Source organism: Mesobacterium hydrothermale (genome assembly GCF_035818635.1).
In the GTDB taxonomy this organism is placed as follows: domain Bacteria; phylum Pseudomonadota; class Alphaproteobacteria; order Rhodobacterales; family Rhodobacteraceae; genus Mesobacterium_A; species Mesobacterium_A hydrothermale.
Map to the genome: position 1 here is coordinate 1 of NZ_JAYLLH010000018.1, position 88889 is coordinate 88889.

Consider the following 88889-nt stretch of genomic DNA (forward strand, 5'->3'; position numbering starts at 1 on the left):
GTTTGGCGGGCAGACCCCAACGACATCATCGCCGCAAGAAATCGAGGGTTCCAAATGTTGGATTCAATCCACTAGCCTGTGAAAGGTGGTGGGATTTCGAGAGAAACATGACACGACTGCGACAGAGTTCCACAAGCCGAAACAATTCTGACAGGACAGCGGGTTTTCCATGGGGTTTTGTGGCGATCCGCCACAGATGTGGCAGATCAGGCTGCGCGATTGCCCGATTGCATGGGGATTCGTGGACTACTACGGGGCGCTGCCGCCGATGCCATCGGTGACAAGGCGCGCGGCCGCCATCACGGCTTCTGCCCCTGGCTGGGTGTCGGCCTCGGCCATGCGGCTGACCGGGCCTGAGATCGAGATACCCGCCACAACTTCGCCGTGCATATCGAAGATCGGGGCCGCGATACAGCGCATTCCGGCGTTCTTTTCCTCGGCATCTATGGAATAGCCGCGCCCGCGGGTGACCGACAATTCCGCCATCAGCGCGGCAGAGGTCGTGATGGTACTGGCGGTGAACCGCTGCAACCCGTGGCGGTCGATGATCCGTTCGACCCGGGATTCGGGCAGGAAGGCAAGGATCGCCTTGCCGATTCCCGACGAATGCATCGGGGACAGCGCCCCGGGCGGAAAGAAAGCCCGGATGTTTTCGTGGGTTTCCACCTGGCTCATGAACAGCACCTGCCCGTCGCGTTCGATGCCAAGATTTGCGGTTTCCCCGGTCTGTTCCATCAGGTGTCGCAGCACCGGGCGCGCCCGGTCCACCAGCGACGTGCGCCGCAAGAACCGTGCGCCGATGACAAAAGCGCCGGAACCGACGTGCCAAGTCTGCGCCTCGGGATCGAATTCGACGATGCCGCGGGACTCCAGCGTCACGAGGACCCTGTAAACCGTGGCGGTGGATTGATCCAGATCGCCCGCCAGTTCCGATAGCGTTGCGCCGGATTGTTCCGACAGGTGTTCCAGCACCTCCATCGCGCGGTCGAGCGACTTGATGGTGTTCTGCTCGGTCTTGTCGTGCCACGCACGGGGCCGTCCCCGGGCCCGGCGCTCTGCGTTGTCCTTGTCACTCATGTTTCACCTGTGAAGATCCTGTTCGCATTATGAAATAATACAACACATTGTTTCAAAGAGAAAAATTCTATTTTCAGAATTTCTGAAAAATGATTTCAAAAAAATTGCGGCACGTTCGCAGGCTGACTAAGAAAGATGCAACGATAAGGAAGGAGACGACCATGAGCCTGCAGAACCCGGTTTTCATCCCTGGTCCGACCAATATCCCAGACGCGCTGCGCAAGGCCTGCGACATGCCGACGGTGGACCACCGGTCGCCGATTTTCGGTGACATTCTGCACCCGGCCATCGCCGGTGTGAAAAAGGTCATGATGGCCGACGCGGCCGAGCTCTTCATTTTCCCGTCGACCGGGACCGGCGGCTGGGAAACCGCGATTGCAAACACCCTGTCGCCCGGCGACGGCGTTCTGGCGGCGCGAAGCGGCATGTTCAGCCACAAGTGGATCGACATGTGCAACCGCTTCGGCCTGAACGTTCAGCAACTGGACGTGGAATGGGGCGAAGGCCTGCCGGTCGCGGCGTTCGAGGACATCCTCAAGGCCGACACCGAGGGCCGCATCAAGGCGGTCCTGGCGACGCACAATGAAACCGCAACCGGCGTTGTGTCCGATGTCGAGGGCCTGCGCAAGGCGCTGGACCAGGCTGGTCACGATGCGTTGCTGTTTGTCGATGGCGTCAGCTCGATCGCGTCGATGCCGTTCGATTTCGACGGCTGGAAGGTGGACGTGGCCGTCACCGGCTCGCAGAAGGGCTTCATGCTGCCCCCGGGGCTGGCCATCACCGCGTTCAGCGAAAAGGCCGTCGCCGCCAGCAAGACCGCGAAACTGCCGCGCACGTTCTTCAGCATCGACGACATGCGCAAGGGCTATGCCGCCAACGCCTATCCGTATACCCCTGCGGTGGGCCTGTTGCACGGGCTGAAAACCGCGACGGAAATGTTGCTGGCCGAGGGGATGGACAACGTGTTTGCCCGCCACGCGCGCATCGCCGAAGGTGTCCGCGCCGCGGTCAAGGCCTGGGGTCTGGACCCCTGCGCCAAGCGGCCCGAGCTGTATTCCAACACCGTCACCGCGATCAAGACGCCCGAAGGCTTTGACGCGAACCGGGTCGTGGCCCATGCTTCCAGTGCCTATGGCATGGCGTTCGGGGCCGGCTTGGGCGACGTTGCGGGCAAGGTGTTCCGCATCGGCCATCTCGGGATGCTGACCGATGCGATGGCGCTGTCGGGGATTGCGACGGCGGAAATGGTCATGGCCGATCTTGGCCTGCCGGTCACCCTTGGGTCCGGCGTGGCTGCGGCCCAACTGGTTTACCGCCGTGGGGCGGATGCAAAAAGGATGGCAGCGGAATGAAAGATCTGACGATGACCCTTCCCACCTACGAAGACATGCTGGCCGCGCACGAGCGGATCAAGCCCTATATCCACCGAACCCCGGTGCTGACCTCGTCCTACCTGAACGAACTGACCGGCGCACAGCTGTTCTTCAAATGCGAGAATTTTCAGAAGGCGGGCGCCTTCAAGGTGCGCGGCGCGTGCAATGCGGTGTTCGGCCTGTCCGACGAGATGGCGAAGAAAGGCGTGGCGACCCACAGTTCGGGCAACCACGCGCTGTCGCTCAGCTATGCCGCCGGCCGCCGGGGCATCCCGTGCCATGTGGTCATGCCGCGCACCGCGCCGCAGGCCAAGAAGGACGCCGTGCGCGGCTATGGCGGTGTCATCACCGAATGCGACCCCTCGACCACCTCGCGCGAGGAAACCTTTGCCAAGGTCGCGGCCGCGACCGGTGCGGAATTCGTGCACCCCTACAACGACCCGCGGGTGATTGCCGGGCAGGGGACCTGTTCCAAGGAACTGATGGAACAGACCGGCGGTCTGGATGCGGTGATTGCGCCCATCGGCGGCGGCGGCATGGTCTCGGGCACCTGCCTGACGCTGTCGACGCTGGCCCCCGAAGTGGCGATCTATGCCGCAGAGCCGGAACAGGCCGACGATGCCTATCGCAGCTTCAAGGCCGGGCACATCATCGCCGACGATGCGCCGGAAACCGTGGCGGACGGGCTGAAGGTGCCGCTCAAGGAAAACACTTGGCATTTCGTGTCCAACTTCGTGACCGATATCTTCACCGCCTCGGAACAGGAAATCATCGACGCGATGAAGCTGACCTGGAAACGCATGAAGATCGTGATGGAACCCAGCTGTGCGGTGCCGCTGGCCACGATCCTGAAAAACCCCGAGGTCTTCCGCGGCAAGCGCGTGGGCGTGGTGATCACCGGCGGCAACGTCGATCTCGACAACCTGCCCTGGATGGCCGGTTGAACCTATACCGGCGGGGCAATGCCCGGCCGCACACAACAGGAGCAAGAGACATGAAAGACCTGAGCGATCTCAATCAATTCGAAGTCGGCTACGACATCCCGGCGCTGCCCGGCATGGACGAGGCCGACATCCAGACCCCGGCGCTGGTGCTGGATCTCGATGCGCTGGAACGCAACATCAAGAAGATGGGCGACTACGCCAAAGCCCATGGCATGCGTCACCGGGTGCATGGCAAGATGCACAAGTCGGTCGACGTGGCCAAGCTGCAAGAGGAACTGGGCGGCGCGGTCGGCGTCTGCTGTCAGAAAGTGTCCGAGGCCGAGGTCTTTGCCCGTGGCGGCATCAAGGACGTGCTGATCTCGAACCAGGTCCGCGACCCGAAGAAGATCGACCGCCTGGCGCAACTGCCGAAACTGGGCAGCCGGATCATCGTGTGCGTGGACGACATCGACAACGTGGCCGAACTCTCTGCCGCGGCGCAGACGCATGGCACAGAACTTGAAGTCTTCATCGAAATCGACTGCGGCGCAGGCCGCTGCGGTGTGACGACGTCGGAAGCTGTGGTCGGGATCGCCAAGGCGATTGACGCGGCACCGAACCTGAAGTTCACCGGCATCCAGGCCTACCAGGGCGCGATGCAGCACCTCGACAGCTACGAGGCGCGCAAGGAAAAGCTCGAGATCGCCATCGCCATGGTGAAAGACGCCGTCGATGCGCTGACTGCCGTCGGGCTGAAGCCCGAACTGGTCTCGGGCGGAGGCACCGGCTCGTATTACTTCGAGTCGAACTCGGGCGTCTACAACGAGCTTCAATGTGGCTCCTACGCCTTCATGGATGCCGACTATGGCCGCATCCTCGACAAGGACGGCAACCGCATCGACCAGGGCGAATGGGAAAACGCCTTCTTCATCCTGACCCAGGTGATGAGCCACGCCAAGGCCGACAAGGCGATCTGCGACGCCGGCCTCAAGGCCCAGTCTGTCGACAGCGGTCTGCCGGTCATCTTTGGCCGTGACGACGTGGAATACATCAAGTGCTCGGACGAGCACGGCGTGATCTCCGACCCGAAGGGTGTGCTCAAGGTTGGCGACAAACTGCGCCTGGTGCCCGGCCACTGCGACCCGACCGCCAATGTCCACGACTGGTATGTCGGCGTGAGGGGCGGCAAGGTCGAGGCTGTCTGGCCGGTTTCGGCCCGCGGCAAGGCCTATTGATCAAGGGCGGGCGCGCCGGGACACTGGCGCGCCCCTTCCTTTCATCTTTCCAAAAATACTCAAACCTGCGCTCCGCTTGGGAAAGCGCCTGCGTGAGTATTTGTGGAAAGATGAAAGACGACTTACGGAAAGGGAGCAGGGATGAGTGACGCACACAAGGTAACCGTGGTGCCAGAAGCCGTCATCGCGGGGTTGTTGAGCGAGGAGGAGGCTTTCGAGGCGGTGGAAGCCACCTTCGGTGCCATGGCGCGCGGGGCGGCCTATAACTTCCCGGTGATCCGCGAGGCAATCGGTCATGCCGATGCGCTTTACGGCTTCAAGTCGGGCTTTGACCGTGAAAGTCTGGCCATGGGGTTGAAATCCGGCGGCTACTGGCCGGGGAACGAGGCCAGGGGTCTGACCAACCACCAGTCCACCGTGATCCTTTTCGATGCTGATACCGGGCGGGTGAAGGCGCTGGTGGGGGGCAACCTTCTGACCGCGCTGCGCACGGCGGCGGCCAGTGCGGTGTCGATCCGCCACCTGGCACGGCCCGATGCCAGGGTGCTGGGCATGATCGGTGCGGGTCACCAGTCGACCTTCCAGATGCGCGCCGCGCTCAAGCAGCGCGACTTTGAGAAAGTTGTGGGCTGGAACTACCATCCCGAAATGTTGGTGCGACTGGAAACGCTGGCGGGCGAACTGGGCTTGCCGTTCGAAGCGGTTTCGCTGGAGGAAATGGGCGCGCAGGCGGACGTGATCGTGTCGATCACCTCGAGCTTCGCGCCGTCGATGATGGCCGACTGGGTCAGGCCCGGCACGCATCTGGCCTGCATGGGGACCGACACCAAGGGGAAGCAGGAGGTCGAAGCGGCGTTGCTGGCGCGAGCCACGGTGTTCACCGACGAGATCACGCAATCCGTCAGCATTGGCGAGGCGCAGCACGCGGTGGCCGCAGGGCTGATTGCCGAGGGCGATATCGTCGAGATCGGCGCAGTCATCAACGGGGCGCATCCGGGGCGAAGCACAGCGGACGAGATCACGTTGTTCGATGGCACCGGCGTGGGTCTGCAGGACCTGGCGGTTGCGGCCAAGGTGGTCGAGGTTGCGGTGGCCCGGGGGGGGGCGACGGAACTAGCGTTCTGATCGGGTAATACCGTGATTCACGGAGGCAAGGGATCGGATCGGCTTTGCCGATCCGATCCCTTGCGCCTTTGCGGGCACACGCGCCCGCGGGAGCGTCGCTCTTGCGTCCTCTGGGTATCCGGAATGCGAAAGACGCCGGCGTCACCGCCTTGCAATTCCCGGGGCAAGGGCGCAAGGCTGCGCCCGTGAGGTTTTGCCAGAGGGGCGGATATGCGTATTGCGATCAACGGGTTCGGGCGGATCGGGCGGACCGTTCTGCGGCAGGTTCTGGCCGGGCACCCGGATATCGAAGTGGTCGCGATCAACGATATCGCGCCGCTGGACATGCTGGCCTATCTGTTTCGCTATGACAGCACCTTCGGCCCCTTTCCGGGCGAAGTCGCGGCGACGGAGGGCACTCTTGTCGTGGGGGGGCGGCGCATTCCGGTGACGCGGCAAGCGGATGCGGCGCTGCTGGACTGGACGGGTGTCGACGTGCTGCTGGAATGCACCGGGCGGCCCGACAGCCCGGCCGAGGCCGCGCAGGGGATCGTCAACGGCGCCGTCAACGTGCTGATCTCGGGGCCTTGCGCGGGGGCGGAGGCGACGGTGGTGTTGGGGGCCAACGATGCCGATCTGGCCGGCAAGCGGGTGGTGTCGAACGCATCCTGCACGACCAATGCGATCGCGCCGTTGCTGCGTCTGGTGAATGACAGCTTCGGGATCGCCCATGGCCATGTCACCACGGTGCATTGCTATACCAACAGCCAGCCGCTTGTGGACGGGCCGCGCGGTGCGCCGGCGCGGTCGCGGGCGGCGGCGGTGTCGATGATCCCGACCTCGACCAGCGCGACCAGACTTCTGGACCTTGTGCTGCCGGGGCTGAAGGGATGTGTCACCGGGGCGGCGCTGCGGGTGCCGGCGCATTCGGTCAGCGCCATCGACGCGGTCCTGACCCTGGAGGCAGAGCCAGGCACGGGGGTCTCTGACTGGCTGCGCGCGGCCGTGGCGGGCAGCGCGGTTCTGGGGCTGACCGAGGACCCGGTGGTGTCAAGCGACATGCGCGCGCGGCCCGAAAGCCTGGTCATCGCCATGCCGGAACTGCAGGTCTGCGCGCGGCAACTGCGGATATTCGGCTGGTACGACAACGAATGGGGCTTTTCCTCCCGCATGATCGACATGGCCCGGCGCATGGCGCGCCGGGGCTGAGCGCGGCCTCAGGCCGGCACCTCAATCAATTCGCGCCAGCGATGGCACGAAACTTCGTGCTGATCGCCCACGTGTTCCAGTGTCGGTTCCTGTGACTTGCACAGGTCGATGGCGTGCGGGCAGCGGGTGTGGAACTTGCAGCCCGAGGGCTGGTTCGTGGGCGAGGGGATTTCCCCGGTCAGTTTCTGCGCACGGCCCCGGTCGTCGGGGTCAAGCGACGGGATGGCCGAGAACAGCGCCTTGGTATAGGGGTGGCGCGGCGCCTCGAACAGCTTGCGGGTGGGGGCGGTTTCGACCAGCCGGCCCAGGTACATCACCGCGACGTGGTCGCAGGTGTGCGCCACCACCGACAGGTCGTGGCTGATGAACAGGAAGGTCAGCCCCATGTCGCGCTGGATCTGTTTCAGCAGGTTCAGCACGTCGGCCTGGATCGACACGTCAAGCGCGGCGACGGATTCATCGGCCACGACGAATTGCGGGCCGCTGACCAGCGCGCGGGCGATCGAAATCCGCTGGCGCTGGCCACCCGAGAACGCATGGGGGAAGCGACGCAGGTGTTCGAGGTTCAGCCGGCATTTCGCCGCGATCTCGCGCACGCGTTCATCGGTTTCGGCGCGGGTCTTGGTCAGGCCCATCACCTCGAGCGGTTCGGCGATGATGTCGCGCACCGTCATGCGCGGGGACAGCGCGGCGTAGGGATCCTGAAAGATCAGCTGCGCGCGCTTGCGGTAATCCTTGAGTTGGGCGCCTTGCAGGCTGGTCAGGTCATAGCGGACTTCGCCATCGTCATAGAACGCGCCGCCGCCGGTGATCGGCGCCGCCTTGAGCAGCGCGCGGCCCAGCGTGGTCTTGCCCGAGCCTGATTCCCCCACCAGCCCGAAGAACGAGCCTTTCTCGATTTCCAGCGACACGCCGTTCACGGCCTTGAGAACCTGTTTCGACAACAGGCTTTTGCCGATATTGTAGCCGACGGTCAGGTTGTCGGCCTTGATCAGGGGGGTGCTCATCCTTGGGCCTCCTTCGCGCTGTGCAGGTGACAAGCGACGCGGTGGGTTGGGTCCACCTTGGTATCTGTTGGCAGGTCGCGGCGACAGACGTCGCCGATGATCTGCGGGCATCGGGTGTGAAAGACGCAGCCGGACGGCCGTTCCAGCGGCGACGGGATATCGCCCGGCACCGGCGTCAGCGGGGAATCCAGGTCGTCCAGGCGGGGCAGGGCCGCCAGCAGCCCCTGGGTGTAGGGGTGCTTGGGGTTGCGGATGACCTCGCGCACGGGGCCTTCCTCGATCAGCTTGCCCAGGTACATGACGCAGACCTTGTCGGCGGTCTGGGCGATCACGCCAAGATCGTGGGTGATGAAGATGATGCCCATGTGGAATTCATCCACTAGGTCCTTCATCAGGTCGATCACCTGCGCCTGGATCGTCACGTCCAGCGCGGTGGTCGGTTCATCCGCGATCAGCAGCTTGGGTTTGGTCGACAGCGCCATCGCGATCATCGCGCGCTGGCGCATCCCCCCGGACAGTTCGAACGCGTATTGGTCAAACCGTTTCGACGGGTCGGAAATGCCCACCCGGTCCAGCATTTCCACGCTGATTTCCTTGGCCTTGGCCTTGGACATGTCCGAATGCAGCATCAGTTGCTCGACCATCTGGCTGCCGATGGTGATCGCGGGCGCGAAGCTGGCCATCGGTTCCTGGAAGATCATCGAAATCGCGCCGCCGCGCACCACCTGCATTTCCGACGGCTTTTTCAGCGACAGCACGTCCACCGGGCCGGTGTCGGTGTGCAGGGTGATTTTCGACTCGGGTGTATAGACCGCGTTGCGGGCGTTCAGGTGCATCAGCGATTTCGCCGTCACCGATTTGCCCGAGCCGGATTCCCCCACCAGCCCCATCACTTCGCCCTTGTTCAACGAAAAGCTGACGTTGTCGACGGCGGTGATCAGCCCCTCGTCGGTGCGGAATTTCAGGGTCAGGTTTTCTACGTCGATCAGCGAGGTCATTTATTGTTATCCGAATAGGGGTCGGCAGCGTCGCGCAGCCCGTCGCCGACAAAGACGAAGGCCAGCACAAGCGCGATGAAGAAGATCACCGGGATGAAATACCACTGGTAGTTCAGCAGCACATCGGCGCTGGTGACGTTCTGCAGCATGACGCCAAGAGAGTTCACGGGGTCCTTCAGACCCAGCCCGATGAAGGACAGGGCGGTTTCCGAAAGGACCATGTAGGGGAAGGAAATCACCAGGTCGACGATGATATAGCTGGTGAAGCTGGGCAGCAGGTGACGCCGGATTACATGCGACGACGACGCGCCGCACAACTGTGCCGCCAGCACGTATTCCTGGTTTCGTTCGGTCAGCAGGTGCGTCCGCACCCGTCGCGCCAGCGTCGGCCAGTTGATGAACCCCAGAAGAACGGAGATATAGAAGAACCGCGCCTCGGCCGACATTTCCGGCGGCATGAAGGCGGCGACGGCCATGAACAGCGGGATTGGCGGCACGGTTCGCACCGCGTCCGTGACCATCTGGATCACGCTGTCGATCCAGCCACCGTAATACCCCGATATCCCCCCGATCACGAGCGCCATGACAAAGGCGATCAACACCCCGATCGTGCCGACCTGAAGCGAGGTCCAGATCGCGTGCAGGGTGCGGCTGAAGATGTCCTTGCCGGCGGCATCGGTGCCGAACAGATGGATAAACGCGCCGTCCTGCATGCCGAACAGGTGGGTGTTCATCGGGATCACGCCGAACAGCTTGTAGGGCGCGCCTTCCACGAAGAATTCCATGTAGATCCGCTTGTCTTCATTGACAGTGGTCACCCAGCGGAAATTCGTGGCCATCGACCGTTCCCGTTCCAGCGCATGCAGGAACGGCCGAGAAGAACAGCCGTTCTTGTCACAGAACATCGGAATCGTCGGGGCGCCATTCAGGTAGTCCTTGTTGCGGCCCGCGATGGTCGGGTCATAGGGCGACAGGAAGGGCGCGAACAGGCCCGAAAGGACCAGCACGAACAGCAGGGCGGCGGCGATCATCGCGGCGCGCTGTTTCTTGAATCGGGCCCAGATCAGCTGTCCCTGCGAGGCGGTGAAGTAGGCTTCTTTTGCCGTCTGGTCCTGCACGGGTTCGGCGGCGGAGCCTTGGGTCTCTGTCGTCATGTGCTTACCTCAGGATGCTTTTGCGGACGCGCGGGTCGAGAATGGCCAGCAGCACGTCGGTGAAAAAGTTCAGCGCCACGATCGAGGCGGTCAGCAGGAAGATGATGGCCCCCGCAAGCTGCTGGTCGTTCGACCGCGCCAGCGCCTCGATCAGCAAGGCGCCGGCATCGGTCAGCGTCAGGATCAGCGCCACGATGGGCAGTTCGTTGAAAATCCGGTTCAGGTCAAAGCCCAGGCTGTTGACGATCGGCCCCAGCGCGTGCCGCGCCGGATACCGCCACAGCAACCGCGCGCCGGACACGCCGCGTGCGGCAGCGGCGGTCACGTAAAGCTTGCCGATCTCGTCGGAAATCAGCGCGCGCACGGTTTGCAGGGCGAACGCGGTGGCCGACCATCCAAGGATGAAGATCGGCAGCCAGGCGTGTTTCATCAGGTCGATGAACTTGGCCAGGTCCCAGGGCGCGTCGCGGTATTCCTTGCTGAATAGCCCGGTTAAGGTCTCTCCGAAATAGACGGTTGAAAACAGCATGATCATCAGCGCCAGCAGGAAGTTCGGCATGGCCAAGCCGAAATAGCTGACAACGCGCAGGATATTGTTCAGGGTCGCACTGTTGGTCGCGGCGGATATGATCCCGACAGGCAGCGCGATGATATAGGCCAGCGCCAGCGAAGCCAGACAGATGCCCAGCGACACCCAGAATTTCGAGCCCAGAAGCTGTGCGATATTGACCCGCAGAATGCAGCTGTCACCGAATTCGCCCTGGAAGGCCCCGATGATCCAACTGGCCCAGCGTTCGACAAAGGGACGGTCCAACCCCAGACGGGCGCGCTCGTTTTCGATGTCTTCAAGCGAAATGCCCGACCCTTGGGTGTTCTTGAAGGCGAGATAGCGTTCGGCGCAGTCGCCTGGCACCAGCTCCATCAGCGTGAAAACGACCAGCGACACGATGATCAATGTGATCATCGCCATGACCGCCCGTGTCAGCACGAAGCGTCCGAATTGCAGCATGAGCTGTCCCCGTTGGAAAAAAGTTGCGCGGTTGTTTCCGCGTCAGTTTTTTGATGTGACTTCCGGGCAGCGCGGGCCGCCCGGAAGCAGGTGTTTCGTCAGGCCCCGATTATTCGGTCAGCCACCACTGCGTCGCGCGGTAGGGGTAGGTCCGGTAGTATTCGTAGGACCAGGTCTTGAACTCGGTGAAGTTCTGAAGCTTGTTCGAGGCATAGATCGGTTCCGGTGCCTTGACCGTGCCGATCATCGCCAGGTTGCCGACGAAACCGGCGACCAGCTCTTCGCCCAGGGTCTGCGATTCAGCCGAACCCGGGGTTGCGGACTGGAACGCGTCGATGTCGGACGCCAGTTCTTTCACCCATTCCGGCGGCTCGACGCCCTGCGCCCCGTTCGAATCCAGGTATTCAGCCCAGAGCATCCCGGTGCGGTGTTCGAAATAGGTGCCGAACGGTACGCGGAAGAAGGTGTTCAGGCCCAGGTGGATGGCCAGCGGGGCCCCATACTGCCACAGGCCCACGTCCAGCTTGTTCGACGACTGTGCCGAACGGTATTCGTCGGGCGTGACTTCCTTGACGGTGGTCTGGATGCCGACATCGGCCCAGTACTGACCGACCAGTTCGACCACCTTGCCGGCGATCCCCTGGGTCGAGAAGTTCATTGCCAGGACTATCTTGTCGCCATTGGGCAGTTCGCGGAAGCCGTCGCCGTCCACGTCCTTCATGCCGATGCCGTCCAGCAGTTCGTTCGCCTTGGCCGGGTCGAATTCCGACGCGAAGCTTTCCCACTTCGGATCGACAAAATCCGGTGCCGGGTTGAACGGAGCGATCTGGCTGGGGATGCCCTGACCGAAATAGGCCACTTCGTTCAGTTCGTCGCGGTTGATGGCGATCGACATGGCGTGGCGGAAGTCGAAGTTCTGGAAGACTTCGCGCTTGGCCAGGTTTTCAGCGGTGAAGTTGAACGAGAAGGCCGGCATGCCGACCGTCGGCTTCAGCTGGATGGAATAATCGCCCTTTTCCATGTTCTCCAGCAGCAGCGGGGCCGATTCCAGGCGCACAGACTGCGACTTGTAGTCGACTTCGCCGTTGACCAGCTTCAGGATCCGCACTTCGTTGTCGTTGATGTAAACTTCGTCCTGCTCGCTGATGTAGGGCAGCTGCTGGCCGGTCACATCGACCTGGTGGAAGTACGGGTTCGCCACAAGGTGGCGGCCTTCGGTGGTGTCGGTGACGTAGATATGGCTTTCCAGCGTGGGCACGGTTGCCTTGGGCAGGCCGCCCACAATCTCCGGCCGCGACAGCATCGGCGACGGCGTGTCGGTCCAGTCCGAGTTGCCGTAATACGCCTTGATCGCGTCATAGCCGTTCTCGAAACCCAGGCTTTGCGCATAGGCATCGGCATCGGGGTTGATCCCCGGATGGAACTTGCCCAGGAAGTGCATCGGCTGGAAGCCCTGCGCATAGGACGTCGCAAAGTGCACCAGCAGGCCCGGCTTCGGCGCGGGCAGGTTGAAGATGACGGTTTCCGCGTCCGGCGTTTCCACGGTCATCTTCTCACCGCCGACCAGGACATAGTCCTTGGGCGATTCAAAGATGTTGGTGTCCAGCATGATGTTGTCGTGCCAGAACTTCACGTCGGCCGAGGTGAACGGCTCGCCGTCGGACCACTTGTGGCCCTTGCGCAGCTTGAAGGTCAGCTGGGTGTAATCGTCGTTCCAGGTCCAGGATTTGGCAATGTTCGGAACGATCGTTTGCAGGTCGTCGGAATACCGCACGAGGTTGACGTGACGCACCGACAGGAAGTCCGAGGTCCCAGCTTCGGTCGCGTTCGACAGCACGTCCAGCGTGCCGCCATATTGACCGACGCTGGTATAGGGGACCACGACCAGCGGTTCTTCCGGCAGACGCTCGGCCAGCGGCGGCAGGTCGGGGTTGCCCTTGATTCGGGCATTCAGTTCGCCGGCAGCAGGGTTTTCCGAGAACGCCATGTCGCAGCTTGCGGCGGCTTCGAACTCGGACAGTTCGTATTGTTGCGGGAACGCGCCTGCGGCGACCCCCTGCATGTCAGCGACGGTGATCGCCGGGCAATTGGCGAGAGCCGCGCCCGGAAGGGCAAGTGCGGCGACGCCGGTCAATAGAATCCGTTTCATAGTCTCTCCTGTCGTTCCAAATCAGTGCGATTGCGGGTTGTTGTTTGTTTTTCCCGATGGCCAGCCGCACCCACGGTCAAAGTCTAGGTGTCGGCGGACCCCCGCTCTTAGGTCCAGTCTGGCGCAGCTTTATGGCCAGTCCTGTGCGGTTGTGCCCGAAACGGGCCACTTGCCGGTATTTCATCCCCTTCCCGAAACCGATGCCGCGACTGCGTCGCGACACCGATGCTGACTGCCCGGAATATATCACAAAACCATGACAGCCGGGCCTGTCGTTGGTCCGTGCGGTCCCGTGCGGACCGCGCAATCCTAATTTCTGGGCGCGCGGACGACCCCGTCGGGGGTCACCATCGTCCGCGCAAAGCGTCCTTCGGCGTGACGCATGCGATGGTCCAACATGTCGCGCGACATTTCCAACAAAATACTCTGCGCTTCGGGCTTTGATGAAATATTGCGCGCTTCGCCGGATTTTTCGTGTTCGAACAGGATTTGTGGCAACCCAGAGTTGAAATGCACCAATGTGTGCCGCGCGCCGCGCAGAATCGCCAGGTTCGCGCCTTCGGCGGGCAAGCCAAGGGCGCGCTGCCAGGCGGTCGGATTGACCGGGTCGCCGAAATCCAGTTCGGAAAAACTGTGCTGGCGCCAGTTGGCCGGCGGGCGGCCATCCAGGAACGGCCGCAGACTGTGGCCGTCCATCGTGTCGGGCACGTCCACGCCCGCCAGGTCCAGGATCGTGGGGGTCACATCCACCGATTCCGTCGGCAGCCCGACCGTGGTGCCGAAACCGTCGCGGTGCCGGGGATCGCGGATCATCAGCGGGACGTGATAGGCCGCGTCGTAATAGGTCATCTTTCCCCAGGCATGGTGATCGCCCAGCATTTCGCCGTGGTCGGCGGTGACCACGACCAGGGTGTTGTCCCACTGGCCGGTCTCTTTCAGGAAATCGAAGATCCGCCCAACGTGGTGATCGACCTCTGCCGCCAGTCCAAGATAGATCGCGCGCAGCTTGGCGATGTTTTCGGGCGTCTCTTCCAAGTCGGGAAAGCCCTCGACGTTGGACGCGAGCGATTTCGCCGCCAGCAAAGGTGCGTTGAACGGGTGCGCCGCCGCCTCTGCCGTCCTGTCGCGTGTGCCTTCGGGGGCGGGCAGGGTGGCCGGGTCCACCAGCCGGTTATAGGGCGCGGGCGCGACCAGCGGCGGGTGCGGCCGGATGAAGGTGACATGCGCGAACCAGCCGGTGGGCCGGGCGCGCAATTCGTCGATCACGCGGTTGGCCAGGAACGCGGTGTCGCTGTCTTCGGCCTTGTAAAGCGCCGGGTCATCAACCCGGTCGCCATCCGGGCGGAAGATGTCCGGATAGGGTGGCACGTCATACCCCTTGGCCAGCAGGTCGGCGCGCCAGGGCCAGGATTCCTCCAGCCGCATCTCGCAGGCTTCGACAAAACCCGGCATCACCTGTTCATAGGATTTCAGTTGCGGATCGCTGGCGTGATAGTCGCGCGGATCGGGCGTGCTGTCGGTATAGCCGAACAGCAGCGGCAGATAGCCCGCCTTGCGGATTTCCGTCGCAAGGTTCGGCTTGTCCGAAGGCAGCGGCGTACCGTTGCGGGTGGCGCGATGGTTCATCGCGTATTGCCCGGTCAGAATCGACGCGCGCGACGGTCCACAGGGGTTGGTCACAGAAAAATGCCGGTCAAAGCGCACCGCTTCGGATTCCAGACCGCGCAGGTTCGGCAGGTCCACATGGCTTTCCAATGCCCCGCGCAGGCAATCCGCGCGCAATTGGTCGATGATGACGAACAGGATGTTCTGTCGTTCCGCCACGTCTTCCCCCAGGTCTTCGTCGCCGCCAGGTCAGGAAATACAACCCCACGAGTCGGATCAAGAATTTTGTGCGGGGATTTGTGGTTATCTGTGGCTCTTTGTGCAGAGCGTGAGCGTCTCCGGTCCCCTTGCGATCACGCTATGCCACGCAGCACTCGCATGAAAGACCGGATCACGGGCACATCACGACGCATCGCCAGGTGAATCACGGTTTCCGTCATGCCCAGGTCGATCCCGTCGATCGGCACCGCCCGAAGGCGCGGATCGCGCCCCATCTCGGCCTGAGAGATAAAGCCGATCCCTGCGCCCGAGGCCACGACCTCGCGCATCGCTTCACGGCCCTCGACCTCGATCACCGGGGTCAGGCGCACCCCGGCCGCGCGTGCGCCGGATTCGATCCCCGCGCGGGTGCGCGAGCCCTTTTCACGAAAGATCAGCGGGTGGCGGGCAAGCTCTTGCAAGGACAACGAATTGACCCGCTCCGGCAGATACCCCTGTTTCGCGATCGCAAGGATCGGCGTTTCGCCCAGATCGACGCTGTCCATGTCCGCCGCCGGGGCGTGACTGCCCAGTACGCCGATTTCCGCATCATAGCTGCGCAGCGCCGCCAGAACGGCTTCGGAATTGCCGCTGCGCAACTGGATGAAGACATCGGGGTATTGCGCGCGGAACCGGCCCAGCACTTCGGTCACGTGTAGCGCGCTGTCCGCCACGATCCTCAGCGTGCCGGTGACCGAGGCCCGGCTTGCCGAAAGCTGCCGTTCGATCTGGTCCTCTGCCTCGAAGAACCGCTTGGTCAGCAAAAACAGGTCTTCGCCCGCGGGGGTCAGCCGCACCTGCCGCCCGTCGCGCTGGAACAGCAGCACGTCATGGGCCTGTTCCAACTGCCGGACCTGATCGGAAATCGACGGCTGCGACACATGCAGCGCCGCCGCCGCGCGCGAAAACCCGCCGTGCAGGGCGACATGGTGAAAGGCGCGGATTTGGGCGTATCTCATGAATGTATAGGTATGGCTTATGAAAAGATAAGAAAAGAAGATTTCACATATAGGTCGCGTCAGGGCATTCCAGCCCCCAGATGAACACCCAAGGAGTCGCGCCATGACCCAGTTCGAACCGCCCCGGATGGGGGAACCCTATCTTCTGACGCCGGGGCCTTTGACCACCGCATACGAGGTGAAAGAGGCGATGTTGCGCGACTGGGGCAGCTGGGATGGCGATTTCCGCGCCATGACCGCCAGCCTGCGCGCGCAATTGCTGGGCCTTTTGGGCGATGCCGCCACCGAATACGACTGCGTGCCGCTGCAAGGGTCGGGATCCTATTGCGTCGAGGCGATGCTGGGCAGTTTCGTGCCGAAGGATGGCAAAGTCCTGGTGTTGGCCAACGGCGCCTACGGGCTGCGGGCGGCCAAGACGATGGACTACCTGGGGCGCGCCTGTCACCTGCTGGACAAGGGCGATTACCTGCCGCCGCGCGGGGCCGAGGTTGCCGCGATCCTCGCCAATGATCCGGCGATTACCCATGTTCTGGCGATCCATTGCGAAACCTCGTCCGGGATCCTGAACCCGGTCGAGGAAATCGCAGAAGCCACCTTTGCCGCCGGGCGCAAGTTGCTGATCGACAGCATGTCGGCCTTCGGCGCGGTCGAGATCGACGTCGCCAAGGTGCCGTTCCAGGCGCTGGTCAGTTCCGCCAACAAATGTATCGAAGGTGTGCCCGGTTTCGGCTTTGTCCTGGCCCGCAAGGAAGAAATTGCCGCCAGCAAGGGCAACAGCCATTCGCTGTCGCTCGATATCCACGCCCAGTGGGATTACATGGAAAAAAGCGGCCAGTGGCGGTTCACCCCGCCGACCCACGCGGTCGCGGCCTTCCTCAAGGCGCTGGAGATGCACGCCGAAGAAGGCGGTGTGAAGGGCCGTGGCGCGCGCTACACCCGCAACCGCGACGTGATGGTGGCCGGGATGCGGGCACTGGGGTTCGAAACCCTGCTGGAAGACCGCTGGCTGTCTCCGATCATTGTGACCTTCTTCAACCCCGCCGATCCGAAGTTCGATTTCACCCGGTTTTACGACCTGATGAAGGCACAGGGGTTCATCATCTATCCCGGCAAGCTGACCGTTGTGGACAGCTTCCGCGTCGGCTGTATCGGCCGTATGGACGAACACGTCATGACCCGCGTCGTCGCCGCTGCCAAATCCGCGCTGGACACGATGGGCGTGGCCAGTGCCGCCCCGCCCGCCGCCGCGCTTGAAGAGCGCAAGAAACTCGCCGCTTGAGGACCCGAAAGACATGAGCATTTCCACACCCGTCACCGCCAATGGCCGCACCTACCCGGTGCCGAAAACCTGCGCGATCGCCATCTGCCTGGATGGCTGCGAACCCGAATACCTCGAGGTCGCGATTGCCGAAGGCCTGATGCCGACGCTCAAGCGGATCCGCGAAACCGGCACCGACCGGTTGGCCCATTCGGTGATCCCGTCGTTCACCAACCCCAACAACCTGTCCATCGCCACCGGGCGGCCGCCTTCGGTGCACGGCATCTGCGGCAATTACCTGTACGACCCGGAAACCGGCGAAGAGGTGATGATGAACGACGTGCGTTTCCTGCGCGCGCCGACGGTGTTTTCGAAATTCTACGAGGCCGGCGCCCGCGTCGCCATGGTCACCGCCAAGGACAAGCTGCGCGCGCTGCTGGGCTCTGGCCTGAAATTCGACGAAGACCGCGCGATTGCTTTTTCCTCGGAACGCTCGGGGGACACCACCAAGGCCGAACACGGCATCGACAACGCCAGCGACTGGCTGGGCATGCCGGTGCCCGAGGTCTATTCCGCCGACCTGTCGGAATTCGTCTTTGCCGCCGGCGTCAAGCTGCTCAAGGAATGGCATCCGGACGTGATGTACCTGTCGACCACCGACTACATCCAGCACAAGTTCGCCCCCGACGAACAGGGCGCCAAGGATTTCTATGCCATGTTCGACCGCTACCTGACCGAACTCGATGCGTTGGGGGCAGCCATTGTCGTCACCGCCGATCACGGCATGAAGCCCAAGCACAACGCCGACGGCACCCCCGCCGTGGTCTATGTGCAGGACCTGCTGGACAGCTGGCTTGGCAAGGACGCCGCGCGGGTAATCCTGCCGATCACCGATCCTTATGTCGTGCACCACGGGGCGCTTGGCTCTTTTGCCACTGCCTACCTGCCCGACGGCGCCGACGTGGATGCCATCGTGCAGCGGCTGAAGGGTGTTGACGGCATGCTGGAGGTCACCACAAAGGCCGAAGCGGTTGAAAAATACGACCTGCCCGCCGACCGCATCGGCGATGTCGTCATGATCTCGACCGAGAACATGACGCTGGGCACGTCCGAGCACTGCCACGATCTGGCGGCGCTGAAGGAGCCGCTGCGCAGCCACGGCGGGCTGACCGAACAGGAAGTCCCGTTCATCGTGAACCGCGTGATCGACCTGCCGGACGCCCCGGTGCTGCGCAATTTCGATGCGTTCTTCTATGCCACCACCGCGGCAGCGCTGGAACCGGTTTCGGCCTGAGGGAGATGGGAATGACCGTGGAAATCCGACACGAGGCGATGCGCATCGGGGGCCGCAAGGTGACCACCCCAGACGTGATCGAGGTGCTTTATCCCTATACCGACGAGGTCGTCGGCACCGTGCCCGCGGGCAAGGCCGAACACGCGGCAGAGGCCTTTGCCATCGCCGCCGCCTACCAGTGCAAGCTGACACGCTATGAACGCCAGCAGATCCTGTATCGCGCGGCTAACCTGATCCGCGACCGGCGCGAGGAGCTCGCGCATTGGCTGGTGCTGGAACTGGGCATCTGCAAGCAGCACGCGCTCTACGAGGCGGGGCGCGCCTATGACGTGTTCACCTTCGCCGGGCAGCTGGCGATCATGGATGACGGCCAGATCTTCAGCTGTGACCTGACCCCGCAGGGCAAGGCGCGCAAGATCTATACCAAGCGCGAACCGGTCCGGGCGATTTCGGCGATCACGCCGTTCAACCACCCGCTGAACATGGTCGCGCACAAGATCGCCCCCGCCATCGCCGTGGGCAGTCCGATGGTCTGCAAGCCCACGGAACTGACACCGCTGACCGCGCTCACCCTGGCGGATATCCTGTACGAGGCGGGCCTGCCGCCCGAGATGTTCCAGGTGGTGACGGGTCTGCCCGCCGATATCGGCGACGCGATGATCCTCGATGACAACATCGACATCATCACCTTCACCGGCGGCGTGCCGGTGGGCAAGATGATTGCGTCGAAAGCCAGCTACAAGCGGACCGCGCTGGAACTGGGCGGCAATGACCCGCTGATCATCCTGAACGACCTGTCGGCAGAGGACCTGGCCAAGGCGGCGACGATCGCCGTTGCCGGGGCCACGGGCAACTCGGGCCAGCGCTGCACCGCGGTCAAGCGTATCCTGGTGCAGGACAGCGTGGCGGATACCTTTGTCCCGCTGGTTCTGGAGCGCGCGAAGGCGCTGCGCCATGGCGACCCGATGGACCCCGAAACCCAGCTGGGCTGCGTGATCCATTCGAAGGCCGCGGAAACCTTCGAGCGGCGGGTGTTCGATGCCGAGAAAGAGGGCGCGCAGATCCTGTATCACCCCGGCCGCAGGGGCGCACTGCTGCCGCCGATCACGGTTGATCACGTGCCCCATGACAGCGAACTGGTGATGGAGGAAACCTTTGGCCCGATCGTGCCGATCGTGCGCGTGCCCGATGACGATGCCGCGGTGATGGCGATTTCCAACTCGACCCAGTTCGGCCTGTCCTCGGGCGTCTGCACCAACGATTTCCGCCGGATGCAGGCCTATATCGAGGGGCTGAACGTGGGCAACGTGAACATCTGGGAACAGCCCGGCTACCGGATCGAGATGTCGCCCTTCGGGGGGATCAAGGATTCCGGAAACGGGGTGAAGGAAGGCGTGCTGGAGGCGATGAAATTCTCCACCAATGTGAAGACCTATTCGCTGCCCTGGCCATAAGCGCGGGCCTTCGGGTTTCGGACCGGGCTGCGCCCGGTCCGACCCGCGCGGCTGCGCCGCGTCGAAAAAGGGGGGTGCGGCTGCGCCGCGTTGAAAAGGGGGGGCGCGGCTGCGCCGCGCATGGGGGCTCTGCCCCCATACCCCCGAGGTATTTGGAAAACCAAAGACGAAGCAGGTTTGTAGCAGGATGGGCATGCGGCATACGGAAGGCGAGGCGAATACCTCTGCGGCGCGGGCCGCCTGGGCGGCGCGCGAAGATCATAACGCGACGCAGGACCTGCTTTCGCGGGATGCGGATGCCTTCTTGCACCAGTCGCTGTCGTCACCCTGCGTGGCGACGATTGCCCGGGCCGAGGGCATCTGGATCGAGGATACCGCCGGGCGGCGGTTCATGGATTTCCATGGCAATTCCGTGCACCACATCGGCTATGGTCACCCCCGGGTGATCGCGGCGATCAAGGACCAGCTGGACAGTTTGCCGTTTTCGCCGCGGCGGTTCACCAATGACGTGAGCGTGACCCTGGCCGAGCGGCTGGCGGCGCTGGCGCCCGGTGACTTGGGAAAGGTTCTGTTCACCACCGGCGGGTCGGACGCGGTCGAGGTGGCGCTGCGGTTGGCGCGGGCGGCGACCGGGCGGTTCAAGACGCTGAGCTTCTGGGATGCGTTCCATGGCGCGGGCTTTGGCGCGTCGAGCGTGGGGGGCGAGGCGACCTTTCGTTCCGGCATTGCCGGGCCGCTGTTGCCGGGGGCGGAACACGTGGCGCCGTTCAATTGCAGCGCCTGCGCCTACGGGCATCCGGGGCCGGAGACCTGCGGGCTGGCCTGCGCGAAGATGGTGGAGTTCGTGCTGCAACGCGAAGGCGACGTGGCCGCCGTGATCGCAGAGCCGATGCGCGCGGTGCCGGTGGTGCCGCCGCCGGGCTATTGGCAGGCGGTGCAGGCGGCCTGTCACCGTCATGGTGCGTTGTTGATCATGGATGAAATCCCGACCGGGCTGGGCAAGACCGGACGGTTCTTCGCCTTCGACCACGACGGGATCACGCCGGACATCGTGGTGCTGGGCAAGGCGCTGGGGGGCGCGACCCTGCCATTGGCCGCGGTCGTGGCGCGGCGGGACCTGGACGTGGCGGGGGAGTTCGCCATCGGCCACTATACCCACGAAAAGAACCCGGTGACCGCGCGCGCGGCACTGGCGACGCTAGATGTGATCGAGGACGAAGGGCTTGTGGCGCGGGCGGCGCGGCTTGGCGCCCGTGCCATGGACCGGCTGCGCGACCGGCTGTTGGGCTGTCCCATCGTGGCGGATGTGCGCGGGCGCGGCTGCCTGTTCGGGGTGGCGATCTGTGCGCCGGATGGCCGCGCATCGCCCGACCTGGCCGAACGCATCTACTATGCCTGCCTGGCGCAGGGGCTGAGTTTCAAGATCAGCGCGGGCAACGTGCTGACGCTGTCGCCGCCGATGGTGATCGCCGAGGCCGATCTGGACCGCGCGCTGGAGATCGTCGAAACCGCCATCCTGGATGCCGCGGGTTGAGCGGCACGGTCTTTGCCATCGTGCTGCTGGCGGCGGTGATGCACGCCGGGTGGAACGCGCTGGTCAAGGCATCCGGCGACCGGCTGGCACTCATGGGATTGATCTCCGTGGGTCATGTGCTGCCGGCGCTGGCGCTGGTGCCGTTCGTGCCGCTTCCCGGGTGGGAAAGCGTGCCATACATCGCCGCCTCGACCGCGATTCACTGGGGCTATTACTGGCTGTTGACCGTGGCGTACCGTCTGGGCGACCTGTCGCTGGTTTATCCCATCGCGCGCGGGTCTGCGCCGCTGTTGGTGGCGCTTGGCGCGCAGATCTTCACGGGCGAGCATCTGCCGCCGCTGGCCTGGGCCGGGGTGGGGGTGGTGTCGTTGGGCATCTTCCTGCTTGCATTGCGGCCACGGGGCGGGGCGCTGCCGCTGAGCGGCATGGGGGCGGCGGCGCTGGTGGCGCTGCTGATCACCGCCTATTCCATCGTCGATGGCACCGGGGTGCGGCTGCCCCAGATGGCGCTGTCCTATGTTGTCTGGCTGTTCATCGGCGAAATCCTGTTTGCGGCCTGGGCGCTGTGGGTGCGGCGGGCGGCCTTGCCGGCGATTTCGCGCCGTGGCCTGTGGATCGGCATTGCCGGGGGCGTGGTGTCGGCAACGGCCTATGCGCTGGCGCTTTGGGCCAAGACCCAGGCCCCCATCGGCATGGTCAGTGCATTGCGCGAAACATCCGTGCTGATCGCGGCGCTGATCGGGGTCATTGCCTTTGGCGAACGGCCCGTGGGCATTCGGCTGTTGTCGGGGGGGGTGGTCTGCGTGGGCGCGGCGCTGCTGGCTGTGGCCTGAGGACAGCTGCCGCAAGGTAAACCCACATTGCCCCACAAATTGCGCCTTGCGGGCCTGTCTTTTTCTGGCTAGTCGTGGAAAACGACGAGCCGCCGCAGCAGGACAGCCCTTTGCTCAAACAGATTGACACGCATCATACCCATCGAGAGGTGGAGTTGCTTGAAACTTTGCGCAGCCTGGGCGGGTCTGCCCGCACAGCGGCGCTGGCAGAGGCACTGAACGTGTCGGAAGAGACCGTGCGCCGCACCGTCAAGGCGCTTGCCAAGGCGGACCTGGTGCAGCGGGTGCATGGTGGTGTCTATCTGACCAACGTCGACGCCTATGCGCCGGTGCATTCCCGTCTGAACCGCAATGCCGCCGAAAAGATGCGCATCGCCAACAGCGCTGCGGCGATGATTCCGAACGGGGCCAGCGTGTTTCTGGATGTCGGCTCGACCACCACCTACCTTGCCGAACGGTTGAAGGATCATCGCAACCTGACCGTCGTGACCAACGCGATCAATGCCGCGCAGGCGCTGGTCGGGCGCAACCACAACCAGGTGTTTCTTGCGGGTGGAGAGATGCGCGAGGCGGAATTCGGTACCTTCGGTCCGGAAACCGCCGCCTATATCGCGCGGTTCAACATCGATATCGCGGTGCTGAGCGTGGACGGCGTCGATGCCCAGGCGGGGTTCCTTCTGGCCGGATCGGCAGAGGCGGACCTGGCGCGGTCCGTGGCGGCGCAGGCGCGCCGCGTGATCGTGGTCGCGGACCAAAGCAAATTCGGCCAGGGCGCGCCGATGGTGGCCTTCCCGGCCGAACAGGCCGACGTGTTGATCACTGACAGCGCGCTGCGCCCGCCGTTCCAGCACAGCCTGGACGCCTGGCAGGTCGAGGTCGTGCTGGCGGGCGCGTGATCCGCCGGCCTAGATCGGCAGATAGTCCACCAGCGCACCGGCCGCGCGTGCGGGATCGTCAACGGGGCGCACCACCAGCGCGTTTGCCGCGCCCAGAACGCTGAGCAGGCTGCTGTCCTGACGTTCGAAAATCCGCAGACCGTCCGGCCCCAATGCCGCGCGCATGTAATGTTCGCGTGGGCCGTTCGCGCCAATCGGCGCGGCCAGCGGCGCGGTCAGGCGCGGGGCAGGGGCGGTGCCCAGGCCCAGCAAGGCACGGATCACCGGCGCCACGAAGACATGGCCGCAGACCATGGCCGACACCGGGTTTCCGGGCAGGCCGATCATCATCTTGCCGCCCATCCGGCCCGACATCAGCGGCTTGCCCGGGCGCATCTTGACCTTGTAGAAGGCCCGGCTCATCCCCAGGGCCTCGGTCACACCGGCAACCAGATCGTGATCGCCAACCGACGCACCGCCGATGGTGATCACCAGGTCGGCGTCGTCGGTCAGATCGAACGCCAGCTTCAGCGACTCCACGTTGTCGCGCGCGATGGGCAGCAGGCGCGGCTCTGCCCCGATCTGGTGCAGCATCGCGTGCAGGCCAAAGGTGTTCGACGCGATGATCTGGTCCGGCCCCGGCTCTTCCCCCGGCATGACCAGTTCGTTGCCGGTGGAAATCAGCGCGACCCTCGGGCGGCGCGTCACCGGAACGGTGGGGATGTTCATCGCCGCCAGAAGGGCGACATCGTTGGGCGTCAGGACACGCGGCGCGGGGATCTCTGCCCCGGCGGCGAAATCGTTGCCGGCGGGGCGGATGTTGGTCCCGGAGTCGAGCTTGTCGCCGATCGTGATCGTGTCGCCGGTGCGGGTCACGTCCTCTTGAATGACGACGCGGGTTGCGCCGGCGGGCACCGGCGCGCCGGTGAAGATGCGCACCGCCTGACCCGCACCGACCGTGCCGTCATACCGCAGCCCGGCGGCAGATTCCCCGATCACCGTCAGCATGTCGCCGGGCCGCGCGGCCGTCACCGCATAGCCGTCCATGGCTGAGGCGTCGAACGGTGGCTGTGTCCGGCGCGCGCTGACCGGGCGGGCCAGCACCCGGCCGACGGCGAACATCAGCGGAACCTCTTCGACCGGCAGCGGCCGGGCCAGCGCGAACAGCGTGTCGAGCGCTTCGGATACCGTGATCATTGCGCCTCGTACCGCCCTGATTTTCCGCCGTCTTTAAGGATCACGCGGATGCCGCCGATCTCCATCGCCTTGTCCACCGCCTTGGCCATGTCATAGACCGTCAGCGCGGCGGTGCTGACCGCGGTCAGCGCCTCCATCTCGACGCCGGTCTGGCCGGTGGTCTTGACCGTCGCCTCGATCTGCAGCCCCGGCAGGTCCGGATCCAGCGTCAGGTCAACCGCCACCTTGGTCACCGGCAGCGGGTGGCACAGCGGGATCAGCTCTGGCGTTTTCTTCGCGCCCATGATCCCCGCCAGCCGCGCCACGGCGATCACATCACCCTTTTTCGCGCGGCCTTCGGAAATGATATCAAAGGTTTCGCGTGCCATCTTGATGTGTCCGGCGGCGACGGCGATGCGGCTGGTGACGGCCTTGTCGGACACGTCGACCATATGGGCATCGCCCTTGGCGTCGAAATGGGTCAGCCCGCTCATGCCGGCACCGGATCGGCCAGCAGGGCCCTTGTCGCCGCGGTCACGTCGTCTTGCCGCATCAGGCTTTCGCCGATCAGAAAGCTGCGCGCGCCGCAGGCGGCCATATCGGCCAGGTCCGCCGGGGTGAACAGCCCGGATTCCGAAATCAGCAGCCGGTCGGCGGGCACATCCCTGGACAGGTCTCGCGTGGTGTCGAGCGTGGTTTCAAAGGTCTTGAGGTTGCGGTTGTTGACCCCGATCAGCGGCGATTTCAATTGCAGCGCCCGGGTCAGTTCCTCGGCGTCGTGAACCTCGATCAGCGCGTCCATGCCCCAGGCGAATGCCGCGTCTTCCAGTTCCGCCGCCTGCGCGTCGCTGACGCTGGCCATGATGATCAGGATGCAATCGGCCCCCAGCGCGCGGGCCTCTGCCACCTGGTAGGTGTCGTACATGAAATCCTTGCGCAGAGCGGGCAGGCTGGTGGCCGTGCGCGCATCGGTCAGGAACGGTTTCGCCCCCTGGAAGGACGGCGTGTCGGTCAACACCGACAGGCAGGTCGCGCCGCCGTCCTCATAGGCCCTGGCCAGCGTCGCGGGGTCGAAATCGGCGCGGATCAGCCCCTTGGAAGGCGAGGCTTTCTTGACCTCTGCAATCAGGCCATACCCGGTATCCTGCGCCGCGCGCAGCGCCTTGGCAAAGCCGCGCACCGGGCTTGCGGCCCGTGCGGCGGCTTCGACCTCTGCCAGCGGCGTGGCGGCCTTGTCGGCGGCCACTTCTTCCAGCTTGTAGGCCTTGATCTTGTCGAGGATGGTCGTCGTCATGCGTTCGTCCAGTCTATCGGCGTGTCTCCCTTGGCAATAAGCCAGTCGTTCACGCGGGAAAAGGGGCGAGAGCCGAAAAATCCCTTGCGTGCGGACAGCGGCGAGGGATGGGCGGTTTTCAGGATCAGGTGATCGGGCCGGGTTAGGTGCGGCGCAAAGCCCTGGGCGTGGTTGCCCCACAGGATCGCCGCGCGGGGGCGGTCGTTCAGCGCGTCGAGCACCTGCGCGGTCAGGGTCGACCAGCCAAGTTTCGCATGTCCCCCGGCCTGACCGGCCGGAACGGTCAGCGCCGTGTTCAGCAGCAACACGCCCTGCCGCGCCCAGAACCGCAGGTCGCCGGTCCGGGGCGCGGCGCCCAGATCGTCGATCAGTTCCTTGAAGATGTTGTTCAGCGATCGGGGCAGCGGCCGCACCTCGGGTTCCACCGAAAACGCCAGCCCATGGGCATGGCCGGGGGTCGGGTAGGGGTCCTGACCAAGGAGGATGACACGGGTCTGCGCGGGCGTGCAGGCGTTCAGCGCGGCGAAAATCCGGTCGCGCGGCGGCAGGATCGGGCGCGGGTCATTTTCCAGCGCGGCGGCGATGCGCGGCCAGTCGGTGGTGAAAAAGGGCAAACTGGACCAGGCAGGAGGGATCATGCGCGCCGGCCCGACAGGTCTGAACGGCTCTGTCCGGCGCTGGCGCCGGGCAGAACGGGCATCTTGTGCCGTGTCGGGGAAATCGGGATCAACCCCGCGTCGCTGCCGCCAGCGCCTCGATCCGGGCCTTGGCGGCACCGCTGTCGATGCTTTCGCGCCCCAGTGCCACGCCGTCGCGCAGATCGCTGACCTTGCCGGCCACCACCAGCGCGGCCGCCGTGTTCAGCAGCACCGCGTCGCGATAGGCCGACGCCTCGCCGTCCAGCAGCGCGGCAAAGGCGCGGGCGTTGTGGTCGGGCGTGCCGCCGACGATGTCTTCGAACGGGTGCACCGGCAGGCCGGCGTCCTCGGGGTGCAGTTCGGTTTCACGGATCGAACCGTCCTCTTCGAGCGCGGCCAGCCAGGTGACACCGGTGATGGTGATTTCATCGGTGCCGTCAGAGCCATGCACCAGCCATGCCCGTTCCGAGCCAAGCTGTCCCAGCGTTTCGGCCATCGGGCGGATCAGGTCACGGGTGAACGCGCCGGTCAACTGGCGCTTGACGCCCGCCGGGTTGGTCAGCGGGCCAAGGATGTTGAACATCGTACGGGTTCCCAGCTCCATCCGTACGGGTCCGACATGGGCCATCGCCGGGTGGTGCATCGGCGCCATCATGAAGGCGATTCCGACCTCGGCCAGCGCCTTTTCGACATGGGCGGCGTCGATCATCACGTTCACGCCCATCTGGGTCAGCGCATCCGCCGCGCCCGATTTCGACGACAGGTTGCGGTTGCCATGCTTGGCCACCGGCACGCCAGCGCCCGCCACGACAAAGGCCGTTGCGGTGGAAATGTTCAATGTGCCCTTGCCGTCGCCACCGGTGCCGACGATGTCCATCGCCCCCTTTGGCGCGACGACTTTGTTGCACTTGGCGCGCATCACGGCCGCGGCCGCAGCATATTCCTCAACCGTTTCGCCGCGTGTGCGAAGCGCCATCAGCAGGCCGCCGATCTGTGCCGGGGTCGCTTCGCCCTCGAACAGGATGGTAAAGGCGCTTTCGGCCTCTTCCCGGGTCAACGGACGGTCGGCGGCGGCCCCGATCAGGGGCTTGAGGGTATCGCTCATGCGGGGACTTTCAGTTCGTTCAGGAAGTTTTGCAGCAGCGCATGGCCATGCTGCGAGGCGATGGATTCCGGGTGGAACTGCACGCCGTGAATCGGCAACGTCTTGTGTTGCAGACCCATGATTGTGCCATCCTCCAGCCAGGCAGTCACCTCAAGGCTGTCGGGCAGGTCGTCACGGCGCACCACCAGCGAATGATAGCGCGTCGCCTCGAACGGGGACGGCAGGCCCTTGAACAGCCCCCGTCCAGTGTGGTGCATCAGCCCCATTTTGCCGTGCACGATTTCATCATGGCGCACCACGGTGCCGCCAAAGGCCTGGCCGATGGTCTGGTGTCCCAGGCAAACCCCCAGCAAAGGCGTGCCGGTTTCGGCGGCGGCCTGCGTCATGGCAAGGCAGATGCCCGCCTGCGACGGATCGCAGGGGCCGGGCGACAGCACGATGCCGGCGGGATTCATCTCCATCGCCTGCTGCACGTCCAGCGCGTCGTTGCGGAAAACCTCGACTTCGGCACCAAGGTCGCCCAGGTAGTGCACCAGGTTGTAGGTAAAACTGTCGTAGTTATCTATCAGCAGCAGCATCGGGTCGCTTCTTGGGTTCCGGGGGCTGGTCGCCCGTGGCAGGATCGCGGTATACATGCACAGGGGCAAGGCGCAGCGTCAAGGGCGACAGGGCCGCCGGACAGCACAGAAACCGGGAAACGGTGGCGTAAGGGCAGAGAGAAGGACAGACGGGTCATGGCAAAGAGCGTCTTGGCGGGATTGCTGGGTGGCACCGCGGTCGCCGCGCTGATCGCGATGGGCGTATCGCTGGCCGTGGGGGTGCCGGAACGGCTGCGCCCACCTGTGCCGCTGGCCAATCCGCCGGTGACTGAAACCGCCCGCATCGCAACGCCCGATGTGGCTGACGGGGCCGCGCCCGCAACCACCCCCGGCACCGACGCCCCCGTGACCGAGGCACCATTGCCCGGCATGGCTGCGCCGGGCGCGGGCACCGACAGCGCGCTGGCCGGTGACGTCACCCGGCCCGGGGCCGTCCCCCGTGTCGGCACCGATGTCGCCAAGCCCGAAGCCGGGACCAGTGCCGAAGGCGGACCCGCAACCACGGCGACGGGCGAGTCCCCGGTGACGCTTGCCCGCTCGGGGGGAAGCCCGGCCGCTCCAACGGCCGAGGCCGGGCCAAGCCTGTCAACCGATCCGGCCCGGATGCCCGTCACCGCACCGGCGCCCGAGGCGCCACGCAGCGCCGAACAGGTCGCGGCCTTGCCGACCATGCCGGGCAGCAGCGCGGAACCGGCCGTTCCGGGGGCGAGGCCGACGCCGGGCGCGCGGCCGCAATCGCCGGACACCACGCCCGAAACGCTGCCGCAAGCGGCTCCGGCGCCGCTGCCAGATGCGCCAGAGGCCGGCGATGCCCCGGCCGCGCCCGCGGTGGCTGCGGCCCCCGATGCGCCGGCCGTGTCGCAACGCCCGGCGACGCCGGCCAACCCGGCCTCACCCGGGGGGACGGCACCGGATGCGACGCCGGTGCCTGACGCCACCCCGGCAGAGCCGCCGCAAGCGGCGCAACCGGCGCGGCCCTTTATCCGGCGGCCCGCCAGCGATACTGACGATCCCGGTCCGAAGATCGGTGCGCCGGCAGGCAGTCTGCTGGACCGCGACGCGGTGCCGACCAACCGGCTGAGACGCGACGAGGGCGCAGCGCCGCAGGCCGATGACGATCTGCCGCCGCTGCGCCGCTTTGCAATCCCGGTCAATGTTGATCCGGAACAGCCCCGCATGGCGATCGTGCTGATCCATGACGGCATCGGCCCGATGACCCCTGATGCGTTGTCGGCCTTTCCGCTGCCGCTGACCATTGCCGTTGACACCGCCTTGCCCAACGCCACCGCTCTGGCAGAAGAGTATCGGTCATTGGGGTTCGAGGTGATGGCCCTTGTCGACGTGCCCGGCACGACGCAGCCCTTCGACGCGCAGGCCGCTGTACAGGGCGCGCTGGCGCAGGTTCCGGCCGCTATCGCGGTGATGGAAGGGGTGGGCGACGGGCTTCAAGGTTCGCGAGCGTTGTCGGGGCGCGTGGCGCAACTGATGCTGCAAACCGGGCACGGGCTGGTGATGCTGCCCAACGGGCTGAACACGGCGCAATCGCTGGCCAGACGCGAAGGTGTGCCGTCGGTCACCGTGTTTCGCGATTTCGATGGCGACGGCCAGACCCCGCGCGTGATGCGCCGGTTCCTGGATCAGGCGGCGTTCCGCGCGCGGCAGGTGGGGGCGGTGGTGATGCTGGGGCGGATGCGGCCCGACACGGTATCGTCGCTGTTGCTGTGGGGATTGCAGGACCGCGCCACCGCGTTGGAACTGGTTCCGGTGTCGAACGTGCTTTTGATGCCGCCGGACGGCACCTGAGGTCTATTCGAAAAAGATCGCAGCCTGGTTGGTTTCCGACGTCACGGTCACCACCTCTGCCCAGTTGACGCTGCGCACCTTTTCGCTGGTGGCGGTGACGAATTGCTTGGTGTCGTCGTCAAGGACGTTGAACGCGGCGGTATAGTAAGACTGCGGCAGCATGTGCAGCGTCATCGCCAGCGCAAATCCCAGCAGTGCGCTGCCACTGTTATAGTAGCGGCGCGCCCGGAACAGGGCGCGCAGGATATGATAGCCAAGAAACACCACCGAAATCGACAGCGATGCCGACAGCGTCGCCATGACCGGATCGTGCATCGAGCGCGGCAGGGTGCTGCCATCCAGCGCGATTTCCACGCGGGTCCGGTTGAAGGCCACGAAAACGATGATGTAGGTCCAGAAGAAACCGATGTTCCACCACAGGAACGGGCGTTCCCCGCGCCGGTCCCGACGCAGGTGAAAGGGGGTGCGCAACCGGTACCGGCGGTCCACGCTGGCCAGCCGGTGGTAAAAGTCGTCACGCGTCTGTTTACGAACTATGGGTCTCATCACGGTTAACTCATAGGCCCGAAACGTGGCGTAAATGTGGATCGAACGCGGAGGAATGCTGGCTTTACCGGACGGAAACCGCGAAAATTTCCTAATGATTTTAAGGATTGACGCTGGATAGGGCCAATTGTGGCGCGTACGCCCGGGTTTGGCGCGAAACATGCGCCAAACCCGGGCGCGCCGGCCAGACAGTGCGCCGGCTCAGCTGACCGCGGCCAGCACCCGCGCCCAGCTGCGGATGCCCTTGTGGAAGCTTTCGAGATCGTATTTCTCGTTCGGGCTGTGGATCTGGTCGTCGTCCTTGCCAAACCCGATCAGCATCGCGTCCATGTCCAGAAGGTTCTTGAAATAGCCCGCGATCGGGATCGAGCCGCCGCAACCGACATAGGCCGCCGCGTCCGGCCATTCGTCCGACAGCGCTTGCCGGGCGGCCTCGAACGCGGGGTGGTCGGTCGACATGACCGACGCGGGCGAGGCGCCGTGGCCCTTGAACTCGACCTTGCAATCGGCGGGCACCATGGAGCGGACATGATCGCGAAAGCTTTCGCGCAGTGCATGCGGGTCCTGCTGGCCGACAAGACGGAAACTGATCTTGGCGCTGGCCTTGGACGGCAGGACGGTCTTGAACCCGTCCCCCTCATAGCCGCCGGAAATCCCGTTCACTTCGCAGGTCGGGCGCGACCACAGCATTTCCAGCGCGCTGCGGCCCTGTTCGCCCGCCGGATCGGCCAGCCCGACGTCCCCCAGGAAGGCCGAGGCGTCGAAGCCCAGCCCGTCCCATTGCGCCTTCAGCGCGTCAGGGATTTCCGGCACGCCGTCATAAAAGCCCGGCACGGTGATCCGCCCTGTGTCGTCGTGCAGTGCTGCGATGATCCTGGCCAGCACGCGGATCGGGTTCATCGCGGCACCGCCGTACATGCCCGAATGCAGGTCCTTGTCGGGACCGGTGATACAGACCTCTTCGCCCAGCAGCCCACGCAGCATGGTGGTGATCGCGGGTACCCGGCTGTCGAACAGGCCGGTGTCGCAGATCAAGGCGATATCCGCGGTCAGTTCCGCCGCGTTGTCCTTCATGAACGGGATCAGCGAGGGCGAGCCGCTCTCTTCCTCTCCTTCGAAGAAAAAGGTGATCTTGCAGGGCAGTTCCCCGTGCTCGGCCTTCCATGCCCGGCAAGCTTCGACAAAGGTCATAAGCTGGCCCTTGTCGTCGGACGATCCGCGCCCGCGGATGACACGTCCCCGGGGGGTGTCTTCGATTTGCGGGTCGAACGGATCGCGGTCCCAAAGCGTCAGCGGATCGACAGGTTGCACGTCGTAGTGGCCATAAAACAGCAGGTGCGGGCCGGGTCCGTCGATATGGCCCACGACCATCGGATGGCCCGACGTCGGACGCTTGCTGGCCTCGGCACCAAGCGATTGCAGATCGGCCACCAGCCAATCGGCGGCACGGTCGCACTCGGCCTTGAAGGCCGGATCGGTCGATATCGAGGGAATGCGCAGCAGATCCAGCAACCGGTCGGTTGCCGCCTCCAGATCGGAATCGATACGCGCCAGCACGGGATCGAGCGACATGAGATGTCCTTTCATGTTTGAAGTGATGCGGAGCGTATTGATGCGCGGGCAAACTGCAACCGGATTTCGGGCGGGATCGGCAAGGTCTGGCCTGATCGCCGTGCAGTGCCAGGGCCACGGGCAGGGCGGAACGATTCGTCTGCCGCAGTGCAGCGCTAACAGCGCAAAACCGGAAAACTTGTTTCCGATATGCGACATTTGCGCCTGACAACCCCCTGAAATCCCGTGACTCCTTGGTCGGGTTGACCCAAATCAAGGCTGCGACGGTTGGTCATTCCTTAAATATTTGCCACAAGCACGCCCAACCGCTAGTCATTCATAAAACTGAATGCGGAAATGTATACCGTACCACACCGCGCATCGCGCAGTGCAAGGAAGCAAGAAGGAGGAGCCCGGTGGACTACACCGCGAAACTCGACATCGCCCTGAACCGTCTTCACGAAGAAGGCCGTTACCGGACGTTCATCGACATCGAACGCAAGAAGGGCCAGTTTCCGCACGCGACCTGGTGCAAGCCTGACGGCAGCGAACAACCGATCACAGTCTGGTGCGGCAACGACTATCTTGGCATGGGTCAGCACCCCGTTGTCCTGGCCGCCATGCACGAGGCGATCGACGCCACCGGCGCAGGGTCGGGCGGCACCCGCAACATTTCCGGCACCACCGTGTATCACAAGCGGCTGGAAGCTGAACTGGCCGATTTGCACGGCAAGGAAGCGGCGCTGCTGTTCACCAGCGCGTACATCGCCAACGATGCCACGCTGTCGACCCTACCCAAACTGTTCCCCGGCCTGATCATCTATTCGGACGAACTGAACCACGCCTCGATGATCGAAGGTGTGCGCCGCAATGGCGGCAACAAGCGTATCTTCCGCCACAACGACGTGGCGCACCTGAGAGAGTTGCTGGAAGCCGACGATCCGCACGCGCCCAAGCTGATCGCGTTTGAATCGGTCTACTCGATGGATGGTGATTTCGGCCCGATCGAAGAAATCTGCGACCTCGCGGATGAATTCAACGCACTGACCTATATCGATGAAGTCCACGCGGTGGGCATGTACGGCCCGCGCGGCGCAGGTGTCTGCGAACGCGACCGGTTGATGCATCGCATCGACATCATCAATGCAACGCTGGCCAAGGCCTATGGCGTGATGGGCGGCTATATTGCCGCCTCGGCCAAGATGTGCGACGCCGTGCGGTCCTATGCGCCGGGCTTCATCTTTTCGACTTCGCTGGCGCCGGCGCTGGCGGCTGGGGCCCAGGCCTCTGTTGCCTTCCTGAAGACCAGCGAAGGCCAGAAACTGCGTGACCTGCACCAGGAACGCGCCAAGATCCTCAAGACCCGCCTGAAGGGTATGGGGATGCCGATCATCGATCACGGGTCGCACATCGTGCCGGTGATTGTCGGCGACCCGGTCCACACCAAGCAACTGTCCGACATGTTGCTGGAAGGCTATGGCATCTATGTCCAGCCGATCAACTTCCCGACCGTGCCGCGTGGCACCGAACGGCTGCGCTTCACCCCGTCTCCGGTTCATGGTCCGGGCGAAATGGACAAGCTGATCCGTGCAATGGACCAGCTATGGAGCCACTGTGCGCTGAATCGTGCCGAATTGAGCGCCTGACCTCTCTGCAAGTGCAAAATCACTTGCAGTGTGCTAACCTGCCGGAAATAAACGCATGGATCGAATCGTAATGGTCCATGCATGTTGGGCAGGCATGGGGCGATCAGAGATGGTGGAAGTGGGGCTACCGGCATGATCGGGTGGAAATCCCAGCGCAAGGACTCCTTCGAGGTCGTTGAGCCAAAGGGCTTTGACGATTTTGAACTGCGTCTTGGGGATCTGATGCGCGGCGAACGGGCGACGATGGGCAAGTCGCTTCTGGACGTACAGCGCGAATTGCGGATCAAGGCCAGCTATATTGCGGCCATCGAAAACTGTGACCCGTCTGCCTTCGATACCCCGGGCTTCATCGCCGGTTACGTACGGTCCTATGCGCGCTATCTGAATATGGACCCGGATGAAACCTATGCCGCGTTCTGCGCCGAAAGCGGGTTTGCAACCGCGCATGGCATGTCCGAAAAGGCATCCAGCATCCGCAAGTCCGACGTGATCGCACCCTCGGTGAAATCCGCCGATCGCGATATGTTCACCCAGCCCAACCTGCCGTTTGCCCCGGGTGCCGACAGCTTTCTGTCGCGGATTGAACCGGGCGCGCTTGGCTCGACACTGGTGTTGCTGCTGCTGATGGGCGGGATCGGCTATGGCGGCTGGTCCGTTCTGCAAGAGGTGCAGCGTGTCCAATTGTCGCCGGTGGAACAGACCCCGGTGGTGCTGTCCGACCTCGACCCGCTGCAAACTGCGGTCAAGCCTGTGGCCAATTCCGGCGATGCCGACATGGCCCGCGTCGACGCTGGCAACGGGGCCGGTGTGTTCACTCCTCCGGGGTCCGAGGCGATGGATCGCCTGTACCGCCCTCAGGCGCTGGACGTGCCGGTACTGATCGCGCGCGATGCGCCGATTTCCACGCTTGACCCGTCGACCGTCGGCGCCTTCGCCGAGGTGGCACGCCCGAACCTGCCGCAGATCGACACCGACAGCGCAGTTCAGATGGCGCTGACCGATCTGGGGGCGATTGCAGCCGATCCCGATGCTGCTCCGGTGCCGCAGCCCAAGGTGTTCGCCGATGGCGCGCCGGGCGTGACCATCGTTGCCGTGCGCCCGTCCTGGGTGCGCGTGCGCTCGGCCGAAGGCACTTCGATCTACGAGGGCATCATGAACGCCGGGGACACCTGGTCGGTGCCGCAACTGGCCGAGGCGCCGACGATCCGCGTCGGCGAATCCGGGGCGATCTATTTTGCCATGAACGGCAACGCTTACGGCCCTGCCGGTCCCAGCGGCTCTGTCACGTCGAACCTGCCCTTGGCGGTGGATCACCTGATCGCCACCTACCAGGTTGCCAATATCCAGGCGGATACCGATCTGGCCCGCGTGGTGGCCGAACTGGCCGACGCCCCGGTTCAGGACTGATCCTTTCACAACCCTGTCAGTACCACGCCCCGGGCCCGCCCCGGGGCCTTTTCGTTTGCGCCGTTCCGCGCTACACCACGCCGCAACAGGTCTGCCCGACAGGAGCCGTCAGATGAGCCTCAACCCCGTCCGTCCCTGGCGCAACATCTATCGCCGCGAAAGCCGCCAGATCATGGTCGGCACCGTGCCGGTTGGCGGAGATGCGCCGATCACCGTGCAGACCATGACCAACACGGTCACAACCGACATCAAGGGCACGATCGCGCAGGTCCAGGCCGCCGCCGATGCCGGGGCCGATATCGTGCGCGTCTCCGTCCCCGACGAAGACAGCGCCAGGGCGCTCAAGGACATCGTCCGCGAAAGCCCGGTGCCGATCGTTGCCGACATCCATTTCCACTATCGCCGCGGGATCGAGGCCGCCGAGGCCGGCGCCGCCTGCCTGCGCATCAACCCGGGCAACATCGGCAGCCAGGACCGCGTGCGCGAGGTGATCCGGGCCGCGCGCGATCACAACTGTTCGATCCGCATTGGCGTGAACGCGGGCAGCCTGGAAAAGCACCTGCTGGACAAATACGGCGAACCGACGCCCGACGCCATGGTCGAATCCGGCCTCGACCACATCAAGATCCTGCAAGACAACGATTTTCACGAATTCAAGATCAGCTGCAAAGCCTCCGATGTGTTCATGGCCGCCGCCGCCTACCAGAAATTGGCAGAGCTGACCGACGCCCCCATCCACCTGGGCATCACCGAGGCCGGCGGGCTGATGAGTGGCACGATCAAATCTGCCATTGGTCTTGGCAACCTGTTGTGGATGGGCATCGGCGACACGATCCGCGTCAGCCTGTCCGCCGACCCGGTGGAAGAGGTCAAGGTCGGCTACGAGATCCTGAAATCCCTGGGTCTGCGCCATCGCGGCGTCAACATCATCTCCTGCCCCAGTTGCGCGCGGCAGGGGTTCGACGTGATCAAGACCGTCGAGGCACTGGAAAAACGGCTGGAACATATCAAGACCCCGATGAGCCTCAGCATCATCGGCTGCGTCGTCAACGGCCCCGGAGAGGCGCTGATGACCGACGTGGGCTTCACCGGCGGCGGCGCGGGCAGCGGCATGGTCTACCTCGCGGGCAAGGCCAGCCACAAGCTGTCGAACGCGCAGATGGTCGATCACATCGTCGAACAGGTCGAAAAGAAAGCCGCCCAGATCGAGGCAGAGGCCGCGGCCGAGGCGACCGAATAACTCCTGCCTTCTTCTGGCGGAAAATATCCCACGGGGAGCGCGAGGGGTGTGAAACCCCTCGCTCCCGCGCGCGGCATCCGCGCTACCGGTTCAGATACCGCTGCAACACGAACACCGGCACATCACCCCGTACCATCATGTCGGGCAGCACGTAGGACGGCAGCAGGTCCAGCCCCAGCCGGCCCATCAACGCGGCATCTTTGGGGGTTTCATCCACGCGGATCACGGCAACGCGCAGCGCGCCGGCCTCTGCCAGGGCCGACAGGTCGCGTTCCGCCGTGGCGCAGCTGGCGCAGTCGGACGCGGTGAACATCACCAGCGCCGGCCTGCCCGCCGGGCCGAACCCGTCGCGGGCGGGGTCGAACAGGATCGCCGCCTCGCGCCCGATCAACGCAAGGTCATCGGCAATCGCGTCTTGGTAGGGGGAAGGGCCGGACAGCGCCTTTGCGACGATGTCCGGCTCTTCGGTCAGCAGCGCGCGCAGTTCGGCCCCAAGCGCCGCCCGGTCTCGGGATGCGTCGAACAGCCCCTCGGCCGCCCCCGACCCGCCGACCAGCATCGCACCCAGCGCCAGTGTGCGCACGGGCTCAGCCCTTGTCGCGCAGGTCCGCAACGATGCCGCGCATCGCGTCCAGCGGCACGTAGCCGCGCAGCATCTGGTCGCCCAGCACGAACGTGGGCGTGCCGTTGATCTGCAGCCGCCCGGCCAGTTGCCGGGTCTCTGTGATCACGCGGTCGACCTCGGGCGAGCCCATCTTGTCAAGGATCGCATCGGCATCCAGCCCCAGCGAGGTCGCAAGCCGGCGCAGCGCGGGCTCGGACGGCTCACCCTGCAGGGTGATCAGCGCGTCGTGCACTGATTTATAGGCCACGTCCCCGGCCACCATCCGCGTCGCGATGGCGAATTGCGACGACACCACCGAGGCGTCGCCAAGGATCGGGAATTCCTTGACGATGAAGCGGATATTGCCGTCGCTTGCGACCAGTTCGGACACTTCGTCATGCGCCTTGCGGCAATAGCCGCAGCGGTAGTCGGTGAATTCGACCAGCGTGATATCGCCGTCGAGGTTGCCGCCGACCCAGGAAAATCCGTCGTCGAACAGCGCTTGGGCGTTGACCTGAACCAGCATCGCGTCGTTCTGCTGGGCCTGTTCCTGCTGGCGCGCTTCCAGAACGGCAACGGCCTCCATGATGACCTCGGGGTTGTCCAGCAGGTACGCGCGCACCTCGGCACGGAAGGCGGCGCGTTCTTCGGTCGACATGTCGGTGATGTCGAAGGCCAGCGCGGGCGTGGTCATCGCGGCGCAAAGCGCCAGGGCGGACAGGGCGGTTTTCATTCATTTCTCCTTGCAGAAATCTTAACGGCGTTTCGCCTGTTGCGCTGCATGTAACACATCCATCGCGCGGTTCCATGGGCCGGATCCGCGCGGCAGCAGCGCCTCGGCGCGCTTGGCGTGAATCGCGGCGTTTTTCAGATCGCCCTGAAGGGCATAGCGTTCCGCCGTCACCACCGAGGCCATGCCGTTGTTGCCGGTCTTGGCATAGGCGACCGCCAGGTCGCGCAGCAGGCGTGGGTCGCGGAAATCGCGGGCACGGGCGGCCTCCAGCACCTTGAGCGCCTGTCCCGGTTGTCCGGCGGCCAGCAGCGCACGGCCATAGCCGCTGAGGATCAGCGGGTGATTGCCGGCCAGCTTGGCGGCACTGGCATACACACTGGTCGCGGACTTGTACTGCCGGCTTTCCAGCAGGATCTGCCCCTTGAGGTCCAGATACAGCGCATCGTTGCGGCGCAGCGCCAGGGCCGCATCGATTTCCTTGGTCGCGCGATTCAGATCGCTCTGCCGATGATAGGCCACGGCGCGGCGCATGTGGGCGATATCCTTGCTGACGCTGTCATCCGCGCGCCGCAGGGTCCAGCCCGGGGCGCGCAAGAACGCCGACAGCTTGCCCTTGGCCCGGTCGAACCAATAGTCTGCGGTGGGGTTCGGCGCGGTTTTCTTGCTGACGCTGGCCACCAATCCGGCCAGCGCCCGCCGCCGGTCGGAATTCATCGGGTGGGTGCGCATGTAGGGGTCTTGCCGCGCCTCTGACAGCACGTCCTGTCCCCGGAACAGTTCCTGCACGTCCATCGCGCCTTGCGGGTCGATGCCCGCCCGAACAAGATACCGGACAGAGCTGATATCGGCCGAGCTTTCCTCGGCCCGGGTGTGGGCAAAAAACAGCCGCATGGCAGAGCTTTGACTGCCGATGGCCAGCCCCGCCGCGGCCTTGCCCCCACCCGAAGCCGCAGCCGCTGCGGCCAGCGCCATGCCAATCCCCGCCGCGGTGCGCGCGCTGCGGAAATTCGACAACCGGCGCGAAATATGGCCGTTGGTGATATGCGCGGCCTCGTGCGCGATCACCGCTTGCAAGGCGGCAGCGCTGTCCAGTTTCAGGATCAGCCCGGAATGGATGAAAATCGCCTGGGTATCGACGACGAAGGCATTCAACGTGCCGTCGTGCACCACAAGGATCTTGACCTGGCTCGGGCTCAGTCCGGCGGCATGCAGCACCGGCTTGGCCAGTTCTGTCAGGGCATATTCTATGTCGGCATCGCGCAGCAGTGACGCGGCGCGCAACGGGGCCGCCGCCAGCAGTGCGGCGCACAGCATCACCATCGCTCCGATTACCTGCACCCGCCGCATTGACCTGCCCTGCCTTTCGCCCGTAACTCCTGCCATCGGCGGCAGTGTAGGGAGAACGGCATGAGAAACTCAAGACGGGGGGCGGTTGATCCCTTCATTGTGATGGATGTCATGGAAGCCGCCCGCCAGGCCGAGGCCGGGGGCCGTCACATCATCCACATGGAGGTGGGCCAGCCCGGCACGCCCGCGCCCGCCGCCGCCCGCGACGCGCTGGCCCGCGCGATGCAGACCGATCCGCTGGGGTATACCGTGGCGCTGGGGCTTCCGGCACTTCGGGACCGGATCGCAAGGCTTTACGGCGATTGGTATAATGTCGATCTTGACCCGGCCCGGGTGGTGGTCACGCCGGGGTCGTCGGGGGGCTTCATCCTTGCCTTTTCGGCGCTGTTCGATGCCGGTGACCGGGTGGCACTCGGCGCCCCGGGCTATCCGTCCTATCGCCAGATCCTGAAGGCCCTGGACCTTGTCCCGGTCGAGGTGCAGGCTAGGGCGGAAAACCGCCTGCAACCCACGCCCGAGGACCTGGCCGGGGTCGACTACGACGGGCTGATGGTTGCCTCTCCCGCCAACCCCACCGGCACGATGCTGGACCGCGATGCGCTTGGCGCGCTGGTCGATGCCGCGCAGGCGCGCGGGGCGGCGTTCCTGTCGGACGAGATCTATCACGGCATCGAATATGACCGCAAAACCGTGTCCGCGCTGGAAATCAGCGACGACGTCTGTGTCATCAACAGTTTTTCCAAATATTTCAGCATGACCGGCTGGCGCGCGGGCTGGCTGGTGGTGCCCGAAGGCCAGGTGCGCCAGGTCGAGCGGCTGGCGCAGAACCTGTTCATCTGCCCGCCCCACGCAAGCCAGATCGCCGCCCTTGCCGCGATGGACGCGACCGAAGAGCTGGAGGCCAACATGGCGGTCTATCGCAAGAACCGCGCGCTGATGCTGGAAGGGCTGCCCAAGGCCGGGTTCGACCGGATCGCGCCGCCGGACGGGGCGTTCTATGTGTATGCCGATGTCAGCCACCTGACCGACGACAGCCGCGCCTTTGCGCAGGATATCCTTGCCGAAGCGGGAGTTGCGGTGACACCGGGGCTGGATTTCGACCTTGACCGCGGGGCGGGGACCTTGCGGTTTTCCTATGCCCGTGCGACGGCGGATATCGAAGAAGGGCTGGAACGGCTGCGGGCCTTCATGCGGAAACGCGGGCATCTGGCGCAATCGTGACCCGTCCTGCGCGCAGTGTCTTGTCGAATGTCCGCGACCGGAAGGCGCGACTGGTGTAGGCTGGGCAAAAGGCAACCAAGACCGTAATGGCGATGAGCAGATTTGTTTTGATCCTGTCCGTTCTGGCCGGGCTGCTGGGAGGCCCGCTTTGGGCCCAGGGCTTCGGGGCGCTGGCCCGGCTTGATGCCGGGGCCAGCCACCTGCGCGACCGGACCTTTGGCGGAAGCGAACTTGTGCTGACGCTGAGCCAGGGCGTACCCTACCGCGTTTTCACCCTGACCGAACCGAACCGGCTTGTGCTGGATTTCCGCGAGGTCGACTGGCAGGGCACCGATCCGAAGGCGTTGCTGGACAGCAAGCGCGTGAGCGAGCTGCGGTTCGGCGGCTTCCGTCCCGGCTGGTCCCGGCTGGTGGCGGTGCTGAAAGAGCCGCTGGCCGTCACCACCGCCGGTCTTGCGACCGAGGGGCAGGGCGGCGCCGTGCTGACCGTGGCCTTGTCGCCGGTGACGCAGGCCGACTTTGACCAGACCGCCGGTGCGCCGCATGACCCGCGTTGGGACCTGCCGCCTGCCGCCGACGTTCAGTCGCCGCGAGACCGCAACGCCCCGAACCGTCCGCTGGTTGTGATGATCGACCCGGGCCATGGCGGCATCGACCCCGGTGCCATCAACGGCGAGGCGACCGAGGCGCGGCTGATGCTGGCGATGGCACGCGAACTGCGCGAGACCCTGCGCCGCGAAGGCGGGTTCGAGGTGCATCTGACCCGCGATTCCGACACGTTCGTTTCGCTTGAGGCGCGGGTGGAACTGGCCCATGCGGTGCAGGCCGATGTGTTCATCTCTTTGCACGCCGATGCGCTGGCGGCGGGGCAGGCCAGTGGCGCGACGGTTTACACCCTGTCAGACGAAGCGTCCGACGCGGCATCCGCCGCGCTGGCCGAACGTCACGACCGCGATGACCTGCTGGCAGGTCTGGACCTGTCGGGGTCGGACGACCAGGTCGCGGGCGTGTTGCTGGACCTGGCCCGGCTGGACAACACCCCGCGCAGCGAGGCAATGGCGAAATACCTTGTCGCGGGGATCCGCAACGCGGTGGGCCGGGTTCACAAACGCCCGTTGTTGCAGGCTGATTTTTCCGTCCTGAAGGCCGCCGACATTCCGTCGGTGCTGGTCGAGGTCGGGTTCCTGTCCACCAATGACGACCTGCGCAACCTGCAAGACCCGATCTGGCGCGCCAGCATGGCGGCGGGGCTGCGCGACGGTCTCAAGGCGTGGGCGCTGGAGGACGCGGCGCTGGCGCGGCTCAGGCGGCAATAAGTGCGGTCACATCTGCGGGAACCCGCCGGTTGCCGGGCGGTAATGCTTTTGACCGCAAGGCGGTTCCGGTATACTGAGCGCCAAACTGTTAAAGGGCGCTCAGCATTGATCCGCTTCATCCTTTCCTTCCTTGGCTCGATCTTCAGCGTTGTGACGTTGGGGCTGATGATGGTTGCGCTGACCATCGGTGCGATTTTCTGGATGTACGGCCGCGATCTGCCCAGCCATGAAAGCCTGGCCCAATACACGCCGCCCACGATCAGCCGGATCTATTCGGTACAGGGCCGGATCATCGACGAATTCGCCCAGGAACGCCGCCTGTTCACCCCTGCCGATGAAATTCCGGACCTTGTGAAACAGGCCTTCATTTCGGCGGAAGACAAGAATTTCTACCAGCACAAGGGCTATGACCTGATGGGCATCGCCGCCGCAGCCTTTGATGCGGTGAAATCGCGCGGCTCGAACGTGCGGGGTGCGTCGACCATCACCCAGCAGGTGATGAAGAACTTCCTGCTGTCCGGCGACCGCCGGGTCGAACGCAAGATCAAGGAAATCATCCTGGCCAGCCGCGTGGAAGAGGCGCTGTCCAAAGACAAGATCCTGGAACTTTATCTGAACGAGATCTTCCTCGGCCAGAACTCGTACGGGGTGACCGCTGCGGCGCAGACCTACTTCAACAAGTCCCTGTCGGAACTGGCCCCGCACGAAGCCGCGATGCTGGCGTCGCTGCCCAAGGCGCCGGGCGATTATCACCCGGTGCGTCGCAAGCAGCGTCTGACCGATCGCCGCAATTTCGTGCTGAAAGAGATGTACGAGAACGGCTATATCACCAAGGCCGTTTATGAATCCGAGCGGCAGCAGCCGCTGCGCTCGGTCCAGAATGGCGATTTCGAGCCGTTCCAGCAGCAACTTCCGCCGCGCGACTATTTCACCGATGAAATCCGTCGCCAACTCAGCCGCGACTTCGGCGAGGGCGAATTCTTCTCGGGCGGGTTCAGCGTGCGCGCCACGGTCGACCCGGAAATGCAGGTTCTGGCCGCACGATCGTTGCGCAAGGCGCTGGAAGATTACGACCGCAGCCTGGGCCGCTGGCGCGGCACCGGCAAGGAAATCGACGTTGCCGCGCTGGATGACGAAGACAGCTGGCGCGCAGCGCTGGCCGAGGTGCGCGTCGCCCGCGACATTGATCTTGACGGCGTCTGGCACGTCGCCGTGGTACGCGAGGTCGGCGATCAGTCGATGCGCTTGCTGATCGAAGACGTGCAAGAGTCCGAGGCAGAACCGTTCGTCGTGCCGCGCAAGGACATTGCCTGGATGAAGGGCAGCTTCAAGGACAACTTCAAGCCCGGCGACGTGGTGCATGTGCGCCGCATGACGACGGGCAATGACGGGCAGGGCGATTTCATCCGCTGGACGCTGCGGCAGGTGCCGCAAGTGCAGGGCGGTTTCATGGCGATGGACGTGAACAACGGCCGCGTGATCGCGATGCAGGGCGGCTTCAGCTATCAGAACTCGGTCTTCAACCGTGCAACGCAGGCGATGCGCCAGCCGGGCTCCAGCTTCAAGCCCTTCGTCTATGCGTCGGCGCTGGACAGCGGCTATTCCCCGGCCACCATCGTGATCGACGCCCCGATCGAAATCGACACGCCGCAGGGAGTCTGGCGACCCAAGAACGCCAGCAACCAATATTATGGCCCAACCCCGTTGCGCACCGGGATCGAACGGTCGCGGAACCTGATGACCATCCGCCTTGCGCAAGAGGTGGGGATGGACGTGGTCGGCGCCTATGCCGAACGGTTCGGCGTCTACGAACACCTGTCGCCGGTGCTGGCCAACGCGCTGGGAAGCCAGGAAACCACGCTTTACCGCATGGTTGCGGCCTATGCGATGTTCGCCAACGGCGGCGAACGGGTAGAGCCCACGCTGGTCGACCGCGTGCAGGACCGGTTCGGCCAGACCGTTTATCGTCACGACCGTCGCGAATGCCTCGATTGCGAAAACCCCGCCATCCCGCGCGACCTGAGCCCGCAGATCGTATCGCATCGCGAACGGGTGATGGACCCGGTGACCGCCTATCAGCTGACCTCGATGATGCAAGGCGTGGTGCAGCGCGGCACCGCCTCGGGCACGGTCAAGCTGCCGGTGCCGACCGCGGGCAAGACCGGCACCACCAACGATGCCAAGGACGTCTGGTTCATCGGCTTCACCTCGAACATCGTGGCGGGCTGCTACATTGGCTATGACCAGCCGAAATCGCTGGGCCGCGGCGCGTCGGGCGGCGGCATGTGTGGGCCGGTGTTCCAGCGTTTCATGACCGAGGCGATCCAGAAATACGGCGGTGGCCGGTTCAAGGTGCCGACGGCTTGCATGTTCATCAACATCGACCGCTATACCGGGGCCCGCCTGTCGGATTCCGCCAGCGGCCCGAACGTCGTGTCGGAATGTTTCCGTGATGGCGAAGAGCCGATCTTTGGCATCCAGTTCGACGGCGGGTTCGCCATGGGTGGGAATTTCGACATCATTCAGCATGACGCTCAGGGCCAGGAAGTCACCACAACCACCGGCAAGCGCGTCACCGTCGGCCCCAAGGCGAGCTTTGGCTCGCTCAGCTCGGGCGGGCTGTACTAACCACCGAAAGACGCGCCGCACGTTCCACGGCGCCCCGGCCCAAGCCCGCTTGTCGCGCGGCTTGGGCCTTGCTATCAGGCACATCTGAAACTTCAGACGGAAATACCGGACATGCGTGCAGAAACCGAAAACACCGTGGCAAGAATCGAAAAATCGCTGGAGCTTCTGGCCCAGCGGCTTGGCGACACCGCGCAGCACCGGCTGGAGGAATTCAACGCCCGCGTCGAAGATCCCGACCTGTGGAACGACCCCGCCGCCGCGCAAAAGCTGATGCGCGAACGCCAGTCGCTGGTCGATGCGATGGACACCTACCAGTCGATCAGGCAAGAGCTGTCCGACAATGTCGAATTGATCGAACTGGGCGAGATGGAAGACGACGCAGAGGTCGTGGCAGAGGCAGAGGCCGCGCTGACCGCGCTCGCCGACAAGGCCGCCACCAAGGAACTCGAAGCGCTCCTGGACGGCGAAAGCGACGCCAACGACGCGTTCCTGGAAATCAAGGCAGGCGCCGGCGGGACCGAAGCCTGCGACTGGGCCTCGATGCTGGCGCGGATGTATGTCCGCTGGGCCGAACGCCGCGGGTTCGAGGTCGAGCTTCAGGAAGAACAGGCCGGCGCCGAGGCCGGGATCAAATCGGCGACCTACCAGATCAAGGGCCACAACGCCTATGGCTGGCTGAAATCCGAAAGCGGCACCCATCGCCTTGTGCGCATTTCGCCGTTTGGCAAGGGCACCCGCGAAACCAGCTTTGCCGCCGTTGGCGCCTATCCGGTGATCGACGACAACATCGAGATCGAGGTGAACCCGGCCGACATCCGCATCGACACGTTCCGCAGTTCCGGCGCGGGCGGTCAGCACGTCAACACCACCGACTCGGCCGTTCGGATCACGCACCACCCGACAGGTATCGTGGTGACCAGTTCTGAAAAATCGCAGCACCAGAACCGCGACATCGCGATGAAGGCACTGAAATCCCGCCTCTACCAGATGGAGCTCGATCGTCGCAGCGCCGAGGTCAACGCCCTGCACGAAGCCAAGGGCGATGCCGGTTGGGGCAACCAAATCCGGTCGTATGTCCTGCAACCCTACCAGATGGTCAAGGACCTGCGGACCAACGTCGAAACCTCTGATACGCAAGGGGTTCTTGACGGCGACCTTGACCCGTTCATGGCCGCGACCCTGGCCCAGAAGGTGGCCGGCAAATCCCGCGCCGACGCCCGCGGCACGGACTGATCGCCCACTCAGGTTTGGTTTTTCGAATATGTTGCGCTGCGGCGCGGCAGAACAATTATCTTGCGCGCGCCAACATTCCTTTGCTTAGATATGTCCCGAGAGGACGCAACGTCAGGGCCAAGGGGAGAGGGCGCCGCGATGCCATATACACCAGAGCTGGGGGTCCCCCAACTTGGAGCCGTCAGTGCAGCCACATTCAAGGAAGCCTTGCGCCGGGGTTGGCGCGACTATCGCCGCGCCCGCGGTTTCGCGCTGATCTTTGCCGGGTTCTACGTGCTCAGTGGCTGGTTCATGCTGTGGCTGACCTGGAGCACCGGCACGACGTTCTGGCTGGTGCTGGCGGCCATCGGTTTTCCGCTGCTGGGTCCTTTCGCCGCCACCGGCTTCTACGACGTCAGCCGCCGGCTGCAACGCGGCGACGCCACCGACTGGATGCAGATCTTCAGCGTGGTCTGGCGTCAGTCCAAACGTCAGCTGCCGTCGATCAGCGCGGTGATCGTCTTCGTTTTCCTGTTCTGGTTCTTCCTGGGCCACATGATCTTTGCCCTGTTCCTCGGCCTGTCCACGATGACCAACGTCAGCAGTTCTTTCGGGGTCTATTTGACCGCCAACGGCCTGACGATGCTTGCCGTGGGCTCGGTGGTCGGTGGTGCCTTCGCGCTGCTGCTCTACATGATCACCGTGCTGTCCCTGCCGCTGCTGCTGGATCGTGAGGTCGATTTCGTCACCGCGATGATCACCTCGTTCCAATACGTGCTGCGCCATCCGGTGCAGATGATCGGCTGGGGCATTTTCATTGCGGTCACCACGTTCATCGCGATGATTCCGGCCTTCGTGGGGCTTTGCGTGGTGCTTCCGGTGCTGGGCCACGCCACCTGGCATGTCTACCAGATCCTCGCCTACGAAACCGCACCCGAGCAAGAGCGGGTGGTTCAACTGGCCTGAAGCCACCCAGCCCCTTTCATCTTTCCGAAAATACTCCGGGGGGCTGGCCCGACGGGCCAGCGGGGCAGCGCCCCAAGCCCGCATCGGTGCTGCCGCATGCTGTCCCGATGCTGACCAGGTTTGCGGGCCGATGGTCCGCACGCCGCTGTTCCGGATCATTGGGTTTTCCGGGCCTCAGGTCTCGCGCCCCATCGCAACCAGCCGTGCATGCAGCCCCGTGGCGCGGACATCGCCCAGTTCCAGCGCATAGACATAGGCATGGGTCAGGTAGAACCCCTGCGCAACCGCGCTGTTGGCGTGCTCCCCGGCCTCGGTATAAAGCCCCACCAGTGCCCGCGTGTCGCCACGGGCATGGGCGGCCAGCAACCGGGCCTCCAGATCGTTCATTCCGCCGCCTGCGCCTGCATGCGATAGCCCTCGACCTGTATCGCCACCCAGTCGTGGAAGCAATGGGTCGGCCCGTCCATCGCGGGCGAAAACTTGCCGCCGTCGAAGCCGCTGGCATGGCGCCCGCGCTGCATGCCCTCGACGACAAAGACGTCTTCCTCGAACACGACCTTCCACTGCGCGGTGTTGCGGGCCCGCAGCGCGGGGTCGGTGTCGGGCACGGAATAGTACAGGTGAATATGCTCTACCGTACGATCCATTCCTTGCGGTTCCAGGATGATCGCGAAAGCATGATCGCGATGGGTGCCCAGCAGAACGTTTGGATAGACCGCCAGGTATTCCGCCTGTTCGTTCCACTTTTCACCGACATCCGGGAAATCGGGAAAGGTGGTGCCGTTGTCGTCGGTCAATTGCCGATAGACCAGCGTTCCCTGACCGGAAAAGGCGCCGGGCTGCTCGATGTTGTAATGGTCCTCCAGCCTGGAATAGCTGTTCAGCCCGGGATGAACCCAGGGCAGGTGATAGCTCTCGCAATAGTTTTCAACCGCCAGTTTCCAGTTGGTCTGCACCTCCAGCGTAAACCGGCTGTCCGCACCGCCGTGATACAAGGGAAGGTCGAATTCGCGCCAGCGGTCGATGGCGCCGGCCATCGCCACGTCAAAGTCCGGCGCATCGCCCGACATGTTGATCCAGACCACGTCCCGCCAGACCTGGCTGCGCACCTCGACCAGTCCCAGCGCGTCACGCTGGATCGCGTCATGGGTGTTCTGCCCCGGGCCCCCGACATGGGGCGTACTGACCAGCCGGCCCTCGGTGCTGTAGCACCAGCTGTGATAGGGGCACCGGATCGCGCCTTCGATTTTGCGCGGCTCTTCCACCAGGATCATCCCGCGGTGGCGGCAGATGTTCTGGAAAACCCGTACCGTGCCGTCCTTGCCGCGCAACAGCAGCAGCGGCATGCCAAGGAAGGTCAGCGGTTTTGCGTCGCCGGGGTCCGGGACGTCCGCTGCCACCGCCAGCCCTGCCCATTGCCGGAACAGCAGCGCCTCGCGTTCTTCGGCAAAGACCGCGGGATCGGTATAGTGCGCGTTCGGCAATCCCAGCGCGGTGGTGACGGGCTGGCGAACGGCGGAAAGGTCCGTGTTCCGGGACATGGCTGCGCTCCTTCTGGCTGGGCTCGGAACGAGTCAACGCCAGTTCGCGCCATTTCGATATCTCAGGGGCGACACGGTTTGTCGCGGCGCGACATGGCAAGGATCACGAGAACGGTTTGCCCACCTGAAGCTGGGTGCGGTGAAACGGCAGAAGGTCTGCCTCGTCGCACAGGCCCGTCGACCGCATGACGCGCAGCTTGTCGGCAAAGCTGCCATTGATGTATTCGACCACCAGCCGGGCGGCGCGCTTTCCGGTCACCGATTCCCGTGCGGTCCGCGTGGTGTAGCCGACCCAGTAATTGTTGTCGAAAGACGACTGCCGCGACAGGTAAGTGAAGGAAAAGGTCAGTGCGTTGCGGCGGCTGACCAGCATTGCCACGCCGCCTTCCTGCGGCATGACGAAGCCGCGGAATTCCCGCGCCTTCGGCGTGGCAGGCAGGCCCTGTTGCACCATCGCCTTCTTCGCCTCGTAGCCGCGCACGAAGGTGTGCTTGTCCTTGCGATAGATCTGCACGACGTTCACCACAAAGGTGCCGTTGTCCATGAAACTGCCCCGGGAAAACCGGTACAGACCGCTTGGCATCAGCTCTTCAGACACCGTTTCCGTGCCGTTGCCCAGGAATTCACGGATCTCTGGGTGGTGAAACAGGTCCGAGGTCAACTCGGCGATTTCGTCGACCGGCTCCAGCAGAATGCGCGCGTCCACACCGAAGAACTGACAAATCTTGTACAGCACATCCGGCCGGGGAAAACTTTCCCCGGACAGGTAGCGGTTGAACTGCGTCCGGTTGATCCCAAGGTCGCGGCACAGCGCCGAAATTGACGGGGCGACCTTCGAAAGCTGACGCAAATTGGCGCCAAACATGTTGCGCAGATCCGCCGGGCTGGGCATGGCCTGAGGGGCTTTCCTGGATGCGGTCATGTGCAATCCACTTCTGGTTGTTGGCTTCTTATCATATCTCGTCAAAGAAGCATAGTTCGCCGCATTTCTGTGAGGCATGGTGCTATTTGGCGTCATAGTTGACGCCAGTTCGACACAAAGATTGCCGGAATTTATACAAATTGCAAGCGTGCGGCCCGGAATCCGAGATATCGCGTGACGCGAGAATCTGCACACTCAAACAGATCAAGCTGGGAGCCCGACCATGAAAGTGGAAACCATGTACGGTGTTGTGCTCTGGAGTGACGAGTCCGAACGCAAAGCGGTGATCTGGTGCGAAGATCACGGCGAACTGGCGTATTTTTCTGCCAACGATCAATCCGCGCTGTCAGGGATGCCCCTTGACGCAGGGGATCTGATCCAATTTGACGTCAGAACAGAGCGCGACCTGCGTCGCGCCCGGAACCTGCGTCTTGTCGGAGAGCGCCAATACCCTGCGATTGCAGAACGATTGACGGGCCGCACAGGGCAAAGGCCAACCGGTGCGGAAAACGTCGTGGCCTTCGCCGGCGCGCCAGGCCGTTAGGCCTGGCACATCGAACTTGGCTCTGTCCGGCGTCAGGCGCCGCGTGACAGCGCCGCAACGCCAGTGCGCGCGATCTCGATCAGGCCCAGCGGGCGCATCAGGTCGGCAAAAGCATCGATCTTGTCCGGCGTCCCCGTCAGCTGGAACACAAAGCTTTCCAGCGTCGAATCCACCACATGGGCGCGGAAGATGTCCGCCAGGCGCAGCGCCTCGACCCGCTTGTCGCCCTGGCCGGCCACTTTCAACAGCGCCAGTTCGCGCTCGACCGAGCCGCCCTCGACGGTCAGGTCATGGACCTCGTGCACCGGCACGATCCGGCCCAACTGCGCCTTGATCTGTTCGATGACCTGCGGTGTGCCGGTGGTGACGACGGTGATCCGCGACAGATGACCTTCATGGTCCACCTCTGCCACGGTCAGGCTCTCGATGTTGTAGCCCCGGCCGGAAAACAGCCCGATGACCCGGGCCAGCACGCCGGCCTCGTTGTCCACGAGGACGGCAATCGTGTGGGTCTCCTGCACATCCGAAAAGGTCGGGCGCAGGTTATAGGCCGAATGCTTGGTCGAGCCCTTCTTGATCTGTAGCGGCGACATGGGTCTTTCCTTCGTCGGGGGAAAACGCAGACACTCCCGTCTTTGGTTTTCCAAATACCTTGGGGGGATCGGGGGGCAAAGCCCCCCGACGGGTCGGACAGGCCGCAGGCCTGTCCGAAATCATCACACCATCACGGCGCCCTTGGCTTCGATCGCGCCTTCGGTCTTGGCGTCGCCCAGCAGCATCTTGTTGTGCGGCTCGCCCGAGGGGATCATCGGGAAACAGTTCTCGTGCTTCTCGACCACGCAGTCGAAGATCACCGGGCCGTCATAGGTCAGCATCTCCATGATCGCGTCGTCCAGGTCGGCCGGATCGGAACACAGGATGCCCTTGCAGCCGAACGCTTCCGCCAGCTTGACGAAATCGGGCAGCGCCTCGGACCAGCTCTGGGAATAGCGGCCGCCGTGCAGCAGGTCCTGCCACTGGCGCACCATGCCCAGGCGTTCGTTGTTCAGGATGAACTGCTTGACCGGCAGGCGGTATTGCACCGCCGTGCCCATTTCCTGCATGTTCATCAGCCAGGACGCTTCGCCCGCGACGTTGATCACCAGCGCCTCTGGATGCGCCATCTGCACCCCGATCGACGCCGGCGTGCCATAGCCCATCGTGCCCAGCCCGCCCGAGGTCATCCAGCGGTTCGGGTCCTCGAAGGTCAGGTACTGCGCCGCCCACATCTGGTGCTGGCCCACCTCGGTGGTGATGTAGCGGTCCATGCCCTTGGTCAGCGCCTCCAGCCGTTCCAGCGCGTATTGCGGCTTGATGACGGTGTCAGAGCCCTTGTAGGTCAGGCATTTCACCGCCTTCCACTTCTCGATCTGGGTCCACCATTTGGCCAGGCCTTCGCGGTTGACCTTGCGGCCGCGCGCCTTCCAGATCTTCAGCACGTCTTCCAGAACGTGGCCGATGTCGCCGATGATCGGCATGTCGACCCGGATCACCTTGTTGATCGAGCTCGGGTCGATATCGACATGCGCCTTTTTCGACTTCGGGCTGAACGCGTCGACGCGGCCGGTGATCCGGTCGTCGAAACGGGCGCCGAGGTTGATCATCAGGTCGCAGCCGTGCATCGCCAGGTTGGCCTCGTAAAGCCCGTGCATCCCCAGCATGCCCAGCCAGTGCTTGCCCGATGCGGGGTAAGCGCCCAGGCCCATCAGGGTCGAGGTGATCGGGATGCCGGTCGCATCCACCAGTTCGCGCAGCAGCTGGCTGGCTGCCGGGCCGGAGTTGATCACGCCGCCGCCGGTATAGAACACCGGACGTTCCGCGGTCTCGATCGCCTCGACCAGCTGGGTGATGGTTTCCAGGTCGCCCTTGACCTGTGGCTGATAATGCGCGGTGCGCGCCTTGGCCTTGGGCTGGTATTCCGCAGAAGCGAACTGCACGTCCTTCGGAATGTCGACAAGCACCGGGCCGGGGCGGCCCGAGGTGGCGACGTGGAAAGCCTCGTGGATGGTGGCCGACAGCTTTTCGGTGTCCTTCACCAGCCAGTTCATCTTGGTGCAGGGGCGGGTGATGCCCACAGTGTCGGCTTCCTGGAACGCGTCAGAGCCGATCATGAAGGTCGGCACCTGGCCGGTCAGAACCACGATCGGGATCGAATCCATCAGCGCATCCACCAGCCCGGTGACGGCGTTGGTGGCTCCGGGGCCGGATGTCACCAGAACGACGCCGGGCTTGCCGGTCGAGCGGGCATAGCCTTCGGCGGCATGCACTGCGCCCTGTTCGTGGCGCACAAGGATGTGACGAATGTTGTTCTGCTGGAACACCTCGTCATAAATGGGTAGCACCGCGCCGCCGGGGTAGCCGAATACCGTGTCCACACCCTGGTCGATCAGGGCCTGAACCACCATTTTCGCTCCGGTCATCTGACGTGTCATCGCTTCACTCCACCTACGACGTCATTTCAATTGCGCAATAAAAAGCCCCCGAGGATCAGTCGGGGGCGCATGGGGGACCAATATGGTGTCCGTTACCGGCCCATGCGCCAAGATCCTACGATGACTACTAGTTCCAGCATCTGTCGAAGCCTTCTGATTGCGTGCGCGGACATTATGGGCATGGGGCAGGGGCGTCAACACCCGAAATACAGAAAAAATGTCTCGGCAGGGGGTAATTTCTTTGCATTTGTTGCGCGGGCGGCGATGTGTCGCGACATTTTCACGAAAAACCGACTCAGGTATCGGTTTCTGTGCGCTGAACCGTAACATCGTGCGCGCAAACGTGAGTTGATTGTAACAGGGCATGGGCGCAAACTGAACTTGAGGGTTCAGTTATGGAGGGTGCCATGCGGCATGTCTTCTTTCGCGATTTTTCCATGGCCCGGGCGGCCACGCTGGCAGGGCTGATTGCCTTGGCCGTGTGTATCGAGGTTCCGGGCCAGACCGTTCAGGCCGGCGGCACTGACGCACCATCTGCCCGGATCATCCCTGCGGTCCACCTGTTCGATCTTGGCTGCGACAAGGCCGAGGACGGGCTGACACTCTGACCGCGCAGCGGCGCTACAGGTTGACGCCCGTGCCTTGAAGCACGCCATGTTCCATCGCGTAACGGGTCAGCCCAGCGGTGGAACTGATGCCCAGCTTGCGTTTGATGTTCTTGCGGTGGGTTTCCACCGTGCGCACAGAAATATCCAGCGCGGCGGCCACTTCCTTGTTCGATTTGCCTTGCGCCAGTTGCAGCAGGATCGTTTGTTCGCGGTTGGTCAGCTGTTCGCCCTCGATCCCTGGCGGTGGTGCCAGCGCCCCCTCCGCGCCGGTGCACAGGTACCGCTCTCCGGTCATCACCACGTCGATGGCGCGCTTGATTTCCTCGGTCGGGACGTCCTTCAGCACATAGCCCATGGCCCCGTGGCTGAGCGCCGAGGCCACGTATTCGCGCGAGTCATGCATCGACAGCACAAGAATGCGTGTTTCGGGCCGGCGTTCGAGTATCATCTCGGTCGCCGACAACCCGCTGACGCCCGGCATGTTCAAATCCATCAGGATCACATCTGCCTGAAGCGTTTCCAGCCGGTCGATCACCTGTTGCCCGTCGGACAGGGTTGCGACGACGCTGATATCGTCAAAGGTTTCCAGGATCGCGGTGATGCCTTCTGCCACCATCGGGTGATCGTCGACGACGACGACGCGGGTTGTCTGGGTCATGCGCGGGCTTTCTGTGATTGAAGTGGGGCGCTTTCGGGTGGCAGCAGGTGGCTCAGCGGGACCTGAGCCTCGATCACGGTGCCGTCCTTGGACGACAGCACCCGCAGCGTGCCGCCCAGCTGGTCCATCCGTTCCTGCATGTTGCGCAGGCCGATGCCGGGGCCGGGGCGGCGGTTGCGGGTCGGGTCGATCCCGCGCCCGTTGTCGGTGATTTTCAGCGTGGCACCACGGACATGGCCCCGCAGGTCGATGGTAACCGCGCTGGCGCCGGCATGACGTTCGACATTGGTCAGCGCCTCTTGCGCGATGCGGTACAGCGCGATCTTGGAATCCTGGTCCAGCCGGTTGCGGAACACCACGGTTTCGAACCGGGTCTGGATCCCGGTCCGGGCGCGGAAATCGTCGGTCAGCGCCTTCAGCGCCGGGCCAAGACCCAGGTCGTCCAGCACGCCGGGACGCAGGTCGCGGCTGATGCGGCGGACCTCGGTGATGGCGCCTGACAGGTTCTCGAGCCCCTTGTCCAGCGTTTCCGACGCCTTTGCGTCGCCGGTCAGGATGCGGCGGCGGGTGACATCCAGCGCGTATTTCACCCCGACAAGGATCTGGCTGATCCCGTCATGCAATTCGCGCGCCACGCGGCCCCGCTCCTCTTCCTGTGCATCGAACACGCGCTGGGTCAGTTCCTTGAGCTTGGCATCGGCCAGCCGCCGCTCGCGGATGTTGATAACCAGTCCCGACATAAAGACCAACAGCAACGCGGACAGGGTGATACCGCCAATGTACAGAAAGGTGCGCCGCACCCGGGTCTCGACCTCGGCCCGCGAGGTGGCCACCGATTCCAGCACATCGTCGATAAAGACACCGGTGCCCACCGCCCACCGCCAGGACGGGAAGGACGTGACATAGGTGATCATCCGCGCCTCTTTCCCGGTGGATGGCTTGGGCCAGAGATATTCATGATATCCCGCGCCCTGCCGCGCGATGCGGATCAATTCGTCGACGACCGGGGTGCCTTCGCTGTCGGTCAGGCCGCTCCAGTTCTGGTTGATCATGTCGGTCTGGCGCGGGCTGACAAGGTTGTTGCCGTCATAGTCGTAGACGAAAAAGAACCCTTCCTCGCCATAGATCATCGCGGCCAGGATCTGCATCACCTGCCGCTTGGCGTCCTCGTCATTGGGGTGGGCGTTGCCGTAGATGAAATAGAACCCGTTGCGCGCCTGGGTGACATAGTTGCGCAGTTCGCGCTTCTTGGCTTCCAGCAGCTGTTCCTCGAGCCCGCGGATTTCCCGTTCGGCCAGCGCGCGCGACTGGTGCGCCACCAGCACCGCGATGGCGCTGGCCGCAAGAATCAGCGGGACAGAGGCCAGAAGAAACAGCTTCTGACCGTAGTTTGGCCGCAGGGATTTCAGCAGGCGCTTCATGGGTCGCTATAATGCCATAACGGTGTGCGGGGGAAAGAACCCTTCTGTCGCGGCTCAGCCGGTTTGTGCCTGGTCGCGGAAGGCGCGCGGCGCAAGGCCGGTGGCGCGGGTAAAGACGCGGGTGAAATAGGCCGGGTCGGAAAACCCCAGTGCATAGGCGATCGTCGCAACGGTCAGGTTGGTATAGACAAGGTTGCGCCGCGCCTCGCGGATCAACCGGTCCTCGATCAGCGCGCTGGCCGGGCGTCCGGTGGCGGCGCGACAGACGCGGGACAGGTGCGTGGGGCTGACGCCAAGGTCTGCGGCATAGTCGGCGACCGGGCGATGATCGGTATAGCGCGCCTCGATCAGCGCCTCGAACCGGGCCAGCAGATCGGGGCGGGCAGGGGCCGCGCCGGGGCTTTCGCCTTCGGTCAGGTCCCGTGCGATCTGTCCAAGAAGAAGTCCGGCCAAAGAGCGCAGGATCTGTGCCCGGCCAAAGGCGCGCCCGGAAAACGCCGCCAAGATCTGTTCCAGCGTGCCACGCGTGTCCTGCGCGCAGCGCAGCACGGCGGGCCGCATCAGCACCGGGCGCAGCCCCTCGACCGGCAACAGCGCCTGATCCAGCATCTCGGCCGCGAGCGTCACCACCAGCCCCTCTGTCCCGGGCTGGAACGAAAAGCCATGCACCAACCCCAAGGGCACGTTCACAACGTCTTGAGGCGCGATTTGTTGGGGGGCACCGTCCAGCGTGACGCGCCCGCCGCCCTGGGCCAGGTACAGGACCTGATGAAGCCGGGCGTGGCGATGCGGGGCGAATTCCCAGTTGTGCAACCGTGACCGGGTCTGTATTGTTTCGCAATGCACGACGTCGGGCAGATCACCTGCCTCGCCGAACAGGTTGAAGTTCAGAATTTGTGGCATGTTTTTCTGTGTCATGTTCGATTCGTACAAGAATTGGCCCAACCGATCCATTCATTTCAGGCCTCCTCAAAGCCAGATTGTCGCTCAACGCACAGGAGGAGGAGGCGACATGAAAACCCAGGTTTGTATCATCGGCGGCGGCCCGTCGGGCCTGATGCTCAGCCAGTTGCTGGACCTGAAAGGCATCGACACCATCGTTCTGGAAAAGCATTCGCGCGAATACGTGCTGGGCCGGATCCGGGCGGGTGTGCTGGAACACGGTTTTGCCGACCTGATGCGCGAGGCCCAGTGCGGCGAGCGCATGGACCGGGAAGGCGAGATTCATGAAGGCTTCTACATCGCTGACAATGGCACGATGTCCCGTATCGACCTTCACAAGTACTCTGGCGGAAATTCCGTCATGGTCTATGGTCAGACTGAACTGACCCGCGATCTGTACGAAGCGCGCGACAAGATGAACGGCAAGGTTATCCACAATGTCGAGGATGTGCACCTGCACGACCTCAACACCGATGGCAAGCCTTACGTCACCTATCGCAGCGGCGATGACATCATCCGCATCGACTGTGACTATGTCATCGGAGCGGACGGCTTTCATGGTGTCAGCCGCAAGTCGATTCCCAAGGACGTGCTCAAAGAATACGAAAAGGTCTATCCGTTCGGCTGGCTGGGCGTTCTCAGCCGTACCAAGCCGGTGAACGACGAACTGATCTATGCAAGGTCGCAGCGGGGCTTTGCGCTGTGTTCGCTGCGCAGCCAGGTGTTGTCGCGCTATTACATCCAGGTGCCGCTGACCGACAAGGTCGAGGATTGGTCGGACGACGCGTTCTGGGAAGAGTTGAAGACGCGTCTGCCGGAAGATGTGGCTGCGCGTTTGGAAACCGGCCCGTCGATCGAGAAATCCATCGCACCGCTGCGGTCCTTCGTCGCCGAGCCGATGCGCTGGGGCAACCTGTTCCTTGCGGGCGACGCCGCCCATATCGTGCCGCCGACCGGGGCGCGGGGGCTGAACTCAGCCGCGTCGGACATCTACTACCTGTACCACGCGATCATGGATCACTACCTGAACGGCGACGATACCGGCCTTGACCAATACAGCCAAAAAGCGCTGGCCCGGGTGTGGAAGGCGCAGCGGTTCAGCTGGTGGATGACCACGCTGCTGCACAGCTTCCCCGACACCATGGCTTATGACCAAAAGCTGCAGCAGACCGATCTGGAGTATCTGTTCTCGTCTGAGGCGGCGCAATCGTCGCTCGCCGAGAACTATGTCGGGCTGCCGTTCTGAGGCGGCTCAAAAGACCACCGGATCGCGCGCAAAGCGGCCAAAGGTCGCCGCGTCTCGCCGGGCCGTCTGACGGCCCGGCGCATTGTTTTCTGCCCTGGCAACGTGCCACCTCGTTTCCGACTTGGCTCGGCCATTACATACGGTGGCAAGGGGCGGTTCGCCGCGCTGCAGCCCGGCAATGCGCCGGGTGTTCTGTGCACCCCGCTGGACGCTTGTTTTCAAGGCAGCCCGTCCGCCAGCCCGGCCCCCGCGCGATCTGCCGCCTATCTTTCTGTTCCGCACCGTGCAAAAACGCTTGCAGCCGTGGAAAACATCGTTCAGCCCCTATTGTATACGAATGCATACAGGTATATGAGGGCGCTGCCGGTCACCCGGCATCTGAATATCGCTGCCCGTTGAACCGGGCAGCCCCCGACCTGCCCTTGGGGCGTCTTTTGGCACGTCCCTGGCACAACGCGAGCAAGCGGAGAGTACGGCACCATGGCTGACAAAACCCCCGATATCATCTACACCGTCGTCGACGAAGCGCCCGAACTGGCCAGCGCGTCGCTGCTGCCGATTGTGCGCACCTTTGCCGGTGCCGCCGGGATTGACGTGGAAACCCGCAATATCTCGGTCGCCGGCCGGATCCTTGCCGCCTTTCCCGATTACCTGAGCGAAGACCAGCGCGTCAGCGACGACCTGGCCGAACTGGGCGAGCTGGTGAAGACCCCCGAGGCCAACGTGATCAAGCTGCCGAACATCTCGGCCTCTGTGCCGCAGCTGACCGCCGCGATCGCAGAACTGCAGGCGCAGGGCTATGCCATCCCGGATTACCCGGCCGATCCGCAGACCGACACCGACCGCGACGTGCGCGCCCGCTATGATGCGATCAAGGGCTCTGCCGTGAACCCGGTGCTGCGCGAAGGCAATTCCGACCGCCGCGCCGCCAAGGCGGTGAAGGAATACGCCAAGAAGAACCCGCATTCGATGGGCGACTGGGCGTCCGACAGCAAGACATGTGTCGCCGCAATGCCGGGCAACGATTTCTTCGCCAACGAGAAATCCGCCACCATCACCGCAGCGCAGGCTGGCGGTGCGAAAATCATCTTTACCGCCGCGGATGGCACCGAGACCGTCCTGAAGGATGGCCTGACCTACCTTGAAGGCGAAGTCGTCGATGCCACCTTCCTGTCGGTCGCGACCCTGCGCCAGTATATCAAGGACGAAATCGCCTCGATCGAGCCGGGGGTGCTGTTCTCGGTCCACCTCAAGGCCACGATGATGAAAGTGTCCGACCCGATCATCTTCGGCCATTTCGTCAGCGTCTACCTGGAAGACTTCATCGCCAAACACGGCGCGGAGGTTGCCGCTCTTGGCTGGAACCCCAATGCCGGTATCGGTGACTTGGAAACGCGGATTGCCGACAAGCCCGCATTGGTGGCCGACCTGGCCGCCGCGCTGGCCAGCCGCCCGCCGATGTACATGGTGAATTCCGACAAGGGCATCACCAACCTGCACGTCCCGTCCGACGTGATCATCGACGCCTCGATGCCCGCGGTGATCCGCGCCGGCGGCATCGGCTGGGGCCCGGACGGCAAGGCCGCGCCGACCAAGTGCTGCATCCCCGACAATTCCTATGCCGGCGTCTACGACGAGACGATCCGCTACTTCAAGGAAACCGGCAAGCTGGACGTGACCAGCTGCGGCGCGGTGTCGAACGTCGGCCTGATGGCGCAGAAGGCCGAGGAATACGGCTCGCACCCGACCACGTTCGAACTGCCCTCGGCCGGCGTGGTGCGTATCGTCCTGGACAACGGCGACGTGCTGCACGAAAGCGCGGTCGAAGCGGGCGATATCTGGCGCTCCTGCACCGTCAAGAAGGCCCCGATCGAAGACTGGATCCGCCTAGGCATCCGCCGTTTCAAGGCCACCGGCCGCGCCGCCTTCTGGCTCGACGCGAACCGCGCCCATGACGCCGAACTGATCAAATATGTCGAACCCGCGCTGCAAGCCGCCGGTGTCGCGATCCCGATCATGGCACCGCGAGAAGCCACTCGCTACACGCTGGTCGAAATGCGCAAGGGCCATGACGTGGTCACCATCACCGGCAATGTGCTGCGCGACTACCTGACCGACCTGTTCCCGATCCTCGAACTGGGCACCTCGGCCAAGATGCTGTCGATCGTGTCGCTGATGCAGAGCGGCGGCTTGTTTGAGACCGGTGCCGGCGGGTCGGCCCCGAAACACGTGCAGCAGCTGGTCGAACAGAACCACCTGCGCTGGGACAGCCTGGGCGAATTCTGTGCCCTTGGCGAAAGCTTCAAGTTCCTCGCCGACAAGGACCGCCCGAAGGCGGCGGTGCTGGGCACCGCTGTCGAAGATGCGACACAGAAAGTCCTGGAAGAGGGCCACAGCCCCGAACGCAAGGTCGGACAGAACGACAACCGTACCAGCCACTACTGGTTCGCCCGCTACTGGGCGGAAGCGCTGGCCGCGCAATCGGACGATCCCGAACTCGCCGCCCATTTTGCCCCCCTCGCTGTGGCCTTGGCCGAGGGCGAAGCCGCAATCCTGGCCGAGCTTCAGGCCGATGAAGGCAAAGCCGTGGATCTGGGCGGCTACTACAAGACCGACCCAGCCAAGACCGCAGCAGTGATGCGCCCCAGCGCCACACTGAACGCAATCATCGGCTAAGGTGACAACATCGTGTGCGGCCCTTCGGGGCCGCACGCTCGATCTGCGGTGCTTTGCAGGCCCCGCGTTCAAGGGGGCGCTGCCCCCTCTGCCGCCTGCAGCGGCATTCACCCCTGAGGTATTTGGAAAACCAAAGACACAAAGGGCGGGGCCTTCATGTCTTTGGTTTTGAAAATACCTCGAGGGTATGGGAGCAGAGCTCCCATGGCGCGCGGATCGCGCGCCCCGGTCGGATCGGCGTAGCCGATCCGAAACCCGATCTACACAGACAGACGCGTCCCGTGTGATCCCCGTTCCCGGTAGGGGGTGGTGTCGTAATGCGCACGGTAGCATTTCGAGAAATGCGACGGCGAGGCAAAGCCGCAGGCCAGCGCCACGTTGATCACGCTCATATCCGTTTGCATCAGCAGGTTGCGGGCCTTTTGCAGGCGCAGCTCCATGTAATAGCGCTTGGGGGACCGGTTCAGGTAGCGGCGGAACAGGCGCTCCAGCTGGCGGGTCGACATGCCGACGCGCTTGGCCAGCAACGCGGGGCTGATCGGTTCCTCGATATTGGCCTCCATCATCTGGATGACCTGGCTCAGCTTGGGGTGGCGCACGCCGATGCGGGTGGGTACCGACAGGCGCTGGGTGTCCTGGTCGGTGCGGATCGAGCTGTAGATAAGCTGATCGGCCACCGCATTGGCCAGTTCCTCGCCATGATCGTTGGCGATCAGTTTCAGCATCAGGTCGATGGACGACGTGCCGCCAGCGGTGCTGATCCGGTTGCCGTCAACCACGAAAACCGATTTGGTCAGGGTGACCTCGTCGAATTCCTCGGCAAAGCTGTCCTGGTTTTCCCAGTGGATCGTCGCTTTCTTGCCGTCCAGCAGACCGGCTTTGGCCAGCGTGTAGGACGCGGTGCACAGCCCGCCCATGGCCAGGCCGCGCCGGGCTTCGCGCCGCAGCCAGTTCAGCAGGCGTTTTGTGGTGCCGTCCTGCACGTCGACGCCGCCGCAGACCAGCACGGTATCGTCGCGGCCAAGCTCGGGCAGGTCGCTCTCCAGCTTGAATTCCACCCCGGCAGAGCACGAGATCGTTTCGCCGCTTTCCCCGGTGATCATCCATGAATAAAGCGATTTGTTCGCCATCCGGTTGGCGATCCGCAGGCTTTCGATGGCGGCGGAAAAACTGAGCAGCGTGAATTTCGGCAACAGCACGAAGACAAAACGGCGCGGCTTTGCTCCGTCGGTATCCACCTCGATGATCTGGCGTTGTATCTGCATTTTCTTCACGTTTTCCGGTGGGAAGTTCGCCCCGGTTTGGGTCAGTTGCACAGGAAACGCAAGGCGGGTCAAGCCAAGACGGCCAAGCTGCGACTTGCCTTGGGTCGCATTTCTGCTATGGCGCTGTCAGCCCGGCTTTTGTATACCGCTGCCCGCTAGCGCTATCAAAAGATGCTGGACCGATGATCGTTTGACCGGAGTAGACTGATGACCGAGTGGCACAAATCCGACTGGCGCAAGAAGCCGCGTATCCAGATGCCTGACTATATCGATCAGGCCGCGCTGGAGGCCGTGGAGGCACAGCTGTCCAAGTATCCGCCGCTGGTTTTCGCGGGTGAGGCGCGCAAGCTGAAGGCGGCCCTCGGGGCTGCGTCGCGGGGCGAGGCGTTCCTGCTTCAGGGCGGCGATTGCGCCGAAAGTTTCGACCAGTTCAGCGCCAACGCGATCCGTGACACGTTCAAGGTGATGCTGCAGATGGCGATGGTGCTGACCTATGGCGCCAAGGTGCCGGTGGTGAAAGTGGGCCGCATGGCGGGCCAGTTCGCCAAGCCGCGCTCGGCGCCGACCGAGGTCAAGGACGGTTTCGAATTACCAAGCTATCGCGGCGACATCATCAACGAACTGGACTTCACCCCCGAGGCGCGCATTCCCGATCCGCGCAAGATGTTGCAGGCCTATACCCAGGCCGCGGCGACGCTGAACCTGCTGCGCGCGTTCTCGACCGGGGGCTATGCCGATGTGCACCAGGTGCACAGCTGGACGCTGGGCTTTACCGAAGGCGACAATGCCGCGCGCTATCGCGATATGGCCAGCCGGATTCAGGACACGCTGGATTTCATGAAGGCTGCCGGCATCGACAGCGACCGAGAGCCCAATCTGCAAACCGTCGATTTCTACACCAGCCATGAATCGCTGTTGCTGGAATACGAAGAGGCGCTGTGCCGGCAGGATTCGACCAGCGGCAAGTGGCTGGCGGGGTCGGGGCACATGATCTGGATCGGCGACCGCACCCGGCAACCCGACGGGGCGCATGTGGAATTTGCCCGCGGCGTGCTGAACCCGGTGGGTCTGAAATGCGGGCCGACCACGACGGCCGAGGATCTGAAGGTGCTGATGAACAAGCTGAACCCGGAAAACGAGGCCGGCAAGCTGACCCTGATCGCCCGCTTTGGCGCGGGCAAGGTGGCCGAACATCTGCCGCGCCTGATCCGGGCGGTGCAGGAAGAAGGCGCCAATGTGCTTTGGGTCTGCGATGCGATGCACGGCAACACGATCAAGTCCTCGACCGGGTACAAAACGCGGCCTTTCGAATCGGTGCTGCGTGAGGTGCGCGACTTCTTCGGTGTGCACAAGGCCGAGGGGACGATCCCGGGTGGCGTGCATTTCGAGATGACCGGCCAGGACGTGACCGAGTGCACCGGCGGCGTCTACGCCGTGTCCGAGGAAAGCCTGTCTGACCGTTATCACACGGCCTGTGACCCGCGTCTGAACGCCAGCCAGTCGCTGGAACTGGCGTTCCTGGTGGCCGAGGAGCTGACGGCGCTGCGCCACGCCGACAAGGCTGCGGCGTCGTCCTGAGCGTCAGCCACACGAGAACAGGAGAAAAGGGCCGGATGCGGGGGCATCCGGCCCTTTTTCGGATGTGTCGATGATCGCGACCGCTTCGAATGCGATGATCACAAGGTCGGTCGTCTGCTTCGAGCCCATATCGACCGATGCAGCCCCGCGTCTGAATGTCCAGTATTAGGCCACACCGCCTTTTCTGCATCTGCAAACGGAAATCTGAAAAGCAAAGACATTGCTCGTTACTTTGACTTTGTCCATCGGTGCTCGACGTCGACCAGACCCGTTCCCTCTTCGATCTCACGGGAAATCTCGACACAGCCTTCCCGGCGATAAAACTTGCGAGCGCGAGGGTTTTCCTCGTAGGCCCATACCGTAATCCACTCTCGATCCGCCTTGGCCATGTCGAGTAAGCGCTTCCCGAAACCGCAGCCCCGTGCATCGCGTGAGACATAAAGGCAGGTAAGGTTGTCGTCTTGCCGAACGCAGAACCCAACGACCTTACCGTTTTCTTCGCAAACCCAAGAGGTATCAACGTGATGCAAACAGCCGGTCCACCATTCCACAACACTCTCGAATTCGTTCAGCTGGCCTAACCAAGGCGTCTCTAAGCTTCAGTCCCGAACGATTTCTGCACAAGCGCGCCCGTCGCGCCCTTCAGCAAGTCGATATTTTTTGTTCATGAAGGCTTCGATCGAATTCTACGAACACTTTGGCTTCAACTTGTAACTGGAGAATTCCTACGAAGCAGCCCTTGGCTCGGCCGCAGCGAAACGGCGCTTCGTTCGCACAGCGGACAATCGGGACGATGAAACCACCGCTTCAAATTTCTGCGTGGGCATGCGCGTGTCTGGTGCGGTGTCGTGTTCAGCGCCCCAGGTAAGCCGTCGACGCGTCTGGCCATGGGCTTTGGCAGGCGCGTCCGGTCCTTTCGCGCATGGCGGTCCCGGGTTGCCGGAACAGGCCATGCTTCGCCGTGGCCTGTGTGCGGGCGAGCCTGCCACGCCTTGCGGTCTTGGGGGTGCCCTGTCGCGTTTCCGGCCCGCTATCCGGCAGGTGAACGCTTTGGACGTGTCAGTCGTTCGACACCACCAGTCGCAGGTGCGGGGTGCCGGACGGTGCCTGCGGGCGCGGGGGGGCCGGACGGACCGGGCGTTCGGGTGTGACGGGAGCGGTTTCGATCGGGCTGACGGTGATCTGCGTGATCTCGAATCGGCGCGGGGTTCGCCCGATGCGGCCGCGCGTGGCAAGGCATCCCAGGGCACGGGTGACATCGCCCAGATCGGACCGCAGCGGCAACAGCAGCATCTTTGCCTCGATCGGCTCTCGTGCGGTGCCAGTGGGGCTGCGCATGTCCAGCCGGATCACGGCCGGTTTGGCAAACAGCGGCTGCGTCGCCTCGGCCAGGTGGGGGCGGGCAGATTGGGTGAACATGCAGCCCAACGGCATGCCGCTGACCGCCATGCCGGCCAGATCCGACAGATGCGCCCCTGCCACCCGCAGCTTGGCCAGCCGTTCGGTCACCCGCTCCGCGATAAAGGCATATTCCAGCGCATCTTCGATCCGGCGCGGGTCGATCTCGGAGCGCAGCGGGATTGCGCCGTCGCGCAGCAGCGAGCTCCAGTAGCTTTGCACCTGGTCAAGCACGGCGAAGTCGCGTGACTTGCGATGCGGTAGCAGCGAAATGACGCCGGTTTCACGATCAACAGACATTGGGCACCTCTGGACGAAAGACAGGGGCAGGGACTGACCCGCCATGACATTGGTTACGCAAATCTTGATACATCACACAGGGCACATTTTCGCCACATTTCTGACCAACTGGTTAATGGTGGGCAGGGTTGCGCCGACCGGTTCAAGGGCGTAACCCGAAGTCAGCCTGTGCGGTAAGGGAGGAGCGCCATGCGCCAGTCGATGACGGGATTTGCCAGTGGACAGGGCGCGGCGCACGGCCTGCGCTGGAGCTGGGAACTGCGCGGGGTGAATGGCAAGGGACTGGACCTGCGGCTGCGGGTCCCGGACTGGATCGACGGGCTGGAACAGGCCCTGAAGGCCGAGATTTCCGCGGCGGTCGCGCGCGGGAACGTGACGCTGAACTGCCGGGTCAGCAGCGAGGACGAGACCGGCGCGCTGACGCTGAACGCGGCGCAGATGCGCTCTGTTCTGGACGCGATGGCCGAGATCGAAGCCGAGGCGATGGAGCGCGGGCTGACGCTTGGCCCGTCGACGGCGGCGGATATCGTGGCGGTACGCGGCGTGCTGGACACCAGCGCGCGCGAGCCGGACGTGGCCGCCCTGCGCACGGCGATGATCGCCGATTTCGCGCCGGTGCTGGTGGATTTCGTTGCGATGCGGCACGCGGAAGGCGCTGCGCTTGTCGAGGTGTTGATGCGCCAGATCAACGAGATAGAAACGCTTGTTGAGGTTTCGCAAGAGGCGGTTTCGTCGCGCCGCGACGAACAGGCCGGCAAGTTGCGCGCGGCCTTGGCACGGGTCATGGACAACGCCGACGGCGTTGACGAGACCCGGGTGGCGCAGGAATTGGCGCTGATCGCGGTGAAATCGGATGTGACCGAGGAACTGGACCGCCTGCGCACCCATATCGCCGCGGCACGCGAATTGCTGGCGGCAAAGGGGCCGGTCGGGCGCAAGTTCGATTTCCTGATGCAGGAGTTCAACCGCGAGGCCAACACGCTGTGCTCGAAATCGCAGAACGCGGAGTTGACCCGGGCGGGGCTTGCGCTCAAGACCGTGATCGACCAATTGCGCGAACAGGTTCAGAACGTGGAGTAACGGGTGCACGCGCGGGTTGCGGTGCGGCCTTTTTTGCGATGAAACCCGGTGCGGGGGCGCTGCCCCCTCTTGCCCCTGCGGGGCAATTCACCCCCGGAGTATTTCGGGAAAGATGAAAGGGATTGGGACGTGATGGCCGAGAGGCGTGGGTTGTTGATCATTCTGTCGTCGCCTTCCGGGGCGGGGAAATCGACCTTGTCGAAAAAACTGCTGGCCTGGGACCCGAGCCTGAGCTTTTCGGTTTCGGCAACCACGCGCCCCCCACGGGAGGGCGAGGTCGATGGCAAGGACTATCATTTCCTGAGCGACGCGGAGTTCAAGCGCGACGTGGCCGAGGACGGGATGCTCGAACATGCCCATGTGTTCGGCAATTTCTATGGTTCGCCCAAGGCGCCGGTGGCGGCGGCGATCGAGGACGGGCGCGATGTGCTGTTCGACATTGACTGGCAGGGCGCGCAGCAGATCCGTAATTCATCGCTGGGGCAGCACACGCTGTCGATCTTCATCCTGCCGCCGTCGATCATCGAATTGCACCGGCGGCTGGTCAGCCGGGGGCAGGATTCGGACGAGGTGATCGTCAAGCGGATGCAGAAGAGCTGGGACGAGATCAGCCATTGGGACGGTTATGATTTCGTGCTGGTCAATGACGATCTTGAGGCGACGTTCGAGCGCTTGAAAACCATTGTGTCGGCCACTCGGCTGCGGCGGTTGCAGCAACCCTGGCTGGTTGATCATGTTCGGGACTTGCAACGGGAATTCGAGGATTTGCAATGATTTACGCATTGGACGGGGTGGCGCCAGAAATCGCCGGGTCGGCTTGGGTGGCACCGGATGCCAACCTGATCGGGAAGGTTGTGCTGGAACAGGATGCAAGCGTCTGGTTCGGCTGCACCTTGCGCGGCGACAACGAGGAGATCCGGGTTGGGCGCGGGTCGAACGTGCAGGAAAACGTTGTGTGCCATACCGATATCGGCTTTCCGCTGGTGATTGGTCCGGGTTGCACCATTGGCCACAAGGCGATGCTGCATGGCTGCGTGATCGGAGAGAATACCCTGATCGGGATGGGCGCGACGGTGTTGAACGGTGCGAAGATCGGCCGGAACTGCCTGATCGGGGCCGGGGCCTTGATCACCGAGGGCAAGGTGATTCCCGATGGGTCGCTTGTCATGGGCGCACCCGGCAAGGTGGTGCGCCAGCTGGACGAGGCGGGACTGGCCGGTCTGCGCAAATCGGCGCGGCATTACCAGGAAAACGCGGCGCGGTATCGCGCCGGGCTGGTGCCTGTATCTGGTGGTTAAGGATCGCTGAATCACCGTGATTTGGGGGCCGGGCCACCCTTGGGGCGCAAATTTTTTTGCGCCCTTTTTGTTGTGTCTTCAGGACCCGGGCAGCGCCAGTCTGGTGGTTTTCAAAAGGTTAATCACCTGATTTTGCGGTGAGACGCGAAATCGCGGGGATCCACGCTGCGGGCCGGCGCGATCTTGTGGGTGTGCCGCTTTCGCAGGGGCGATGCGGGCATCGCGCGCTGTATTAAGTAAATCGGAAAAAATCCATTTTACCAGTGTCTTACGGGACCGTCCCGGGGCCTGAGATTGACCGAACGGGTTTTCCCCGGCAGGTTTGCGCCTTGCTGGATAGGGCGGTGGCCGGATGGCGGCGGCCCTCTCGCATGGCGGAGATCACCGGAGAAGAAAGGCTGTCGAGCAGATGCAGGTGATGATCCCGGAGACGGAAGAGGTCTTCCTCAAGGAACAGTTTGAAAGAGCCGTGAAGGCCGTGGTGTTCCTGTCGGAAGAGCTGGAGGCGCTGAAGACCAAGGTCGATGCGGGGGAAGCGACGGAAGCAGAGGGCAAGAAGGCACTGACGAGCCTGAATTTCTGGATGCGTCAGGCGCATGAAATGGAGATGGCCCTTGCAAGGATCAGACGGGAAGAGGCCGGCATCGCCGGTGGATACGGGTGCGACCTTGAACAGGCGCGGATTGAGATCGGGTGCCGCCTGGATCGCCTCCGCGAGTGCTGCGGTGCAGGAGAGGTTCCTGAGTGACCTGGAGGGGGGAGAGCTTCTGGCTCTCCCTTACCTGTTTGAATTCTGGGCGCATGATCACCAGGTGCCGCCCGAGGGTGCCTGGCGGACCTGGGTCATTCTGGGCGGGCGCGGGGCAGGCAAGACGCGGGCCGGCGCGGAATGGGTGCGGTCCCAGGTCGAGGGCGCGCGGCCGATGGACAAGGGGCGCTGCCGCCGGGTGGCGCTGGTGGGCGAGACGCAGGACCAGGTGCGCGAGGTCATGGTGTTTGGCGAAAGCGGGATCCTGGCCTGTTCGCCGCCTGACCGGCGGCCTGACTGGGTGGCGACGCGGCGCTGCCTGGTCTGGCCTAACGGGGCGGAGGCGTTCTGTTATTCCGCCCATGACCCCGAGGCGCTGCGCGGGCCGCAGTTCGACGCGGCCTGGGTCGATGAACTGGCGAAATGGAAAAAGGCCGAGGCGACCTGGGACATGCTGCAATTCGGGTTGCGGCTGGGGGACGACCCGCGGGTCTGCGTGACCACGACCCCGAGGGCTGAACCGGTGTTGCGGAGGCTTCTGGAAAGCCCGTCGACGGTGGTGACGCGCGCGCCCACCGAGGCCAACCGGGCGCATCTGGCGAACGGATTCCTGGAGGAGGTGCGGGCGCGCTATCGCGGAACGCGGCTGGGACGGCAGGAGCTGGACGGAGAATTGCTGGAGGCGGTCGAGGGGGCGTTGTGGTCTCATGACGGGCTGGATGCGGCGCGGGTGCGGGACCTGCCCGCCTTTGACCGCGTGCTGGTGGCGGTCGATCCGCCGGTGACGGGGCATGCGGGGTCGGATGCCTGCGGGATCGTCGCGGTGGGCGCGGTGATGCAGGGGCCGCCGCAGGACTGGCGGGCGGTGGTGCTGGAGGATGGGTCGGTCAGGGGGGTGTCGCCGGTGGCCTGGGCACGGCGCGCGGTCGAGGTGATGGCGCGCTGGGGCGCGGAGCGGCTGGTGGCGGAGGTGAACCAGGGGGGGGACCTGGTGGAGCTTGTGTTGCGGCAGGTCGACCCGCTGGTGCCGGTGACCAAGGTGCGCGCGGCGCGGGGCAAGGCGGCGCGGGCGGAGCCGGTGGCGGCGCTTTATGAACAGGGGCGCGTGGCGCATGTCGCGGGGCTGGACGCGCTGGAGGACGAAATGTGCCGGATGACGGTGCAGGGGTATCGGGGTGCGGGGAGCCCGGACCGGGTCGATGCGCTGGTCTGGGCGCTGACCGAGACGCTGATCGTGCCGGCGGTGGCCTGGCGGCGGCCGCGGGTGCGGTGCCTGTGAGGGGCGGCGTTTCCGTGAAAAACCGGGCGCTTTCCGGGGGAAAGCGCATGGAGGCTCTGCCTCCATACCTCCGAGGTATTTGGAAAACCAAAGACATGGGGGGTGTTGCGTGAAGCGGGTCGGGCGGCGCGCGGTGGGGTTAGGGGTTCTTTAAGGGTTTGGGTCAGGGTGGTCACAACGGATCGGGCGACAAGGAGAGACCGGGCCATGTTTGATTTTCTGAAGCGTGCCGAGGCCGGGGCCCCGGCGGAGCGCAAGGCAAGCGCCACCGGGCCCCTTGTGGCCTATGCCGGGATGGGGCGGGTGGCGTGGAGTCCGCGCGATACGGTGACGCTGACCAAGGCGGGGTTTGCCGGTAACCCGGTGGGGTTTCGTGCGGTCAAGCTGATCGCCGAAGCGGCGGCGGCGTTGCCGCTGGTCTGTCAGGATGCAGGGATGCGCTATGAGCGGCATCCGGTGATGGCGCTGATCGGCGCGCCGAACCCGGCGCAAGGCAGGGCCGAGCTGTTCGAGGCGCTCTATGGCCAGTTGCTGCTTTCGGGCGACGGGTATGTCGAGGCGGTGCCGGGGGCGGACGGACTGCCCATCGAGTTGCATGTGCTGCGCTCGGACCGGATGCGGCTGGTGCCGGGGGCGGATGGCTGGCCGGTGGCCTATGACTACACGGTCGCGGGGCGCAAGCTGCGCTTCGATGTCAGTGTCGAGGCGCCGCCGGTCTGTCACATCCGGTCGTTCCATCCGCAGGACGACCATTACGGGTTGAGCCCGTTGCAGGCGGCGGCGATGGCGGTCGATGTGCACAACGCGGCCAGCCGGTGGTCGAAGGCGCTGCTGGACAATGCGGCGCGGCCGTCAGGGGCCTTTGTCTATCACGGCGGCGATGGCCAGGGTGGGATGAGTCCGGAGCAATACGCGCGGCTGCAAAGCGAGATGGAAAGCCATCACCAGGGTGCGCGCAATGCTGGGCGGCCGATGCTGCTGGAAGGCGGGCTGGACTGGAAACCGATGGGGTTTTCGCCCTCGGACATGGAATTCCAGAAAACCAAGGAGGCGGCGGCGCGGGAGATCGCGGTGGCCTTTGGCGTGCCGCCGATGCTGCTGGGGATCCCGGGCGAGGCGACCTTTGCCAATTACCAGGAGGCGCACCGGGCGTTCTATCGGCTGACGGTGTTGCCGCTGGCGACGCGGGTCACGGCGCAGGTCAGTGCGTGGTTGCAGCGATTTACCGGCGAGGACGTGTCGGTGGCACCCGACCTGGACCAGGTGCCGGCGCTGGCTGCAGAGCGCGATGCGCAGTGGAAGCGGGTCAGCGAGGCGGCCTTTCTGAGCGATGCCGAGAAGCGCGCGATGTTGGGGCTGCCGCCGCTGGTGGCAGAGGGCGCGCATGCGTGATGCGCGGCCCTTTGCCTGTGCGCCGGGGCTGAAGCTGGAGGCGCATGAGCGCTTGTCGGCGATGCAGGTGCAGGCGCTGAACGACCGGATGGAACGCTACGAGGTGATGCTGGAACGGATGGAGCGGCGGTTGTGGCTGACGGTCTACGGCGTCGTGGGGGTGATCCTGGCACAGGGTGTGCAGGGGCTGCTGGCGGCGACGCCCTGAGGCGCATCGTCAAGTTGGAAAGGGACGACATGGAACTGGAGCACAAATTCTGCCGTATCGGTGCGGATGTGACGGTGACGGATGGCACACGGATCGCCGGCTATGCCAGCCTGTTCGGCGCGGCGGACCAAGGTGGCGACGTAGTGGCGCCGGGCGCCTATGCGCTGTCACTGGAGCGGTTGGCCGAGGAAGGGCGTGGCGTCAAGATGCTGTGGCAGCACGACCCGGCGCAGCCCATAGGGGTCTGGGACGAGGTGCGCGAGGACGGGCGCGGGTTGTACGTCAAGGGGCGGCTGCTGGAGGGCGTCGGCAAGGCGCGCGAGGCTGCGGCCCTGATCGCGGCAGGGGCCATCGACGGTCTGTCGATCGGCTATCGCACGCGGCGGGCGGCGAAGAACGACCAGGGCCTGCGGGTCTTGACGGAACTGGAGCTTTGGGAAGTGTCGCTGGTGACCTTTCCGATGTTGCCCAGTGCGCGGGTGGCGGCCAAGGGCGAAGGCCCGACGGAGGCCGACCTGCGCGAGCTGGCGCGCAGCCTGGAGGCGGCGCGGCGGGAGTTGACGGGCGGCTGACGCGGCCTGCGAAGCGAAACCAAGAAGAGCGAGACGGAGATGACCGAGATCACTTCTCGGACCGGGGATGGTTTGTCCCCGGTCACCCAGGTGGGGGCCGCGGTTGCGGGACTCGTCAGGGATATCAAGGGCCTGAAGGATGACCTTGAGGTGACACTGCAGCAACAGAAAGAGCGACTGACCATGCTTGACCGCAAATCCCTGAGCGCCGCGCGACCGGCGCTGTCCACGGCCACCGATCTTGAGCCGCCGCACAAGAAGGCATTCAGCGCGTACCTGCGGTCGGGTGATGACGATGCCCTGCGCGGGCTTGCACTGGAAGGCAAATCGCTGTCCACCGTGGTCAATTCCGATGGCGGTTACCTCGTGGACCCGGAAACGTCGGCCTCGATCGCGTCGGTCCTGTCGTTGACCGCGTCGATCCGGGCGATTGCCAATGTGGTGCATGTCGAGGCGTCGTCCTTCGACGTGCTGATCGACCACACCGAGGCGGGTGCCGGCTGGGCGACCGAGACCGGGGCGGCGACGGAGACCACGACGCCCAGCATCGACCGGATTTCGATTCCGCTTTACGAACTGAACGCCCTGCCAAAGGCCAGCCAGCGCCTGCTGGACGACAGCGCCTTTGACGTCGAGGGCTGGCTGGCCACGCGCATCGCCGACAAGTTCGCCCGCGCCGAGGCGGCGGCCTTCGTCAGCGGCGACGGCGTCGACAAGCCGACCGGGTTCCTGGATCACACGGCGGTGGCCAATTCGGGCTGGAGCTGGGGCAACCTGGGCTATGTCGCGACCGGCGTCGATGGTGCGTTCGATGCGTCGGGCGACAGCATCATCGACCTGGTCTATGCGCTGGGGGCGCAATACCGCGCCAATGGTACCTTCGTGATGAATTCGAAAACCGCCGGTACGGTGCGCAAGCTGAAGGATGCCGATGGCCGCCACCTGTGGTCGGACGGGCTGGCCGCGGGGGAACCGGCGCGTCTGCTGGGCTATCCGGTGCTGATCGCCGAGGACATGCCGGACATCGCGAGCAACGCCTATGCGGTGGCCTTCGGGGATTTCCGTGCCGGCTATACCATTGCCGAACGTCCCGACCTGCGCGTGCTGCGGGATCCGTTCAGCGCCAAGCCGCATGTGCTGTTCTATGCCACCAAGCGCGTGGGCGGCGACGTCAGCGACTTTGCCGCGATCAAGCTGCTGCGCTTCGGCGTTTCCTGATCCAGCGATCATGCGGGCCTGTGACAGGCCCGCATGAGGGTGCGTGCCGGAATGGAGCTTGCGTTGTCCAGCTGCTCCCCTCCGTCCGAGCAACGTGAGCGGCGCGCACCCGCCTGATATGCCAAGCGGCAAGGTCCTTTGGTGCCGGATGGGCGCGGGGACGGTTTGCGGAGAATTGCGATGATGTTGATCGAAGAAACCCAGGTGCCTGAGGCGGCCTTGCCCGTCGAGGCGCTGAAGCGCCACCTGCGGCTGGGGACCGGATTTGCCGAAAGCACAGTGCAGGACGGGGTGCTGGCGTCTTTCCTCCGGGCGGCACTGGCGGCCATCGAGGGGCGCACCGACAAGGCGCTGATCGAACGCGGCTTCGTGCTGGTGCTGAACCGCTGGAAGGATGTGTACGGCCAGCCGCTGCCGATTGCGCCGGTGAGCGCGGTCACGGCGGTAGGTGTGCTGGACCGCGACGGCAACGCGACGGCGCTGGACCCCCGGTCCTTTCGGCTGGAACGGGACGCGACGGTGCCACGGCTGATGCCGGCGGGCGGGTCGCTGCCCGGACCGCCCGAAGGCGGCGCGGTCGAGATCCGGTTCACCGCCGGGTTCGGCGGCTGGGACGCTTTGCCCGCCGACCTGGCGCAGGCGGTGCTGCTGCTGGCCGCGCATTACTATGAATACCGCGACGAAACCGCACTGGCCGAGGGCTGCATGCCGTTTGGCGTGACCTCGCTGATTGCGCGCTATCGCCGGTTGCGCCTGGGGCTGGGCCAATGAAGCGGCTGCGGATGACCCGGGCGCTTGCGCTGGAGGCGCCGCAGATCGTGGCGGATGGGGCGGGCGGTTTCGTCACCACCTGGGCCGTGCTGGGAACGGTCTGGGCCGATGTGGCGCTGCGGTCGGGGCGCGCGGCGCGGGGAGGCGCAGGGGTGATCGGGGATGCGGGGTATCGCATCACGCTGCGCGCGGCCCCGGTCGGGTCCGAGGGACGGCCGCAAGCGGGGCAGCGGTTCCGCGACGGGACCCGCGTTTTCAGGATCGAGGCGGTGGCCGAGGCGGATGCGCTGGGGCGCAACCTGACCTGTTTCGCATCTGAGGAGGTGGCGGCATGAGCTATGGCGTGACGGCGGCCCTGCAGGTGGCGGTTTACGGGGCTTTGACGGGGGATGCGGCGCTGACCACGCTGGTCGGCAGCGACATCTATGACGCGATGCCCGGCGGCGCTCTTCCGGGGCTTTACGTCCTGCTGGGCGAGGAGAGCGCCAAGGATGCCTCTGACCAGTCGGGCGACGGCGCCTGGCATGACCTGAGCGTGGCGGTGGTCACCGACCAGGCCGGGTTCCAGGCGGCCAAGAACGCGGCGGCGGCGGTGAGCGATGTGCTGCACGGCGCGGCGCTGAGCCTGCCGCGCGGACGGCTGGTCGGGCTGTGGTTCCGCAAGGCGCGGGCCAGCCGGCAAGGCGATGGCACGCGGCGGATCGACATGACGTTCCGCGCGCGGGTCGAAGACAACTGAATTCATCAAACGGAGTAACGGATATGGGTGCCCAGAACGGCAAGGACCTGTTGATCAAGGTGGATATGACCGGTGACGGCCAGTTCCAGACCATCGCGGGGCTGCGCGCGACGCGGCTGAGTTTCAACGCGGAAACGGTGGATGTGACGTCGCTGGACAGCGCCGGCGGGTGGCGCGAATTGCTGGGCGGGGCCGGGGTAAAATCTGCGGCGATTTCGGGCTCTGGCGTCTTTCGGGACGAGGCGACGGACGAACGCGCACGGCAATTGTTCTTTGACGCAGAGGTGCCGGATTTCCAGGTCATCATCCCCGATTTCGGCACGATCGAGGGGCCGTTCCAGGTGACCGCGCTGGAATACGCGGGGTCGCACAACGGCGAGGCGACCTATGAGCTGTCGCTGGCCTCTGCCGGGGCGCTGACCTTTGTCGCGCAGCCGGTGATCTGATGGCCAACCCGTGGCGCGGCGAGGTGGCGCTGGTGATCGACGGCGAACGGCGCGTGATGCGCCTGACGCTGGGGGCGCTGGCCGAACTTGAGGCGACGCTGGAGGCGGGATCGCTGGTGGCGCTGGTCGAGCGTTTCGAAACCGCCGCCTTCACCACGCGCGACGTGCTGGCGCTGATCGTAGCGGGGTTGCGCGGCGGGGGGTGGCAGGGGCGCGCCGGCGACCTGACCTCTGCGCAGATCGAGGGCGGGCCGGTGGCCGCGGCGAAGGCGGCGGCGGAGTTGCTGGCGCGGGCCTTTGCCTTGCCCGAGGACGGCTGAGGTGGACTGGCCCGCCCTGATGCGTGCCGGGCTGCGTGGCCTGCGGTTGGCGCCAGAGGTGTTCTGGGCGCTGACCCCGGCGGAGCTGATGTTCCTGCTGGGCGGCGGTGCTCGCCCGATGAACCGGGCGCGGCTGGATGAGCTTGCCCGCGCCTATCCTGACACTTCCGGAGGGAAAGATGAGCGATCTGAGTGATTTGTCAACCGATCTTGATGCGTTGGAGGAAAGCCTGTCCGGTGCGTCGGGCATGGCTGCGCAGTTCAACGCGGAGTTGCAGCGGATTCACACCACCTTTGCCGCGACGGGCAGCGGGGTGACGCGGCTGGAAACCGCGCTGAGCCGCGGGCTGGGACGTGCGATCGACGGCGTGGTGCTGGACGGGATGAAACTGTCCGACGCGCTGAAAGAGGTCGCGAATGACATGATTTCAAGTGCTTACAAGGCGGCGGTGCGCCCGGTGACCGATCATTTCGGTGGCCTGATCGCCGGGGGCGTGGCGCAGCTGTTCGGCGGGGCCTTTGCCGATGGCGCGGCGTTCGGCCAGGGCCGGGTGATGCCTTTCTCCAAGGGCGGCGTGCTGAGCGGGCCGGTCAGCTTTCCGATGCGCGGCGGCACCGGGTTGATGGGCGAAGCGGGACCCGAGGCGATCATGCCGCTGATGCGCGGCCCGGACGGGTCTCTGGGCGTGCGGGCGCAGGGCGGTGGCGGGCCGGTCAACGTGGTGATGAACATCACCACGCCGGATGTCGCCGGGTTCCAGCGCAGCCAGAGCCAGATCGCCGCGCAGATGGGCCGCGCGCTGGGGCGCGGGCAGCGCAACCGCTGAGGAGGGTTTGCCATGAGTTTCCATGACGTCAGGTTTCCGGCCAAGCTGAGCTTTGGCTCTGTCGGGGGGCCGGAGCGGCGCACCGATATCGTGACGCTGACCAGCGGGTACGAAGAGCGCAACACGCCCTGGGCGCATTCGCGCCGGCGCTATGACGCCGGGATCGGGTTGCGGTCGCTGGACGACATCGCCGCGCTGATCGCGTTTTTCGAGGCGCGGAAGGGGCAGATGTATGGGTTTCGCTGGAAGGACTGGTCGGACTACAAATCCTGCCTGCCGTCCGACGCGGTGCGCCACGATGACCAGGTTCTGGGCGTGGGCGATGGGGAAAGCGTTCAGTTCCAGTTGGTTAAGCTTTATCGTTCAGGTGCTGCGGATTATCTGCGGCCGATCACGAAACCGGTGGCGGGCACGGTGCGCGTGGGCGTGCAATCGGATGAGCAGCAGGAAGGCGTCGACTATGAAATCGACCTGACCACGGGGATCGTGACGCTGTCGCACCCGCCGGTCGAAGGGATCGTGGTGACCGCAGGGTTCGAGTTCGACGTGCCGGTGCGGTTCGACACCGACGGGATCCAGACCAGCGTGGCCAATTTCCAGGCCGGAGAGGCGCCGAACGTGCCGGTGGTGGAGCTGCGGGTCTGATGGGGTTGCACGCGGGGCTGAGGGCGCATCTGGGCGGCGGGGTGACCACGGTGGCGCGCGCTTGGGCGGTGACGCGCAAGGACGGGTTGCGGCTGGGGTTCACCGATCACGACCGGGAGCTTGTCTTTGACGGTCTGGTGTTTCGCGTCGATACGGGACTGAGCGCGCTGGCGTTGCAGCAGGGCACCGGGCTTTCGGTCGACAACACAGAGGCGCTGGGGGCGCTTTCGGACAGCGCGATTTCCGAGGCAGATATCGACGCCGGCCGGTTCGACGGGGCCGAAGTGGTGGCCTGGCTGGTGAACTGGGCGGACGTCGACCAACGGCAGGTGATGTTTCGCGGCTCGATCGGCGATATCACCCGACATGGCGGTGCGTTCCAGGCAGAGTTGCGCGGGCTGACCGAGGCGCTGAACCGGCCCGTGGGGCGCGTGTTCCAGGCGCCCTGCGGCGCGGTGCTGGGCGACGGGGCGTGCCGGTTCGACATGGCGACGCCGGGATACTTCTGGGACGGCGCGGTGGTCGCCACCGAGGGGCGGCGCGTGCTGACCTTGGGCGCGCTGGACCAGTTCGATGCCGGATGGTTCCAGCGCGGGCGCGTGCGGGTTTTGTCAGGGCTGGCCGAAGGGCTGCACGGGACGATCAAGCGCGACAGCTGGGACGGGCAAAGCCGGACGGTGGAGCTGTGGACGGAGCTGCGCGCCGAGGTGGTCCCCGGCGATCTGGTCCGGATCGAGGCCGGGTGCGACAAGCGGTTTGACACCTGTCGGTTGAAATTCAACAACCTGCTGAATTTTCAGGGGTTCCCCGATATTCCAGAGGAAGACTGGATGGCGATCCAGCCGGCATCGAGCACCGAGACCAGCGGAGGATCGCGGCGATGAACCGGGTGGTGACAGCCGCGCGCGGCTGGATCGGAACGCCCTATGTCCACCAGGCCTCGACCAGGGGGGCGGGCAGCGATTGCCTTGGGCTGTTGCGCGGTGTCTGGCGCGAGGTGATCGGCCCGGAACCGGTGCCGGTGCCCGCCTACAGCCGGGATTGGTCAGAGCCGCAGGGCGACGAGCGGCTGTGGCGCGTGGCGCAGCGGGTGCTGCGGGAAAAGCCCGTGCATGGCGAGGCCGCGGGCGACGTTCTGTTGTTCCGGATGCGGACGGGCGCGGTGGCGAAACATCTGGGCATCCAGGCGAGCGTGGGCGAAGGCGCCACGTTCGTGCATGCCTACAGCGGGCACGGGGTGGTCGAAAGCCGCCTGACGCCCCCCTGGCACCGGCGCATCGTGGCGCGGTTTGCCTTTCCGGCGGAGGGTTGAGGAATGGCGACAATACTTCTTTCGGCGGCGGGGGCCGCGATTGGCAGTTCGGTCGGCGGGTCGCTGCTGGGCCTGTCGATGACCGCCGTCGGACGGTTTGCCGGGGCGACGCTGGGCCGGGCGCTGGATCAGCGGCTGATGGGCCAGGGCGCGGAGGCGGTGGAAACCGGGCGGGTCGACCGGCTGCGCATCACCGGCGCGGGCGAGGGGCGCGCGGTGCCGCAGGCTTGGGGCCGGGTGCGGCTGGGCGGGCATGTGATCTGGGCAACGCAGTTCGCCGAACATGTCAGCACGTCGGGCGGGGGCGGCAAGGGCGCGCCGTCGCAACCGAAGGTGCGGCAGTATTCCTATTCCGTATCGCTGGCGGTGGCGCTGTGCGAGGGCGTGATCACCGGGGTGAACCGGGTCTGGGCCGACGGGGTCGAGATTGCCGTGACCGATCTGAACATGCGGGTTTACGACGGCAGCGCCGACCAGATGCCCGATCCGAAGATGGAAGCAGTGGAAGGTGCGGGTGCGGTGCCCGCCTATCGCGGCACGGCCTATGTGGTGATCGAGGACCTGATGCTGGAACGGTTCGGCAACCGGGTGCCGCAGTTCAGCTTCGAGGTGGTGCGCCCGGTGCAGGACGATCCCGAGGAGATGCCCTTTGGCGTGCGGGGCGTTGCGCTGATGCCGGGGACGGGCGAATACGCGCTGGCAACCGAGCCGGTGCATTTCGACTATGGCGCCGGGGTCAGCCGGGTGGCCAACGTGAACACGCCCTCTGGGCAGCCGGATTTTTCCACGTCGCTCAAGATGTTGGGCGATGAGCTGCCGGATTGCGGGGCGGTGTCGCTGGTGGTCAGTTGGTTCGGCAACGACCTGCGTTGCGGGGAATGCCACATCCGGCCGCTGGTCGAGCAGCGTTTGCAGGACGCTTCTCAGCCATGGACGGTTGCGGGTGTTGCCCGGTCGGTGGCCGGGCTGGTGCCCGAGGAGGACGGCCGGGTTGTCTATGGCGGAACACCGTCGGACGCATCGGTTCTGCAGGCGATCGCGGCGCTGAAAGAGGCCGGGCAGGCGGTGATGTATTACCCGTTCATCCTGATGGACCAGATGTCCGAGAACGGGATGCAGGACCCCTGGAGCGGGGCCGAGGACCAGCCGTCCCTGCCATGGCGCGGGCGGATCACGCTGAGCGTGGCGCCGGGGCGCGATGGGTCGCCGGATGGCACCGCTGCAGCGGATGCCGAGGTGGCGGCGTTTTTCGGCACTGCGGTGGCTGGTGATTTTGCCGTGGGGGACGGGACGGTCGCCTATACCGGGCCAATCGAATGGGGGTTCCGGCGGTTCATCCTGCACCAGGCGGCGCTGTGCGCGGCGGCGGGGGGCGTAGACGCGTTCTGTATCGGGTCCGAGATGCGGTCCTTGACGCAGATCCGGGGGGCGGCGGGGTTCCCGGCGGTGCAGGCGCTGAAGGCGCTGGCCGCCGAGGTGCGGGCACTGTTGGGACCGTCGGTAAAGATCGGGTACGCGGCGGATTGGTCGGAATATTTCGGCTATCACCCGCAGGACGGGTCGGGGGATGTCTATTTCCACCTGGATCCGCTGTGGTCGGATCCGAACATCGATTTCGTCGGGATCGACAATTACATGCCCCTGTCGGATTGGCGCGATGGCGCGGACCATGCCGATGCCGATTGGGGAACGGTTCACGATATCAACTACTTGCAGGCCAATGTTGCGGGCGGAGAGGGGTACGATTGGTACTATCCCTCGGCCGAGGCGCGCGCGGCGCAACGCCGCGAACCGATCAGCGACGGGGCCTATGGAGAGGCCTGGGTCTATCGCTACAAGGACATTCGCAACTGGTGGGGGCAACAGCATCACGACCGGATCGGCGGGGTGCGGCAGGAACTGCCGACGGATTGGGAGCCGGGGTCAAAGCCGGTCTGGTTCACCGAACTGGGGTGTCCGGCGGTGGACAAAGGCACGAACCAACCCAACGTGTTTTACGACGCGAAATCGTCGGAAAGCGCGTTGCCCCATTATTCCAACGGGTTGCGCGACCCGGCGATCCAGCGGGCCTATCTTAAGGCGATGCATGGCTATTGGGGCGATCCCGATAACAACCCGGTGTCAGAGGTCTATGCCGGGCCGATGGTCGACATGACCCGCGCCTTTGTCTGGGCCTGGGATGCGCGGCCTTACCCGTGGTTCCCGAATGCCGAGGATATCTGGTCGGACGGGGCGAACTGGCGTCGGGGGCATTGGATCACCGGGCGATCGGGGCATGTGTCGCTGGCTGCCGTGGTCCGCGAGATTTGTGCCCGCTCAGGGGTTTTTGATATAGATGTCAGTGGATTGCGCGGCGTTGTTCGCGGAATGACCGTGCCGGAATCGGGGGATGCGCGCGGCGCGTTGCAACCCTTGATGCTGGCCTACGGCTTCGATGCGATTGAACGAGACGGCGTTTTGGTGTTCCGGATGCGGGACGGGCAACGGGCGGTTGCGCTGGAGCGGGCAACGCTGGCGGTGCACCCGGACGTGGACAATGATCTGGTCGAGGTGCGCACGGGCGAGGCCGAGATGGCGGGCCGGGTGCGTGTGGGCTTTACCGAGGCCGACGGCGACCACCGGGTGATCACAGAGGAAACCGTGCTGCCGGACGAGGCGACCCATGCGGTGGCGGAAACCGAATTGCCGCTGGCGCTGACCCGGGCCGAGGGGCGGCAGGTGGTGGAACGCTGGCTGAACGAGGCGCGGGTGGCGCGCGACACCGTGCGCTTTGCCCTGCCGCCCAGCCAGATGGCGGTTGCGGCGGGCGACGTGGTGACATTGCCGCTGGAGGGAGTGCCGGCGCGGCTGCGGGTGGACCGGGTCGAAGTCACCACCCATCAGATGATCGAGGCGGTGCGGATCGAGGAGGCGGTCTATCACCCGTCGGAGTTTCCTGACGACGCGGTCAGCCTGCGCCCGGTTTCGGAACTGGCGCCGGTGCTGTCGCTGTTCATGGACCTGCCCCTGATGACCGGCCAGGAGGTGGCGCATGCCCCGCATGTGGCGGTGGCGGCGCGGCCCTGGCCGGGCAGCGTGGCGGTTTATGCTTCGGGCACGGATGCGGATTACGCGCTGGACCTGTTGATCGCGGCGCAATCGGTTGTTGGGGTCACCCGAACGAACCTGCCCGCGCATCCACCGGGCCGGCCGGACCTTGGCCCGGGGCTGGAGGTCGATCTGACCAGCGGGACGCTGTCGCAGATCGACGATGCGGCGCTTCTGGCGGGGCGGAACCTGTTTGCCATTGGCGACGGCACGCCTGGCAACTGGGAACTGTTCCAGGCCCGGGACGTGGCGCTGATCGGCGACCGGCGCTGGCGGCTGGAGTATCGCTTGCGCGGGCAGTTCGGCAGCGACGCGGCCATGCCCGAAAGCTGGCCTGCGGGCAGTTACCTGGTGGCGATGAACGGGATTCCGGTGCAATTGCCGCTGGCGGCGGCGGCGCGCGGGGTCGAACGGCACTACCGCGTGGGGCCGGCCAAGCTGAGCTATGACAGCCCGCTGTACCGGCACCTGGAACTGGCCTTTGCAGGCAACGGGCTGCGGCCTTACCGGCCCGCGCATCTGGTGGTTGTGCCAGGGCTGGATGGGCATGACGTTTCTTGGATCCGGCGCACGCGGATCGACGGTGACCCCTGGGACGCGCCCGAGGTGCCGCTGGGCGAAGAGAGCGAACGCTACCTGCTGCAGGTCCGTCAGGGCGGGCAGGTGCTGCGCGAGGTGACGCTGGAGGCGCCGGTCTGGACCTATTCCGCAGGGATGCAGGGGGCCGACGGCATCACGGGCGTGTTCGAAGTGGCGGTGGCGCAGGTTTCGGCGAAATACGGGGCCGGGCCCTTTGCCGTCGCCACGGCCTCGGGGTGATGCGGCCGGTCCTGCCCGGCGATCTGAGCGCGGCGGCGCGGGTGTTGCTGCGTCTGCCGCCCGAGGGGCGCGCGGAGGCGGCGCGGCGGTTGGTCCACGAGGCGGCGGTGGCAGATCGGTATCGGTTGTTGACCGGGCGCGTGCATCCCGAATTCGGCACCGGGTCCTTGATGTCGCGGGCGTTGCGGGCGAAACCGTTGCCAGAGCCGCTGATCGACCAGCCCGACTATGCCCGTTGCCTGATCGCGGTGCTGGAGGCGATCCTGGACGCTCAGCCCGTGGCGCAGGAAACACAGCGGGTTGCGGTTGGGTCCAGTTCCAGACGTTTCACCGGGATGTCTTCGCCGCAATCATCGCAATAGCCGAAGTCACCGTCGTCGATCCGGGCCAGGGCCGCCGTCAGGGCGCGGCGCAGCCCGTCGCGGCGCGCCTGGGTGGCGCGGGCCATCGACTGGGCAAGCAGCGCGTCCTGCCGCGACAGACGCCCGACCGCCTGCTGGTCGAGTTCGACCGTGGCTTGTGCGTCCTTTCCCAAGGCGTCCTCGGCATCGAGATCGGCCAGACGGGCGAGGATCAGTTGCCGGAAACGGGCCTGTTCGGACGTATTCATCCTGACGATCCCTGTCATCACGGGTTTGCGTTTTGGTTCAGGCACCCTATCTGCTATAGCCTGACGCGCAAAGGGAGAGACGTCATGGCACAGACACGTGCAAAAATCGCCGAACTGGACCCGGTTTGGGCGCGCATCATCCAGGAGGCCGAAGACGCCGTCGCTGAAGAGCCGCTTCTGGGCGGGATGATCCATTATTCGATCCTGCATCACCCGAGCTTTGAGCGGGCGCTGGCCTATCGCATTTCGCTGAAACTGGCCAATGGCGAGATGACCGAGCAGATCCTGCGGGAAATCTGTGACGAGGCGCTGTCCGCCGACCCGACCATCGCCACCGATGCGCGCGCCGATATCATGGCGGTTTACGACCGCGACCCGGCCTGCCACCGGTATCTACAGCCGCTGTTGTTCTTCAAGGGTTTCCAGGCGGTGCAGGCCTATCGCGTGGCGCATTGGCTGTGGGGGCAGGGCCGCAAGGACCTGGCCTATTTCTTCCAGATGCGGGCGTCGGAGATGTTCGGCGTCGACATACACCCGGCGGCCAAGATCGGCAAGGGCATCATGATAGACCATGCCCATGCCATCGTGATCGGCGAAACCGCCGTGGTGGGGGACAACGTGTCGATGCTGCATTCGGTGACGCTGGGCGGGACCGGCAAGGAAGAGGAAGACCGTCATCCCAAGATCGGGGATGGCGTGCTGATCGGGGCCGGGGCCAAGGTGCTGGGCAATATCAAGGTCGGCTGCTGCTCTCGGATCGCGGCGGGGTCCGTGGTGCTGCGCGAGGTGCCGCCGGCGACGACCGTGGCGGGGGTTCCGGCCAAGATCGTGGGCGAGGCCGGGTGTCCGCAACCGTCGATCGAGATGAACCAGATGGTCGGCGGCAGCTAAGCCCGCGCGGCGCGGTGACAGCGGCGCGCGGGGCCAGGCCCCGCGCACAGGGTCTGCCTGCCGCGATGCGGCAGGCGGGTCCTGGGGGCGCTGCCCCCCTTGCCCGTACCGGGCAATTCCCCCCGAGGTATTTGGAAAACCAAAGACAGCAGAGCGCCGCCTTCCGAGGGAAAGGCGGCGTTTGATCTTGTCGCGGATTGCCGGCTCAGGCCAGCATCAGCATCGGGTTTTCGAGGCTGTCGACGATGGACTGCAACAGTTGCGCGCCAAGCGCCCCGTCGATGACCCGGTGGTCGACCGACAGCGTGACCGACATCACCGTCGCCACCGCCAGTTCGCCATCGGCCCCGACCACGGGTTTCTTGACCCCCGCGCCCACGGCCAGGATCGCGCCGTGCGGCGGGTTGATGACTGCGTCGAAATTGTCGATGCCGAACATCCCGAGGTTGGAAATCGCGAAGCTGCCGCCCTGGTATTCATGCGGGGCCAGCTTCTTGTCGCGCGCGCGGGTAGCGAGGTCTTTCATCTCGGCGCTGAGGGCCGAAAGCGACTTCTTGTCGGCGTCTTTCAGCACCGGGGTGAACAGCCCGCCTTCGATCGCGACGGCGACCGCCACGTCCGAGGGTTTCAGCTGCAGGATCCGGTCGCCGGCCCAGACCGCGTTCGCGGCGGGGACTGCTTGCAGGGCTTGCGCGCAGGCCTTGATGATGAAGTCGTTGACCGACAGTTTCACACCCCGGCCTTCCAGTTGCTTGTTCAGCTGGCTGCGGAATTTCAGCAACGCGTCCAGCTTGATGTCCCGGCGCAGGTAGAAATGCGGGATGGTCTGCTTGGCCTCGGTCAGGCGGGCAGCGATGGTCTTGCGCATTCCGTCCAGCGGTACTTCGGTGTAGGCGCGGTCGGCATAGATCTTGGCGATGGCATCCGCCGACGGGCCTTTGGGCGCCGGGGCGGGTGTCGGGGCGTCGGCCTTGGCCGGGGCCGCGGCCGCGGGCTTGGCCGGTGCGGCGGTGGCGTTTTCCACGTCCGCCTTGACGATCCGGCCGCGCGGGCCGGAGCCGCTGATCTGGCCAAGGTCCAGCCCCTTCTGCGCGGCGATACGCCGGGCAAGCGGCGAGGCGAAGATCCGGGTGCCATCCGCCGCTTGCGGGGCGGCGGGCGCCGGGGCCGCCGCTGCGGCGGGGGCGGGCGCAGGCGCAGGCGCAGGCGCGGGGGTTGGGGCGGCTGCCGGGGCAGGGGCGCTGCCGGCATCGGCCGGCACCTCTTCGCCGTCTTCCACCAGCACCATGATCGGGGTGTTGACCTTTACCCCGTCGGTGCCTTCGGCGACGAGGATCTTGCCGACGATGCCTTCATCGACGGCTTCGAATTCCATCGTCGCCTTGTCGGTTTCGATTTCGGCGATGATGTCGCCCGAGGTGACGGTGTCGCCTTCCTTGACCAGCCATTTGGCCAGGGTGCCGTCCTCCATCGTGGGGGACAGGGCGGGCATCAGGATTTCGGTTGCCATGTCTGGTCCCCCTTACCGGTAGGTAACTTGCTTGACCGCGTCGATGACCTCGGCGGTGGTGACAAGTGCGTGCTTTTCAAGGTTGGCGGCATAGGGCATCGGCACATCCTTGCCGGTGCAGTTGATGACCGGCGCGTCGAGGTAATCGAACGCCTTCATCATGATGGTTGCCGACAGGTGGTTGCCGATGCTGCCCACGGGCCAGCCTTCTTCGACGGTGACGCAGCGGTTGGTTTTCATCACCGAGGCCAGCACCGTATCATAATCGATCGGGCGCAGGGTGCGCAGGTCGATGACCTCGGCCGAGATGCCTTCCTCGGCCAGCTTGTCCGCCGCTTCCAGGGCATAGGTCATGCCGATGCCGAAGCTGACGATGGTCACGTCAGTGCCGGTCCGCCAGACGCGGGCCTTGCCGAAGGGGATGGTGAAATCGTCCAGCACGGGCACCTCGAAGGATTTGCCGTAGAGGATTTCGTTTTCCAGGAAGATCACCGGGTTGGGGTCGCGGATCGCGGTCTTCATCAACCCTTTGTAGTCAGAGGCCGAATAGGGCATCACGACCCTGAGGCCGGGGACCTGCGCGTACCATGCCGCGTAGTCCTGGCTGTGCTGGGCGGCGACGCGGGCGGCAGCCCCGTTGGGACCACGGAACACCATCGGCGCGCCCATCTGGCCGCCGGACATGTAAAGCGTCTTGGCGGCAGAGTTGATGATGTGGTCAATCGCCTGCATGGCGAAGTTGAAGGTCATGAACTCGACGATCGGGCGCAGCCCGCCAAAGGATGCACCGACCGCGATCCCGGCAAAGCCATGTTCGGTGATCGGTGTGTCGATCACGCGCTTGGCGCCGAATTCGTCCAGCAAGCCCTGGCTGATCTTGTAGGCGCCCTGGTATTCGGCCACCTCTTCGCCCATCAGGAACACGCTGTCGTCGCGGCGCATTTCTTCGGCCATGGCGTCGCGCAGGGCTTCGCGCACGGTCTGGGTTTTCATCTCGGTGCCTTCGGGCCAGTCCGGGCTGGTGTCGGGCTGCGGTGCGTCGGCGGGGGGCGCAGCCTTGGCCGGGGCGGCGGCGGCCGGGGCCGGTTCGGCGGCGGGCGCTGTGGCAGCCGCGGCGCTGCCGGCGCCCTCGGGAACGGATTCGCCGTCTTCCACCAGCACCATGATCGGCGTGTTCACGGTCACACCTTCGGTGCCTTCAGCGACGAGGATCTTGCCGACTATGCCTTCATCGACGGCTTCGAATTCCATCGTCGCCTTGTCGGTTTCGATTTCGGCGATGATGTCGCCCGAGGTGACGGTGTCGCCTTCCTTGACCAGCCATTTGGCCAGAGTGCCGTCCTCCATCGTGGGGGACAGGGCGGGCATGAGAATTTCAGTTGCCATTGGTGTTGTCTCCCCCTCAGGCGGTCGCGTCGGCGTAGATGTCGGTCCAAAGTTCCTCGAGCGCGGGCTCGGGGCTTTCCTTGGCGAATTCAGCGCTGTCGTTCACGATGGCCTTGATTTCCTTGTCGATGGCTTTCAGGTCGTCCTCGGTCGCGTGCTTGCCTTGCAGCAGCATGTCGCGGACGTGGTCGATGGGATCGCGTTCCTCGCGCATTTTCTGCACCTCTTCGCGGGTGCGGTACTTGGCCGGGTCCGACATCGAGTGGCCCCGGTAGCGATAGGTCTTGACCTCAAGGATGTAGGGCCCGTTGCCCGCGCGGCAGTGCGCCACGGCCTTTTCGCTGGCCGCCTTGACCGCCAGAACGTCCATGCCGTCAACTTCTTCACCGGGGATGCCGAAGGCTTCGCCGCGGGTGTGCAGGTCTGGGGTGGAGGTGGACCGTTTCTGCGCGGTGCCCATGGCGTACTGGTTGTTTTCCACCACGAAGATCACCGGCAGTTTCCACAGGGCGGCCATGTTGAAGGTCTCGTAAACCTGGCCCTGGTTGGCGGCACCGTCACCGAAATAGGTGAAGGTGACGCGGCCGTTTTCAAGATACTTGTCGGCGAAGGCCAGGCCCGCGCCCAGCGGCACCTGTGCACCGACGATGCCGTGACCGCCGTAAAAGTTCTTCTCTTTCGAGAACATGTGCATCGAGCCGCCCTTGCCCTTGGAATAGCCGCCCTCGCGCCCGGTCAGTTCGGCCATGACGCCGTTGGGATCCATGCCGCAGGCCAGCATGTGGCCGTGGTCGCGGTAAGAGGTGATGCGCTTGTCGCCCTCTTCGGTCGCGGCCTCCAGGCCGACGACAACGGCTTCTTGCCCGATATACAGATGGCAGAAGCCGCCGATCAGGCCCATGCCGTAAAGCTGGCCGGCCTTTTCCTCGAACCGGCGGATCAACAGCATGTCACGATAGTACTTTGTCAGCTCCTCGGCCGAGACATTCGGCTGGGCTGTGGCTTTGCGGGTCGCCATCGGCGCTCCTCCCGTGCGATTAGTTTAGTGTTAAACTTTCCTGAAACTACCCACTGATTGACCATATGTCAAAGGTCAGTCCCGCCACGCGTCGCATGGCAGGGTTGCAGGGGGTGCAGGAATCGCGGGAAAGGGCGCTTAGCGCACGACGATTTCGTCCTGGCGCATCAGGCCAAGGATATCGCGCGCCTGCTGGTCCAGCAGGTCCAGATCAAGATAGGCGTCGGACAGGCGCAGCGTCAGGTTTTCCATCCGGTCGACCTGCACATCCAGCGCGTCGCGCTCTGCCCGCAGGGCGGCGGCGGTGGTTTCCAGCTCTGCCCGGCGGAACAGGCCGTATTCACCCTGAACCGCGGCAAAGGTGAAATAAACACCAAGGCTCATGGCGATGGCGAAAAACGCGAGAGCGCCGAACGGGGGCTTGACGCGGGTCGGATTGGTCATGTCGTGCCTCTTGTCCGCGTCTCTTGGGTGGACGCGTGCGACAATTATGCCCGTGCGAATCGAGGCCGCAAAGCCCCTCTGCTCTTTCGAACCGCGATGGCTTGCGCCATGTTGCCGATACGACTCGCTTTGCTGTTCTGGGGCTGTATCTGGTGTTGCGGATTCTCGTCATTCTTGTGCTTGTCGCGGGTGTCGGCGGTTGCGCCCCGCGCGGCGCGCTGCATTTCCTGCCGGGGGCAGAGGTCGAGGGCGCGGCGATCCAGCGGGTCTTTGTCGCGACGAATCGCAACCTTGCCCAGCCGGACGATCCGCGTATCGTCGCGCAAAGCTTCGGGGCCACGCGCGATCCGGCGCTGCATTACGCGCGGCTCGATATCTCGATCCCGCCGACCCATGCCGAGGGCCAGATCGAATGGCCCGGCGCGGCCAATGTCGACCCTGCGAAGCATTTCGTGGTGACCGACAGCACCCGGCTGGCCAGCCAGCGCGACTTTCTGCGCGCGATCGACGCCGCCCTGCCCACGGGCAGCAAAGAGGTGGTGGTGTTCGTGCATGGCTATAACGTCAACAACGCCGAGGCGGTCTATCGCCTTGCCCAGATCGGTCACGATTTCCGGGCCCGCGCGCCGGTGGTGGCCTATTCCTGGCCCTCGGCGGGCAGCCCGCGCGGCTATGTCTATGACCGGGACAGCGTCATCTTTTCGCGCGACGGGCTGGAAACCTTCCTGACCGACCTGACGGCGGGGGGTAAACGCCGCGTCCTGCTGGTGGGACATTCCATGGGCACACAGCTGGTGATGGAAGTGTTGCGCCAGATCTCGATCAGCGGCGACAAATCCGTGTTGCGGCGGTTGAACGGCGTGGCGCTGATTTCGCCCGATATCGACGAAGACGTGTTCCGTCGGCAAGCCGCGCGGATTTCGCCCTTTCCCGAACCCTTCCTGCTGGCGGTGTCACAGGACGACCTGTTCCTCAATATCTCGGCCTGGATGACCGGCAAACCGACACGGCTGGGCAGCATCGGGACCCGTGACGCGCTGTCGGACCTGCCGGTGCAGGTCGTCGATCTGTCCGGCCTGGAAGGGGGGGATCGCGGCGGTCAAAGCACCGCGTTCACGGCACCCGCCGCGATTGAACGCCTGCGGAGCCTGGCAGGGCGCTGAGTTGCGCGCCCCGCCGCTGTTGTCCGAACTTAGCCGGCGACCGACGCCGCGCAGATCGCATCGATGGTCTTGGCCAGTTCGGCGTCGAACTCCGCATCCGACTGCTGCGCCGACAGGCCTTCGGTCAGCGCGCGGCTGAAGCTGGCGATCATGCCGGTGTTCTGCGACAGCATTTCGTTTGCTGCGTCCAGGGCATACCCGCCCGACAGCGCCACGACGCGCATGACGCCCGGGTGATCGATCAGCGGCTTGTAGAAGTTCGCCTCGGACGGCAGCGACAGTTTCAGCATGACCTGAACGCCGGGCGCGAGCGCATCAAGCTGGGCGGTGATTTCATCGCGCAGGATCGCCTCAGCCTCTGCCTTGTCGGCGATGGTGATCGTGACCTCGGGTTCGATGATCGGCATCAGCCCGTGGCCCAGGATCTGCTTGCCGATCTCGAACTGCTGCGCCACGACCGCCTTGATGCCGTCGGCGTTGGCGGCGGAAATGACCGAGCGCATCTTGGTGCCGAAAATGCCCTTTCCGACAGCGCGCGACTGCAGCGCGTCGAGATCGGGCATCGGCTTCATCAACTGGCAGCCGTTTTCTTCGGCGGCAAGACCCTTGTCGACCTTCAGGAACGGCACCACCTGGCGGTTTTCCCACAGGTATTGCGCGGTCGGGATACCGTCGATCGCGCCGTCCATGGTGCGTTCGAACAGAATCGCGCCGATGACCTTTGCGCCGGTAAAGGCAGGGGACTTGATGATCCGCGCGCGCATGTCGTGGATCAGGCAATACATCTCTTCTTCGGTGCTGTAGGCCTCTTCGTCGATGCCGTAGAGCTTCAGCGCCTTGGGGGTCGAGCCGCCCGACTGGTCCAGCGCGGCGATGAAGCCGGGCTTGTCGGACATTTGCTGTGTCATCTGTTCATGTGCCATGAGAAGTCGCCTGTTCTGGAATGCCGTGTTCCGCGGCGGGGCCGCGGCTGGCGCAGCCATAGGCGGCTGCTACACGACAGGCAAAGGGGGTTGCGCTAACGGACGCGTCGAAACGCCGCGATGTTGCGCAGTTGCCTGATTTTTGTGACAGGGATGTGGCGACGACCGCGGCGGGGCGGTTTTGCGGGGGGGGGAAGGGGGGGGGGGGGGGGGGGGGGGGGGGGGGGGGGGGGGGGGGGGGGGGGGGGGGGGGGGGGGGGGGGGGGGGGGGGG

Annotated in this window: 84 protein-coding genes; 48 read left to right on the plus strand and 36 right to left on the minus strand. The window is 64.7% G+C overall.

The features are described from left to right. Positions 1–249 precede the first annotated feature (249 nt). Positions 250–1077 (minus strand): HTH-type transcriptional regulator BhcR, encoded by an 828-nt coding sequence (bhcR, locus tag VK792_RS12755; protein ID WP_326297894.1) that lies wholly within the window; start codon positions 1075–1077, stop codon positions 250–252. A 161-nt stretch (positions 1078–1238) separates the two neighbouring features. Here bhcR and bhcA point away from each other — a divergent pair, with 161 nt between their 5' ends. The 5 genes from bhcA to VK792_RS12780 all read left to right on the plus strand — a co-directional run bounded on the left by bhcA (position 1239) and on the right by VK792_RS12780 (position 6921). Further along, on the plus strand, positions 1239–2429 hold the full coding sequence (gene bhcA, locus VK792_RS12760; protein WP_326297895.1) for an L-aspartate--glyoxylate aminotransferase BhcA: 1191 nt from the start codon (positions 1239–1241) through the stop codon (positions 2427–2429). Then, complete coding sequence (gene bhcB / locus VK792_RS12765) at positions 2426–3394, plus strand: beta-hydroxyaspartate dehydratase BhcB (RefSeq protein ID WP_326297896.1); 969 nt, start codon at positions 2426–2428, stop codon at positions 3392–3394. Before bhcA ends, bhcB begins: the two co-directional genes overlap by 4 nt. A 50-nt stretch (positions 3395–3444) precedes the next feature. After that, on the plus strand, positions 3445–4608 hold the full coding sequence (gene bhcC, locus VK792_RS12770) for a 3-hydroxy-D-aspartate aldolase BhcC (RefSeq protein WP_326297897.1): 1164 nt from the start codon (positions 3445–3447) through the stop codon (positions 4606–4608). 141 nt (positions 4609–4749) lie between these two features. Continuing rightward, positions 4750–5733 carry an iminosuccinate reductase BhcD gene (bhcD, locus tag VK792_RS12775; protein ID WP_326297898.1) on the plus strand — a complete coding sequence of 328 codons (984 nt, stop codon included), beginning with the start codon at positions 4750–4752 and terminating at the stop codon, positions 5731–5733. Between the two features lie 210 nt (positions 5734–5943). Further along, positions 5944–6921, plus strand: a complete 978-nt coding sequence (locus tag VK792_RS12780) for a type I glyceraldehyde-3-phosphate dehydrogenase (protein ID WP_326297899.1) — start codon at positions 5944–5946, stop codon at positions 6919–6921. 8 nt (positions 6922–6929) lie between these two features. On the opposite strand, the gene VK792_RS12785 is transcribed toward VK792_RS12780, so the two are convergent. The 7 genes from VK792_RS12785 to VK792_RS12815 all read right to left on the minus strand — a co-directional run bounded on the left by VK792_RS12785 (position 6930) and on the right by VK792_RS12815 (position 16060). After that, entirely contained in the window at positions 6930–7928 is a 999-nt protein-coding gene (locus tag VK792_RS12785) for an ABC transporter ATP-binding protein (RefSeq protein WP_326297900.1), read from the minus strand. After that, positions 7925–8926 carry an ABC transporter ATP-binding protein gene (locus VK792_RS12790; RefSeq protein ID WP_326297901.1) on the minus strand — a complete coding sequence of 334 codons (1002 nt, stop codon included), beginning with the start codon at positions 8924–8926 and terminating at the stop codon, positions 7925–7927. Before VK792_RS12790 ends, VK792_RS12785 begins: the two co-directional genes overlap by 4 nt. Continuing rightward, the gene (locus tag VK792_RS12795) at positions 8923–10080 is read right to left on the minus strand and encodes an ABC transporter permease (protein WP_326297902.1); all 1158 of its coding nucleotides are present in this window, start codon (positions 10078–10080) and stop codon (positions 8923–8925) included. The genes VK792_RS12790 and VK792_RS12795 overlap by 4 nt, the downstream gene beginning before the upstream one ends. Positions 10081–10084: 4 nt before the next feature. Further along, the gene (locus VK792_RS12800; protein ID WP_326297903.1) at positions 10085–11089 is read right to left on the minus strand and encodes an ABC transporter permease; all 1005 of its coding nucleotides are present in this window, start codon (positions 11087–11089) and stop codon (positions 10085–10087) included. 109 nt (positions 11090–11198) lie between these two features. After that, the gene (locus VK792_RS12805) at positions 11199–13238 is read right to left on the minus strand and encodes an ABC transporter substrate-binding protein (protein WP_326297904.1); all 2040 of its coding nucleotides are present in this window, start codon (positions 13236–13238) and stop codon (positions 11199–11201) included. A 309-nt stretch (positions 13239–13547) separates the two neighbouring features. Beyond that, positions 13548–15062, minus strand: a complete 1515-nt coding sequence (locus VK792_RS12810) for a sulfatase-like hydrolase/transferase (RefSeq protein WP_326297905.1) — start codon at positions 15060–15062, stop codon at positions 13548–13550. 134 nt (positions 15063–15196) lie between these two features. Further along, entirely contained in the window at positions 15197–16060 is an 864-nt protein-coding gene (locus VK792_RS12815; RefSeq protein WP_326297906.1) for a LysR substrate-binding domain-containing protein, read from the minus strand. Between the two features lie 103 nt (positions 16061–16163). Between VK792_RS12815 and VK792_RS12820 the strand changes: the two genes are divergently transcribed. From VK792_RS12820 to VK792_RS12845, 6 genes are all read left to right on the plus strand, one after another. Then, entirely contained in the window at positions 16164–17339 is a 1176-nt protein-coding gene (locus VK792_RS12820) for a 2-aminoethylphosphonate--pyruvate transaminase (protein WP_326297907.1), read from the plus strand. A gap of 13 nt (positions 17340–17352) precedes the next feature. After that, positions 17353–18612, plus strand: coding sequence for a phosphonoacetate hydrolase (gene phnA, locus VK792_RS12825; protein WP_326297908.1), 1260 nt, complete (start codon positions 17353–17355; stop codon positions 18610–18612). An 11-nt stretch (positions 18613–18623) separates the two neighbouring features. Continuing rightward, positions 18624–20066: a phosphonoacetaldehyde dehydrogenase gene (gene phnY, locus VK792_RS12830; RefSeq protein ID WP_326297909.1), complete on the plus strand. Its 1443-nt coding sequence runs from the start codon at positions 18624–18626 to the stop codon at positions 20064–20066. A 187-nt stretch (positions 20067–20253) separates the two neighbouring features. Further along, positions 20254–21600: a (R)-1-hydroxy-2-aminoethylphosphonate ammonia-lyase gene (gene pbfA / locus VK792_RS12835; RefSeq protein WP_326297910.1), complete on the plus strand. Its 1347-nt coding sequence runs from the start codon at positions 20254–20256 to the stop codon at positions 21598–21600. Continuing rightward, a complete protein-coding gene (locus tag VK792_RS12840) occupies positions 21597–22433 on the plus strand; it encodes an EamA family transporter (RefSeq protein ID WP_326297911.1) in 837 nt (278 codons plus the stop codon). Before pbfA ends, VK792_RS12840 begins: the two co-directional genes overlap by 4 nt. Positions 22434–22507: 74 nt before the next feature. Next, positions 22508–23329: a DeoR/GlpR family DNA-binding transcription regulator gene (locus tag VK792_RS12845; RefSeq protein ID WP_326297912.1), complete on the plus strand. Its 822-nt coding sequence runs from the start codon at positions 22508–22510 to the stop codon at positions 23327–23329. 9 nt (positions 23330–23338) lie between these two features. Here the strand turns inward: VK792_RS12845 and VK792_RS12850 are convergent, their stop codons facing one another. The 6 genes from VK792_RS12850 to VK792_RS12875 form a co-directional block, all read right to left on the minus strand. Continuing rightward, positions 23339–24505 (minus strand): molybdopterin molybdotransferase MoeA, encoded by a 1167-nt coding sequence (locus VK792_RS12850; RefSeq protein WP_326297913.1) that lies wholly within the window; start codon positions 24503–24505, stop codon positions 23339–23341. Further along, the gene (moaC, locus tag VK792_RS12855; RefSeq protein ID WP_326297914.1) at positions 24502–24978 is read right to left on the minus strand and encodes a cyclic pyranopterin monophosphate synthase MoaC; all 477 of its coding nucleotides are present in this window, start codon (positions 24976–24978) and stop codon (positions 24502–24504) included. Before moaC ends, VK792_RS12850 begins: the two co-directional genes overlap by 4 nt. Continuing rightward, a complete protein-coding gene (trpC, locus tag VK792_RS12860; RefSeq protein WP_326297915.1) occupies positions 24975–25778 on the minus strand; it encodes an indole-3-glycerol phosphate synthase TrpC in 804 nt (267 codons plus the stop codon). Before trpC ends, moaC begins: the two co-directional genes overlap by 4 nt. After that, positions 25775–26416 carry a uracil-DNA glycosylase gene (locus VK792_RS12865; RefSeq protein WP_326297916.1) on the minus strand — a complete coding sequence of 214 codons (642 nt, stop codon included), beginning with the start codon at positions 26414–26416 and terminating at the stop codon, positions 25775–25777. Before VK792_RS12865 ends, trpC begins: the two co-directional genes overlap by 4 nt. Positions 26417–26504: 88 nt before the next feature. Then, on the minus strand, positions 26505–27521 hold the full coding sequence (gene trpD, locus VK792_RS12870; RefSeq protein ID WP_326297917.1) for an anthranilate phosphoribosyltransferase: 1017 nt from the start codon (positions 27519–27521) through the stop codon (positions 26505–26507). Beyond that, entirely contained in the window at positions 27518–28099 is a 582-nt protein-coding gene (locus VK792_RS12875; RefSeq protein ID WP_326297918.1) for an anthranilate synthase component II, read from the minus strand. The genes trpD and VK792_RS12875 overlap by 4 nt, the downstream gene beginning before the upstream one ends. 156 nt (positions 28100–28255) lie before the next feature. Between VK792_RS12875 and VK792_RS12880 the strand changes: the two genes are divergently transcribed. Continuing rightward, on the plus strand, positions 28256–29923 hold the full coding sequence (locus tag VK792_RS12880; protein WP_326297919.1) for a divergent polysaccharide deacetylase family protein: 1668 nt from the start codon (positions 28256–28258) through the stop codon (positions 29921–29923). A gap of 3 nt (positions 29924–29926) precedes the next feature. Here the strand turns inward: VK792_RS12880 and VK792_RS12885 are convergent, their stop codons facing one another. Together VK792_RS12885 and VK792_RS12890 are read right to left on the minus strand one after the other, a co-directional pair. Continuing rightward, entirely contained in the window at positions 29927–30469 is a 543-nt protein-coding gene (locus VK792_RS12885) for a hypothetical protein (RefSeq protein WP_326297920.1), read from the minus strand. A 201-nt stretch (positions 30470–30670) separates the two neighbouring features. Then, positions 30671–32041, minus strand: coding sequence for a M20/M25/M40 family metallo-hydrolase (locus tag VK792_RS12890; protein WP_326297974.1), 1371 nt, complete (start codon positions 32039–32041; stop codon positions 30671–30673). A gap of 395 nt (positions 32042–32436) precedes the next feature. On the opposite strand from VK792_RS12890, the gene hemA reads away from it, so the two are divergent. The 3 genes from hemA (at position 32437) to ispG (ending at position 36313) form a co-directional block, all read left to right on the plus strand. Next, positions 32437–33666: a 5-aminolevulinate synthase gene (gene hemA / locus VK792_RS12895; protein ID WP_326297921.1), complete on the plus strand. Its 1230-nt coding sequence runs from the start codon at positions 32437–32439 to the stop codon at positions 33664–33666. Positions 33667–33798: 132 nt separating this feature from the next. Further along, positions 33799–35073 carry a helix-turn-helix domain-containing protein gene (locus VK792_RS12900; RefSeq protein WP_326297922.1) on the plus strand — a complete coding sequence of 425 codons (1275 nt, stop codon included), beginning with the start codon at positions 33799–33801 and terminating at the stop codon, positions 35071–35073. A gap of 112 nt (positions 35074–35185) precedes the next feature. Continuing rightward, positions 35186–36313, plus strand: a complete 1128-nt coding sequence (ispG, locus tag VK792_RS12905; RefSeq protein ID WP_326297923.1) for a flavodoxin-dependent (E)-4-hydroxy-3-methylbut-2-enyl-diphosphate synthase — start codon at positions 35186–35188, stop codon at positions 36311–36313. Positions 36314–36395: 82 nt separating this feature from the next. Here ispG and VK792_RS12910 read toward each other — a convergent pair whose 3' ends face one another. From VK792_RS12910 to VK792_RS12920, 3 genes are read right to left on the minus strand one after another with little or no spacing between them, the layout of a single operon-like run. Further along, complete coding sequence (locus tag VK792_RS12910; protein ID WP_326297924.1) at positions 36396–36896, minus strand: thioredoxin domain-containing protein; 501 nt, start codon at positions 36894–36896, stop codon at positions 36396–36398. Between the two features lie 4 nt (positions 36897–36900). Next, entirely contained in the window at positions 36901–37650 is a 750-nt protein-coding gene (locus VK792_RS12915; protein ID WP_326297925.1) for a DsbA family protein, read from the minus strand. 21 nt (positions 37651–37671) lie between these two features. Further along, entirely contained in the window at positions 37672–38997 is a 1326-nt protein-coding gene (locus VK792_RS12920; RefSeq protein ID WP_326297926.1) for a M48 family metalloprotease, read from the minus strand. Between the two features lie 60 nt (positions 38998–39057). Here VK792_RS12920 and VK792_RS12925 point away from each other — a divergent pair, with 60 nt between their 5' ends. The 5 genes from VK792_RS12925 (at position 39058) to VK792_RS12945 (ending at position 46340) form a co-directional block, all read left to right on the plus strand. Beyond that, positions 39058–40218 carry a pyridoxal phosphate-dependent aminotransferase gene (locus VK792_RS12925; protein WP_326297927.1) on the plus strand — a complete coding sequence of 387 codons (1161 nt, stop codon included), beginning with the start codon at positions 39058–39060 and terminating at the stop codon, positions 40216–40218. A gap of 92 nt (positions 40219–40310) precedes the next feature. Continuing rightward, positions 40311–41534, plus strand: a complete 1224-nt coding sequence (locus VK792_RS12930) for an N-acetylmuramoyl-L-alanine amidase (RefSeq protein ID WP_326297928.1) — start codon at positions 40311–40313, stop codon at positions 41532–41534. A 105-nt stretch (positions 41535–41639) separates the two neighbouring features. Beyond that, positions 41640–44162, plus strand: a complete 2523-nt coding sequence (locus VK792_RS12935) for a penicillin-binding protein 1A (protein WP_326297929.1) — start codon at positions 41640–41642, stop codon at positions 44160–44162. A 111-nt stretch (positions 44163–44273) separates the two neighbouring features. Beyond that, positions 44274–45395 carry a peptide chain release factor 2 gene (prfB, locus tag VK792_RS12940; RefSeq protein ID WP_326297930.1) on the plus strand — a complete coding sequence of 374 codons (1122 nt, stop codon included), beginning with the start codon at positions 44274–44276 and terminating at the stop codon, positions 45393–45395. A 138-nt stretch (positions 45396–45533) separates the two neighbouring features. Beyond that, positions 45534–46340, plus strand: coding sequence for a DUF2189 domain-containing protein (locus VK792_RS12945; protein WP_326297931.1), 807 nt, complete (start codon positions 45534–45536; stop codon positions 46338–46340). A 174-nt stretch (positions 46341–46514) separates the two neighbouring features. Here the strand turns inward: VK792_RS12945 and VK792_RS12950 are convergent, their stop codons facing one another. The 3 genes from VK792_RS12950 to VK792_RS12960 form a co-directional block, all read right to left on the minus strand. Next, on the minus strand, positions 46515–46727 hold the full coding sequence (locus tag VK792_RS12950) for a hypothetical protein (RefSeq protein WP_326297932.1): 213 nt from the start codon (positions 46725–46727) through the stop codon (positions 46515–46517). Then, positions 46724–47881 (minus strand): aromatic ring-hydroxylating oxygenase subunit alpha, encoded by a 1158-nt coding sequence (locus VK792_RS12955; RefSeq protein WP_326297933.1) that lies wholly within the window; start codon positions 47879–47881, stop codon positions 46724–46726. The genes VK792_RS12950 and VK792_RS12955 overlap by 4 nt, the downstream gene beginning before the upstream one ends. Before the next feature lie 103 nt (positions 47882–47984). Further along, the gene (locus VK792_RS12960; RefSeq protein ID WP_326297934.1) at positions 47985–48773 is read right to left on the minus strand and encodes a helix-turn-helix domain-containing protein; all 789 of its coding nucleotides are present in this window, start codon (positions 48771–48773) and stop codon (positions 47985–47987) included. Positions 48774–49026: 253 nt separating this feature from the next. Between VK792_RS12960 and VK792_RS12965 the strand changes: the two genes are divergently transcribed. Beyond that, positions 49027–49347 carry a hypothetical protein gene (locus tag VK792_RS12965; protein WP_326297935.1) on the plus strand — a complete coding sequence of 107 codons (321 nt, stop codon included), beginning with the start codon at positions 49027–49029 and terminating at the stop codon, positions 49345–49347. A 32-nt stretch (positions 49348–49379) separates the two neighbouring features. Here the strand turns inward: VK792_RS12965 and ilvN are convergent, their stop codons facing one another. Together ilvN and VK792_RS12975 are read right to left on the minus strand one after the other, a co-directional pair. Continuing rightward, on the minus strand, positions 49380–49940 hold the full coding sequence (gene ilvN / locus VK792_RS12970) for an acetolactate synthase small subunit (protein WP_326297936.1): 561 nt from the start codon (positions 49938–49940) through the stop codon (positions 49380–49382). A gap of 123 nt (positions 49941–50063) precedes the next feature. Then, on the minus strand, positions 50064–51818 hold the full coding sequence (locus tag VK792_RS12975) for an acetolactate synthase 3 large subunit (RefSeq protein ID WP_326297937.1): 1755 nt from the start codon (positions 51816–51818) through the stop codon (positions 50064–50066). Positions 51819–52225: 407 nt separating this feature from the next. Between VK792_RS12975 and VK792_RS12980 the strand changes: the two genes are divergently transcribed. Continuing rightward, entirely contained in the window at positions 52226–52426 is a 201-nt protein-coding gene (locus VK792_RS12980; RefSeq protein ID WP_326297938.1) for a hypothetical protein, read from the plus strand. Positions 52427–52439: 13 nt separating this feature from the next. On the opposite strand, the gene VK792_RS12985 is transcribed toward VK792_RS12980, so the two are convergent. The 3 genes from VK792_RS12985 to VK792_RS12995 are packed head-to-tail and all read right to left on the minus strand — an operon-like array spanning position 52440 to position 55423. Then, entirely contained in the window at positions 52440–53084 is a 645-nt protein-coding gene (locus tag VK792_RS12985; RefSeq protein WP_326297939.1) for a response regulator transcription factor, read from the minus strand. Continuing rightward, the gene (locus VK792_RS12990) at positions 53081–54505 is read right to left on the minus strand and encodes a cache domain-containing protein (protein WP_326297940.1); all 1425 of its coding nucleotides are present in this window, start codon (positions 54503–54505) and stop codon (positions 53081–53083) included. Before VK792_RS12990 ends, VK792_RS12985 begins: the two co-directional genes overlap by 4 nt. 54 nt (positions 54506–54559) lie before the next feature. Beyond that, positions 54560–55423, minus strand: coding sequence for a helix-turn-helix domain-containing protein (locus tag VK792_RS12995; RefSeq protein WP_326297941.1), 864 nt, complete (start codon positions 55421–55423; stop codon positions 54560–54562). A 94-nt stretch (positions 55424–55517) separates the two neighbouring features. Here VK792_RS12995 and pobA point away from each other — a divergent pair, with 94 nt between their 5' ends. Next, complete coding sequence (gene pobA / locus VK792_RS13000; RefSeq protein WP_326297942.1) at positions 55518–56693, plus strand: 4-hydroxybenzoate 3-monooxygenase; 1176 nt, start codon at positions 55518–55520, stop codon at positions 56691–56693. 480 nt (positions 56694–57173) lie between these two features. Next, complete coding sequence (locus tag VK792_RS13005) at positions 57174–59369, plus strand: NADP-dependent isocitrate dehydrogenase (RefSeq protein ID WP_326297943.1); 2196 nt, start codon at positions 57174–57176, stop codon at positions 59367–59369. Between the two features lie 260 nt (positions 59370–59629). Here VK792_RS13005 and VK792_RS13010 read toward each other — a convergent pair whose 3' ends face one another. Beyond that, the gene (locus VK792_RS13010; RefSeq protein ID WP_326297975.1) at positions 59630–60634 is read right to left on the minus strand and encodes a GlxA family transcriptional regulator; all 1005 of its coding nucleotides are present in this window, start codon (positions 60632–60634) and stop codon (positions 59630–59632) included. 207 nt (positions 60635–60841) lie between these two features. Here VK792_RS13010 and VK792_RS13015 point away from each other — a divergent pair, with 207 nt between their 5' ends. Then, positions 60842–62212 (plus strand): class II 3-deoxy-7-phosphoheptulonate synthase, encoded by a 1371-nt coding sequence (locus tag VK792_RS13015; protein ID WP_326297944.1) that lies wholly within the window; start codon positions 60842–60844, stop codon positions 62210–62212. A gap of 227 nt (positions 62213–62439) precedes the next feature. Here the strand turns inward: VK792_RS13015 and VK792_RS19525 are convergent, their stop codons facing one another. Next, positions 62440–62763, minus strand: a complete 324-nt coding sequence (locus VK792_RS19525; RefSeq protein WP_353962941.1) for a GNAT family N-acetyltransferase — start codon at positions 62761–62763, stop codon at positions 62440–62442. Positions 62764–63271: 508 nt separating this feature from the next. Then, the gene (locus VK792_RS13020; protein ID WP_326297945.1) at positions 63272–63910 is read right to left on the minus strand and encodes a PAS domain-containing protein; all 639 of its coding nucleotides are present in this window, start codon (positions 63908–63910) and stop codon (positions 63272–63274) included. 189 nt (positions 63911–64099) lie between these two features. Here VK792_RS13020 and VK792_RS13025 point away from each other — a divergent pair, with 189 nt between their 5' ends. The 21 genes from VK792_RS13025 to VK792_RS13125 all read left to right on the plus strand — a co-directional run bounded on the left by VK792_RS13025 (position 64100) and on the right by VK792_RS13125 (position 81033). Then, positions 64100–64990 (plus strand): YicC/YloC family endoribonuclease, encoded by an 891-nt coding sequence (locus VK792_RS13025; protein WP_326297946.1) that lies wholly within the window; start codon positions 64100–64102, stop codon positions 64988–64990. Between the two features lie 132 nt (positions 64991–65122). Then, complete coding sequence (gene gmk, locus VK792_RS13030) at positions 65123–65764, plus strand: guanylate kinase (RefSeq protein WP_326297947.1); 642 nt, start codon at positions 65123–65125, stop codon at positions 65762–65764. After that, positions 65761–66288 carry a gamma carbonic anhydrase family protein gene (locus tag VK792_RS13035; RefSeq protein ID WP_326297948.1) on the plus strand — a complete coding sequence of 176 codons (528 nt, stop codon included), beginning with the start codon at positions 65761–65763 and terminating at the stop codon, positions 66286–66288. The genes gmk and VK792_RS13035 overlap by 4 nt, the downstream gene beginning before the upstream one ends. Positions 66289–66640: 352 nt before the next feature. Then, positions 66641–67036, plus strand: a complete 396-nt coding sequence (locus VK792_RS13040) for a hypothetical protein (protein WP_326297949.1) — start codon at positions 66641–66643, stop codon at positions 67034–67036. Continuing rightward, positions 66972–68315: a DNA-packaging protein gene (locus VK792_RS13045; protein WP_326297950.1), complete on the plus strand. Its 1344-nt coding sequence runs from the start codon at positions 66972–66974 to the stop codon at positions 68313–68315. Before VK792_RS13040 ends, VK792_RS13045 begins: the two co-directional genes overlap by 65 nt. Before the next feature lie 207 nt (positions 68316–68522). Continuing rightward, a complete protein-coding gene (locus tag VK792_RS13050) occupies positions 68523–69707 on the plus strand; it encodes a phage portal protein (protein WP_326297951.1) in 1185 nt (394 codons plus the stop codon). Continuing rightward, the gene (locus VK792_RS13055) at positions 69700–69915 is read left to right on the plus strand and encodes a GTA head formation protein, RCAP_rcc01685 family (RefSeq protein ID WP_326297952.1); all 216 of its coding nucleotides are present in this window, start codon (positions 69700–69702) and stop codon (positions 69913–69915) included. Before VK792_RS13050 ends, VK792_RS13055 begins: the two co-directional genes overlap by 8 nt. A gap of 29 nt (positions 69916–69944) precedes the next feature. After that, positions 69945–70487: an HK97 family phage prohead protease gene (locus VK792_RS13060; RefSeq protein ID WP_326297953.1), complete on the plus strand. Its 543-nt coding sequence runs from the start codon at positions 69945–69947 to the stop codon at positions 70485–70487. A gap of 6 nt (positions 70488–70493) precedes the next feature. After that, positions 70494–71705 carry a phage major capsid protein gene (locus VK792_RS13065; protein WP_326297976.1) on the plus strand — a complete coding sequence of 404 codons (1212 nt, stop codon included), beginning with the start codon at positions 70494–70496 and terminating at the stop codon, positions 71703–71705. Positions 71706–71885: 180 nt separating this feature from the next. Continuing rightward, positions 71886–72476 (plus strand): head-tail connector protein, encoded by a 591-nt coding sequence (locus VK792_RS13070; protein ID WP_326297954.1) that lies wholly within the window; start codon positions 71886–71888, stop codon positions 72474–72476. After that, entirely contained in the window at positions 72473–72811 is a 339-nt protein-coding gene (locus VK792_RS13075; protein WP_435404855.1) for a head-tail adaptor protein, read from the plus strand. Before VK792_RS13070 ends, VK792_RS13075 begins: the two co-directional genes overlap by 4 nt. Continuing rightward, a complete protein-coding gene (locus VK792_RS13080; protein WP_326297956.1) occupies positions 72808–73215 on the plus strand; it encodes a DUF3168 domain-containing protein in 408 nt (135 codons plus the stop codon). Before VK792_RS13075 ends, VK792_RS13080 begins: the two co-directional genes overlap by 4 nt. Positions 73216–73238: 23 nt before the next feature. Beyond that, on the plus strand, positions 73239–73661 hold the full coding sequence (locus VK792_RS13085) for a phage major tail protein, TP901-1 family (RefSeq protein WP_326297957.1): 423 nt from the start codon (positions 73239–73241) through the stop codon (positions 73659–73661). After that, entirely contained in the window at positions 73661–73981 is a 321-nt protein-coding gene (locus tag VK792_RS13090; RefSeq protein WP_326297958.1) for a gene transfer agent family protein, read from the plus strand. Before VK792_RS13085 ends, VK792_RS13090 begins: the two co-directional genes overlap by 1 nt. 1 nt (position 73982) lies before the next feature. Next, positions 73983–74177, plus strand: coding sequence for a rcc01693 family protein (locus VK792_RS13095; RefSeq protein ID WP_326297959.1), 195 nt, complete (start codon positions 73983–73985; stop codon positions 74175–74177). Then, positions 74161–74808 carry an RcGTA-type gene transfer agent tail tape measure protein gene (locus VK792_RS13100; protein WP_326297960.1) on the plus strand — a complete coding sequence of 216 codons (648 nt, stop codon included), beginning with the start codon at positions 74161–74163 and terminating at the stop codon, positions 74806–74808. Before VK792_RS13095 ends, VK792_RS13100 begins: the two co-directional genes overlap by 17 nt. A 12-nt stretch (positions 74809–74820) precedes the next feature. Continuing rightward, positions 74821–75453 (plus strand): DUF2460 domain-containing protein, encoded by a 633-nt coding sequence (locus VK792_RS13105; protein ID WP_326297961.1) that lies wholly within the window; start codon positions 74821–74823, stop codon positions 75451–75453. Then, entirely contained in the window at positions 75453–76337 is an 885-nt protein-coding gene (locus tag VK792_RS13110; protein WP_326297962.1) for a phage/gene transfer agent baseplate hub protein, read from the plus strand. Before VK792_RS13105 ends, VK792_RS13110 begins: the two co-directional genes overlap by 1 nt. Next, positions 76334–76765 (plus strand): NlpC/P60 family protein, encoded by a 432-nt coding sequence (locus VK792_RS13115; protein ID WP_326297963.1) that lies wholly within the window; start codon positions 76334–76336, stop codon positions 76763–76765. Before VK792_RS13110 ends, VK792_RS13115 begins: the two co-directional genes overlap by 4 nt. A 3-nt stretch (positions 76766–76768) precedes the next feature. Next, on the plus strand, positions 76769–80671 hold the full coding sequence (locus tag VK792_RS13120; RefSeq protein WP_326297964.1) for a baseplate multidomain protein megatron: 3903 nt from the start codon (positions 76769–76771) through the stop codon (positions 80669–80671). After that, on the plus strand, positions 80671–81033 hold the full coding sequence (locus VK792_RS13125; protein ID WP_326297965.1) for a DUF7742 family protein: 363 nt from the start codon (positions 80671–80673) through the stop codon (positions 81031–81033). Before VK792_RS13120 ends, VK792_RS13125 begins: the two co-directional genes overlap by 1 nt. On the opposite strand, the gene VK792_RS13130 is transcribed toward VK792_RS13125, so the two are convergent. After that, positions 80943–81281: a TraR/DksA family transcriptional regulator gene (locus tag VK792_RS13130; RefSeq protein WP_326297966.1), complete on the minus strand. Its 339-nt coding sequence runs from the start codon at positions 81279–81281 to the stop codon at positions 80943–80945. The two genes, VK792_RS13125 and VK792_RS13130, sit on opposite strands and share 91 nt — an antisense overlap. A gap of 84 nt (positions 81282–81365) precedes the next feature. Between VK792_RS13130 and cysE the strand changes: the two genes are divergently transcribed. Next, positions 81366–82172: a serine O-acetyltransferase gene (gene cysE, locus VK792_RS13135; RefSeq protein ID WP_326297967.1), complete on the plus strand. Its 807-nt coding sequence runs from the start codon at positions 81366–81368 to the stop codon at positions 82170–82172. Between the two features lie 205 nt (positions 82173–82377). On the opposite strand, the gene VK792_RS13140 is transcribed toward cysE, so the two are convergent. The 4 genes from VK792_RS13140 to VK792_RS13155 form a co-directional block, all read right to left on the minus strand. Further along, positions 82378–83682: a pyruvate dehydrogenase complex dihydrolipoamide acetyltransferase gene (locus VK792_RS13140; protein WP_326297968.1), complete on the minus strand. Its 1305-nt coding sequence runs from the start codon at positions 83680–83682 to the stop codon at positions 82378–82380. Positions 83683–83694: 12 nt separating this feature from the next. Then, positions 83695–85068, minus strand: a complete 1374-nt coding sequence (locus tag VK792_RS13145) for a pyruvate dehydrogenase complex E1 component subunit beta (protein WP_326297969.1) — start codon at positions 85066–85068, stop codon at positions 83695–83697. Between the two features lie 16 nt (positions 85069–85084). Continuing rightward, entirely contained in the window at positions 85085–86086 is a 1002-nt protein-coding gene (gene pdhA, locus VK792_RS13150) for a pyruvate dehydrogenase (acetyl-transferring) E1 component subunit alpha (protein WP_326297970.1), read from the minus strand. Positions 86087–86224: 138 nt separating this feature from the next. After that, positions 86225–86530, minus strand: coding sequence for an FtsB family cell division protein (locus VK792_RS13155; RefSeq protein ID WP_326297971.1), 306 nt, complete (start codon positions 86528–86530; stop codon positions 86225–86227). 101 nt (positions 86531–86631) lie between these two features. Here VK792_RS13155 and VK792_RS13160 point away from each other — a divergent pair, with 101 nt between their 5' ends. Then, entirely contained in the window at positions 86632–87693 is a 1062-nt protein-coding gene (locus VK792_RS13160; RefSeq protein ID WP_326297972.1) for an alpha/beta hydrolase, read from the plus strand. 29 nt (positions 87694–87722) lie between these two features. On the opposite strand, the gene VK792_RS13165 is transcribed toward VK792_RS13160, so the two are convergent. Continuing rightward, complete coding sequence (locus VK792_RS13165; RefSeq protein ID WP_326297973.1) at positions 87723–88616, minus strand: fructose bisphosphate aldolase; 894 nt, start codon at positions 88614–88616, stop codon at positions 87723–87725. Positions 88617–88889: the final 273 nt, after the last annotated feature.

What these genes read in the sequence shown, in the direction of transcription:
- ispG (WP_326297923.1), top strand. Translation starts at nt 35,186, where the DNA reads ATGAGCCTCAACCCCGTCCGTCCCTGGCGCAACATCTATCGCCGCGAA.
- pbfA (WP_326297910.1), top strand. Translation starts at nt 20,254, where the DNA reads ATGGGCATGCGGCATACGGAAGGCGAGGCGAATACCTCTGCGGCGCGG.
- VK792_RS13165 (WP_326297973.1), bottom strand. Translation starts at nt 88,616, where the DNA reads ATGGCACATGAACAGATGACACAGCAAATGTCCGACAAGCCCGGCTTC.
- gmk (WP_326297947.1), top strand. Translation starts at nt 65,123, where the DNA reads ATGGCCGAGAGGCGTGGGTTGTTGATCATTCTGTCGTCGCCTTCCGGG.
- bhcA (WP_326297895.1), top strand. Translation starts at nt 1,239, where the DNA reads ATGAGCCTGCAGAACCCGGTTTTCATCCCTGGTCCGACCAATATCCCA.
- VK792_RS12790 (WP_326297901.1), bottom strand. Translation starts at nt 8,926, where the DNA reads ATGACCTCGCTGATCGACGTAGAAAACCTGACCCTGAAATTCCGCACC.
- VK792_RS12915 (WP_326297925.1), bottom strand. Translation starts at nt 37,650, where the DNA reads ATGAAAACCGCCCTGTCCGCCCTGGCGCTTTGCGCCGCGATGACCACG.
- VK792_RS13145 (WP_326297969.1), bottom strand. Translation starts at nt 85,068, where the DNA reads ATGGCAACTGAAATTCTCATGCCCGCCCTGTCCCCCACGATGGAGGAC.
- VK792_RS12820 (WP_326297907.1), top strand. Translation starts at nt 16,164, where the DNA reads ATGACCCAGTTCGAACCGCCCCGGATGGGGGAACCCTATCTTCTGACG.
- VK792_RS12960 (WP_326297934.1), bottom strand. Translation starts at nt 48,773, where the DNA reads ATGCCCAGCCCGGCGGATCTGCGCAACATGTTTGGCGCCAATTTGCGT.
- VK792_RS13035 (WP_326297948.1), top strand. Translation starts at nt 65,761, where the DNA reads ATGATTTACGCATTGGACGGGGTGGCGCCAGAAATCGCCGGGTCGGCT.
- bhcB (WP_326297896.1), top strand. Translation starts at nt 2,426, where the DNA reads ATGAAAGATCTGACGATGACCCTTCCCACCTACGAAGACATGCTGGCC.
- VK792_RS12995 (WP_326297941.1), bottom strand. Translation starts at nt 55,423, where the DNA reads ATGACACAGAAAAACATGCCACAAATTCTGAACTTCAACCTGTTCGGC.
- VK792_RS12980 (WP_326297938.1), top strand. Translation starts at nt 52,226, where the DNA reads ATGCGGCATGTCTTCTTTCGCGATTTTTCCATGGCCCGGGCGGCCACG.
- VK792_RS13020 (WP_326297945.1), bottom strand. Translation starts at nt 63,910, where the DNA reads ATGTCTGTTGATCGTGAAACCGGCGTCATTTCGCTGCTACCGCATCGC.
- VK792_RS12880 (WP_326297919.1), top strand. Translation starts at nt 28,256, where the DNA reads ATGGCAAAGAGCGTCTTGGCGGGATTGCTGGGTGGCACCGCGGTCGCC.
- VK792_RS12955 (WP_326297933.1), bottom strand. Translation starts at nt 47,881, where the DNA reads ATGTCCCGGAACACGGACCTTTCCGCCGTTCGCCAGCCCGTCACCACC.
- phnY (WP_326297909.1), top strand. Translation starts at nt 18,624, where the DNA reads ATGACCGTGGAAATCCGACACGAGGCGATGCGCATCGGGGGCCGCAAG.
- VK792_RS13050 (WP_326297951.1), top strand. Translation starts at nt 68,523, where the DNA reads ATGTTTGATTTTCTGAAGCGTGCCGAGGCCGGGGCCCCGGCGGAGCGC.
- VK792_RS12950 (WP_326297932.1), bottom strand. Translation starts at nt 46,727, where the DNA reads ATGAACGATCTGGAGGCCCGGTTGCTGGCCGCCCATGCCCGTGGCGAC.
- VK792_RS12920 (WP_326297926.1), bottom strand. Translation starts at nt 38,997, where the DNA reads ATGCGGCGGGTGCAGGTAATCGGAGCGATGGTGATGCTGTGCGCCGCA.
- cysE (WP_326297967.1), top strand. Translation starts at nt 81,366, where the DNA reads ATGGCACAGACACGTGCAAAAATCGCCGAACTGGACCCGGTTTGGGCG.
- bhcC (WP_326297897.1), top strand. Translation starts at nt 3,445, where the DNA reads ATGAAAGACCTGAGCGATCTCAATCAATTCGAAGTCGGCTACGACATC.
- VK792_RS12815 (WP_326297906.1), bottom strand. Translation starts at nt 16,060, where the DNA reads ATGAGATACGCCCAAATCCGCGCCTTTCACCATGTCGCCCTGCACGGC.
- VK792_RS13010 (WP_326297975.1), bottom strand. Translation starts at nt 60,634, where the DNA reads ATGCAGATACAACGCCAGATCATCGAGGTGGATACCGACGGAGCAAAG.
- VK792_RS13100 (WP_326297960.1), top strand. Translation starts at nt 74,161, where the DNA reads ATGAGCGATCTGAGTGATTTGTCAACCGATCTTGATGCGTTGGAGGAA.
- VK792_RS13060 (WP_326297953.1), top strand. Translation starts at nt 69,945, where the DNA reads ATGGAACTGGAGCACAAATTCTGCCGTATCGGTGCGGATGTGACGGTG.
- VK792_RS12900 (WP_326297922.1), top strand. Translation starts at nt 33,799, where the DNA reads ATGATCGGGTGGAAATCCCAGCGCAAGGACTCCTTCGAGGTCGTTGAG.
- VK792_RS13125 (WP_326297965.1), top strand. Translation starts at nt 80,671, where the DNA reads ATGCGGCCGGTCCTGCCCGGCGATCTGAGCGCGGCGGCGCGGGTGTTG.
- VK792_RS13075 (WP_435404855.1), top strand. Translation starts at nt 72,473, where the DNA reads ATGAAGCGGCTGCGGATGACCCGGGCGCTTGCGCTGGAGGCGCCGCAG.
- VK792_RS12965 (WP_326297935.1), top strand. Translation starts at nt 49,027, where the DNA reads ATGAAAGTGGAAACCATGTACGGTGTTGTGCTCTGGAGTGACGAGTCC.
- VK792_RS13140 (WP_326297968.1), bottom strand. Translation starts at nt 83,682, where the DNA reads ATGGCAACCGAAATCCTGATGCCCGCCCTGTCCCCCACGATGGAGGAC.
- VK792_RS13025 (WP_326297946.1), top strand. Translation starts at nt 64,100, where the DNA reads ATGCGCCAGTCGATGACGGGATTTGCCAGTGGACAGGGCGCGGCGCAC.
- VK792_RS13110 (WP_326297962.1), top strand. Translation starts at nt 75,453, where the DNA reads ATGGGGTTGCACGCGGGGCTGAGGGCGCATCTGGGCGGCGGGGTGACC.
- VK792_RS12865 (WP_326297916.1), bottom strand. Translation starts at nt 26,416, where the DNA reads ATGATCCCTCCTGCCTGGTCCAGTTTGCCCTTTTTCACCACCGACTGG.
- VK792_RS12890 (WP_326297974.1), bottom strand. Translation starts at nt 32,041, where the DNA reads ATGTCGCTCGATCCCGTGCTGGCGCGTATCGATTCCGATCTGGAGGCG.
- VK792_RS12930 (WP_326297928.1), top strand. Translation starts at nt 40,311, where the DNA reads ATGAGCAGATTTGTTTTGATCCTGTCCGTTCTGGCCGGGCTGCTGGGA.
- VK792_RS12785 (WP_326297900.1), bottom strand. Translation starts at nt 7,928, where the DNA reads ATGAGCACCCCCCTGATCAAGGCCGACAACCTGACCGTCGGCTACAAT.
- VK792_RS12875 (WP_326297918.1), bottom strand. Translation starts at nt 28,099, where the DNA reads ATGCTGCTGCTGATAGATAACTACGACAGTTTTACCTACAACCTGGTG.
- phnA (WP_326297908.1), top strand. Translation starts at nt 17,353, where the DNA reads ATGAGCATTTCCACACCCGTCACCGCCAATGGCCGCACCTACCCGGTG.
- pdhA (WP_326297970.1), bottom strand. Translation starts at nt 86,086, where the DNA reads ATGGCGACCCGCAAAGCCACAGCCCAGCCGAATGTCTCGGCCGAGGAG.
- pobA (WP_326297942.1), top strand. Translation starts at nt 55,518, where the DNA reads ATGAAAACCCAGGTTTGTATCATCGGCGGCGGCCCGTCGGGCCTGATG.
- VK792_RS12925 (WP_326297927.1), top strand. Translation starts at nt 39,058, where the DNA reads ATGAGAAACTCAAGACGGGGGGCGGTTGATCCCTTCATTGTGATGGAT.
- VK792_RS13055 (WP_326297952.1), top strand. Translation starts at nt 69,700, where the DNA reads ATGCGTGATGCGCGGCCCTTTGCCTGTGCGCCGGGGCTGAAGCTGGAG.
- VK792_RS12975 (WP_326297937.1), bottom strand. Translation starts at nt 51,818, where the DNA reads ATGACACGTCAGATGACCGGAGCGAAAATGGTGGTTCAGGCCCTGATC.
- VK792_RS12780 (WP_326297899.1), top strand. Translation starts at nt 5,944, where the DNA reads ATGCGTATTGCGATCAACGGGTTCGGGCGGATCGGGCGGACCGTTCTG.
- VK792_RS12850 (WP_326297913.1), bottom strand. Translation starts at nt 24,505, where the DNA reads ATGATCACGGTATCCGAAGCGCTCGACACGCTGTTCGCGCTGGCCCGG.
- VK792_RS12885 (WP_326297920.1), bottom strand. Translation starts at nt 30,469, where the DNA reads ATGAGACCCATAGTTCGTAAACAGACGCGTGACGACTTTTACCACCGG.
- VK792_RS13015 (WP_326297944.1), top strand. Translation starts at nt 60,842, where the DNA reads ATGACCGAGTGGCACAAATCCGACTGGCGCAAGAAGCCGCGTATCCAG.
- VK792_RS13005 (WP_326297943.1), top strand. Translation starts at nt 57,174, where the DNA reads ATGGCTGACAAAACCCCCGATATCATCTACACCGTCGTCGACGAAGCG.
- trpC (WP_326297915.1), bottom strand. Translation starts at nt 25,778, where the DNA reads ATGACGACGACCATCCTCGACAAGATCAAGGCCTACAAGCTGGAAGAA.
- bhcD (WP_326297898.1), top strand. Translation starts at nt 4,750, where the DNA reads ATGAGTGACGCACACAAGGTAACCGTGGTGCCAGAAGCCGTCATCGCG.
- VK792_RS13070 (WP_326297954.1), top strand. Translation starts at nt 71,886, where the DNA reads ATGATGTTGATCGAAGAAACCCAGGTGCCTGAGGCGGCCTTGCCCGTC.
- VK792_RS13115 (WP_326297963.1), top strand. Translation starts at nt 76,334, where the DNA reads ATGAACCGGGTGGTGACAGCCGCGCGCGGCTGGATCGGAACGCCCTAT.
- VK792_RS13040 (WP_326297949.1), top strand. Translation starts at nt 66,641, where the DNA reads ATGGCGGCGGCCCTCTCGCATGGCGGAGATCACCGGAGAAGAAAGGCT.
- prfB (WP_326297930.1), top strand. Translation starts at nt 44,274, where the DNA reads ATGCGTGCAGAAACCGAAAACACCGTGGCAAGAATCGAAAAATCGCTG.
- VK792_RS13130 (WP_326297966.1), bottom strand. Translation starts at nt 81,281, where the DNA reads ATGAATACGTCCGAACAGGCCCGTTTCCGGCAACTGATCCTCGCCCGT.
- VK792_RS13120 (WP_326297964.1), top strand. Translation starts at nt 76,769, where the DNA reads ATGGCGACAATACTTCTTTCGGCGGCGGGGGCCGCGATTGGCAGTTCG.
- moaC (WP_326297914.1), bottom strand. Translation starts at nt 24,978, where the DNA reads ATGAGCGGGCTGACCCATTTCGACGCCAAGGGCGATGCCCATATGGTC.
- VK792_RS13080 (WP_326297956.1), top strand. Translation starts at nt 72,808, where the DNA reads ATGAGCTATGGCGTGACGGCGGCCCTGCAGGTGGCGGTTTACGGGGCT.
- VK792_RS12990 (WP_326297940.1), bottom strand. Translation starts at nt 54,505, where the DNA reads ATGAAGCGCCTGCTGAAATCCCTGCGGCCAAACTACGGTCAGAAGCTG.
- VK792_RS12795 (WP_326297902.1), bottom strand. Translation starts at nt 10,080, where the DNA reads ATGACGACAGAGACCCAAGGCTCCGCCGCCGAACCCGTGCAGGACCAG.
- ilvN (WP_326297936.1), bottom strand. Translation starts at nt 49,940, where the DNA reads ATGTCGCCGCTACAGATCAAGAAGGGCTCGACCAAGCATTCGGCCTAT.
- trpD (WP_326297917.1), bottom strand. Translation starts at nt 27,521, where the DNA reads ATGAGCGATACCCTCAAGCCCCTGATCGGGGCCGCCGCCGACCGTCCG.
- VK792_RS12805 (WP_326297904.1), bottom strand. Translation starts at nt 13,238, where the DNA reads ATGAAACGGATTCTATTGACCGGCGTCGCCGCACTTGCCCTTCCGGGC.
- VK792_RS13155 (WP_326297971.1), bottom strand. Translation starts at nt 86,530, where the DNA reads ATGACCAATCCGACCCGCGTCAAGCCCCCGTTCGGCGCTCTCGCGTTT.
- VK792_RS13085 (WP_326297957.1), top strand. Translation starts at nt 73,239, where the DNA reads ATGGGTGCCCAGAACGGCAAGGACCTGTTGATCAAGGTGGATATGACC.
- VK792_RS12985 (WP_326297939.1), bottom strand. Translation starts at nt 53,084, where the DNA reads ATGACCCAGACAACCCGCGTCGTCGTCGTCGACGATCACCCGATGGTG.
- VK792_RS12800 (WP_326297903.1), bottom strand. Translation starts at nt 11,089, where the DNA reads ATGCTGCAATTCGGACGCTTCGTGCTGACACGGGCGGTCATGGCGATG.
- VK792_RS13105 (WP_326297961.1), top strand. Translation starts at nt 74,821, where the DNA reads ATGAGTTTCCATGACGTCAGGTTTCCGGCCAAGCTGAGCTTTGGCTCT.
- VK792_RS13090 (WP_326297958.1), top strand. Translation starts at nt 73,661, where the DNA reads ATGGCCAACCCGTGGCGCGGCGAGGTGGCGCTGGTGATCGACGGCGAA.
- VK792_RS12945 (WP_326297931.1), top strand. Translation starts at nt 45,534, where the DNA reads ATGCCATATACACCAGAGCTGGGGGTCCCCCAACTTGGAGCCGTCAGT.
- bhcR (WP_326297894.1), bottom strand. Translation starts at nt 1,077, where the DNA reads ATGAGTGACAAGGACAACGCAGAGCGCCGGGCCCGGGGACGGCCCCGT.